Annotated in this window: 103 protein-coding genes, 2 tRNA genes and 5 pseudogenes (1 of these 110 only partly in view); 61 read left to right on the top strand and 49 right to left on the bottom strand. The window is 47.1% G+C overall.

The features are described 5' to 3' along the window. The first annotated feature begins 28 nt into the window (after positions 1-28). The 3 genes and pseudogenes from ACWP87_RS02105 (at position 29) to ACWP87_RS02095 (ending at position 4,074) form a co-directional block, all read left to right on the top strand. Positions 29-1,666, top strand: a complete 1,638-nt coding sequence (locus ACWP87_RS02105) for an ABC-F family ATP-binding cassette domain-containing protein (protein WP_015764869.1) — start codon at positions 29-31, stop codon at positions 1,664-1,666. 148 nt (positions 1,667-1,814) lie between these two features. Then, positions 1,815-3,496, top strand: a pseudogene (locus ACWP87_RS02100) (MutS-related protein). Next, a complete protein-coding gene (locus ACWP87_RS02095) occupies positions 3,493-4,074 on the top strand; it encodes a uracil-DNA glycosylase family protein (protein WP_014569230.1) in 582 nt (193 codons plus the stop codon). Before ACWP87_RS02100 ends, ACWP87_RS02095 begins: the two are co-directional and overlap by 4 nt. A gap of 236 nt (positions 4,075-4,310) precedes the next feature. On the opposite strand, the gene ACWP87_RS02090 is transcribed toward ACWP87_RS02095, so the two are convergent. From ACWP87_RS02090 to ACWP87_RS02075, 4 genes are all read right to left on the bottom strand, one after another. Next, positions 4,311-5,018, bottom strand: coding sequence for an MIP/aquaporin family protein (locus ACWP87_RS02090; protein WP_005684154.1), 708 nt, complete (start codon positions 5,016-5,018; stop codon positions 4,311-4,313). Positions 5,019-5,032: 14 nt separating this feature from the next. Next, positions 5,033-6,883 (bottom strand): type 1 glycerol-3-phosphate oxidase, encoded by a 1,851-nt coding sequence (gene glpO / locus ACWP87_RS02085; RefSeq protein ID WP_015764870.1) that lies wholly within the window; start codon positions 6,881-6,883, stop codon positions 5,033-5,035. Between the two features lie 64 nt (positions 6,884-6,947). Next, positions 6,948-8,465: a glycerol kinase GlpK gene (glpK, locus tag ACWP87_RS02080; RefSeq protein ID WP_005684152.1), complete on the bottom strand. Its 1,518-nt coding sequence runs from the start codon at positions 8,463-8,465 to the stop codon at positions 6,948-6,950. Between the two features lie 206 nt (positions 8,466-8,671). Next, positions 8,672-9,400 carry a glycosyltransferase family 2 protein gene (locus ACWP87_RS02075; RefSeq protein ID WP_014569232.1) on the bottom strand — a complete coding sequence of 243 codons (729 nt, stop codon included), beginning with the start codon at positions 9,398-9,400 and terminating at the stop codon, positions 8,672-8,674. A 649-nt stretch (positions 9,401-10,049) separates the two neighbouring features. Here ACWP87_RS02075 and ACWP87_RS02070 point away from each other — a divergent pair. The 13 genes and pseudogenes from ACWP87_RS02070 to ACWP87_RS02010 all read left to right on the top strand — a co-directional run. Beyond that, positions 10,050-10,607 (top strand): hypothetical protein, encoded by a 558-nt coding sequence (locus tag ACWP87_RS02070; protein ID WP_014569233.1) that lies wholly within the window; start codon positions 10,050-10,052, stop codon positions 10,605-10,607. A 55-nt stretch (positions 10,608-10,662) separates the two neighbouring features. Further along, positions 10,663-10,866, top strand: a complete 204-nt coding sequence (locus ACWP87_RS02065) for a hypothetical protein (protein WP_029943692.1) — start codon at positions 10,663-10,665, stop codon at positions 10,864-10,866. Positions 10,867-11,232: 366 nt separating this feature from the next. Beyond that, positions 11,233-12,107: pseudogene (gene lacT, locus ACWP87_RS02060) on the top strand (transcription antiterminator LacT). Between the two features lie 49 nt (positions 12,108-12,156). Then, positions 12,157-13,869, top strand: coding sequence for a lactose-specific PTS transporter subunit EIIC (locus ACWP87_RS02055; protein ID WP_005691812.1), 1,713 nt, complete (start codon positions 12,157-12,159; stop codon positions 13,867-13,869). A 55-nt stretch (positions 13,870-13,924) separates the two neighbouring features. Continuing rightward, positions 13,925-15,349, top strand: a pseudogene (gene lacG, locus ACWP87_RS02050) (6-phospho-beta-galactosidase). Positions 15,350-15,635: 286 nt separating this feature from the next. Beyond that, positions 15,636-15,971: a lactose-specific PTS transporter subunit IIA gene (lacF, locus tag ACWP87_RS02045; protein ID WP_005691817.1), complete on the top strand. Its 336-nt coding sequence runs from the start codon at positions 15,636-15,638 to the stop codon at positions 15,969-15,971. A gap of 333 nt (positions 15,972-16,304) precedes the next feature. Beyond that, positions 16,305-17,471, top strand: a complete 1,167-nt coding sequence (locus ACWP87_RS02040; protein ID WP_014569238.1) for a galactokinase — start codon at positions 16,305-16,307, stop codon at positions 17,469-17,471. A 66-nt stretch (positions 17,472-17,537) separates the two neighbouring features. Continuing rightward, positions 17,538-18,533 carry a UDP-glucose 4-epimerase GalE gene (gene galE / locus ACWP87_RS02035; protein ID WP_005684143.1) on the top strand — a complete coding sequence of 332 codons (996 nt, stop codon included), beginning with the start codon at positions 17,538-17,540 and terminating at the stop codon, positions 18,531-18,533. Further along, positions 18,530-19,987, top strand: coding sequence for a UDP-glucose--hexose-1-phosphate uridylyltransferase (locus ACWP87_RS02030; protein WP_014569239.1), 1,458 nt, complete (start codon positions 18,530-18,532; stop codon positions 19,985-19,987). Before galE ends, ACWP87_RS02030 begins: the two co-directional genes overlap by 4 nt. 41 nt (positions 19,988-20,028) lie before the next feature. Beyond that, positions 20,029-21,024 (top strand): LacI family DNA-binding transcriptional regulator, encoded by a 996-nt coding sequence (locus ACWP87_RS02025; RefSeq protein WP_005691825.1) that lies wholly within the window; start codon positions 20,029-20,031, stop codon positions 21,022-21,024. A 73-nt stretch (positions 21,025-21,097) separates the two neighbouring features. Then, complete coding sequence (locus ACWP87_RS02020) at positions 21,098-22,108, top strand: aldose epimerase family protein (protein WP_014569240.1); 1,011 nt, start codon at positions 21,098-21,100, stop codon at positions 22,106-22,108. Between the two features lie 281 nt (positions 22,109-22,389). Next, positions 22,390-22,734: pseudogene (locus ACWP87_RS02015) on the top strand (hypothetical protein); the annotation flags it as partial. Next, positions 22,734-23,951, top strand: a pseudogene (locus tag ACWP87_RS02010) (PTS transporter subunit IIC); the annotation flags it as partial. The pseudogenes ACWP87_RS02015 and ACWP87_RS02010, both read left to right, overlap by 1 nt. Positions 23,952-24,550: 599 nt before the next feature. Here the strand turns inward: ACWP87_RS02010 and ACWP87_RS02005 are convergent. The 9 genes from ACWP87_RS02005 to ACWP87_RS01965 all read right to left on the bottom strand — a co-directional run bounded on the left by ACWP87_RS02005 (position 24,551) and on the right by ACWP87_RS01965 (position 31,766). Then, positions 24,551-24,757: a hypothetical protein gene (locus ACWP87_RS02005; RefSeq protein WP_014569243.1), complete on the bottom strand. Its 207-nt coding sequence runs from the start codon at positions 24,755-24,757 to the stop codon at positions 24,551-24,553. A 248-nt stretch (positions 24,758-25,005) separates the two neighbouring features. Further along, positions 25,006-26,031, bottom strand: coding sequence for a serine hydrolase domain-containing protein (locus ACWP87_RS02000; protein WP_014569244.1), 1,026 nt, complete (start codon positions 26,029-26,031; stop codon positions 25,006-25,008). An 85-nt stretch (positions 26,032-26,116) separates the two neighbouring features. After that, a complete protein-coding gene (locus tag ACWP87_RS01995) occupies positions 26,117-26,797 on the bottom strand; it encodes a DUF4867 family protein (protein ID WP_014569245.1) in 681 nt (226 codons plus the stop codon). A 20-nt stretch (positions 26,798-26,817) separates the two neighbouring features. Continuing rightward, positions 26,818-27,756 carry a tagatose-6-phosphate kinase gene (lacC, locus tag ACWP87_RS01990; RefSeq protein WP_014569246.1) on the bottom strand — a complete coding sequence of 313 codons (939 nt, stop codon included), beginning with the start codon at positions 27,754-27,756 and terminating at the stop codon, positions 26,818-26,820. Positions 27,757-27,885: 129 nt separating this feature from the next. Continuing rightward, positions 27,886-28,887: a tagatose-bisphosphate aldolase gene (locus tag ACWP87_RS01985; RefSeq protein WP_014569247.1), complete on the bottom strand. Its 1,002-nt coding sequence runs from the start codon at positions 28,885-28,887 to the stop codon at positions 27,886-27,888. Between the two features lie 33 nt (positions 28,888-28,920). Beyond that, positions 28,921-29,439 carry a galactose-6-phosphate isomerase subunit LacB gene (lacB, locus tag ACWP87_RS01980; protein WP_005684124.1) on the bottom strand — a complete coding sequence of 173 codons (519 nt, stop codon included), beginning with the start codon at positions 29,437-29,439 and terminating at the stop codon, positions 28,921-28,923. A 40-nt stretch (positions 29,440-29,479) separates the two neighbouring features. Then, positions 29,480-29,908 (bottom strand): galactose-6-phosphate isomerase subunit LacA, encoded by a 429-nt coding sequence (lacA, locus tag ACWP87_RS01975; RefSeq protein WP_005684122.1) that lies wholly within the window; start codon positions 29,906-29,908, stop codon positions 29,480-29,482. Between the two features lie 3 nt (positions 29,909-29,911). Next, positions 29,912-30,688 carry a DeoR/GlpR family DNA-binding transcription regulator gene (locus ACWP87_RS01970; RefSeq protein WP_005684120.1) on the bottom strand — a complete coding sequence of 259 codons (777 nt, stop codon included), beginning with the start codon at positions 30,686-30,688 and terminating at the stop codon, positions 29,912-29,914. Positions 30,689-31,139: 451 nt separating this feature from the next. Continuing rightward, positions 31,140-31,766 carry an HAD family hydrolase gene (locus ACWP87_RS01965; RefSeq protein WP_014569248.1) on the bottom strand — a complete coding sequence of 209 codons (627 nt, stop codon included), beginning with the start codon at positions 31,764-31,766 and terminating at the stop codon, positions 31,140-31,142. A 62-nt stretch (positions 31,767-31,828) separates the two neighbouring features. Between ACWP87_RS01965 and ACWP87_RS01960 the strand changes: the two genes are divergently transcribed. The 9 genes from ACWP87_RS01960 to ACWP87_RS01920 all read left to right on the top strand — a co-directional run bounded on the left by ACWP87_RS01960 (position 31,829) and on the right by ACWP87_RS01920 (position 41,720). Next, positions 31,829-32,953, top strand: a complete 1,125-nt coding sequence (locus ACWP87_RS01960; RefSeq protein ID WP_014569249.1) for an exonuclease SbcCD subunit D — start codon at positions 31,829-31,831, stop codon at positions 32,951-32,953. Next, entirely contained in the window at positions 32,950-36,081 is a 3,132-nt protein-coding gene (locus ACWP87_RS01955) for an AAA family ATPase (protein ID WP_014569250.1), read from the top strand. Before ACWP87_RS01960 ends, ACWP87_RS01955 begins: the two co-directional genes overlap by 4 nt. Positions 36,082-36,471: 390 nt before the next feature. Beyond that, positions 36,472-36,615 carry a hypothetical protein gene (locus ACWP87_RS01950; protein WP_014569251.1) on the top strand — a complete coding sequence of 48 codons (144 nt, stop codon included), beginning with the start codon at positions 36,472-36,474 and terminating at the stop codon, positions 36,613-36,615. A 740-nt stretch (positions 36,616-37,355) separates the two neighbouring features. Continuing rightward, the gene (locus ACWP87_RS01945) at positions 37,356-37,832 is read left to right on the top strand and encodes an Hsp20/alpha crystallin family protein (RefSeq protein WP_005684114.1); all 477 of its coding nucleotides are present in this window, start codon (positions 37,356-37,358) and stop codon (positions 37,830-37,832) included. 278 nt (positions 37,833-38,110) lie between these two features. Beyond that, positions 38,111-39,226 (top strand): A/G-specific adenine glycosylase, encoded by a 1,116-nt coding sequence (mutY, locus tag ACWP87_RS01940; protein ID WP_029943698.1) that lies wholly within the window; start codon positions 38,111-38,113, stop codon positions 39,224-39,226. Positions 39,227-39,317: 91 nt separating this feature from the next. Then, positions 39,318-40,109 carry an alpha/beta hydrolase gene (locus tag ACWP87_RS01935; RefSeq protein ID WP_014569254.1) on the top strand — a complete coding sequence of 264 codons (792 nt, stop codon included), beginning with the start codon at positions 39,318-39,320 and terminating at the stop codon, positions 40,107-40,109. Further along, positions 40,106-40,774 (top strand): NAD(P)H-dependent oxidoreductase, encoded by a 669-nt coding sequence (locus tag ACWP87_RS01930; protein WP_014569255.1) that lies wholly within the window; start codon positions 40,106-40,108, stop codon positions 40,772-40,774. The genes ACWP87_RS01935 and ACWP87_RS01930 overlap by 4 nt, the downstream gene beginning before the upstream one ends. Then, positions 40,771-40,950: a hypothetical protein gene (locus ACWP87_RS01925; protein ID WP_005691857.1), complete on the top strand. Its 180-nt coding sequence runs from the start codon at positions 40,771-40,773 to the stop codon at positions 40,948-40,950. The genes ACWP87_RS01930 and ACWP87_RS01925 overlap by 4 nt, the downstream gene beginning before the upstream one ends. A 245-nt stretch (positions 40,951-41,195) precedes the next feature. After that, entirely contained in the window at positions 41,196-41,720 is a 525-nt protein-coding gene (locus ACWP87_RS01920; RefSeq protein WP_005691858.1) for a DUF308 domain-containing protein, read from the top strand. A gap of 186 nt (positions 41,721-41,906) precedes the next feature. Here ACWP87_RS01920 and thiD read toward each other — a convergent pair whose 3' ends face one another. The 3 genes from thiD to ACWP87_RS01905 form a co-directional block, all read right to left on the bottom strand. After that, positions 41,907-42,728, bottom strand: coding sequence for a bifunctional hydroxymethylpyrimidine kinase/phosphomethylpyrimidine kinase (thiD, locus tag ACWP87_RS01915; protein ID WP_015764875.1), 822 nt, complete (start codon positions 42,726-42,728; stop codon positions 41,907-41,909). A 92-nt stretch (positions 42,729-42,820) separates the two neighbouring features. After that, a complete protein-coding gene (locus tag ACWP87_RS01910) occupies positions 42,821-43,882 on the bottom strand; it encodes a hypothetical protein (protein ID WP_014569257.1) in 1,062 nt (353 codons plus the stop codon). Beyond that, positions 43,875-44,708 (bottom strand): hypothetical protein, encoded by an 834-nt coding sequence (locus ACWP87_RS01905; protein WP_014569258.1) that lies wholly within the window; start codon positions 44,706-44,708, stop codon positions 43,875-43,877. The genes ACWP87_RS01910 and ACWP87_RS01905 overlap by 8 nt, the downstream gene beginning before the upstream one ends. Before the next feature lie 171 nt (positions 44,709-44,879). Between ACWP87_RS01905 and ACWP87_RS01900 the strand changes: the two genes are divergently transcribed. The 6 genes from ACWP87_RS01900 to ACWP87_RS01875 all read left to right on the top strand — a co-directional run bounded on the left by ACWP87_RS01900 (position 44,880) and on the right by ACWP87_RS01875 (position 53,991). Next, entirely contained in the window at positions 44,880-45,533 is a 654-nt protein-coding gene (locus ACWP87_RS01900; protein WP_014569259.1) for an NAD(P)H-binding protein, read from the top strand. 1,108 nt (positions 45,534-46,641) lie between these two features. Next, entirely contained in the window at positions 46,642-49,029 is a 2,388-nt protein-coding gene (locus ACWP87_RS01895; protein WP_014569261.1) for a beta-glucosidase, read from the top strand. A gap of 632 nt (positions 49,030-49,661) precedes the next feature. Continuing rightward, positions 49,662-50,618: an ABC transporter substrate-binding protein gene (locus tag ACWP87_RS01890; protein ID WP_014569263.1), complete on the top strand. Its 957-nt coding sequence runs from the start codon at positions 49,662-49,664 to the stop codon at positions 50,616-50,618. A gap of 599 nt (positions 50,619-51,217) precedes the next feature. Further along, positions 51,218-52,186, top strand: coding sequence for an ABC transporter substrate-binding protein (locus tag ACWP87_RS01885; protein ID WP_005684097.1), 969 nt, complete (start codon positions 51,218-51,220; stop codon positions 52,184-52,186). A 28-nt stretch (positions 52,187-52,214) separates the two neighbouring features. Next, positions 52,215-53,186 carry an ABC transporter permease gene (locus tag ACWP87_RS01880; RefSeq protein ID WP_005691881.1) on the top strand — a complete coding sequence of 324 codons (972 nt, stop codon included), beginning with the start codon at positions 52,215-52,217 and terminating at the stop codon, positions 53,184-53,186. A 1-nt stretch (position 53,187) separates the two neighbouring features. Then, positions 53,188-53,991 (top strand): ABC transporter ATP-binding protein, encoded by an 804-nt coding sequence (locus ACWP87_RS01875; RefSeq protein WP_014569265.1) that lies wholly within the window; start codon positions 53,188-53,190, stop codon positions 53,989-53,991. Positions 53,992-54,081: 90 nt separating this feature from the next. Here ACWP87_RS01875 and ACWP87_RS01870 read toward each other — a convergent pair whose 3' ends face one another. The 5 genes from ACWP87_RS01870 to ACWP87_RS01850 all read right to left on the bottom strand — a co-directional run bounded on the left by ACWP87_RS01870 (position 54,082) and on the right by ACWP87_RS01850 (position 61,884). After that, positions 54,082-55,041: an acrylyl-CoA reductase family protein gene (locus ACWP87_RS01870; RefSeq protein ID WP_014569266.1), complete on the bottom strand. Its 960-nt coding sequence runs from the start codon at positions 55,039-55,041 to the stop codon at positions 54,082-54,084. Between the two features lie 266 nt (positions 55,042-55,307). Continuing rightward, positions 55,308-57,974, bottom strand: coding sequence for a cation-translocating P-type ATPase (locus ACWP87_RS01865; RefSeq protein ID WP_029943700.1), 2,667 nt, complete (start codon positions 57,972-57,974; stop codon positions 55,308-55,310). A 300-nt stretch (positions 57,975-58,274) separates the two neighbouring features. Then, entirely contained in the window at positions 58,275-59,252 is a 978-nt protein-coding gene (locus tag ACWP87_RS01860; RefSeq protein WP_005691887.1) for a glycosyltransferase family 2 protein, read from the bottom strand. A gap of 30 nt (positions 59,253-59,282) precedes the next feature. Continuing rightward, positions 59,283-61,490: an ArnT family glycosyltransferase gene (locus ACWP87_RS01855; protein WP_014569269.1), complete on the bottom strand. Its 2,208-nt coding sequence runs from the start codon at positions 61,488-61,490 to the stop codon at positions 59,283-59,285. Beyond that, positions 61,477-61,884, bottom strand: a complete 408-nt coding sequence (locus ACWP87_RS01850) for a GtrA family protein (RefSeq protein WP_005691892.1) — start codon at positions 61,882-61,884, stop codon at positions 61,477-61,479. The genes ACWP87_RS01855 and ACWP87_RS01850 overlap by 14 nt, the downstream gene beginning before the upstream one ends. Before the next feature lie 598 nt (positions 61,885-62,482). On the opposite strand from ACWP87_RS01850, the gene ACWP87_RS01845 reads away from it, so the two are divergent. Next, positions 62,483-63,178, top strand: a complete 696-nt coding sequence (locus ACWP87_RS01845) for a response regulator transcription factor (protein ID WP_005684088.1) — start codon at positions 62,483-62,485, stop codon at positions 63,176-63,178. After that, the gene (locus ACWP87_RS01840) at positions 63,175-64,467 is read left to right on the top strand and encodes a sensor histidine kinase (RefSeq protein ID WP_014569272.1); all 1,293 of its coding nucleotides are present in this window, start codon (positions 63,175-63,177) and stop codon (positions 64,465-64,467) included. Before ACWP87_RS01845 ends, ACWP87_RS01840 begins: the two co-directional genes overlap by 4 nt. Before the next feature lie 142 nt (positions 64,468-64,609). Here ACWP87_RS01840 and ACWP87_RS01835 read toward each other — a convergent pair whose 3' ends face one another. Further along, a complete protein-coding gene (locus ACWP87_RS01835) occupies positions 64,610-64,990 on the bottom strand; it encodes an iron-sulfur cluster biosynthesis family protein (protein ID WP_005684085.1) in 381 nt (126 codons plus the stop codon). An 89-nt stretch (positions 64,991-65,079) separates the two neighbouring features. Further along, positions 65,080-66,561, bottom strand: coding sequence for a PucR family transcriptional regulator (locus ACWP87_RS01830; RefSeq protein ID WP_014569273.1), 1,482 nt, complete (start codon positions 66,559-66,561; stop codon positions 65,080-65,082). A gap of 206 nt (positions 66,562-66,767) precedes the next feature. Between ACWP87_RS01830 and ACWP87_RS01825 the strand changes: the two genes are divergently transcribed. The 4 genes from ACWP87_RS01825 to ACWP87_RS01810 are packed head-to-tail and all read left to right on the top strand — an operon-like array spanning position 66,768 to position 70,364. Continuing rightward, positions 66,768-67,628 (top strand): SDR family NAD(P)-dependent oxidoreductase, encoded by an 861-nt coding sequence (locus ACWP87_RS01825; protein WP_014569274.1) that lies wholly within the window; start codon positions 66,768-66,770, stop codon positions 67,626-67,628. Between the two features lie 40 nt (positions 67,629-67,668). Then, positions 67,669-68,514: an acetoacetate decarboxylase family protein gene (locus ACWP87_RS01820; RefSeq protein WP_014569275.1), complete on the top strand. Its 846-nt coding sequence runs from the start codon at positions 67,669-67,671 to the stop codon at positions 68,512-68,514. 44 nt (positions 68,515-68,558) lie between these two features. Further along, positions 68,559-69,218, top strand: a complete 660-nt coding sequence (locus ACWP87_RS01815; protein ID WP_014569276.1) for a nitroreductase family protein — start codon at positions 68,559-68,561, stop codon at positions 69,216-69,218. Positions 69,219-69,257: 39 nt separating this feature from the next. Continuing rightward, complete coding sequence (locus ACWP87_RS01810) at positions 69,258-70,364, top strand: alpha-hydroxy-acid oxidizing protein (protein ID WP_014569277.1); 1,107 nt, start codon at positions 69,258-69,260, stop codon at positions 70,362-70,364. Between the two features lie 121 nt (positions 70,365-70,485). On the opposite strand, the gene ACWP87_RS01805 is transcribed toward ACWP87_RS01810, so the two are convergent. From ACWP87_RS01805 to ACWP87_RS01785, 5 genes are all read right to left on the bottom strand, one after another. Beyond that, positions 70,486-70,558, bottom strand: a tRNA-Ala gene (locus ACWP87_RS01805). A gap of 20 nt (positions 70,559-70,578) precedes the next feature. Continuing rightward, positions 70,579-70,651, bottom strand: a tRNA-Ala gene (locus tag ACWP87_RS01800). Between the two features lie 207 nt (positions 70,652-70,858). Then, entirely contained in the window at positions 70,859-71,866 is a 1,008-nt protein-coding gene (locus ACWP87_RS01795) for a permease prefix domain 1-containing protein (protein ID WP_014569278.1), read from the bottom strand. A gap of 19 nt (positions 71,867-71,885) precedes the next feature. After that, the gene (locus ACWP87_RS01790; RefSeq protein WP_014569279.1) at positions 71,886-72,224 is read right to left on the bottom strand and encodes a PadR family transcriptional regulator; all 339 of its coding nucleotides are present in this window, start codon (positions 72,222-72,224) and stop codon (positions 71,886-71,888) included. A 169-nt stretch (positions 72,225-72,393) separates the two neighbouring features. Further along, a complete protein-coding gene (locus ACWP87_RS01785) occupies positions 72,394-72,699 on the bottom strand; it encodes a SemiSWEET family transporter (RefSeq protein WP_014569280.1) in 306 nt (101 codons plus the stop codon). Between the two features lie 153 nt (positions 72,700-72,852). Between ACWP87_RS01785 and ACWP87_RS01780 the strand changes: the two genes are divergently transcribed. Beyond that, on the top strand, positions 72,853-73,152 hold the full coding sequence (locus tag ACWP87_RS01780) for a hypothetical protein (protein WP_005684078.1): 300 nt from the start codon (positions 72,853-72,855) through the stop codon (positions 73,150-73,152). A gap of 32 nt (positions 73,153-73,184) precedes the next feature. Here the strand turns inward: ACWP87_RS01780 and ACWP87_RS01775 are convergent, their stop codons facing one another. Next, positions 73,185-74,210, bottom strand: coding sequence for a zinc-binding alcohol dehydrogenase family protein (locus tag ACWP87_RS01775; protein WP_014569281.1), 1,026 nt, complete (start codon positions 74,208-74,210; stop codon positions 73,185-73,187). Positions 74,211-74,420: 210 nt separating this feature from the next. On the opposite strand from ACWP87_RS01775, the gene ACWP87_RS01770 reads away from it, so the two are divergent. Further along, the gene (locus ACWP87_RS01770; RefSeq protein WP_014569282.1) at positions 74,421-74,783 is read left to right on the top strand and encodes a hypothetical protein; all 363 of its coding nucleotides are present in this window, start codon (positions 74,421-74,423) and stop codon (positions 74,781-74,783) included. 73 nt (positions 74,784-74,856) lie between these two features. On the opposite strand, the gene ACWP87_RS01765 is transcribed toward ACWP87_RS01770, so the two are convergent. Both ACWP87_RS01765 and ACWP87_RS01760 read right to left on the bottom strand, forming a co-directional pair. Beyond that, positions 74,857-75,336, bottom strand: coding sequence for a hypothetical protein (locus ACWP87_RS01765; protein WP_005684075.1), 480 nt, complete (start codon positions 75,334-75,336; stop codon positions 74,857-74,859). Further along, complete coding sequence (locus ACWP87_RS01760; RefSeq protein WP_005684073.1) at positions 75,329-76,495, bottom strand: AI-2E family transporter; 1,167 nt, start codon at positions 76,493-76,495, stop codon at positions 75,329-75,331. The genes ACWP87_RS01765 and ACWP87_RS01760 overlap by 8 nt, the downstream gene beginning before the upstream one ends. A gap of 445 nt (positions 76,496-76,940) precedes the next feature. Here ACWP87_RS01760 and ACWP87_RS01755 point away from each other — a divergent pair, with 445 nt between their 5' ends. Together ACWP87_RS01755 and lexA are read left to right on the top strand one after the other, a co-directional pair. After that, on the top strand, positions 76,941-77,135 hold the full coding sequence (locus ACWP87_RS01755; protein WP_005684071.1) for a hypothetical protein: 195 nt from the start codon (positions 76,941-76,943) through the stop codon (positions 77,133-77,135). Positions 77,136-77,818: 683 nt separating this feature from the next. Further along, positions 77,819-78,445 (top strand): transcriptional repressor LexA, encoded by a 627-nt coding sequence (gene lexA / locus ACWP87_RS01750; RefSeq protein WP_005684070.1) that lies wholly within the window; start codon positions 77,819-77,821, stop codon positions 78,443-78,445. Between the two features lie 120 nt (positions 78,446-78,565). Here lexA and ACWP87_RS01745 read toward each other — a convergent pair whose 3' ends face one another. The 6 genes from ACWP87_RS01745 to ACWP87_RS01720 form a co-directional block, all read right to left on the bottom strand. Then, entirely contained in the window at positions 78,566-79,039 is a 474-nt protein-coding gene (locus ACWP87_RS01745) for a hypothetical protein (protein ID WP_014569283.1), read from the bottom strand. Between the two features lie 10 nt (positions 79,040-79,049). Next, positions 79,050-79,997: an AEC family transporter gene (locus ACWP87_RS01740; protein WP_005684066.1), complete on the bottom strand. Its 948-nt coding sequence runs from the start codon at positions 79,995-79,997 to the stop codon at positions 79,050-79,052. Positions 79,998-80,018: 21 nt separating this feature from the next. Further along, complete coding sequence (locus ACWP87_RS01735) at positions 80,019-80,636, bottom strand: flavin reductase family protein (RefSeq protein WP_014569284.1); 618 nt, start codon at positions 80,634-80,636, stop codon at positions 80,019-80,021. Positions 80,637-80,934: 298 nt separating this feature from the next. Beyond that, positions 80,935-81,894, bottom strand: a complete 960-nt coding sequence (locus ACWP87_RS01730) for a hypothetical protein (protein WP_014569285.1) — start codon at positions 81,892-81,894, stop codon at positions 80,935-80,937. A gap of 164 nt (positions 81,895-82,058) precedes the next feature. Continuing rightward, complete coding sequence (locus ACWP87_RS01725) at positions 82,059-82,631, bottom strand: 5-formyltetrahydrofolate cyclo-ligase (protein WP_005691925.1); 573 nt, start codon at positions 82,629-82,631, stop codon at positions 82,059-82,061. 7 nt (positions 82,632-82,638) lie between these two features. Beyond that, a complete protein-coding gene (locus ACWP87_RS01720; RefSeq protein WP_005715174.1) occupies positions 82,639-82,989 on the bottom strand; it encodes a DUF488 domain-containing protein in 351 nt (116 codons plus the stop codon). Positions 82,990-83,079: 90 nt separating this feature from the next. Here ACWP87_RS01720 and ACWP87_RS01715 point away from each other — a divergent pair, with 90 nt between their 5' ends. After that, a complete protein-coding gene (locus ACWP87_RS01715) occupies positions 83,080-84,015 on the top strand; it encodes a magnesium transporter CorA family protein (protein ID WP_014569286.1) in 936 nt (311 codons plus the stop codon). Positions 84,016-84,140: 125 nt separating this feature from the next. Here ACWP87_RS01715 and ACWP87_RS01710 read toward each other — a convergent pair whose 3' ends face one another. Then, positions 84,141-85,019, bottom strand: a complete 879-nt coding sequence (locus ACWP87_RS01710) for a LysR substrate-binding domain-containing protein (protein ID WP_014569287.1) — start codon at positions 85,017-85,019, stop codon at positions 84,141-84,143. Positions 85,020-85,442: 423 nt separating this feature from the next. On the opposite strand from ACWP87_RS01710, the gene ACWP87_RS01705 reads away from it, so the two are divergent. Both ACWP87_RS01705 and ACWP87_RS01700 read left to right on the top strand, forming a co-directional pair. Continuing rightward, positions 85,443-87,110 (top strand): malolactic enzyme, encoded by a 1,668-nt coding sequence (locus ACWP87_RS01705; protein WP_005684057.1) that lies wholly within the window; start codon positions 85,443-85,445, stop codon positions 87,108-87,110. A gap of 4 nt (positions 87,111-87,114) precedes the next feature. Then, a complete protein-coding gene (locus ACWP87_RS01700; protein WP_005684056.1) occupies positions 87,115-88,101 on the top strand; it encodes an AEC family transporter in 987 nt (328 codons plus the stop codon). A 57-nt stretch (positions 88,102-88,158) separates the two neighbouring features. On the opposite strand, the gene ACWP87_RS01695 is transcribed toward ACWP87_RS01700, so the two are convergent. Then, positions 88,159-88,656: a thiol peroxidase gene (locus ACWP87_RS01695; protein WP_014569289.1), complete on the bottom strand. Its 498-nt coding sequence runs from the start codon at positions 88,654-88,656 to the stop codon at positions 88,159-88,161. A gap of 340 nt (positions 88,657-88,996) precedes the next feature. Between ACWP87_RS01695 and ACWP87_RS01690 the strand changes: the two genes are divergently transcribed. Next, positions 88,997-89,518 (top strand): flavodoxin domain-containing protein, encoded by a 522-nt coding sequence (locus ACWP87_RS01690; RefSeq protein WP_014569290.1) that lies wholly within the window; start codon positions 88,997-88,999, stop codon positions 89,516-89,518. 114 nt (positions 89,519-89,632) lie between these two features. On the opposite strand, the gene ACWP87_RS01685 is transcribed toward ACWP87_RS01690, so the two are convergent. Further along, complete coding sequence (locus ACWP87_RS01685) at positions 89,633-90,607, bottom strand: helix-turn-helix domain-containing protein (RefSeq protein WP_014569291.1); 975 nt, start codon at positions 90,605-90,607, stop codon at positions 89,633-89,635. Positions 90,608-90,721: 114 nt separating this feature from the next. Between ACWP87_RS01685 and ACWP87_RS01680 the strand changes: the two genes are divergently transcribed. After that, positions 90,722-92,314 (top strand): ATP-binding cassette domain-containing protein, encoded by a 1,593-nt coding sequence (locus ACWP87_RS01680; protein WP_029943888.1) that lies wholly within the window; start codon positions 90,722-90,724, stop codon positions 92,312-92,314. Between the two features lie 85 nt (positions 92,315-92,399). Here the strand turns inward: ACWP87_RS01680 and pepF are convergent, their stop codons facing one another. Further along, the gene (pepF, locus tag ACWP87_RS01675) at positions 92,400-94,214 is read right to left on the bottom strand and encodes an oligoendopeptidase F (protein WP_014569293.1); all 1,815 of its coding nucleotides are present in this window, start codon (positions 94,212-94,214) and stop codon (positions 92,400-92,402) included. A 337-nt stretch (positions 94,215-94,551) separates the two neighbouring features. Here pepF and ndk point away from each other — a divergent pair, with 337 nt between their 5' ends. Continuing rightward, positions 94,552-94,998: a nucleoside-diphosphate kinase gene (gene ndk / locus ACWP87_RS01670; RefSeq protein WP_005691943.1), complete on the top strand. Its 447-nt coding sequence runs from the start codon at positions 94,552-94,554 to the stop codon at positions 94,996-94,998. Positions 94,999-95,144: 146 nt separating this feature from the next. Here ndk and ACWP87_RS01665 read toward each other — a convergent pair whose 3' ends face one another. Beyond that, complete coding sequence (locus ACWP87_RS01665; RefSeq protein WP_014569294.1) at positions 95,145-95,495, bottom strand: hypothetical protein; 351 nt, start codon at positions 95,493-95,495, stop codon at positions 95,145-95,147. 80 nt (positions 95,496-95,575) lie between these two features. After that, on the bottom strand, positions 95,576-97,924 hold the full coding sequence (locus ACWP87_RS01660; protein WP_014569295.1) for a cation-translocating P-type ATPase: 2,349 nt from the start codon (positions 97,922-97,924) through the stop codon (positions 95,576-95,578). A gap of 166 nt (positions 97,925-98,090) precedes the next feature. Here ACWP87_RS01660 and ACWP87_RS01655 point away from each other — a divergent pair, with 166 nt between their 5' ends. From ACWP87_RS01655 to ACWP87_RS01635, 5 genes are all read left to right on the top strand, one after another. Continuing rightward, the gene (locus ACWP87_RS01655; protein WP_014569296.1) at positions 98,091-99,014 is read left to right on the top strand and encodes a proline iminopeptidase-family hydrolase; all 924 of its coding nucleotides are present in this window, start codon (positions 98,091-98,093) and stop codon (positions 99,012-99,014) included. A 52-nt stretch (positions 99,015-99,066) separates the two neighbouring features. Continuing rightward, on the top strand, positions 99,067-99,414 hold the full coding sequence (locus tag ACWP87_RS01650; RefSeq protein ID WP_005685484.1) for a hypothetical protein: 348 nt from the start codon (positions 99,067-99,069) through the stop codon (positions 99,412-99,414). Between the two features lie 276 nt (positions 99,415-99,690). Beyond that, entirely contained in the window at positions 99,691-100,221 is a 531-nt protein-coding gene (locus tag ACWP87_RS01645; protein ID WP_005715187.1) for a GNAT family N-acetyltransferase, read from the top strand. A 24-nt stretch (positions 100,222-100,245) separates the two neighbouring features. Next, complete coding sequence (locus ACWP87_RS01640; RefSeq protein WP_014569297.1) at positions 100,246-101,400, top strand: cation:proton antiporter; 1,155 nt, start codon at positions 100,246-100,248, stop codon at positions 101,398-101,400. A gap of 385 nt (positions 101,401-101,785) precedes the next feature. Then, positions 101,786-102,442, top strand: coding sequence for an HAD hydrolase-like protein (locus tag ACWP87_RS01635; protein WP_014569298.1), 657 nt, complete (start codon positions 101,786-101,788; stop codon positions 102,440-102,442). Between the two features lie 113 nt (positions 102,443-102,555). On the opposite strand, the gene ACWP87_RS01630 is transcribed toward ACWP87_RS01635, so the two are convergent. Continuing rightward, positions 102,556-103,014: a MarR family winged helix-turn-helix transcriptional regulator gene (locus tag ACWP87_RS01630; RefSeq protein WP_005685488.1), complete on the bottom strand. Its 459-nt coding sequence runs from the start codon at positions 103,012-103,014 to the stop codon at positions 102,556-102,558. A gap of 121 nt (positions 103,015-103,135) precedes the next feature. On the opposite strand from ACWP87_RS01630, the gene ACWP87_RS01625 reads away from it, so the two are divergent. Then, a complete protein-coding gene (locus ACWP87_RS01625) occupies positions 103,136-104,068 on the top strand; it encodes an alpha/beta hydrolase (RefSeq protein ID WP_005715191.1) in 933 nt (310 codons plus the stop codon). 15 nt (positions 104,069-104,083) lie between these two features. On the opposite strand, the gene nrdI is transcribed toward ACWP87_RS01625, so the two are convergent. Beyond that, the gene (gene nrdI / locus ACWP87_RS01620) at positions 104,084-104,554 is read right to left on the bottom strand and encodes a class Ib ribonucleoside-diphosphate reductase assembly flavoprotein NrdI (RefSeq protein ID WP_005705470.1); all 471 of its coding nucleotides are present in this window, start codon (positions 104,552-104,554) and stop codon (positions 104,084-104,086) included. 174 nt (positions 104,555-104,728) lie between these two features. Next, positions 104,729-105,553 carry an aldo/keto reductase gene (locus ACWP87_RS01615; protein WP_005691959.1) on the bottom strand — a complete coding sequence of 275 codons (825 nt, stop codon included), beginning with the start codon at positions 105,551-105,553 and terminating at the stop codon, positions 104,729-104,731. A 334-nt stretch (positions 105,554-105,887) separates the two neighbouring features. On the opposite strand from ACWP87_RS01615, the gene ACWP87_RS01610 reads away from it, so the two are divergent. Together ACWP87_RS01610 and ACWP87_RS01605 are read left to right on the top strand one after the other, a co-directional pair. Continuing rightward, on the top strand, positions 105,888-106,649 hold the full coding sequence (locus tag ACWP87_RS01610; protein WP_014569300.1) for a hypothetical protein: 762 nt from the start codon (positions 105,888-105,890) through the stop codon (positions 106,647-106,649). 5 nt (positions 106,650-106,654) lie between these two features. Beyond that, on the top strand, positions 106,655-107,500 hold the full coding sequence (locus ACWP87_RS01605; protein ID WP_014569301.1) for an alpha/beta hydrolase: 846 nt from the start codon (positions 106,655-106,657) through the stop codon (positions 107,498-107,500). A 9-nt stretch (positions 107,501-107,509) separates the two neighbouring features. On the opposite strand, the gene ACWP87_RS01600 is transcribed toward ACWP87_RS01605, so the two are convergent. Both ACWP87_RS01600 and ACWP87_RS01595 read right to left on the bottom strand, forming a co-directional pair. After that, entirely contained in the window at positions 107,510-108,157 is a 648-nt protein-coding gene (locus tag ACWP87_RS01600; RefSeq protein ID WP_014569302.1) for a DUF421 domain-containing protein, read from the bottom strand. 10 nt (positions 108,158-108,167) lie between these two features. Next, positions 108,168-108,629, bottom strand: coding sequence for a DUF3290 family protein (locus tag ACWP87_RS01595; RefSeq protein WP_005705496.1), 462 nt, complete (start codon positions 108,627-108,629; stop codon positions 108,168-108,170). Positions 108,630-109,515: 886 nt separating this feature from the next. On the opposite strand from ACWP87_RS01595, the gene ACWP87_RS01590 reads away from it, so the two are divergent. Together ACWP87_RS01590 and ACWP87_RS01585 are read left to right on the top strand one after the other, a co-directional pair. Next, entirely contained in the window at positions 109,516-110,649 is a 1,134-nt protein-coding gene (locus ACWP87_RS01590; protein WP_015764878.1) for a vitamin B12 independent methionine synthase, read from the top strand. Between the two features lie 135 nt (positions 110,650-110,784). Further along, positions 110,785-111,258 carry an S-ribosylhomocysteine lyase gene (locus ACWP87_RS01585; protein WP_005685498.1) on the top strand — a complete coding sequence of 158 codons (474 nt, stop codon included), beginning with the start codon at positions 110,785-110,787 and terminating at the stop codon, positions 111,256-111,258. An 85-nt stretch (positions 111,259-111,343) separates the two neighbouring features. Here ACWP87_RS01585 and ACWP87_RS01580 read toward each other — a convergent pair whose 3' ends face one another. Continuing rightward, positions 111,344-111,940 carry a TVP38/TMEM64 family protein gene (locus ACWP87_RS01580; RefSeq protein WP_005685499.1) on the bottom strand — a complete coding sequence of 199 codons (597 nt, stop codon included), beginning with the start codon at positions 111,938-111,940 and terminating at the stop codon, positions 111,344-111,346. Between the two features lie 91 nt (positions 111,941-112,031). Here ACWP87_RS01580 and ruvA point away from each other — a divergent pair, with 91 nt between their 5' ends. From ruvA to tgt, 4 genes are all read left to right on the top strand, one after another. Continuing rightward, complete coding sequence (ruvA, locus tag ACWP87_RS01575) at positions 112,032-112,628, top strand: Holliday junction branch migration protein RuvA (RefSeq protein WP_005685501.1); 597 nt, start codon at positions 112,032-112,034, stop codon at positions 112,626-112,628. A 75-nt stretch (positions 112,629-112,703) separates the two neighbouring features. Beyond that, positions 112,704-113,750, top strand: coding sequence for a Holliday junction branch migration DNA helicase RuvB (gene ruvB, locus ACWP87_RS01570; RefSeq protein WP_005685502.1), 1,047 nt, complete (start codon positions 112,704-112,706; stop codon positions 113,748-113,750). A gap of 9 nt (positions 113,751-113,759) precedes the next feature. Continuing rightward, the gene (gene queA, locus ACWP87_RS01565; protein ID WP_005691975.1) at positions 113,760-114,845 is read left to right on the top strand and encodes a tRNA preQ1(34) S-adenosylmethionine ribosyltransferase-isomerase QueA; all 1,086 of its coding nucleotides are present in this window, start codon (positions 113,760-113,762) and stop codon (positions 114,843-114,845) included. Positions 114,846-115,335: 490 nt separating this feature from the next. Next, positions 115,336-115,343, top strand: partial view of a tRNA guanosine(34) transglycosylase Tgt gene (tgt, locus tag ACWP87_RS01560; protein WP_005685506.1) — the start only. 1,135 nt of this gene lie beyond the right edge of the window; only the first 8 of its 1,143 coding nucleotides appear in the window; its start codon is at positions 115,336-115,338; its stop codon lies beyond the right edge, outside the window.

Below are 115,343 nucleotides of genomic sequence, written 5' to 3'. Positions count from 1 at the left end.
GTAGAAATCTTTTAAGCGAGGTATGAAATTGCTCACAGTAAATAATGTTTCGATGACGTTCTCGGATCGGAAACTTTACGAAGACGTTAATTTGAAATTTACCCCTGGCAATTGCTATGGCATTATTGGTGCCAATGGGGCGGGGAAATCGACTTTTCTCAAGATTCTTGAAGGCGAATTAACACCGACAACCGGGACCGTGAGTTTGTCACCGAATGAGCGGATGAGTAGCCTGAAGCAGGATCACTTTGCCTTTGATGATCAAACGGTGATGAATACGGTTTTGCAAGGGTGGGAACGCTTGTATCAAGTGATGACCGAAAAAGATGCCTTGTATGCCAAGCCGGACTTTTCTGAAGCGGATGGTAATAAGGCAGCCGAACTGGAAGGCGAGTTTGCGGAAATGGACGGTTGGAATGCCGAAAGTGATGCCTCGCAGCTTTTGCAGTCGTTGGGGATTAGCGAAAGTGAACACCAGAAGCTCATGGCTGATTTGCCTGAAGGTGAGAAGGTCAAAGTTTTGCTCGCCCAAGCGCTTTTCGGTAAGCCGGATGTGTTGTTGCTGGATGAACCGACAAACGGGCTTGATCCGCAGGCGATTAGTTGGCTGGAAGACTTTTTGGCTGACTATGAACACACCGTTTTAGTGGTTTCCCATGACCGGCATTTCCTGAATGCGGTTTGTACCATGATGTGTGATGTTGATTTTGGCAAGATTGAATTGTATGTCGGTAATTATGACTTCTGGAAGCAGAGCTCGGAATTGGCCTTGCAACTGCAAAGTCAGGCCAATGCCAAAAAAGAAGAGCAGATTAAACAGCTGCAAGAATTCGTTGCCCGTTTTTCAGCGAATGCGTCTAAATCCAAGCAAGCCACATCGCGCAAGAAGCAACTTGAAAAAATTACATTGGACGATATCCGTCCCAGTTCGCGTAAGTATCCGTATATCAAGTTTGAACCTGAACGCGCCATCGGTAACGACTTATTACGGGTCGAAAATGTTTCCAAAACGATTGATGGCCAGCCGGTGTTGCAAAATGTGAGCTTCATTTTGCGCCCCGGTGACAAAACCGGCATTATTAGCCGCAATGACGTGACGGCTACCGTTTTAATGCAGTTGCTGGCTGGCGAACTGGAGCCGGATAGCGGAACGATTATCTGGGGTGTGACGACCAGTCGAGCCTCGATGCCTAAAGACCTGAATCCGGAGTTTGACCATCCGGAACTTAATATTTTGGATTGGTTGCGTCAGTTTGCCCCGCAAGAAGAACAGGACAACACTTTCCTGCGCGGTTTTCTGGGACGGATGCTTTTCTCTGGCGACGAGGTACTCAAGCAGCTTAACGTTTTATCTGGCGGCGAAAAGGTACGCTCATACCTGGCCAAAATGATGTTGAGCAAGGCCAATGTGCTCATTATGGACGATCCCACGAATCATCTTGATTTGGAAAGTATTACGAGTCTGAATGACGCGTTGATTGATTTCACTGGCTCCTTGATCTTTACCAGTCACGATCATCAATTTATTCAAACGATCGCTGACCATATTATTGAAGTCGGGCCGCTGGGTGTAGTCGACCGCGCCGACACAAGTTACGACGAATTCATGCAACACGAAACTGCCCAGGCACAGGTGGCGGCGATTTATCCGGCATCTGAGCATTAAGCGAAATTGTTAATGAAAAGCATTGTTGCTCCCGGGTGGAGAGACAATGCTTTTTGTTTTTTCTGCAACGGTGAGGGATAATGTAAGCAACTTTATCCGGTAAACGTCTGGTATCGCTGCATCAAAGGGCAAAAGGAAGGAATTCAACATGACACAACCAGTCATGATTTTATTAGGTGTTGGGGGTTTCGTTGTTGCAATTGTGCTGCTCAACCTTATCTTAACGGGGCAACGACAACTGAGGCTTAAACGCGATCTGATTGCGAATTGGGGCAAGCTGCCGGTTAAACGTGGTGGCAGTGAGCGCTATTTAAAAGCGGCGTACCTTGATCATGAAGCGCAGGTTAACCATGATTGTCAGATTGATGATTTGACCTGGCAGGATCTCGATATGTTTGACGTGTTTAAACAATTGAATGCGACTCAGAGCAGTGTCGGTGCCGAGCGGGTTTATGCACAATTGCGGGCCTATGATTTAGGCAAACCCGATGTCAATGAAACGTTGATCAGCTTTTTCCAGACCCATGCAGAAGAACGGCTCAAAGTGCAGCTGGCATTTGCCGGACTGGGAGAAGATGTTGCTAACAACAGCCAGCATTATTTACGCACCACGACTCAGTCCGCTTTGCCGCATGCTTGGCGGTTTAAAGTGTTAGGCAGTTTGCCGCTGGTCGGCTTGGTGCTGGCGCTGGTACTTCCGGCTATTGGGGTGAGCATCAGCGTCTTGAGCTTGATGGTGAATCTTTTCTATTATGTTTTAAAACGTGAAGCCTTGGATGCTGAAGTAACGGCGATGGGCTACTTGGTGCGAACGATTGTTACCGCGGAACATTTGGTTAAAATTCAGCAGCCCACTCAGGATGCTTTACGCGCTGCCGTTCGACCGATGCGGGGGATTAGATTACCCGGTTGGCGTTTGTGTTTCGCTCGCGAGATAACAGCTCAAGCGACATGATCACCGAGTATTTTAGCAGCATGTTTATGTTGGGCTTTATTGCTTATAATAATGTGTTGACGCGCTTATATCACCACCATGACGAGGCATTGACTTTGTGGCAGGCGTTGGGCGATTTAGAGTTAGCGATTGCGATTGCCAATTTTCGGACGGCTCATTCGCAAAGCAGCCAGCCGGCGTTTGCTGCAGGCGGCATGACGGCCACGGGAATCATGCATCCGCTATTGAAACACCCAGTTGCCAATCCGGTAGCGTGGAACAAAAATGCCTTGATTACCGGAGCCAACGCGTCAGGGAAATCGACATACGTTAAAAGCATAGCGGTGAATGCCATTTTGGCGCAGACGATTAATACGGTTTTAGCTGAAAAGTTGACGATGCAGCCGGGATTGGTGATGACAGCCATGGCGGTTCGGGATGATCTCAGTGAAGGCGATAGTTATTTTGTCGCGGAAATTAAAGCGATTCACCGGTTGTTAAGGGCCGTGGCGTCAAACAAGCGGGTATATGGGTTTATTGACGAGATCCTAAAAGGCACCAATACAGTCGAACGGATTGCGGCCTCGGCCAGTGTCATCAACTGGTTAAGCCATTATCCAAGTTTGGTCGTGGTAGCCACGCACGACAATGAACTAACCGACATTATGGGGGATCAGTGCATCAATTGGCATTTTCAGGAAAAAGTGACCCAAAAAGATGGCGTCGTATTTGATTACTTACTGCATCAAGGACCGGCCACTTCCCATAATGCGATTGCGTTGTTGGCAACAATGGCCTATCCGGAGCCGCTGATTAAAGATGCGCGTCAACTCGCCGCAGATTTCGAACGCAACAAAGCATGGCCCAAATATCGGCAAGGAGGGATTCAAGCGTGACAACGGCCGACAAGATTTTTGAAGCAATTCGGCAGGATCCGGCTAATGCAACCTTTACGGCTCAAGGTTGGGATCCGTTATATCACATCGAACCTGACGCAACGATTTTGATCGCAAGCCAGGCGCCGGGACGCAAAGCCCAGACAACCAAAACCTATTGGAATGATCCAAGTGGTGATCGTCTGCGGACATGGATGGGCGTTACCAAAGATCAGTTTTATCACAGCGGTAAAATTGCTGTTTTACCGTTAGACTTTTACTACCCGGGAAAAGGCAAGTCCGGAGATTTGCCGCCGCGTAAAGATTTCGCCGCAAAATGGCATCCGTCCTTGTTAGCATTAATGCCTCATATTCAGTTGACCATTGTTATTGGCGCATACGCTCAGAAATATTACTTAGGCAAGCGCCGGGAAAAGACGTTAACGGCAACGGTTAAAAACTTTCGCGCATACTTACCGACGTATTTTCCGATTGTCCATCCCTCGCCACTTAACTATGGTTGGGTCAATCGCAATCCATGGTTTATGGATGAAGTTGTGCCTGCTTTACAGGAGCGAGTGGCACGACTGATGAAGTAGGGTTCAACTATAACGTGTTAACCGCGTGGGTTCGCGCTCACACCATAACGCGCTCACAGTCGCAGCAATCTCTGTGTAAGAACCTCTAGCCTAAATGGCCAAAAACCAGCCATTTAGGCTAGAGGCCACTTACACTCCGATTGCTAAGCGCTCCTGTTCGCGCTCACCAAAAAACCGCCATTCGTACTTATCGACGAATTGGCGGTTTTCTTACGTTGTGAGTTTCTAAGGATAGGTTACGGCAAAACCGTGAAGATCAAAGCACCAACGACGCCGCCTGCCAAGGGTCCTAATATCGGTACCCAAGCATAAGGCCAGTCGGAATCGCCTTTGTGTGCGATTGGCAAAATGGCGTGGGCGAGGCGTGGTCCCAAGTCTCGTGCCGGGTTAATGGCATAACCCGTCGTCCCGCCAAGCGATAGGCCGATAGCGGTGATTAAGATGCCGACGCCGATTGGATTCAGTCCGTCTGTCCATTTTCCCTTAGTAAAGGCCAAAAGTCCAAAGATCAAGACAGCCGTGCCGATGAATTCGGATATGAAGTTGGCCGCATAGCTGCGAATCGCGGGGCCAGTTGCAAAAACGCCTAACGTTGTCGCAGGATCGTTGGTCGCTTCCCAGTGCGGATAGTAATGCAACCACACAACTGCCGCTCCCAGTAAAGCACCGAGCATTTGCGCACCGACAAATGGCATGACCCAAGCCCATGGAAATTGACCGATGGCAGCAAACGCAAGCGTCACGGCCGGGTTAAGGTGGGCTGGACCGAGAAATGCCGCGGCATAAACGCCCATCGTCACGGCTAAGCCCCACCCGAGTGTGATGGCAATCCAGCCGGCACCATTCGCTTTGGATTTATTCAGCGATACGCCGGCAACGACACCATCGCCAAGCAGTACCAGGATGAAGGTACCGATGAATTCACCTAATGTTTGTGTCCACATATGGCTACCTCTTTCTACGCAGGATTGGTTGATGCTGGCGTCTTCTTCAAATCTGCTAATTGGCTTTCACGAATGGCCTGATTAAGATCTGCCAATTGTTGGGCTTTAGTCGCGTCATCCCAACCCAATAAGCGTGCCATTTCATCAACGACTGGCTGTTTAAGCTCATTAAGGGTCTCGGCATGGAAGAGAATTGCATTGGTCCGCCGCAATAGGTAATCCACTGGTGTCAAGGTCATTTCCTCGTTGATCGAATAGCGCAGGCTCATGGTTTCCTTAAGGCTGAGTCCAGGAGCCGCCTGCCCATCTGTGTAGGTGACAACCCGGCTGACATTTGAACCGAAGCGATTGGCCAAGTCGGCGGCATCTTTTTCCGGCAAGCCGGCATCGATGCCAATCCGCGTGTAAAAAGCAATCGTATCGTCAACGTTGGTCGGGTCAAAATGACCGCCTGAAACCTGGAGCTTTTTGGAATCAACGGTCCGTGTTTCGGTTGCAAAATGCTCAGCCAACAAGCGGCGGATCAAAGCAAGCGCGCCCGCTGCCATTTTTCGATAATCCGTGATTTTCCCACCGGACAAGGTGATCATGCCATCATCGGCTTGGCGAAGTGAGCTGCCGCGGGAAACCTGTGATGGGCTCAAAGCAGCTTCGGCGTGGGCTGTTTCTAGTTTGGAGATCGCATGTTCAACGTCAGCGCGGGTAGCCTGGTTGTCTTCGTAATCATCAACGACACGGATTAACGCTTCAAAGGAATCATCCGAAACTTTACCGGTGTTGGCACCGCCGCCGTTGTAATCGGAGCTGCCGTTGTTGGCAATCAGCGGTCGCAATCCTGCCCAGCTCGCTTCGATGTCGTCTAGCGTGATATGGCTTTGCGGATAGCGCTTGTTGATGACTTTCAAGAGATAATCGACATCGGCTTGTTCGACTTGCGGATGGTTGAAGTCGCCATGGTAATCGGTATCGGTGGTGCCGAAGTAAGTCTTGCCTTCCCGTGGGACCACGAAGAACATCCGGCCGTCGTTCAAGCCAGTATCCATATACGTTGGCTGTGGTACCGGCAGTCGAGAACCATCGACAACCAAGTGAACCCCTTTCGTTGGCCGCAATGTTGGGGTTTGATCTTCGGCTTGATCCAACGCCTTGAACTTGTCAGACCAAGGTCCGGTCGTATTGATCACGAGTTTGGCATGAATATCGAAAACACTGCCATCCAAAAGATCCTTAACCTGTAAGCCATTAACCTGACCGCCATCATCATGCAAAACGCCAATGGCTTGAACCCGACTGGCCATCAGTCCGCCTAATTCTGCCGCTTCTTTGATGTTTTCAATAACAAGCCGGGCATCGTTGTTGACAAAGTCGAGGTACACGCCGCCTTGGAGGCCATCAGCGGCTAAATGCGGTTCACGCTGCAGAATTTCATCTTTGGTGACGGTGTAGTTGGCGTATTGGGAACCTTCAACGTTTGCCAGACGATCATAGAGATCCATGGCGATTTTGATACTGAACATATCAAAAGTACTGCCGGCTTCCTGATAAATCGGCAACAACATCGGGAATGGCCGCGGAATGTGAGGCGCAATTCCTTGAACTACGGCACGTTCTTTAACGGTATCGGCGACAACGCCGACATCAAACGTCTTGAGGTAACGAATGCCGCCATGAACCAATTTGGTCGAGCGGGAACTAGTTCCTTCCGCGAAATCCTGCATTTCAATCAAGCCGGTTTTCAAACCGCTTGCGGCTGCTTGAATCGCAACGCCGGCACCGGTGATACCACCGCCAACAATGAGTAAGTCGAGTTCGGTCTGCTTCAATTGATCAATCGTCTGGGTGCGGGTTTCTTTTGAAAATGCCATTTTGAGTAGGCTCCTTTTTAAATAAGATAAATGATGGCGCAATAAGATCGTGCTTTAGAATGAATTAGTCTTGCTTGGTGGTGTGTTTGTACTGCTGGGTGGCGGCAACGGCTTGTTTCCAGCCTTCGTAAAGTGATTCCCGATCCGAAACGTCCATGGTCGGTTCAAAGCGCTTACCGACCTTGACGATGCTCTGGAGTTCATCTGTGCTGTTCCAGAATCCGGTTGCTAGCCCGGCAAAGAAGGCGGCACCCATGGCAGTGGTCTCAAGGTTGGCGGCGCGTTCAATCGGAATACCAAGGATGTCAGCCTGAAACTGCATGAGGTAATCGTTATTAGCAGCCCCGCCATCAACGCGCAGAGCTGGAATCGGCATGCCGGTATCCTTGTTCATCGTGTCGACAACATCACGGGATTGATAAGCAAGCGATTGTAACGTTGCCTTGATGAAGTCTTCCCTAGTTGTTCCACGGGTAATTCCGAAAATAGCGCCACGTGCGTCCGAATCCCAGTAAGGAGCACCTAAACCAGTAAAGGCAGGGACGACATAGACCTCGTTTTGACTCTTGGATGCTAGTGCGGCAGCTTCGGAGTCGCTTGAACGTTCAATCAGTTTCATGGCATCACGTAACCATTGAATGGCGCTGCCAGCCACAAAGACCGAACCTTCCAAGGCATAAGTGATCTTACCGTTGAGTCCGTAGCCAATGGTGGTTAGCAGATTATGATTCGACAAGGTTGGCTTATCGCCGGTATTCATGACGATAAAGGCACCGGTGCCATACGTGTTTTTGACCATTCCCGGTTCGATAGCCAGCTGTCCGAATAATGCTGCTTGCTGATCCCCGACCATACCGGCAATGGGAACGGTACTGCCGAAGAAATGATAGGCTGCTGCATCCCCATAAATTTCTGAATTGCTGCGAACTTCCGGCAGCATTTGCTTGGGGATGTTGAGAATCCGTAAGATCTCATCATCCCAATCCAACTTGTGGATATTGAAGAGCATGGTTCGTGAAGCATTGGTGTAGTCGGTGACATGAATGGCACCGCCAGAAAGCTTCCATGATAGCCAAGTGTCAATGGTGCCAAAAAGCAGTTCACCATTTTCGGCCCGTTCCTGCGCCCCTGGTACATGATCCAGAATCCAGCGAATTTTGGTAGCAGAGAAGTAGGAATCAATTAGCAAACCGGTGGCATCGTGAACCAGATCAGCATAGCCATCCGCTTTAAGTTGATCTGCAATGTCGCTGGTTTGACGGGATTGCCAGACAATGGCGTTGTAAATGGGCAGCCCGGTTTGCTTATCCCACACGACCGTTGTTTCCCGCTGATTCGTAATGCCGATCCCAACAATTTGGCGTGGTTGAATATGCGATTCGATAAACGCTGTGGCAATCGTGGATAACGCAGCATTCCAGATTTCATTTGCGTTATGTTCAACCCAACCAGGATGTGGAAAATACTGTGGAAATTCGCGCTGGGCATCAGCAACTTTTTGCCCATTGTGATCGATGATGATGGTACGCGTGCTGGTTGTTCCTTCATCAATCGCCAGAATATACTGCTGTTCGTTTGTCACGGTTAACTACCTCCAGTAAAATATGATTGCGCACAATGAAAACGTTTTCTAAAATAGTTATACATGACTTTGCTGCTGATTGCAAGTAGTACACTTATATAGATAATAAGTTATTTTAACTATAAGGCGAATATTTAAAAGTGCGAATATATAGAACTAGCCCAAACCCGCGGGATTACAGGCTCAAAACCAGTTTCTCACCTCAACTAGTCCGGCTGAATTAATTTTTTTAATTCAAGAATACGTTCAAATATTCGAGTTTCCTGGCGCCGATCAGCCGGGGAAAATCGGTGCATCGTGCTGTCGGGACGGTTGACTTTGGTGTAGAGAATGGTTGGGTTGTAGGCATACATGCCGGGCGTATGGGCAACGAAGTCAGCAGTAAAGTAGTAATCTTCCGCAATTTGTAATCGTTCATCATATCGAATATGCCCGGCATTTAAGCTGGCACGAGGGAAAGCCTTATTCCAAATATAACCGCCAATTTCGGTACCGTGATGCGAGACCTGTTCAAACATTGCCGCTTGTGATAGCAATTGAAATTGATCGGGGCCGCCGCGGTTACGCTGCCACCAGTCATAGCCGACAGCTGTTGCGACAACGCCGGGGGTAAATCCGCGCAGCAAGGTCGCAGCAAAAGCCGGTGCAATCAGATCATCACCATCGACAAACGCAAGAAATAGCCCAGTCGCATGGTCAATGCCAAAATTGCGTGCGGCGCCGATACCTTGGTGATGGGAAAAGACGGTTGCGTGATAATTGGGGATGCCATTTACAAACGCGGCGGCGGTTTCGGCAGTTTCATCGGTTGAAGCATCATCAATTAACCAAAGTTCCACATCGATGGTTTGTTGCTGGATGCTCTTTAAAGTCGCTGGAAGATACCGGCCTAAGTTATAGGTGGGGACAATAATGGTTAAATCAGGAATTGCCATGATGACCTCCTTGAAAAAGATGTGCCGTTACGTTCAATATTTTGTCCGGATTGTTAACAGCTTGCTCATTCGTCTCGATCATTATCGTCTGATTTAGGAAGGCGTCAATTAAAATGCTTGGCGCCTATCGCTTTATTCTTATATGAGGACATGTATGTTCATGTTAGAATAGCTTAAATCAGGCGCTTTAAACGCTTTCGACAAAAGATATAAACATAGCAATTTCTAAGTGAGAGAATTAAGCCTGAATTATTCAACTTTCAATCGTTAAGTACAAGATCCTTGAAATGATAAAAATCTGACGTGAAATCAGGTTTTCCAGACTTTTAGAACAGCATGCTTTAGAAGCGTTATTTTTTGCAGTATTGTCCAGAGGAAGATTTTTTAATGACTGAGATACCAAAACTGGTCTGTGAAAAATTCAGGTTAAGAACACAGCACAGATAGCAAGTGGAGCCTTTCATGGATCGATCAAGTTTGTTATTTTAAAATTATTTATTAATGAGATTTTCGCTAGTTATAAGGAAAATAATGAATATCAATAGGTACTTACTTGTTCTAATATTATGAAAAGGTTGACATTTATGTTATTGGTCTATAAGATAATTAAAAATCGATGTTAAAGATAGTGCTCTTGAAAAGACTGTTGATGATGAGACATAATTTTGTCGAAACAAAAAAGAAAGCATTTGCGTGGGCTGGAGTTTTGACGCTCGCTTTTTCAGTAACAATTCTGCCCCTTGCTGATGTTCAAGCTGCTACAGATTCACAGATCAATATTGTTAAAAGAACTTCGAATCAACAGGTGGAAAATGGTCTTAACCAACGGCCTGCTCAATTAATCACAGATGGTCTTCCTAATGCAAATTATGGGTATATTAAAGGTAATAAATGGTATTTTGCTCAATACATAAGTCCGAGTGATGTCAAAACAATTTCTGAGGCAGGTAATCTCCCTGACTTTTTACTAGTAGATAATACGACTAAGTTTGGCATAGACCTTTTTATCAATGACTTGATAAAAACACTGCATCTATCAAGTTACTTTAGTGGGTATATGTTATATAGTGCAATCTTCGCGGATTATTTAACTCCATTCAAAAAGGCTGCTCAAGAAGGTCGAGGAATTTATATTGTTACAGAGGCAGATATGACCAACCCAACTGCTGGCTATAACTATGTTGAGTATAGGATAGCGAGTTACTAACCTTATTTTGAGTAGAGTTGACAAGGGCTTATTACTGGCTAAAAGGGCAAATACTATGAAAAGACTTAGACTTATAACTGTTAAGAGAATATTGATATTTGCCGTCATTGGCGCCATTGGTTGCATAGTAACAGAGCTAGTAACCAAAATAGATCCTAATGTTGCCAGTTATATTTGGGTGATAGGCTTCTTTGTGACCTTTAAAGTTGCAGATAATGTCTCAATTAAAGCAACTGCAGGTAAAGGCAGCAAACGTTAAAGTATAATTACTTGACAGGGCCTGACAGATGTAATTGGAATGACGAACGGAGAGTCTCCCTAACTGAATGATAAATAACGGCTGTGTCAACATAGTCGTTATTTTATTTCTATGAAACCTTGTTAGGCAAGCGTAGTTAATTTTAAAAACCATTATGAAAAGCATTGCGAGAATCAAGTTTAAAGTAGGTCCTGAAGAAGTTCAAATAAAACGTTTACATTTTGTTTATATGTGGTACAATTTGTTTGTTGATAGGAATATTCATTGTGGATTGTGACTATTCAATTAGGCGAGACCACAAATCATGACGCTGAGAGTAGCGCGTGATTTGTGGTTTTTTCTATGTCTGGGTGAGGAGATGATGAGATGCCGAAAATCGATCAGATCTTTAACAATAACGTGGCGTTGGTTGAGCTAGACAACCATAGTCAAGCGGTTGTTAAGGGACGGGGGATCGCGTTTAGAAGCGTGGCGATGTGATTCCGGCTAAACAAATTGAAAAAATTTTCTACCTTGCAAGTGAAACTTCCCGCCAGAATCTGTACTTTTTACTTCGCAATATTCCGATCGACGTGGTGACGACCACTTATGAAATTATTGACGTTGCGCAAAAACAATTTCACCTTAAGGTACTTGACTATATTTACATTACGTTAAGCGATCATATTTACGAAGCCTATAAACGTTATCAGAATGGAACGTATCAAGAGACGATGGTGCCGGATTTTCATATTCAGTATCCTGCAGAGTATGCCGTAGCTAACCAAGCGTTGCAGATCATTGCAGCTAACCTTGGCGTAGCATTTCCACCTTCCGAAGTGAAAAATCTTGCCTTACATTTTATCAATGCCAGCGGTGAAGACGACAACGAGCAGGCCTTTGACAAGAATAATGAGGCGTCATTAAGTCAACTGGTGCAACGTGTTTTGAAGCGGCATCGCATTACGAGATCGCAAACTAACGGCAATTATTATGATCGCTTCATGATTCACTTACAGTATCTGATTGACCGACTGCAGCGTGTTAATACGGATGCTGTTGCCATTGTGCCCGAGGTGGCCAATGAATTAGAGCTAAATTATCCGCGGTCTTATCAGATTGCTTCGGAAATTTTTGATGAGATTAAGGATCAGCTTTATCGCAACATGAGTGAAGACGAACGCTTATACTTTATCATTCATATTCAACGGCTAATTAACGAAGCGCCTGCCCACGATCAAAAACAGGGCAAAAAATCATAACGCGTTTGCTGGCTTGGAGGGCAGCATACGCTCACGGGAGGAAAGTATCATGAATAAGGTTTTCGATAAGCTAAAGCCGATTTTTGAAGCGATTGCGGCGAATAAGTATGTGTCCGCAATCCGTGATGGCTTTATTGCCTGTATGCCGATCATCATCTTCTCCAGTATCTTCATGATGATCGCTTATGTTCCTAATGCTTGGGGGTTTTACTGGCCTAAGAACGTGACCGATACCCTGATGATTGCTTACAACTACTCAATGGGGTTGTTGGCATTATTTGTTGCCGGTACGACTGCAAAGAATTTAACCGACAGCAAGAATCTGGAATTACCCAAGACAAATCAGATCAATCCGGTTGCGGTCATTGTCGCTTCGGAAATCGCCTTTGTCATTTTATCGATTTTGCCGCTTAAAACCGGAGTGGATTTAACCTACATGGGCACCCAAGGCTTGATCTGCGCTTATATCGTCGGCTTAATTGTGCCTAATATTTACTACGTTTGTATTAAAAACAACGTCACGATTAAGTTGCCGCCACAGGTTCCAGGCAATATCTCCCAGTCATTTAAAGATTTAATTCCAATGGGGCTATCTGTTAGTGCTTTTTGGCTCTTTGGCGTTGGGTTTAAAGCAGCAACGGGAACGATCCTGCCGCGCTGGATTATTCAAGTATTGTCACCACTCTTCCAGGCCAGCGATTCTTATCTGGGGTTGGCGCTGATTGCCGGCGCGATGGCGTTCTTCTGGTTCTGTGGGGTTCAGGGGCCTTCAATTGTCCAGCCGGCTGTTGTTCCGATCATGATTGCCAATACGGCGGCCAATCTCCAGCAATATCAAGCTGGACAGCATGTTTCACATGTGTTGGCAATGAACACGATGGATTATGTTATGAACTTTGGCGGTACGGGATCGACTCTGGTTGTCGCATTCGTGATGCTGTTTGCGGCGCGTTCGGCACAATTAAAAGCAGTCGGGAAAGCGGCTTTTATCCCGGGAACATTTTCTGTTAACGAGCCGGTACTTTTCGGGATGCCGATTATTATGAATCCGATGTTTTTCATTCCGTTTTTGGCAACGCCGATCGTGAATGTTTGCCTGTTTAAGTTCTTTGTCAGTGTGTTAGGCATGAATAGCATGATCTACACCATGCCGTGGACGGTACCGGCACCAATCGGGATCTTAGTTTCAACCGGTTTTGCTCCACTGGCATTTGTCTTTGTATTGTTGACACTTGTGTTAGACGTCCTTATCTACTTCCCGTTTATTCGCGTGTACGATCGAACGCTTTTAGCCGAAGAAAAAGCTAAAGAAGATGTGATTGAAGGACAGGATACGGCGGTTTTGGCTGCCGATACGGTTGCACCACAAACGGCTGAGGTTCAGGTCGAAGCATCCGAAATGGCTGATGAAAAACCAGCGGCAGCGCATGATGAGAGTTTCTTCAAAAATAATGAAATTGACGTTCTTGTGCTTTGTGCCGGTGGTGGAACCAGTGGCATCTTAGCCAATGCGCTAAACAAGCTGTCTAAGGAGCGGGGGTTGAAGTTGTCCGCCGCGGCTCGGGCTTATGGACAGGATATGGACTTGATCAAAGATATGAGTATGGTCATTCTGGCGCCACAAATGGAAAGTATGAAGGATAATTTGAAAAAGATTACCGATAAATATGGCGTTAAGTTGGTTACAACCACTGGCCGCCAGTACATTGAACTGACAAACAACGGCGATATGGCACTGGATTTTGTTGAGTCCAATCTTTAGGTGTTCATCAACTTAGACAGACTCGTCTGCATACTTTATAGGAGGAAGTTCAAACATGCGTAAACAATTACCCAAGGACTTTGTAATCGGTGGCGCAACTGCTGCTTACCAAGTTGAAGGGGCAACCAAAGAAGACGGAAAAGGTCGAGTTCTTTGGGATGATTTTCTGGAAAAACAAGGGCGGTTTAGTCCTGACCCCGCCGCTGATTTTTATCATCGCTATGATGAGGATTTGGCGTTAGCAGAAGCATATGGTCATCAAGTAATACGGCTTTCAATTGCCTGGTCGCGAATTTTTCCGGATGGTGCCGGGGCGGTGGAACCTCGTGGCGTTGCTTTCTATCATCGGCTCTTTGCTGCCTGTGCCAAGCATCATCTTATCCCGTTTGTAACGTTGCATCATTTTGATACACCAGAACGGTTACACGCGATTGGTGACTGGCTGAGTCAAGAAATGCTGGAAGATTTTGTCGAGTACGCGCGGTTTTGCTTCGAGGAATTTCCGGAAATCAAACACTGGATTACGATCAATGAACCAACGTCCATGGCAGTGCAACAATATACGAGCGGCACTTTTCCCCCAGCGGAAACCGGTCATTTTGATAAAACATTTCAGGCCGAACATAATCAAATCGTTGCCCATGCGCGTATTGTTAATTTGTACAAGTCGATGGGGCTAGATGGTGAAATCGGTATCGTGCATGCCTTGCAGACACCTTATCCATATAGTGATTCGTCGGAAGATTAGCATGCCGCTGATTTACAGGATGCGTTGGAAAATCGGCTGTATTTAGATGGCACACTGGCAGGAGATTACGCCCCTAAGACCTTGGCTTTGATCAAAGAAATTCTGGCAGCAAATCAACAACCGATGTTTAAGCGTACCGACGAAGAGATGGCGGCTATTAAGAAGGCGGCACACCAGCTTGATTTTGTTGGAGTTAACAACTACTTCAGCAAATGGCTGCGCGCTTATCACGGCAAGTCGGAAACGATTCATAATGGTGATGGCTCAAAGGGATCGTCAGTTGCCCGCCTTCACGGTATCGGTGAAGAGAAGAAACCGGCCGGGATTGAGACAACGGATTGGGACTGGTCCATCTATCCGCGTGGTATGTATGACATGTTGATGCGGATTCATCGAGATTATCCGTTAGTACCAGCCATCTATGTCACCGAAAACGGTATTGGATTGAAAGAATCCTTACCAGCAGAAGTGACGCCAAATACGGTCATCGCGGATCCCAAACGCATTGATTATTTGAAAAAATATTTAAGTGCCATTGCAGATGCGATTCAGGCTGGCGCGAATGTAAAAGGCTACTTTGTCTGGTCACTGCAGGATCAGTTTTCCTGGACAAATGGTTATAGCAAACGGTACGGATTGTTTTTCGTCGACTTTCCGACGCAAAAACGTTATGTCAAGCAAAGTGCCGAATGGTTAAAACAAGTTAGCCAAACGCATGTGATTCCCGAATAAGCGCACCGGCTCGCGCTCACATTAACGCGCTCCCCGGCGCAGGAATCTGCGTGTAAGGACCTCGAACGCACTGGCCAAGAGCGGGCCATTTCGCCCGAGGCCGCTTACACTCCGATCCCTACCCGCGCCGGCCCGCGCTCATATTAACGCGCTCCCCGGCGCAGGAATCTGCGTGTAAGGACCTGGGTCGCAATGGCCAAAGAGCGGCCATCACGCCCAGGCCGCTTACACTCCGATCCCTAAGCGCGCCGGCTCGCGCTCACTTTTTTAAAATGGAGGTTGAATTATGGCGACGAGAGAAGAGATTTCGATGGTTGGGTTTGCACTTGTGGCTTATGCAGGAGATGCTCGGACTGCGGCTTTGCGTGCTTTGAATGCTGCAGAAGCGGGTGACTTTGAAGGAGCCGAGGCCAAACTTGACGAAGCGCAAAAAGATATTAATGAAGCGCATAATCAACAGACGCAATTGTTAAGCCAAGAAGCAGGCGGAGCGGAAATGGATGTGACTTTTATCATGGTGCATGGGCAAGATACGTTAATGACCACCATGCTGCTTATTGATCAGTCTCGTTACATGATTCGAATGCTTAAACGTATCAAGCAACTCGAAGACAAGCAATAAGCTAAAACCCAACACCCGCGCTCTTCTTGTGGTAAAACTGACCAAGTGATAGCGTCTGATTTGGTAAACATGTTGCCATACGGATTAAACAGCAAAAGCATCGGATTATTGTAGGTGAGATAATCTGATGTTTTTTGTATATAGTGACGATGTTTCTGCATTTTTTACTAAAACATCAGCAAACAAATCAGCGGAGTTTTGGAAGCTTATTTACGAGCTGAAAAAATATTCGACAATAGCGCTTCCATTTTGGGGTTAATTTTAGTAAAATAAAAACGGTTACAAAAATCGACAAATAATTGACGCGTTTTTAAATATTAGGAGGTATTGGCAGTGAACAGTACAGATGTCACGAAAGGCTTTACGGAGCAATTTGGCAAGCAAGCAGAACACACTTTTTTCGCGCCCGGGCGAATTAATTTGATTGGTGAGCACACGGATTACAATGGCGGGCACGTTTTCCCTTGTGCGATTTCGCTTGGGACGTATGCAGCGGTTGGGGCAAATGATGACAATGCGTTCCGTTTGTATTCGGCCAATTTCCCTAAAGTGGGTATTATTGACATTCCGTTCCCTGATCTTTTCCAGGACAAGCGCGGTTTGTGGACGGATTATTTCCAGGGAATGGCGCGGGTCATGAAAACAGCAGGTATCAATTATACGCATGGCTTAAATGTTTATATCAACGGTAACTTACCGGATGGTGCCGGGCTATCAAGTTCTGCTTCTCTGGAAATGCTGGTAGGCACGATTTTGAACAACTTATTCGATGGTAGTTTTGCACCGCTGGACTTGGTTAAGTTCGGGGTTAAAGTCGAAAATGATTATATTGGCGTCAATTCCGGGATCATGGATCAGTTTGCGATCGAAATGGGACGGGCAAACCAGGCAACTTTGCTGGATACCAACACCATGAAGTATGAATATTTGCCGGTAGAAATGGGCGACAATGTGATTGTCATCATGAATACCAACAAGCGGCGTGAATTAACCGATTCTAAATATAACGAACGGCGCAGCGAATGTGAGAAAGCCTTGGCGATGTTGCAAAAAGGCATTGATGTCAAGAGTCTTGGGCAGCTAACGGAAGATGAATTTGATGAAAATACTTATTTGATCTACGACGAGACATTGATTAAGCGTGCCCGGCATGCGGTATTTGAAAATCAACGTACGTTAACGGCTGCTAAAGCACTGCAGTCAGGAGATCTTAAAACCTTTGGCAAATTAGTTTCTGCGTCAGGCGTCTCCTTGGCTTTTGATTATGAAGTGACCGGAATTGAGTTGGACACCTTGGTTACCAATGCTTTGAAGCAACGTGGTGTGTTGGGGGCGCGCATGACTGGTGCCGGTTTTGGCGGTTGTGCTATCGCTATTGTCAACAGTGCAGACGTTGAGGACTTTATTAGTAACGTTGGTAAAGCTTATACTGAAAAGATCGGGTATGACGCTCACTTTTACGTAGCGGACATTGCCGATGGTGCTAAGCAATTGGATTGAGGCAAAAAGGCCAAATGTTCGGCTTAAGTAAACGCATCACAAACATTCAAAGGAGCGATTTTTAATATGACGATTGCAGTTTTAGGCGGCGCGGGGTACATCGGTTCACACACAGTTAAGCAGTTACTGGCAGATGGAGAAGATGTCATCGTCTTGGATAATCTGATTACCGGTCATCGTAAGGCGGTTGATCCACGTGCCCGGTTTTATCAAGGGGACATTCGCGATTACCATTTTTTGAGTCAGGTTTTTAGCCAGGAAAAGATTGACGGGATTGTGCACTTTGCGGCATTTTCGATTGTACCGGAGTCGATGAAAGATCCGCTGAAGTATTTTGACAATAACACAGGTGGCATGATTACCTTGCTTGAAGCCATGAATCAGTTTGGCATCAAGAAGATTGTCTTCTCATCAACCGCTGCCACGTACGGCGAACCTAAACAAGTGCCGATCAAGGAAACCGATCCGCAAGTGCCAACTAACCCGTATGGTGAAAGTAAGCTGGCCATGGAAAAGATCATGCATTGGGCTGACATTGCTTATGGTTTGAAGTTTGTTGCTTTGCGTTACTTTAATGTGGCTGGGGCAATGCCAGATGGGTCCATTGGTGAAGACCATCATCCGGAAACCCACTTGATTCCGATTATCTTGCAGGTGGCTGCAGGTACCCGCACAGGCTTGCAGATTTACGGTGATGATTACCCAACCAAGGATGGTACCAATGTGCGCGATTATGTGCATGTTGTTGATTTGGCCGACGCACATGTTTTGGCACTGAAATATTTGAATGCCGGCAATCCGTCATCTGCATTTAATATTGGCTCTGCTCATGGCTTTTCAAACATGGAAATTCTCAATGCTGCGCGTAAAGTTACCGGTCAAAAGATTCCGGCAACGGTTGGTCCGCGGCGTGCCGGTGATCCTAGCACTTTGGTTGCCAGTTCAGAGAAGGCTCGCGATATTCTGGGATGGAAGCCAAACTACGATGACATTGATAAAATTATCGAAACGGCTTGGAACTGGCATGAAAATCATCCGGAAGGCTTCGGTGACCGTAATTGACGGCAATTAGCAATCACATTGAGACCATTATCAAGCTGAATCCTGATTACACGCAGATGGATTCGGTTTATTTAACCAATAAGTTGCTTAATTTAATCGGTGATGCGGCGCTTGAACTGCCAGGTGATCCGGACCCGCTGAATAATCTGGATTTAATGGTCAAAGCCGCGCAAACGAACGGTAAAATTGCGGATTCACAGGCTGCACGCCAAATCCTTGAAGCCCAATTAATGGATTTTGCCACGCCAACGCCAAGCCGGATCAATCAGTTGTTCTGGGATAAATATCAGGCAGGACCGCGTGCAGCCACAGATTGGTTCTTCGCGCTAAGTCGAGCAAACAATTATATTCAAACGCGGGCCATTGCTAAAAATCTGGTCTTTCCTGCAAAAACCGAGTATGGCGATCTTGAAATCACGATCAACCTATCCAAACCGGAAAAGGATCCTAAAGATATTGCCGCCGCTGCCCATGCGCAATCGGGTTATCCGGCGTGTGCACTTTGCTTGCAGACAGAAGGGTATGCTGGCCGAAGTAATTTTGCCGCACGTACTAACCACCGGATTATCCGTTTCTTGTTAGGCGGTAAAACCTGGGGCTTTCAATATTCGCCTTATGCGTATTTTAATGAACATGCGATCTTTTTGGACGCTATTCACGAGCCCATGGTGATTGACCAAAGTACTTTTACCAACTTGCTCGACATTGTTGCCATGTTTCCAGACTATTTTGTTGGGTCAAACGCGGATCTGCCAATTGTCGGCGGCTCGATGCTTGCTCATGAGCATTATCAAGGTGGACGGCACACATTTCCGATGGCGAAAGCGCCGATCGAAACGCAAATTGAGATCAGTGGGCATCCGCATGTTTTTGCCGGCATTGTGAAATGGCCGATGAGTGTGATTCGGCTGGTCAGTGCCGACCGCGAAGAATTGATCAATGCGGCTGAACACATCCGGCAGGTTTGGAATCAGTATACTGACGAAGCGGTTAATGTTCGTGCTTTTGTGGAGGGTAAGCCGCATCATACGGTGACGCCAATCGCCCGGCGCGTGGGGTCAGAGTATCAACTGGATCTGGTTTTGCGGGATAATCAAACGAGCGAACAGTATCCGGATGGTATTTTCCACCCGCATCAGGATGTTCAACATATTAAGAAAGAAAACATTGGCTTAATTGAAGTCATGGGTCGGGCGATTTTGCCAGCGCGGCTTAAGTCTGAATTAGCAGAAGTTAAGAAGTATCTCTTAGGCGAGGCTAATGAGATGAAGCCAATGCATAAGACTTGGGCAGATCAGCTGAAAGTGGCTTACAATTGGACACCGGAAAATGCGGAAAGTCAGTTGCAAGAAGCAGTCGGAAAAGTCTTCGCCCGGGTATTGGAAGATGCCGGCGTCTTTAAACGTGACAAGATCGGGCAAGAGGCATTTGGCCGCTTCTGTCGCTCGCTATAGTTGCTGGTTATTGTTAATGGTCAGGGAAACGGAGGGAATCGATGACCACGATTACGGATATTGCGAAGGCGGCGGGGGTGTCGATCGCTACAGTTTCGCGGATTTTGAATTATGACGCTACACTGGCAGTAACGCCGGAAACACGCCAACGGGTTCTAAAAACAGCCGAGAAGTTAGCGTATAAACCCCGTCGCCGCAAACGCGTTGCTACTCAAACAACGGTGGCTCTGATTCAGTGGCGGAGTGAACAAGAGGAGCTTAATGACCTCTATTATCTGCAGATTCAGTACGCTATTGAAGCCAGGGCCGCATCCATTGGTTATCATGTGCAAAATCTGCACCTGGAGCAATTAAACGCGGAAAGTGTTGCAAATGTTCAGGGTATCATTGCACTTGGCAAGTACGATGCAGGTGAGGTTGCCGAAATTAAGGCGTTAGGGTTGCCGATTGTGTTTGTTGATCAGAATATGCTGGCGTTTGATTGCGATTCCGTTACCGGCGATTATGCTGGCCCAATTGCCCAGATCATTGATCATTTTCAGAAGGTCGGCATTGATGATATTGGTTTTCTTGGCGGATTGGAAACGAGCCGCAGTGGACGCGAACAGTTTCAGGATGTTCGGACCGCGACATTTGATCGTGTGACTAAAGCTGCCGGAATCGATCATGCCGAGTTTCGATTGATCGGTGAATTTACCCCGGATTCCGGTTATCGGTTAATGCGACAGGCCATCGAAAAACTAGGTGAGCGGTTGCCACACGCATTTATCATTGCTAATGACACCATGGCGGTGGGTGCTTTGCGGGCGCTTAATGAAGCTAACATTTCGGTACCGCAGCGTGTTTCGGTCATCAGTTTTAATGATGTTGCCGTGGCTAAGTTTACAACGCCCCCGTTATCGACTGTGCATGCAGCGACCGATCAGATGGGTCAAACTGCAGTTGAGTTGCTACAGGCGCGCTTGAATGATGCTAAACGGGTTCCACGACAGGTTAATTTCAAAAGCGAGTTGATTATGCGCGCCAGCAGTTTGTAGGTGGCACCAGCTGTCAGATGATACCGCAAGATGGCTGTACACAATCCGGGAACCATGACATAAGGAGGTTATGATGGACGTTTCAGTTGAGCAATATGGTCAGTATCAGGGACAAAATCTTTATGAATTAACCCTCACCAACGACCAAGGTATGGTAGTAAAGCTGTTAAATTATGGTGCAACGTTGGAGAAGGTGCTTTTACCGGAAGCAGATGGTCTCCACAACATGGTGCTGTCATTACCAACACGCGAAGATTATTCAAAAGAACGTAATTTTCTTGGCGGTACGGTTGGCCGGATTGTCGGGCGAATTCGGGGCCACGTTTGGCAACACGGTGACGTTAAAGTCGATTTGCCGATGAATGAAGGCAAGAACCATATTCATGGCGGAGATGATGGGCTTGATCGTCAAGTTTACAATTTTCGCACCGAGCAAACTGCAACGACGGCGAGTGCGAGCTTTACTTTTGTCGATCCGGCCGGACACAACGGTTATCCCGGCAATCTTAAATTACAGGTGACTTACACGCTGACAAACGCGAATGCTTTGCAATATCGCGTTGATGCATTGAGTGATGATGAGACGCTGTTTAATCCAACCAACCATACTTATTTTGCACTGGATCAACCAGCTACGATTGATGAAACCGTACTGACAATTCCAGCAGATACCTATAAGCCCTTGGACGCCGAACATCTTCCGGATCAAGGCTGGCAACCGGTGGCGGGTACTGTATTGGATTTTCGCAACGGGCAAAAACTGGGCGATGTCATCCATACGCGTGCCGATCAAATTACATCTGAACGTGGCATTAATCACCCGTTCCTCCTAAAAAACGGCAAAGCACTAGCCGCCAAGCTGCAAACTAAAAATCACACGATGACACTTGTCACCACTGCACCAAGCGTGGTTGTGTATACAGCCAATCATTTCGATGGTACAGGCGTTGCGCATAACATCAAGCAATTTGATGGGGTAGCACTTGAATGCCAGTATCCGCCAGTAAGCGGTTCGGATTTATCCGCGATCACGTTGCTGCCAGGTGAACCATTTACCTTGGCGAATACTTGGACGTTTGAATAATAGTTAACGACGAAAGGCTCTTTGGGGATGCTCAAAGGGCTTTTTTGTATGCTGGGGTATCGGTGCTGGCTTTCTGCTTGTTGAAGCATGGGTGTTGTGGTGTTAGGGAATCGAAAAGATTGAGTTTATGCAAACCGTTATATTTTGCAGCGGGTTTATCCTGATATATACTTTTAGGAAATGAAAGCGATTACGATAGCAAGCTTTTAAATTAAATATTCTCGTGAACTAATATTTAACCGCTGTGATTAAAGATGCAGCATGAAAGTGGGGGGTTCGCTATGAAAAACGGCTTCTTGAAATTGCCACTCAGTGTACAGGGAATCGTCATAATGGTTGTCTGGTTGGCAGTTAACGCGATTTATATTTGGTACAACTGGCCGGTTAATAAGTTTGATTTTGCGCCAGCTTTTTTACCGGTGTTTCCTGTTTTGATCAGTTCCAGAAGCGGTGTCGTCATCACTAATTGGCAACCGTGTATGGCAATTATTGTTGGATTGACGAGTTGGTATCTCATCAGGCAAACGCGAATGCAAAAGACAAAATCGCCGCTATTTATTCGCTTGATACGTCACCTGTTACCGGTTTGGCTGTTTATGGGGACTTGTTTTTTATTATTGAATCATTCATTAACCTTTCAATTACTGACTTAGGGTGGGCGCCGTTAGCAACGATTACTTGGGGTTCACCGTATACATTATTCTTCTTGGCAATTCTGGTTATTGTTAATTTGATTTTACTGTTCCTGAATCGAACCAACACATTAGATGTCGATATTTTTGATATCTGGCATTTGTCATTTACAGGTCTATTGGCTATTTATTTTGGTGCTAACCTTTTTGTTGCTACCGTGTTGGTTATCTTCATTGGCGTTTTAAAAATTATCAATTCCGATTTGATGAAGCCGACTTTCAATGACTTGTTGGACGACTGGGAGAACCCGATGACGACAACGCATTTAAACTACATGATGAATCCTGTGATCATGGTGTTTGATAAGTTGTTTGACAAATTGTTCCCATGGTTGGATAAATATGACTTCGATGCGGCAAAGCTAAATGAAAAGATCGGATTCTGGGGCAGTCGTTTTGCCATTGGGATTTATCTGGGGATCTTTATCGGTCTGATTTCCCATCAAGATATTAAGTCCATTACGACGCTGGCCTTTATGGCTGCGACCTGCTTGGAGCTGTTTAGTATTATTGGTTCGTGGTTTATCGCAGCGGTTGAGCCGCTATCTCAAGGGGTTGCGGATTTTGCTAACAAACGCTTAGGCGGCCGGATGCTTAATATCGGACTTGACTGGCCATTCTTGGCTGGTCGTGCTGAAATTTGGGCTGCAGCTAACGTTTTAGCACCAATCATGTTGCTGGAAGCTTTGGTATTGCCTGGTAACGGGATCTTGCCTTTAGGTGGGATCATTGCAATGGGTGTTACCCCAGCGCTGTTGGTGGTTACGCGTGGTAAGATTATTCGAATGATTGTTATTGGTGCTATCGAACTGCCACTGTTCTTGTGGGCCGGTACACTTTCAGCACCATTCATTACCCACACGGCACGTGCTTTACATGCGAGTGGTATTCCTGCCACTGGGTTAATCTCTTCGTCAACCAAGGAAGGCCCGATTGAACAGTTCATTGCTGTTTTGGTTGGTAAAGCTTCTAAGGGCGAAATGATGATGATTGTGTATGCTGCGTTGGCATTAATTGCTTACACTGCATTGTTCTTCTGGTATCGTCATGAAATGATGAAACGGAATCAGAAGTACTCTGATGAGGGTAAAGAGGTTGCTGATGATGTTAAATTTGTCGCAACCCATGCCGCTGCTAATTCAGCAGATTAATGATGAAGCATTTAAACCATTCTGTTAGGTATCATTGATGGTGATTGTGCTATAAACAGCTCTAGACGATGCGGTCTAGGGCTGTTTTGCTATAAAAGCTTTAAAATAATTTGGCATATAAATATTCGTAAACCGGGTGTATAGTAAAAATCAACCAATTCGAATTTTGGAATCCTAAAATGGTGAGGGCGTGGAGATACTTGCAGAGACTAGCATTTCTCAAATCATGGCTTGTTTTTATTTGTGTCGGACTAGTGGGCGCTGAGTTGACGGAACTTGCTACTAAGATTGATCTTAATGTGGCAGCCTATATCCGCCTAATCGGTTACTTACTAACGCTTAAGGTCGCTGATGTGATAACAAAGAAAGTTGAGTCCAATAAGAAGACTAAACCTCGCCAAAATTGAGCATGGATGGATGCATGCTGAAATGATACCAGTAATGGAATAGCTTGAAGGTCAATACTAACGCGTGGCTGGCGGCCAGCTTGAGTGTTCAAGCAACAGAGAGAAAAAGACGGACAGATTTCGAGTTGAAATCTGTCCGTCTTTTTGAGGGGTGGATGATAGTTCATAGTGGCATATCATTATCGACAAGTTTTAGTTCGTGGATTTTTGATTCATCCGATGTGCTCGCCGTTTTTTACGATCAAAAACGTTGTCAATTTTGAGTAACTGATAAAGTGCATAGCAAGCAGTTACCATGACCGCTACCTGGGTGAATGTATTCTTGAAAATGCCGTTTAAAATGGTGACAAGTGTGACGATGCCGAGCCAAATTAGGTAACTTTTTTTACGATTTGTCATCAAAAAGGACCTCCATTAATCTTATCCTACCTCTATTATAGCTTAATTGAAGCGCTAAAACTAGACAAAATGAACGATAACAAACAAAAAAGAACATACATGAGCACGTTTCGCGTTGACATCGCATAAAATGAAGGGCGATAGTGGTTTACTAATCGAGACCAGTAAACGGCTTTCGTCCTTCGCGTCTAATATGAATCTTCCGTACATTGTTTAATAAATCGGAAGTTTTAAGTTGACTTTAGCAGTCAAAGTTTAACGGCAGCAGTGTAAATTCGCTTAAAGAATTGATCCATGGTTGCTTGAGGCTTAAGTACATTGGTCAAACCGACAACAGCTTTCTTTTGTGCTTGATTAATGCCCAGCAGGCCAGTGTAGCCTAGAACGCTGCCGCTGTTACCGAGCCATCCGTCTGCCAGCTTGTACCAGCCATAGCCGTATCCAGCTTCGGCGGCTTTAAAGATCGTCTTCCAACTGGCCGCGGTTAGTAGTTGACCTGTCAAAACTGCTTGGGCAAATTTTTCTAAGTCGGCAACCGTTGTGACGAGTCCGCGATCGGCTTGGTTTTCATTACCTTTACCAGCCACATTGGGATTGCCGGCTATCCAATGATAACTTTCTGCAAATGCGTGGGCTGTGCCAAGTTTCGTATTGGTTAAGTTCAGCGGATCATAGATTTGTGCTTTTAAGATCGCCTCAAGTGGCCGTTCATTCGTCACGCGATCTAGAACTTCGCCCAACAGCAGTGCGTTCGTGCTGCTGTACGCGGTTTTGCTGCCGGGTTTAAAGTTCAGGGGTAGATCATCAACCACAGCCAGTACCTTGGCTAAATCCATGTTTTGACTGGTATGTTGATTGATTTGCAGCGCTAACCGTTCGGCCGGCAGTGTGTCGGGAGCGTTGGCTTTAAATGGTGCAGCCATCAAAGTTAGATAATCTGGAATTCCGCTTTGCATGGTGGCTAGTTGCGCTAAGGTTATTTGCTCGGCCTGTTGATACTCCGGAATATACTTAGACAGTTTGTCAGTTAGCTTGACGGTGCCGGCTTCAACAAACTGCATGAGCAAAACACCGAAGAACTGTTGGGTGACAGTTCCGGCACCGCTTATTGTATGGGATGCAAACGGTACCTTCATGTCAATATGGGAAAACCCCTGCGCGTCTGCTGCTAATTCTTTATCGGGGGAAACAACTGCTACAGCACCGTTATAGTGTTCGGTTTGTAAGGAACGACTCAACGGTGATTCATCTTTAAGAACTTCTGGTGTTACCATTTTGATGCCTCCAAGCAAGATTGACTTGGTCGAACTTTAGCTGTGTTATCTGAAACGTGGCGTTTTCGGCCGTTTTGGTTGTGTTTTAATCTAGGTGATTGACAGTGACTAGCTTGCCAGTAACGCCGACTTTGATGCCTTGATTGATCTTGTCGGTGCGGCTGGCATGAACGACTTGGAACTTGTTTTGCTTAACAATCAATGGGTTGTCGGTGTGATAGCCGACTGGTAACGGTTGATTGCTACCGCGAATTAACATGACAATAAATTTAAATCCGCTTGCATGAGCCTCACAGGGACTGTAATGCAAAGTGTCACTGAAGAATTCGACCACAGTGCCAGCAGGGACGAAGAATAGCTTAGCGTCCTTTTCCGCGTTAAATTGACCATCATGCATCTGCCCGCGTTTACCGATCACCATCACGACATCGGTGAAGAAAACATTCACCTCGCTGCCTTGGTGAAATTCGACTGCTGTCAAAGCCTCGGCGTGTCCGGCACATTCACCGGCTTCGATTGGCAGACCGGCAAAAACATCACGACCAATCTGTTGGACCACCGGGAGCTTTTCCATTGCGGGGTTGGAAGGAATATAGCGATTGGCAGCAGTCGGAGCGGGGATGGGGACTTGCTGATCCATGAACTGTTGGAGTTCGCTGACGTCATACTGTGTACAGGTGACCCCGTAATCGGAAAACGCTGAATCGGTTAACTGATAGATCGTCTTATCCGGATTCAGAGCTTGAATCTTTTCGAAAGTTGACATTTGATTGCTTCTTTCCTGGTTTAATAAGTTTCAATGGTGACTTTAGCAAAATACTCGGCAAACTTGGCGGGGTTGACAAAACCGGTTTCTGCTTCCATGGTGTTGAGCATGCCGGTTGTCATTGCGGTTTTCATAATGTCTTCATCGGACTTGCCATCATGAATGCCAATTGCCAGACCGGCAAGTGTTGAGTCCCCTGAGCCAACGGGATTGACAACCTGAATCTTAGGAATCGCGGCGTGGTAGAACTTATCTTGATGTTTAACAAAAGCACCGGCTGACCCTAATGAAACAACGATCCAATCTACGCCGTCAAAAATCGGATCAGTGAGAGCTTGTTTCAAGGTTGCGTAATCAGTCTTATCCACCGAACGATTGAGCAGGCCGGCGAGTTCCTCTTCATTAGGCTTGATTAACAGCGGCTTTACGGGTGCTTCAAGGGCTGATTTCAAGGTTGCACCGGATGTGTCTAGCAGCACCTTCACGTTTTTGGCACCGGCATGGGCGATCATTTGCGTGTAGTAATCTTCAGGAAGTCCTTGTGGCATTGAGCCGGAAATCGTCAACAAATCGGTCTGATCAAGTAGCTTATCAAAGTGGTCTAGGAAGGCACTTGCATCTTCAGGCGCGATGGTTGGGCCTGCTTCGAGAATTTCAGTTTGTTTGCCGCCATCGTGCAATACCGCAATCGAGCTGCGGGTTTCGGCGTCAATGGGAAAGAAGTTATGGGCAATGCCATCGTGATCCAACTGATTTTCCAGCCATTTGCCAAAATAACCGCCGATGAAGCCAGTGGCCGTGATGTCATGATCAAGCAGATGAATGACGCGGGAAACGTTTAACCCTTTTCCACCAGCAGTTTTGCGAACGGTTTTAACCCGATTGACCGTGTCGATTTTAAGATGATCGAGTGGATAGGAAACGTCGATTGAGGGATTTAATGTAACCGTTAAGATCATAATGAGTTTTCCTCCAAAAGTGAACGTGAGCAGGTTGCCTGCTAACGTCATATTAGTGATTGTGTTAGTCGGTTTTCGGTTAATAAAAGCCGACCCCTCAAGGAATCGGCTTTTATGGTCTTACACGAACTATTCGTGGCTGACCTTGTCCGTCCAAGGAGTAGCAGTATCCGCTAAAACCTTGTTCAAACGATCGATGTTAGCTTTACCTTTCGTTTCCAGCCATTGCTTGCCGGCAGCTTCGCCTTCAGCAGCAAATGGCTTAACGCCTGGCTTCCAGGTTGCCCGGCCGCAAAGCACACCGTTAAAGGTTGAACCGGATTCCTTAGCGAATTTGAGTTCTTCAAGGAACAATTCGTTGGAAACACCAGCGGACAAGAAGATGAACGGCAAGCCGGTTGCATCGGACTGGGCTTTGTAATATTTGGCAGCTTCTTCTTTGGTATAAACCGGGGTTACGCCTTCATCGGTGAAGCCTTCAACAAACTTCTGATCAACCGGAACTTCGACTTTTAGAACGGAGACATTGTACTGCGGTTTGCTGAATTCCTTGGTGATCTTGATGACCTTGTCCGGCTTAACCTTAGCCCATGCGGCGGTGCCAGTCTCGTTGAGCGTACCATCATAGGAAACCAGTTCCAGGAACAGTGGTAAATCATTAGCCTTAGCTTCAGCACCAACCCGCTCAACAAACGCATATTTACGATCGTTGATACTATCAGGTTCGTCAGGGTCAATGTATAGCAGGAATTTGACTGCATCGCCGCCTTCGTTCTTGATGCGCAAAGCACTTTGGTTATCAATCAGATCTGGGAAACGGCCAGGTTCAGTCGCATCGTAGCCGGTCTTTTCATAGGAGAGAAGCAAGCCGGCTTGTGGTGCACGAACTTTGGCAGCTGGCAGGCCATATTCCGGATCAAGCAAAATTGAACTGGCGTATTTGGTTAGTTCTTCAGAAACCGCTTTCTTGAAATCGACAATGGTGGTTTCATCAGCTGGCTTGTTCGCTGCAGCTGCAAGCATTTTCTTTAAAGAACCGCGTTGATCAATGGCCAGCGCGGAGATAACGTTATTTTCGTCGGAAAGTTTTTGCAGATGCTTGAATTGGCCCGCAGTAAGGGTGACTGTCATGTAAAAAATGCCTCCTAGGATTTTAATGTTTAATTAGTCGTGATAGACGCCTTCAGCCCACTTTTCGAGTTCAGCATCAAAGAAATGCGGGTTGTCTTTTTGATCAGGATTTGGTTTCGCGATGTTGTCGATCTTATCAATCAACTTTTTATTTTCAGGCGTTTCTTTGTAGGTGGCATCCAGATAAGCTTTGACAATATCTTGAATGAGGTGAACGCCGACAACTGCGCCACCGATACCTAAGACGTTAGCGTTTAGCTGTTCGCGAGCATAGACGGCTGAGGTGACATCATCACACATGGCCGCGCGGATGCCTTCGTTTTTATCTGCGGCTGTTGAAATACCGATACCTGTACCGCACATCACGATACCGAGATCTGCACGACCATCAGCAACATCTTCGGCGACTTTCTTACCATAAATCGGATAGTGGGTACGATGCGTGTCATAGGTGCCTTCATCAATAACTGTGTAACCCATGTCTTTTAACATGTTTGAAATTTCAATCTTTTGCATCGTGACGATGTGATCGTTACCAATAGCAATAATCATAAGTGTGAAGCTTCCTTTCTATATTGGGTGAAAGACGGCGTTAAATCATTTTTTCAAGCATGTCGAGCCGGATTTGATGACGGCCGCCAGCATATTCGGTATCCAGATAACGTTGGATGATGACCAGTGCGCGATCATAACCTGTAATGCCGGTACCGATAGCAATTGCCTTGGCGCCATTATGTTCAGCCGTCATGTGGGCAGTGTTTTCTTCTTCAACGACCGCGGTAACCATGCCTTTGACTTTGTTAGAAGCCATGGCAGAACCGACACCGTAACGATCAAACATGATGGCTTTGTGCGCATCACTGTTTAGCAGCTTTTTGGTAACTGCCAGTGAAGATTCAACAAAATCTTCAGCTGGTTCAGGCGTCACATCCGCGACCCGATATTGATGTTCCTCCAAATATTTCTTAACTTGTTCTTTCATTGCAAAGCCATCTTTGTCTGCACCAATAATGACATCCATGATCTATTCTCCTTTTTTTGTTTTGTCTGTAATAACATGCGTATATGTGTTGTAATGTTGCCGATCGTCAGCGCTGATTCCGGGATCAGTGATAAGCCCGTCTGTTTGGTCAAGATCGTAGAAACTGTAGAAATCTTGCCGATTAAGTTTGAAATGATCCGCAGCAACAAATTTCATCCCCGCATTGTTCAACGCAATTCGCTGCGTTTGACCTTCTTCGGGGCTGGCGTTGCTAATGTGATTGTCAGCGATACCGTTAACACTGATGAATGCTTTGGTCGTTGTGAGGTGAGCTAACATCTCATTTGCCAAGCTTCCGATAAAGGCTCCTGATCGTTCGCGGAGCTGGCCGCCGATCAGTTTTAACGAGAAGTAATCGGCGCGGTCCTGAAAGCTTTGGAAGACGGGAAGACTATTGGTGATGATCCGGACGTCAGGTTTCTTGAGGTACTGTGCAATCAGTTCATTTGTTGTGCCGGGCCCGATATAAATCGTATCGCCTGAAGTGATGATATCAGCAATGGTAGCGGCGATTTTACGCTTTTCGTTGACGTGAATGGACCGCTTCTCATTTCTGGACAATTCAGTTAGCGGTTTAAAATGGGTACTTTGTGCGCCGCCGTGAATACGGACTAACTCATTTCTTTCAGCAAGCTCTTCCAGATCCCGTCGCACAGTCATGGTTGAAACGCCTAAACTTTCACCAATTTCGTTAACGGTCACAATCCCTTTACGATCAACTAAATTACGGATTGTTAGCAAGCGCTCGTCTTTTAACATTGACTCACCTCACAAAAAAATGTTCGTTGTTGTTTGATTTTGTTTCTTATTACAGTCCTTAAGTTACCACTGGCCACATGATTCGTCAAGACCATAGTTGCGGTGTTTACGACTATTTTTATCGCGTGTTTTTATAAAAAAAGAAATAAAAAGCGTCATAAAAATATGCAGATATAGCCGCATATTAGTAATCGAATAAACAGAAGACAACAGGTACACACAGAAATACGGTGCCTGCCAAATATCGGTTGATGATTTCACGGATTCAAACGACTGATTCATTTAGCGTCAATTGACCAAGAACGGAACTCAAGAAGCGCAAAAAAGCCCCAAACATTTGCATGCTTAGGACTGTGGTTACGTTGTTATCTGGTAGAATTAATTGGTAATAACTTGACTATTAGGGGCAGTGTCACTGTTAAAACGCGTAATATATAGTAGCAGTCATACGTTAATTAAGCTTTGAAAGTTTTAATAAATCATCCGCTTGCTGGAGGACAGCAATGCGTGGCGTGACAGCGGGTGATGGTGGCGTTGTCCACCCCGCGAGTGCAAAGGCAACTTTTGCATCGGCTGCGGCTTGGGCGTCAGTCGGCGTATCACCGATGTAAACCGTCGTGTCAGGTTGGCCGCCTAACCGGTTACGTGCTAAGGTAATTGGATCGCCAAAGGGTTTGTTGCGTTTGGCTTCACCGGCGACAACCACTGTTTCAAAATACGGACTAAAGTGATACTTCTTATCTTCTTCGAGGAATTGCGGTTTGTCTTTTGAAGTGACGAGACCAAGCTTATAGTGGCGGCTTAATTGCGTTAGGACTTTTTGCATGTTGGGGAACCAAGTGACATGGTTGAGAAAAGCTTTCGAGTCTTCGCGCCATTCTTCATGCACCACGGGAATTTCTGCTGGACCGAAGCCTAGCTCTTTTAAACTATCGACACCAGCGCGGCCATTGGTCCAAGTCAAGTCCTCAATGGCGATTTTGCGGCCATGGCGGCGTAAAGTTTTTTGAAGCCCGTAAAGGTAACCTTCAACGTTGTCAAGCAAGGTGCCGTCAATATCAAAGATAAACGTATTCATATTCTTCCTCCTATAACGCTTATTATTGTAACAAGTAAGCGATAACAAAGAAAGGCGTAAACATGCGATTTCTACACACGGCCGATTGGCATATTGGCAAAAAACTAAACGATTTTGACTTATTGGAAGATCAGCAGGCGGTGTTTGAACAATTGGTGACCGTTGCCAAGCAGCAACAAGTCGATGCTATTGTCATTGCCGGCGATTTATATGACCGCGCTTTACCCAGTGAGGCCGCGGTGGCAACGCTTGATCATATGCTGGTAACGCTAAATCGTAAGCTGAATTATCCATTGTTGGTGATTTCCGGCAATCACGACTCGGCTGTCCGCCTACGTACTGGCCGGTCATGGTTTTCCACAACTAAGATGTACGTCAACACGCAATTAGCCGAGGCATTTACCCCAGTTGAACTTGGTGACACTCAATTTTTCTTACTACCTTATTTTGAACCGTTTGCTGTCCGTGATTATTTTCAGGATGCAACGATTACCAATGTAGCACAGGCCATTCGCCCGATTGTTGCCAAAATGAAAGCCCAGTTTAAACCCGATATGCGGCATATTTTGGTGAGCCATTTTTTTGCTGCCGGTAGCGATCATAGCGCTTCGGAAACAAAGGTTAACGTCGGCGGATTGGATGCAGTCCCGATTGATGACTTGGCAGCGTTTGACTATGTGGCGTTAGGTCATTTGCATAATCATAATGCGCTGCACGCCGAACCTAAGATTCAGTATAGTGGTGCCTTATTGAAATATGCGGTCGCTGAAGCCAAGCAGGAAAAGGGCGTCTACATTGTCGATACTGACACGATGGCGCGGACGTTTATTCCGTTGACGCCACAACATGACTTGATTGAGTTGAAAGCCAGCTATGCGGAATTGACTGATCCGGATTTTTATCGCCAGCAGGACCGCGATGCTTATATTGGCGTTGATTTAACCGACACGCAGGTGATTCCGAATGTCATGGCCCAGTTGCGGAAGATTTACCCAAGGATTATCAGCCTGCGCCGTGAAAATGGGGTCACCGCCGTAAAACCGTTAAAACAACGGCAGCGCGATCTCGATCCGCTGAGTTTGTTGAAGAATTTTTATGCTGAGATGATGCAAACAGATCTGACAGCGGATCAGCTGAAGTGGGCCAAAGCGGGACTTGGTGAAGCAGAAAGCGGGCAGAAACAGTGAAACTTAAACAATTACACATGCAGTTTTTCGGACCCTATGCAGATGAAACAGTTAATTTTGAAGATTTTCGCACGACCCCGCTATTCTTAATCAGCGGACCGACTGGCAGCGGGAAAACCACGATTTTTGATGCCTTAGTGTATGCGTTATACGGCGAGACGTCAGGGGAACGCGATGGCATGCAGATGCGGTCCAACTTTGCCAGCCACCATGATCTGACTAAAATTACGTTAACTTTTGATCATGACGGTAAACATTATCGGGTAGTGCGCCAGCCGCAACAGATACAGCAAAAAAAACGTGGTGATGGACTGACTGAGGTCAAAGCAAAGGCCATATTGGCGATTGCAGATGCTGATAAGCAAGTGGCCGAATATACCAAAAAAAATCAGGTCCAAAGCCAGCTTGATGCAATTTTACATCTTGATGCCAAGCAATTTCGGCAAATTGTTCTGCTGCCTCAAGGAGACTTTCGGCGTTTTCTAGATGCCGACAGTAATGCCAAAGAAGATTTACTTCGGGATTTATTTGGGACCCAGTTGATTCAACGCTGGCAAACAGCTATGCAAGCACAAACCAAGCAGCAGGGAGCCGCGATTCAGGATCAGGAACGGATGCTGAATTTGCTGACGTCACAGTTTGAATTTGCCACGCCGCCATCTGACAACGCGACGATGGCTGACAAATTGGCCTTGATGCGTCAGGAAGTAACGCAGCAAGCAACAACCGTCACCAACCTGCAAACCATGGCAGACCAACGCCACCAGTGCTATCAGACGGCCCAGACAGCTCTTCAGACCGGCAAGCAGCTGGCACAAGCATTTGAAGATCGAAAACAAACTGCTGCGGCTTTGGCACAACTTGCTGAACAGAAGCAAACACAGCAAGACCGTCTTAAGTTAATGGAACGGTTAACCTGGGTTCAAGAACACGAGGCAGCTGAGCAACGGGTGCAAAGAGCAGCTCGTGATTTAACGATAGCCAAGACGCAACTTGTACAAACCCAAACGGCAATGAAAACCGCTCAGCAGGCCATGGATCAGGCCCAAACGAAATTAAATGATTTACAGCAGCAGGATTCGGCCATTGAAGCCAAAAAGACGCAACTTGATCAATTGCAATCGGTTAAACAGCAACTCGTTGCAATTGCGGATCAAGAAAAACAAGTAGCCCAACAAACCGCCGCAGTTGCACAGGCAGAAGCAGCGTCTGTACAGGCGCAAAAAAAATTGGCAAATGATCAGAAAAAACTTGATCAATATCAAACCGAGTTGAACCAACTAGCAGTGTCAGATTTGGCAGATCGAGCAGCTGACCATAAACAATTAGTGGCAGCGCTGAAACCGGTAGCCGCTAATTATCAAGATGCGCACGCTGAAGCTGAACAACTTGCCAGCAAGCTAACGGACACAAAGACGTTGCTGATTCAGGCGACAAATGTGAGTCAATCTGCCGAGCAGCAGTTGAATCAATTGCAACAGACCCAGATCCGACAACAAATTGCCCAATTGGCGGCTAAGTTGACGCCCGGGACCCCTTGCCCGGTTTGCGGCAGTGTCGAGCATCCACACCCGGCTGTAGCCTTGGATGAACCGCTGGTGACTGAGGCTGAGGTGAAACAGGCTACCCAAGCACGCCAGCAAGCAGCGGCAAAAGAAACGACTTTGCAAGCCCAGGTATCCAACCTAGAAGAACAGCACGCTGCCGCTACCAAAAAGTCAAATGTAGCAAAGAACAGTTTTTGGGCGCAGGTGAGCTCAAGCATAGATGCAGTGAGTCCCCAAAGCGAACAGTCAGATGTTTTGAAACAGCTGGCAATACTTGAAGAAAAAGCACAGGCTGCAGTCCAAGCGTTATCCGCCGCTCAGATCAGGCAGGATGCGCTGAAAAAAGCAATAACAGTTGGTCAAACTGTTGTGAGCGCAGATGATCAGGAAATTCAAGCAACCCAAAGTGCGCTTAATACAGCGAAGATTGAGGCGGCAAAAGCTAACAGTGTACTGACGACCATGAAAGCAAGTTTACCTGCAGGCACGACTGATCTTAAGACAGTAACCGAACAGTCGCATGTCTTGACTGAAGCAATCAAGACTTACCAGGAACAATTAAAAACGGCGCAGCGTCAGTTAAGTGAGTTCGATCGCCAGTTAGCAGGCTTACATGCAGATGAACGCCATGCTACTGACCAGATCGCGACACTGAAAAAAGAGCACCAGGAAGCAGAAGATGGCTTTTTATCTGCAGTAACTGATTATTTTGGTTCGGATGGTGTCGCAAAATTTGCTGCCATGCGCGAGCAATTAGGGCAATTACCACTTTTGCAGCAACAAACGCAGCGTTATAAGGATGACGTTTTAAAGCAGCAGACATTACTGGCAGCCGCTAACAAAACGATTGGCAATCAACCGCAACCTGCCCTTGATCAGCTTGAGGCTCAAGCAAGTGCAGCTGAAGCAGAGGCAACAAAAGCACAAACTGCCTTCATTGAAGCAAAGCAGAAACATGATACGGCCCAAAAATTGCTTGAACAGGCCGCAGATATTTTAGCGGCCAATCAAACTGCTTTGGCTGCCTATGCCGACTTGCAGACACTGACCGCCGTTATGAACGGCAATGGTCCCAAGAAGCTTAGTTTGGAACGTTACGTTTTACAAGCCTATCTTCAGGATGTTTTGGATGTTGCTAACACTCGCTTGCAAGTGCTTTCCAACCAGCGTTACCAATTTGTGTTGCATACGGACTTGGGAACTCAAAAGATCCATTCAGGTCTGGAAATTGATGTATACGATGATCAGGTGGGTGAACGTCGCGCAGTTCAAACACTGTCTGGTGGTGAAAGCTTTATTGCTGCGTTGAGCCTTGCATTGGCACTGGGCGAGGTGATTCAGCAAGAAAGTGGTGGCATCAATATTGATGCTTTGTTTGTTGATGAAGGCTTCGGGAGTTTGGATACCAATAGCCTTGATGTGGCAATGAACGCGCTTGAATCGCTGGAAGGCGAATCGCGATTGATCGGGATTATTTCGCACGTGACGGAATTAAGGGATAATATTCCCGATCAGTTGCAGGTGCAGCCAGCAGGGACAGGGCGGAGTCGGATTAAGGTGATGCATATGGCGTCGGCGTAAGATGGTTTGAGGCCCACTTACACTCCGTTTTCTAAGCGGCCCTGATTGCGCTCTTAAACGCGTTCGCCAACCCAGAAACCTGCACATAAGGACCTCAGATCCCAATGGCAAAGCCCGGCCATTGGGATCTGAGGCCACTTATGCTCCGGTTTCTAACCGGGTTGGCTCACGCTCTGAAACGCGCTCACAGGGCCAGAAACCTGCGTGTAAGGACCTTGAGCCTAAATGGCAAAGCCCAGCCATTTAGGCTCAAGCCCGCTTACACTCCGGTTTCTAAGCGGCCCTGTTCGCGCTCTGCAAAATTATCTGTGTCATTTTTGTGTTTAAGTGGTATAACAGAAGTTGTAAGGGTCATACCTTCTAACTCACACCAAAAAGAGGCGAGATCACATGGCATCATTGAGCAAAGAACAAAAGAAAGCTTTGATCGCTAAGGTCGAAAAGGAGCGCCAAGAACATCCTGAAAAGAAGTCAAAGAAGTCTGGCTTCGAGACGATTGACGAAGAAGCAGAACGCCTTGAAAATGAAAACTAATATCTATTAAGTTATGAGCCGCAAACATATACTTGTTTGTGGTTCTTTTTTTGTAAGCGCGAGCCGGCGCGGTTAGCAATCGGAGTGTAAGTGGCCTTAAGCGTGATGGCCGGTTTTTGGCCATTGCGCTTAAGGTCCTTACACGCAGATTGCTGCGCTGGGGAGCGCGTTATAGAAAGTGAGCGTGAGTCAGCCCGGTCAGAAGCCGGAGTGTAAGTGGCCTTAAGCGTGATGGCCGGTCTTTGGCCATTGCGCTTAAGGTCCTTACACGCAGACTTCTGCGCTGGGGAGCGCGTTATAGAAAGTGAGCGTGAGTCAGCCCGGTCAGAAGCCGGAGTGTAAGTGGCCTTAAGCGTGATGGCCGGTTTTTGGCCATTGCGCTTAAGGCCCTTACATGCAGGCTTCTGGGCTGGCGAACGCGTTATGCTGGAGGCTACCTGATTACTTACAACTCTCTGGAATGGCGAAGCTCGCAAATGGTGATAACTATGAAGATTCGAGGTACTGCAAGGCCATTTTGGCATCATCGGTATAGCTGTTATTGACAAGGAAAATAAAGTGAACCATTTATGCGTTTCCTGTTTTAAAAACTTTTTTCGGAAAAATTTAGCACTTGGCGTTCACAAGTGCTAATTTGTGGTATAACTATAGGTGGAGCGAGGGAGAAGGAACAAGAGCTCCGGAGCTAAGATCGTTCTCCTGAATCCCAGAAGTCTCTGTTTGAAAGGAAGTTATCTGTTATGGCTAATGAAGTTATGAATCGTCGTAATAATGAGTTGATGAATGATGTAAATGATCCGTTCTTTGACAACTTGGCACGTCGGTTCTTCGGCCCGGTATCTGACTGGATGGATTGGGCAACACCTTCCATTGCCAGCACGGCCGTCAACGGATTGCTGACTGACGTTAAGGAGACCAAGGACGCTTACGAAGTTCATGTTGATGTACCTGGGATCAATAAGGACAACATCAAGCTGAACTACCATGATGGTGTCTTGAGCATTAATGTTCACAAGGACGACATCACAGATCACGCCGACAAGAACGGCAACGTCATGATGTCCGAACGCAACTATGGCACGATGAGTCGGAGCTATCAGTTGCCAAACGTTGATGACAGCAACATTAAGGCAAGCTACAAAGATGGTGTTCTGAACATCACATTGCCAAAGTTAACTGAATCTAAGGAGTCTGGTCACAACATTGACATTCAGTAATGTTTATCATCAGGCGGCTCAAGATTCACGAACTGCATTGCAAGCATGATCAGAAGCGGCACCACTGTCGTTGATGGGCAAAACCCAGTAGTAAGCAAAATCAGTCGATGAGAATTGCAGCAGTTGCAGTGATCATTGAACCGTAAGAAATCAGTCCCATGATGCGTACGATCGTGGGGTTGATTTTTTTGCTCTTTTTGCACCGAGTGAGGTTGGTTTTTAGCCGATTCGATTTACTTTTCCAAATTATGAAACTCCATGGTAAGCTATTTTCTATGATGACAAATAACAAATTAATGGATTGGCCGCCTGAAAAAGTTGCGGCATTTCAGCATGCACTCTTGGATTGGTACGATCACCATGCACGGACATTGCCGTGGCGTCAAGACCATGACCCTTATCACGTCATGGTCAGCGAGTTGATGTTGCAGCAAACCCAAGTGCAAACCGTCATTCCGTACTACAACCGATTTATGGCGCAGTTTCCGACAGTTGAGGCGTTGGCAGCAGCACCGGAAGCGACGGTGCTAAAAGCTTGGGAAGGGTTGGGTTATTACTCACGCGCCCGCCGCTTGCAACAGGCAGCTAAACAAATCGTGAATGACTATGGAGGTAAGTGGCCGCAAACGGCTGCGGAGTTACAGACACTGGCTGGCATTGGACCGTATACAGCTGGGGCCATCGCATCCATTAGTTTTGGAGAGGTTGTTCCTGCGATTGATGGAAACGCATTTCGGGTCTTTGCCCGACTGTTTAAAGTGGATGCCGATATTGCGCGCCCGCAAACTCGAAAAGTGTTCGATGACTTGATTCGGCCACTGATGCCCAAGGAGCGGCCAGGTGATTTTAACCAGGCCGTGATGGATCTTGGTTCAAGTTATATGTCTGCCAGTCATCCTGATCCCGCCCATTCACCGGTGCGCGCGTTTGATGCCAGCTTTCGCGATGGTGTTGTGCAGGACTACCCAGTTAAAACCAAAAAGCCGCGGCCGGTCATTCATCGTTATTTTGCATTGGTGATTCGATCCAAGGCCGGTTACTTGCTTGAACAGCGTCCGGGTAAGGGGATGTTGGCTGATTTGTGGATGTTCCCGTTAATTGATATGGCCGAGCTTGAAGCCACTATGGAAAGCGAACAGTTGGATGAAATCAGTGCTCGGTTTGCAGACTTGTCCGGAATGACTTTAACTTTTGCCGATCTCGGTCGTCCTCAGGTGCAACATACTTTCACCCATCAACGCTGGCAATTGACTTTAATCGGAGCGGATGCAGCTGCTGCCGAATTAAAATTTATGCCAGCACGGTGGGTACCGGTTGAAGATTTTGGTAAAATGGCACTTCCGACCGTTCAAAAGAAGCTTAATCGGGCATTGGGATTAACTGAGCCGGGATAATCATCTGGTGTAGCAGCGCAAGACAATTGTTAACTGGTTTGGAAAAAGCGGCGGTATACTGTGGTCATCAATGAAAGCAAAGGTGGTCAGATTGACAGTTAAGGTAACTAAAGACGTCACTTATGGCGATGCACCGTTACAAAAGCTCGACTTCTATGAACCGGATAAACCAAATGGAGCAGCCATTCTAGATATTCATGGTGGCGGCTGGTTTCGTGGTGAAAAGCAAAAAGAAAGCGATATGGCTAAACGGTTCGCCGCATTGGGTTATCACGTGGCGGTTCCTAATTATCGGTTGGCACCGGCAGACTTTTTTCCAGCCGCACGTGATGACGTTTTAGCGGCTTTTTCATGGTTGCGCACCCATGCTCAAGTTGAGAATCTGGGTGTCTTCGGGTCGAGTGCCGGTGGATCACTAGCCGTTGATGTCGGGCTGGCTGAAGGCGTACCAACTGTTTCTTGGTCGGGTATTTTCGATATTCAGCAATGGTTTGCGGATCATCCAGCAATTGTGGCTCAGCCCGACACCAAAACGGACTTTGTTAAGACGGCCAGTGCCGAGATTGATCAAGGTGGGCGCAATGATCCATTCTACAAGTGGTTCATCTTGAATTATGTCGATGCAGATGAAACAAAATTTTCTCAGGTTGAGCCATTTGACCGGTTGACGGCTGATGCAGGGCCGCTGTACTTGGCTAATTCACAGGCGGAAATTATTCCTGTTAGCGGGATTTATCGATTGGCTCAAGGGGCAGCAAAGCTCGGTGTACCGGTGACTTTGCAGGTGATTCCCGGTGGCCAGCATGCAGAAGGGTACTTGTCGGCAGCGTGGCCGGGGACAGTGGCGTTTTTGGCACAGCATTTATTGAAGGGATCAATTTGAAAACATTAGTGATTGTCAGTCATCCAGACATTGAAAAAAGTAACACCCAGCAGTTTTTAAAAGCCAGTGCGGCAACCTTGTCGCAGGTAGCGTGGCATCATTTGGATGTGAATCTGCCTTTTGATGTGCCCGCTGAACAGCATGCCATTCAAGCTGCTGATCGAATCGTCTTCCAGTTTCCGTTGTACTGGTATATGGCGCCTGCCAGTTTGCATCAATGGCTCACAGAAGTATGGCTGAAGCAGTTTGTCTATGATGCACATGGTGGGTTGCTGAGGGGAAAGTCACTGGGATTAGTGGTAAGTTTCAGCCAGCCAGAAGCCGCGTATCAGCTTGGCGGCAAGGTGGGCTTTAGCCTCAGTCAATTTTTAACTCCGTATGTGGCGCTTGCAGAAAAAACGAGCCTGGATTTGCTTGCTCCTTTGACGATTTCGCAGTTTGCCAATCAAACGGATATGGCTCACCAACAGTTGCTGGTGCGGTACCAGCAATATCTGACCCTGGTTCATCCTGATGATCCTGACGAACAGGCGCAGTGGTATATTGATCGCCTGCAAGCTAACCCGGAAACGAGCATACTGGCGGATCAACTTGCTGCCCAAACCGATGAAATTGACCGGTTGCGGCTGACTTTACATGAATTAAAGGCAGGTGAGTCAGAGTGACGACCGATGAACAATGGCTTATCGAGACGGCTGCCCAACATCAAAAAGACGCGGCATCGTATGAAAATGCAGCGTTTTTTGCGGCTTTACAGACGTTTGTCGCCAAGCAAGCTGAGCGCCGTGAACAATATGAAGCCGAAATTGATGGGCGCAGTTGGAATCATGAGCAGTGGTAAAGTTCAGTCTGACGACGGAGGGACATTGCAAAACGATATGCTATGCTTTAATTAGCATAAAGTGTTGGAACAACGTGGGATTTAAGCGCGCGGTTCACGCTCACATTAACGCGTTCGCCGGCGCAGGAGCCTGCATGTAAGGACCTTGGACGCAATGGCCAAAGCCCGGCCATCACGTCCAAGGCCGCTTACACTCCGGCTCCTGACCGCGCCGGCTCACGCTCAGAAAAAAGGGAGTATCAATAATGCAAGCAATGTTTGATCGTCTTCAACGTTGGTCGTGGTTGCGCGGCCTGCTTATGATTTTGATTGGTGGCTGGATTTTAATTGATCCGCATCAGGTCTACCGAAGCTTTCTGTGGATTGTTGCAGCAGTTCTGATTATTGCCGCTATTCCTAAATTGATCGATGGATTTTCTGCGCACAAAAGTTCTGGAACTTATGGGACATCGCTTTTTGCCGGAGGATTTTACCTCTTGCTGGCGTTGCTGATTCCGGCAATCGTCAAGCCGCTCATGAGTCTGGGACCGTTGATTATCGGGATTATCTTGATGATCTACGGGGTTAACAAGATTATCGGCGCTCGCCAGCAACAGCAATATGTAAATGTTTCACCATGGTCGACGATTATTTATGGTGTGGCCTTGCTTATTATCGGGTTTATCATGGCGATTAACCCGTTTAAGACGGTGATGATGGTCTTCGCCTTGTTCGGCGGCGTGCTTGTGGTAATGGGCATTCTGCAACTTTTCACTAAAAAAAGCGATTAAGCTGACTAAGCAAAAAGCCACGGAGGAATTTATCCATGGCTTTTTATATTCGCATCACAACTAACTAACTCACAATATAAAAAACAGGACCCATGTATGCGCAATATCATCGCAACATTGGTCCTGTTTTTTTTACGCAATGGTGGCAAGGATACTCAACGAGCTGTTCTGCGGTTAGTCATCGGTTTATTGTCGTGGATACACAATTTGATTAGCCCAATGATTGATGGGACCGTATTTGTGGCCAACCGGAATTGGATGGCCAATTGCCTGATTAGTAAAGCGTTTGGCAATCCGAATAGCGTCTTCAACATCATTACCCTTGCCGATTTCGGCGGTAATCACTGCCGAAAGTGTATCACCGGTGCCGTTAACGCGGTCCGTATCGTGATAAGGTTCGCTCAGCCAAAAAGATTTACCACTTTCCAGCAACACAAAATCCCGAACTTCTTTTTGAGTCGGATCGTCATGGGCACCTTTTAATACAACGTTTTTGGCTCCTGATGCTTGTAGCTGATGGGCTGCAGCTTCTGTAGCAGCATCGGTGTCGAGTTTCATGCCGGTAAGATGTTCTGCCTCATAGTGATTCGGAGTCACCACGGTTGCTAAGGGAATCAGTTCATTTTTGACGGCATCGTAGGCATCTTGTTCCAGCAGCATCGCGCCGTGCTTCGTGATAATGACCGGATCGACCACCAGCGCACCGAAATCATACTGTTGCCAGTTTTTGATAATCGCTTGCACCAATGCCTTATCAGCCAGCATTCCGGTTTTAGCTGCTTTGATTTTCAAGTCAGCAGCCAAGGATTTGAACTGCGCATCGATGAACGGCACCGGCATCACCATGCTGTCTTGGATACCATAGGAATTACCGGCAACCGCCGCGGTCAAAACGGTCGCACCGTAAACGCCACGCATGAAGAAACTATGCAGATCTGCTTGAACGCCGGCACTGCCATCACTGTCAGTACCGCCAATTGTCATCACTTGTGGAAATTCGTTAGCCATCATGATCATCTCCTGATAAAAAAGTCTGAACTCTCATCAGCATGTCCATTCATTGGAAGGTTTGCGCTAATGCCAATCGTTCATCTGTACGGTTAGTTAAAAGCCCGTTTTTGAGGTAAAACTGCTTTTAGCCATTCGCCAATAAATGGATATTGCCGATTTAATTCAATCACCTGAGTTTCCGGATCTGGGTATTTCAGGTAAATCATATTATTGTCCGGATTAACCATTACAGTAAAGAGTTTTTGATTGGGCAGCGGTAATTCATATACACCTTGGTGACTGCCTTGCCGCATCAAAATCGCATTACTGGAAGCAATGACGAACAGTTCGTCTAACGCAGGGGAGTTTGTCCCGGCAGAAACCCGCACGACCAGCTTGAGGTGATGGTTGACCAGTTCTTCCGGAATTGTGGTCGAGGCCCATTCAAATCGGTCACCTTTAACCTCTTCAGAACCTAAATCTTTCCAATCGTGGCCGTCTTCGTCCAGAACCTGGTAGTCGAGAACTTTGCTATCCCGATCAAGGTTAGTCTGAATGCTGAATTCGCCGGCTTTAACAACCGTTTTTTTGGCGACTAATGGTTTGAGATTATCAAAGCGGGTTTTAAAGTGTAAGCCGTTGATTGGCTGCAAAACCGTTTCGTCAATGGTTGCAAATTGATAGCCGCCTTGATTAAGGGCCTTGGTTAAAGCAGACAGTGCTTTGATTTCATCGGCATCGTAAGGCAGCGCGTTGCTGTCGCTTGCCGTAATTTGTAACAGGGTTGGCAAATTGGCGGCTTTCAGGGTGGCGCTTGGGCTTAGCGGATCAACAATGGTTAGCAGGGGCTGATTGTCTTCTTCAGTTGCCTGAATAAGCGTGATTTCACTGTGGTGAGGATCGCTAGTCGTGTCTTTAAACCACAATGTCTGTAAAAAGTTAGTTGGAATGGCAGCAATATTTTGCAACGTTTGATAGAGTTTGTCACGCATCAAGCCCGTGTAACTTGCCAGTAACGCGGTTAGTGCATCATCATTTGAACCCCATAAAGGCGAATCGGCTAGTCGGTCAGCTTCGGTTTGATACGCGGTGCTGATTTGTTGACGTAGCTGTGAGACATTTAACGGTTTTGCAATTAGGGCAGCCAAATGTGTGTCATTAAGATTAAGCATGTGTGCGCCCTCCTTCAAGCTTTAATGACTGCATGAAATCATCTTTCAAGTTGGCAAGAACATTTTCAAACTCCGCAACGGAACTGTAGGTGCTCAAGACAGCTTGATATTCATAACGGGTAATGGCTGCAGAAACTTCCAATTCGCGTTTACGTTTATCGAAGGTGTCATCAGCCGCCAGCTTTTCTTTATCAAAGCGGGCCTTAAGTTGCGAGGCATCGGTTTTTGATGCATGGGAAGCTGGGGCATCGGATTCATCACTTGGATCAATGAAATTTTTCAAAAGTCCGCGGAAGCCACCGTTACCTTGGGCGGATTGATCGCGTTCAGGTGCTGCTTCAGCTTCAAGATTATCAATTTGCGTATGCAGTGAATCAACATCGCGGTAAACTTCCTTGCGCATGGCGTCCAACTGGCGATCCAGATAGTGATCAGGATCATCGGAAAAGGCTTCCAGTTGCGGCAGGATCTTGCGTTGTTCATCGGTTGACTGGGTAATCGCGCGCAAAATGACGTTAATATGACCAAAATCGCGGCGGTGATACCAGTTGCCAAAATAAATCGTCCCTTGATCATTGACTTCAAAAAACGGAATATGTTGCCGCAAGAAATCAATAAACCCGATTTGTAAAAAATCATGCAGTTCGGCTTGGGCGCTTTTGTCGTAAGCTAAAATGTAGCCAGGCGCTTCTTCAATATCGAGGCGCAAATTCTCTGCTGTGGCATCGATTCCCTGGTAAAGGCGGTAACGTGATTTTTTATGCCAAGCATCGGTAAAATCACTAAAGAATTTCTTTTGGTAAGTAAGACTCGTTTCGATTGACATATAATATCCTCTCACATTCTGTCCAATTATTTTAAGTGTACCGCATAAACGGGCATATAAGGAAGTTTTCTTCTCATTTAGAGCTAAGAAGGTCAAATCAACCGTTTTAAATGGATGCATGCTAAAATGAGCTCGTGTAGGGTGTTCGGGTTTACGAAATGAGGTAAGAAAATGAAAATTGCAGTTTTGGGTGCGACTGGACGTGCCGGAAGTGCCATTGTTGCCGAAGCGAGAAAACGCGGTCATGATGTGTTGGCTGTCGTGCGCGATCCGCAAAAAGCTGCGCGCCGGCTGGGCCAAACCGTTCCGACGCTGGTGAAGGCACCACTAGATTTAAGCGAAGCAGATCTAGATGGTGTTGATGCCGTCGTTGATGCGCTGAGTGTTCCGTGGGGCTCTGGCCGCGGCTATTTACATTTGGATTTTGCCACGCATTTGATTAGTTTGTTGCGTAATGCGGATCCGTTAGCCGTTTTTATTCTGGGAAGTGCTAGCTTGGCAATGCCAGGTGCCGATCATCCGATGATTCTTGATTTTCCGGAAAGTGCTGCGAGTCAGCCATGGTATGACGGTGCGAAGTATCAGTATGATGAATATCGATTTTTGCAGATGACCGATAACGTTAAATGGATTGGTATATCCGCCAGCGAGGCTTTTCCAAGCGGACCGGCAACCGGTTATGTTGCAGGCAAAGATACCTTACTGGTTGGCGAAGATGGTCAGAGTCACATCACAACAGGTAATATGGCCTTGGCAGTCTTGGATCAGCTAGAGCAGCCAACCGCTTTGCAAGATCGGATAACCGTTCGCGATGTGGATGAATGAGCGGTAATAGCAACCAAAAAAACACGATTTACGCAGGGGCAAAGCCTTGTGTGAATCGTGTTTTTTGGTGATTTTTGAGATGAATGAGTTGGGAAAACGATGGGTGGTTAGCCGCGGTATGGTGGGTTGGTAGTGGTGGTTATGCGCTTATCAACTGATAAAGGTTTGGGGATATAGTTTGGGTACTAGACTAATTTTTGTGTTGTTTGGGGGTAAGGCTTTTTAGTTTAGGCAGTTAAGGGAGCTGATATTGCGTTTTTATGCGGTCCCCCGGCACAGAAGTCTGCGTGTAGGAAACTTGGACACAATGGCCAATGTGCGACCATCACGGCTAAAGACTGTTTGATTTTAAGAAAGTAGCCGGGAGGACGGAAAGACTTTCTGGTTTAGGCAATTAAGAAACTGACATTGCGTTCTATAACGCGCTCACAGTCGCAGCAATCTGCGTGTAAGGACCTCTAGCCTAAATGGCCAAAGCCCGGCCATTTAGGCTAGAGGCCACTTACACTCCGATTGCTAAGCGCTCCTGTTCGCGCTCACCATAACGCGCTCCCCGGCGCAGAAGTCTGCGTGTAAGGACCTCAGACGCAATGGCCAAAGCCCGGCCATCACGTCTGAGGCCGCTTACACTCCGACTTCTAACCGCGCCGGCTCGCGCTCAACAAAAAAACACCGCGTATTGGGGGTACGCGGTGTTCCCGTGTCAGCGCCATTGGGGGTGGAGCTGACTTATTTTTACTTTGGAGGAGTAAAAATGAAAAAAGTTGGGTTGGGGTAGTAGTAAGAAGGGGGTAAACTTCCTTGCTACACTTAAGAGAATAATCGCTAATTGTGAACTTTTTATGACGTTCTGGCATAAAATTTTAGAACGGACGTTTTTTTCGTCATCAGTGCACTTTTTTCGGCCGAATGACTAGTTATTAAAAAGAAGCTGTGAGATGTCAGTTTCTTGCAATAATAATCAATCAAAATGATAAACACTGTCAGATTAAAGGATTAATCATTTCTTTTCTACAAAATTAGAGCCGTTAACAGGAAATCGCCACAAAAAAACGTTATATTAAGGGTGGAAATGGTTCTAATAGAAATTTGAAAATGGGGTAATTTGATGGACAACTCAGCATCAAACATCAATGTTGATCAACTGACCACTGAAGAGAAAATGAAACTGACTTCTGGTAAGGACTTCTGGGCCTCCGAAGCACTTCCTGATCATAAGATTCCGAGTATCCGAATGAGTGATGGACCCCACGGCTTACGTTACCAAGCCGCTGCTGCTGACCATTTAGGGATTAATGACAGTGTCCCAAGCACAAGTTTTCCAACCGCGAGTGCCAGTGCGGCTACTTGGGATCCGGAATTGATTGCCGCAATGGGGGCAGCGATTGGGCTTGAGGCTCAGAGTCTGGGAGTTGATGTCGTGTTGGGCCCTGGGGTAAACATGAAACGCAATCCGTTATGCGGGCGGAACTTCGAATATTTTAGCGAGGATCCATACTTGGCCGGCAAGCTTGGTGCGGCCTGGATTCAAGGCATGCAGAAGCAAGGAATCGCTGCCTGTCTCAAACATTTTGCTGCAAATAATCAGGAAAACGGTCGCTTATCGTCCGATTCGATGATTGATCCGGTGGCACTTCATGAAGTTTATTTGGAGGCCTTCCGCATTGCCGTTACTGAAGGCCATCCAGAATCCGTCATGTGCTCTTATAACAAAGTAAACGGTACTTATACGAGTGACAATCGCTATTTAATGACAAACGTGCTGCGCGATCAATTTGGGTTTGATGGTGCGGTCATCACCGATTGGGGCGCGTTGAACGACAAAGTGGCTGCGCTTAATGCCGGAACGGATTTAGAAATGCCAGGTGATGATCATTTATTTGACGATGAGGCGTTGAAGGCGTTGCAGTCCGGTGAATTGCAGCCGGCCAGTTTGGATCGTGCAGCAGCTAATATTATCAAAATGGCGCGTAAACATCGGCCTAGCTTCCATGGTACGCGTGAAGCCTTATTACACCAAAATGCTCAGTTAGCACAGAAAATTGCGGAAAATGCCATTGTGTTACTAAAAAACGACGACCACATTTTGCCATTGCAGACCAGTGAATCATTAGCGGTTGTTGGTGAGATGGCTAAGGGAACCCGCTTTCAAGGTGCAGGTTCTTCCCATATTCAAGCAGCTGAACAAGTGTCGATTTTGAGCGGAATCAAACAGGCTGGGCTCACTTATGATTTCGCAGCCGGGTATCGACTTGATGATGAAGTTGATCAGGAGAAAACTGCCCAAGCGTTGGAATTAGCGCGGACGCACGACAAGGTTATTTTTGTTGCCGGGTTGCCCGATAACTATGAATCAGAAGGGTTTGACCGGAAGAACATGGCCCTGCCAAAAGTACAAAACGACTTGCTTCAGGCCATTGCAGCGATTAACCCGCATGTCATTGTTTTATTGGTCGCCGGAGCACCGGTTGAGATGCCATGGTTAGATCAGGTACAGGCAATCTTGAATTTATATTTAGGCGGGGAGCATATTGGAACGGCAACCGCACGGGTACTGACCGGTCAAGTCAACCCCAGTGGCAAGTTAGCCGAAACCTATCCTAAGCGCTATCAAGACGTTGTGTCAGCTGAGATTTATGATAAACACACGCGCGCGGTTCCTTATGTAGAAAGTTCCTATATCGGGTATCGTTACTTCGATAAGGCAAAAGTACCGGTGGCGTTTCCGTTTGGTTTTGGTCTTAGTTACACCACTTTTGCGATCAAGCATGTGCGGCTTGTCAATGATGAAGTAACCGATGCGCAGCCGGTGACGGTTCAATTAGATGTGACCAATACAGGGGATATGGACGGGGCAGAAGTGATTCAGGCTTACGTCAAAGAACAGCAGCCGCGTCCATTACGGCCGGAAAAAGCGCTAAAGGCATTCAAGAAAGTCTTTATTAAAGCTGGTGAAACAGTCGCAGTTCAGTTGGAATTACCCGCGCAAGCATTTAAAGAATGGCAGGAAAAGACCCAGACCTGGGTGCTTCCTGCTGCTGCCAAGTCGGTAGCAATTGGCACAAGCGCTGCTGATATTGTGGCAACGTTGCCTGTTCATTTAAACGGCACCAACGTCACCAATTTCAAAAATGTTCCTGATTGGTATACCACACTATCGGGCAAACCGACTGTCCATGATTTTGAACAGTTAACCGGTCAAAAGGTGCCACCGCATCATGAGTTTGTTCCGGGAGAATTCACGCGACTCAATACACCGCGCGAAATGCAAAAACATTCATGGATTGTCCGTACGGTAACCCGGATCACGGTTCGAATGCGAACAAAAGACTATCTTGACAAAGAAGGCCCGGAAGCTAAGTTTCAGCAAGCAATTGTGCTAGATACACCATTAATTCGGCTGGCCCAGCAAGCAAGTGGCATTTTAAAGTTAAGCATGGTTGATCGATTGGTCGCTGCAGCCAACCATCAATATCTCAAGATGATTTTTGGATAACAAGTGTATTGTAAAATAATTAGAATTTTTTCTTGACGCGGACAAATGCTTTCCAGTATGCTTAATCCCATACAAAACCGAGGGAGTGTTCACCGTGATGAATTATCGGCAAACACAACTAAATAACTTTTTTGGCAGCTTTTTTGGATAGCGGTTTGCACTCGGATGCAAACCGCGCAAGCAACGGTTTGCATCCATGAGGCTGTCACATTGAATGTGCCAACAAAGCCGTGTGGATGAACAATCATCCATGCGGCTTTTCGATATCGAAAACTCGGGCCAGTCGCATGGATAAAATCCAACGGCTGGCCCATTTTTTTGTGAGCGTGAACCGGCGCGGTTAAGGATCGGAGTGTAAGTGGCCTTGGGCGTGATGGCCGGGCTTTGGCCATTGCGTCCAAGGTCCTTACACGCAGATCCTTGCGCCAGCGAACGCGTTAAGATTGAGCGCGTTACGGCTCGCTTGCTGAGGGCTAACTCGTCTGACAATACCGGTTAATCAGACGCGTTTACCTAAAAAGTGACCAAAAAAGGTACTCGGTTTTGGCTTTTGTTAATTAAAAAATAACTTGGACGGATACGTGATCTGATTGTCTAACGGCGCTGGATCGCGCAAATTGGGAGGAATTTTAATGAAAAAGCATCTCGTACTCACGATAGCAGCAACTGTCTTGATTGGATTGACCTTAATTGGTTGCGGTAAGAAATCAAGTGCCGCCAGCAGTCGAACGGTTAAAGTCGGTATTTTACAGTTAATGGACCAAACTGCTTTGACCGAAGCGCGTAAAGGGTTTGAATCAGAACTTGCCAAGGCCGGATACAGTGGCAAACGGATCAAACTTGATTATGTGAACGCACAAGGCGATCAAGCTAATCTCAAAACCATGAGTGACCGGCTGGCGCGCGATAAGAATGATGTTAACTTGGCCATTGCCACACCAGCTGCTCAAGCCTTGCAAAAAGCCGATAAGAAGACACCGTTGCTTTTCACGGCGATTACTGATCCTAAATCTGCAGGACTGGTGACGAATTTAGAAAAGCCTGACAAGAATGCGACCGGGGTTACAGATTTAGTCGCGGTGGCAGATCAGATTAATTTGCTGCATCAGACTTTCCCGCAAGCCAAAACGATTGGGTTAATGTACAACGCCAGCGAACCCAATTCGGTTTATCAAATCAAACATGCTAAGGCACGGCTCAAACAGTTAGGGTTGCGCTATCAGATTCGCACCGCAGCAACCACCAATGATGTGCAGCAGGCAGCCGAAAGTTTAGCCAAGGATGTCGACGCCTTGTATCTACCGGCCGACAACGTGATGGCTGCTGCAATGCCGACGATCGGTAAAGTTGCCAAAGCTCACCAGATTCCGGTCGTCCCGGCCGCATCAACCATGGTTAAAGACGGAGGCACCATCACCAAAGGCATCAACTACCGCGATCTTGGCAAACAAACTGCGAAAATGGTGATCAAACTGCTTAAGGGAACAGCAGTCAAAAAACTAAGCGTTGAAAAACCGGCCAAAGTTGAAACCGTAAAAAATGAAGTGATGCTAAAAAATATTAAGCAAACGGTGCACCTGCCAAAATAGCCATGATATCAACATTCTTTGACATTTTTCGATATTCTGAAATCCGATTAGCCAACCTACCGGCGAAAACTTGTGTTGACAAACTGAGATTATGAGTATACGCTTTGAAACAAGCCAGAAGGGTTAACTTCTGAGCAAAGGAGTGTTGATCATGAGACAAAGAAAAACAACACAACTTAATCACGCGTACTATTACGGCTATTTCGGATAATGGTTTGTATCTCATGGATACAAGCCAATCAGGTTTGTATCCATGATGGCCGTGAGTATTTCACTTGCAATTAACCGCCACATGGACGAATTCATCCATGTGGCTTTTTCTTTCCCGGGAAAAAAGTAAAAGGCCAGTCACATGGATGAGAAAATCCAGTGGCTGGCCTTTTTTGGCGAGTGAGTTCTGTAGTGCGAGTGCCAGTGTGAGTAGAAGGTGACTCGCGCTCACCATAACGCGTTCACAGGGCCAGAAACCTGCGTGTAAGGACCTTGGTCGCAATGGCCAAGAGCGGGCCATCACGCCTGAGGCCACTTACACTCCGACTTCTAACCGCGCCGGCTCGCGCTCACTTTATTTTAGGAGGAAGAAAATGATGATTAAAAGAATGATGATTAAAAAAATGGCTGCGGTTGTAGCAGCGGCGTTGACGGTTGTGGCTTTGGCTGGTTGTGGTAAATCCACGAGTGCTGCGGCTGATAAGAGTCAGGTGAAGGTTGGGGTTTTGCAATTGATTGATCAGCAAGCCTTAACCGCAGCACGAAAAGGTTTTACCGAAGAGCTTGCTAAAGCCGGTTACAAGGGTAAGAAGATCAAACTTGATTATGTGAATGCCCAGGGCGATCAGTCGAATTTGCAGACGATGAGCCAACGCCTGAAGCGGGACAAGAACGATGTTAACTTAGCAATTGCCACTCCGGCAGCTCAGGCCTTGCATAAGGAAGATGCTACAACGCCAATGTTGTTTACAGCGGTGACGGATCCTAAGGCGGCCGGGCTGGTAAGTAACCCTTCTAAGCCAGACAAAAATGCAACGGGGGTAACGGATAAAGTCGATGTTGCAGGGCAAATCAGCTTTATTCACAAAGTTTTCCCTAAAGCCAAGAAAATCGGGTTGCTCTTCAATGCCGCTGAAGAAAATTCCCAGGTTCAAGTTAAGCTTGCCAAGGCAGCGATTAAGAAGTTAGGGTTGACGGCAGTTGAGAAGACCGCGGCAACGACCAATGATGTTGAACAAAGTGCCACGGCCTTGATGAAGCAAAGTGATGTCATCTACATTCCAACCGACAACACGATGGCCGCATCTATGGCCACCATTGGTAAGGTCAGCACCAAGGAAAAAGTTCCGGTTGTGCCAGCCGATGCCACGATGGTTAAGTTAGCCGGAGTTGCAACGGTCGGCATCAATTACGAGGACCTCGGCAAACAAACCGGTAAGTTGGCAGTTAAGCTTTTGAAGGGTAAACAGGTCAAAGATTTGGCAGTTGAAACACCAGCCAAAACCCGGTTAGTCACCAATCCCAAACGGATGCAGCAATTTGGGCTGACTGAAGCGATGTTGAAACAAGCAGAATAGGCGAGCATTTTTAAAAAGGGGTTTCGTTATGGATATTGTGACATCAAGTATTGCCCAAGGATTATTGTGGTCGGTCATGGCCATTGGCGTGTATCTGACATTTCGCATTTTAGACATTGCCGATATGACGGCAGAAGGTAGCTTTCCACTAGGCGCGGCAATAACTGCTCAGGCAATTGTATCAGGAGTTGGCCCGATTGCGGCAACGTTGCTGGGATTTGCCGGTGGGGCTGCTGCAGGTGCGGTTTCGGGTTTTCTGACGACCAAACTGCACATTCCGGATCTGCTCACTGGTATTTTGACCATGACCGGTTTATATTCCGTGAATCTTTTCATCATGGGAAAAGCCAATGTCAGCTTGATTGGCGCGGTCAAGACTGTGTTCAATTTGACAGATAGCGGGGATGCGACAACGACCGGCATCATCGTGGGCGCTATTGTGGTGGCAATTGTCATCGGAGCCCTGGTTTTCTTCTTCCATACCGAAATGGGATTGGCCGCAGCCGCAGTTGGTAACAATCAGAATATGGCGGCTGCTAACGGGATTAATAATGACGCGATGAAGATCATTATTTACATGTTGAGCAATGGCTTGATTGCATTGTCTGGCAGTCTCATGGCACAGACTAATGGCTATGCTGATCTGTCCATGGGTATTGGCACGATTGTAATTGCCTTGGCCGCTATCATCATTTCCGAAATCCTGGTGCGCGGGGTGCCGTTGTGGGCGCGCTTGCTAATGATCATTGTGGGTGCCGTGATTTACCGGCTCATTATTGCGGTGGTCTTGGACATGGGCGTGGATCCGAACTACTTGCGCTTCTTCTACGCACTCATGTTGACGATTTTCTTATCACTGCCGTTATTGAAAAAGAAACTCTTTCAGGTAAAAGTACGACATAGCAATCGGCAACAGGTCAAGTCTGACCAACGCATGGTTGCCAAGACATCGGATCATATGACGATTGCACCGGCAGAGCAACAAAAGGAGGTTCATTAACATGGCAGTTCTGGACGTACGCGGGTTGCACCAATATTTTGAGCAAGGTACCGTCAATGAGAATCACGCTTTAAAAGGAATCAATTTGAGCCTGGAACGTGGTGAATTTGTCGCTATTATTGGTGGTAATGGTGCAGGTAAATCAACCTTGTTAAACAGCATCGCCGGAACATTGCCGGTTAATCAAGGCCAAATCCTGATCAATGGCAAAGACGTCACTTACCAAAATGTTGCGAAACGGGCCAAGCTCATTGCCCGGGTTTTCCAAGACCCGCGCTCTGGCACTGCCTCTTTATTGACGATTGAACAAAACCTTGCCTTAGCAGAAAAGCGTGGCGAATGGCGTAATTTCTGGGCAGGTGGCGTCAAGCGCCGTGATCGGCAGCATTTTCAGGAGAAACTGGCGACATTGGGTTTAGGACTAGAGAAACGTCTTGGCGCAGAAATGGGCTTGCTTTCCGGAGGCCAACGTCAAGCGGTGACTTTGTTAATGGCAACCTTGAAGAAGCCGGCCTTGTTGCTGCTGGATGAACATACGGCGGCGCTTGATCCCCAAACGAGTGCGACCGTTATGACCTTGACGGATCAAATGGTGCGCGCTCAACAGATTACCACTTTGATGATTACGCACAACATGGCAAGCGCGTTGAAATACGGTGACCGCTTAATCATGTTGGATCACGGGGAGATCGCTGTCGATGTACGCGGCGAGGAAAAGCGACATTTGACAGTTGAAGATTTGTTAACACTGTTTAAAGAACGCAGCGGGCAGGAATTTGCCGATGATGCGGTCTTGCTGAGCTAGTTTCGAAAACTTAAATAACCGGCATGCGATCATGATTAAATGAGCGCATGCCGGTTATCTTTTTGCCTATAAAATCGATTTACTTGCAATCTAGCTGATTTTCACAACCGTCCGCAGTGCGGGATGGGTAAAGTGCTTGTTCAAAACGCGCGGCAAGTCAGAGAGACTGACCGTTTGATAAGGCACCGGAGCTAGTTTGGCTAATGCGGCCCAGGCAGCTTGACGTAAGGCTGTTGGCGCACTCACAGAATCAATCCCTAGCAAGCTGATGTTGCGCAAAATGAACGGAAATACCGTGAGCGGCAGGGAAGCGCCTGCAGCATTGCCACATAGCGCAACCGCTCCACCGTACCGCATACTCGGTAACAGGCTGGTGGTGAAACTACCACCAAGCGGATCGATGGCAAAGTCAAATTGTTGACGCGCCAATGCCTTGCCTTTTGGTAACTCGTTAAGGGCTAAAGTGGCAGTTGCTCCGAGCGCGCGAACCTGTTGTTGCTGATCAGGCGTGCGGACAAGGGCCACGCGGTTTGAAAAGCCGGCATTTGCCAATAATCGCAAGGCAATACTGCCAACCCCGCCAGTTGCACCACCAACCAAAATCAACGGCTGTCGTTTAGGTGTCATTCCGGCGTGCATCAACGCCGTGACACACAACGCTGCCGTCAACCCGGCTGTTCCAAACGCCATCGCAGTTTCCAGTGTGAGATTTTTAGGTAATGGAAGTGCCCATTGTGCCGGAACGCGGGCATATTCAGCGTAACCGCCGCCTTGACTGACGCCTAAGCCATGACCGGTTACAATAATTTGATCGCCTTTTTTAAACTGCGCATCGTGACTAGCGACAACGGTTCCGCTTAAGTCGATGCCTAGGATCTGCGGAAACTGCCGCACAACTTGGTTTTGTGGTTGATAGGCCAATGCATCTTTGTAATTAACGTCTGAATAAGCAACCTTGATCAAAAGTTCGCCGGCAGGTAAGTCATCTGTCGTCATAGTTTGTAAGGTAGCTTGTTGGCCGTCGTGGAGCAATGCCTGAAACGGTTGCACTTTATGAACCTCCTAGTGAGCGCGAGCCGGCGCGGTTAGAAGCCGGAGTGTAAGTGGCCTCAGGGGTGATGGCCCGGTTTTGGCCATTGCGCCTGAGGTCCTTACACGCAGGCTTCTGCGCCGGGGAGCGCGTTATAGTGAGCATGAGCAGGTGAACGTGTTATAGCGCAATTCGACTCCTAATCTGACAAACGGGGCACGGCACCATAGCTTGCTCAAGTATTAACTAAAGCATAGCAGATTCATCAATAAATACAAAACAACCGTTATTCCGCACCACCAATCAATTCCGATTGTTGCCATGCGGCTAATTCATCGCGATGCTGGCGGCGTTTGTAACCTTCCACGACCAGCATTGGCAACCAGATGACCGCCAAAACAATGAGCCATTGTCCGAGATTTAACGGTGCCAGCCGAAAGACCTGTTGAAGCGGGGCCACAGTGGCTAACAACAAGATCAAGGTAATGGTACCCAACAAGCTGCCGGTTAATATCGGATTGACCGTGAAGGCAGCGCGATTAAGTCGCCCACGGGTTTTGATCGGGAAAATATCCAACATTGAGCCAATCGCCAGCGTCAAAAAGAGCATCGTCATGCCGACAATTGGTTGATTGGCGCTCAAGCCAAAGCGACCGAGTGCGTAAACGCCGAGGATTAGGCCAACGTAAGTCGTTGTCCGCACCGCTACTCGTTTGCCAAGCCCACTGGTAAAAATGCTGGCTTTTTTAGGAATCGGTTTAAGCCGCATGATGCCAGGTTCGGCTAGTTCACGGCTCAAGAAGAAGCCGGGAATGCCGTCAGCGAGCACGTTGACGATTAATAGCTGTTCCGGCGTCATGATCGCACCCCAACCAACTAAAACTGCGATCAGCATGGTGAAAATCTGCGCGAAATTGACGGAAATCAGAAATTCAACGGCCTTGAGGATATTTTGATAAACAGTTCGTCCTTGTGCCACCGCATCGATAATTGTCGCAAAGTTGTCATCGGTGAGCACCATATCGGCGGCGTTTTTGGCCACGTCCGTTCCGGTGATGCCCATAGCAATGCCAGCATCGGCGGCTTTTAGCGCGGGGGCATCGTTTACGCCATCGCCGGTCATGGCCACGACGGCTTGTTGCTGCTGCCATGCTTTGACGATTCTGATTTTATCGGTCGGAGTGGTTCGGGCGAAAACGCGAATTTGCAGAATATCGGCGGCCAATGCTTCATCACTCATTTGACTCAGATCGTGCCCGGTGATAGCGCGTTGACCGTGGTCGAGGATGCCGATGTCTTTTGCGATGGCAGTGGCAGTGACAAGATGGTCGCCGGTGATCATCACGGTAATAATGCCCGCATCTTTTGCGGCTTGAATCGCAGCCGGCACTTCTGGACGCGGCGGATCAATTAAGCCAATCAGTCCTGAAGGTTGCACGGCGGTTAATTGCGTCTCCCAGTCGGCACCGGGGTCGTTTTCGAATTGCTGGTAACCTGCTGCCAAGACCCGCAATGCCTGCGCAGTCATCTGATCATGAATCGCTGTAGCTTCCTCGTGCCAATGATCATTGGAAAAGGCAATCCGATCAGCAGCGCCTTTGATGATAGCCAGAAAATGGCCATCGGGAGTTTTGTGCAAGGTCGCCATGGTCTTTTTATCGGATGAAAATGGTGACTCGGCAATTCGTGGATAGCGGGTTTCAAGATCATCGCGGTTTAAGCCGTAGTGGGCCAGCAGCCGAACAATTGCCAGCTCGGTGGCATCACCGATATCCGGTTCGCCTTGTTTGGTGAGCCGGGCGTTAGTTGCCAGCCCTAAATAAGTCAAAAATTGCTGCTGATTCGTTGATAAGGGTTGATCGGTCACTTTTTGGAGTGCTTCACGAAACGGCCAAAAATGGGTCACGGTCATTTGGTTTTGCGTCAATGTGCCGGTTTTGTCGGAAGCTATAACGTTGACGTTCCCGATGGTTTCAACCGCGGTGACTTGTCGAATAATAGCGTGGCGTTTGGCCATTTTCTGGACGCCGTGTGCCAAGCTGAGTGTGACGATGACCGGCAATGTTTCCGGAACCGCCGCAATGGCAAGACTCACACCGAGCATAAGACTTTCGGTTAAGGTTTCTTGGTGGTAAAGCATGGACAACAGCATCGTCAGCGCACCGCCTAAGATGGCCACTAACGATAAGCGTTTGCCCAGTGCGTTTAGGCGTTTGGCTAATGGTGTCGCTTGTTTTTGCGTTTGATTCAATAATGATGCAATTTTTCCCAACTCGGTCTGCATACCGGTGGCGGTGACAATAGCGCTGGCTTTTCCACTGGTAATTGCCGTACCGGAAAAAAGGCGATTAACGGCATCGCCAAGATCATCCGGCACTTCAGTCAGTGGCGCGGCAGATTTGGCAACGGCGGAACTTTCTCCTGTCAAAACTGCTTCATCGGTTTCGAGATCCTGACTGTGAATTAGCCGCGCATCTGCCGCTACTGCATCACCTGCTTTGAGGAGCATCAAATCACCGCGGACCAAATCTGCTGCGGCAATGGTTTGGGTCTTACCTTCACGAACAACGGTGACTGTTTGAACCGTCATGGCTTTTAAAGCTGCCAATGCTTTTTCGGCACTGTGTTCTTGGTATAAGGCGATGGCGACGTTAAGGATCACAATGCTGCCGATAACAATTGTTTTGGTCCAGTCACTGTCAGTCGTCAGGGCTAGATAAGCAGATAGTGCAACGGCAAATAGTAAAATTAACGAGGTAATGTCGCTAAGGTGATGCCCGATTTGCCGCCATAAACTGGGCTTTTTGGCAGCAGTCAGTTGGTTGGGGCCATCTTCTTGGCGGCGTTTGGCAGCTGCGTTTGTCGTTAAACCGGTTGTGAGGTCGGTGTCAAAATCAGCGGCCAAATCGCTCGGCGTCAAAAGCGTCAGGTCTTTGGTCGTTGGTGTTGGCATATGCTCAATCCTTTCTGGGGTCGAGTTGTCTTCGTACTTACTTTTAATAACCGTAACATAATGATGCGGTGCCTGTAAAATCTTGTGCTGAAGTGCGTAGTTGTTCGACCTCACCATAACGCGTTTTCCGGCGCAGAAATCTGCGTGTAAGTACCCTTGGCGCAATGGTCAAAGTGCGACCATCACGCCCAAGACCACTTACACTCCGATTGATAAGCGCTCCTGTTCGCGCTCAAAAAAATGGACTGCTTTGTGTTATTAGCAGTCCATTTTGGTACAGATATCAAATCTTAGTTACCGTTAATTTTGCAAGGCGTGGTAGCGGTAATTTTGTTGTTGGGTCGTTTGCGTTTTAAAGCCATAAGTGTCAGCTACAATGTAGAGCGGTCGGTGTCGGCTTTGGGCAAACATTCGGCCGATGTAGTTGCCAAGTAGACCGATGCTGAAGGTGATGCCGGCACCAACAAGTAACGTTGTCGCGATCACCCAAGTTAATAAGCTGAGATGACCTAAAAAGAAACTGATGCCGACAATAGCCACGGCCAGTAGTAGAAAGAAGCCGCTAAGCCAGTTGGCAATTGTTAAAGGAACGGTGGAGAAGCTGGTAATGCCGTTCATGGCAAGGTGTAGCATTTTCTTTAATGGATAATGGGTTTCTCCGGCGGTTCGTTTTTGCCGATCATATTCTACGGCAATTTGCCTATATCCAACCCAGGCCACCATACCGCGCACGTAAGGATCATGTTCATTCATTTGTTTTAAAACGTTCACGACGCTGCGATCCATTAAGCGAAAATCACCTGTATCGACGGGGATGTCAACACTTGTGAGCGCCTTTAGCACGCGATAAAAAGTTTCGGCAGTTACCTTCTTGAACCAAGTCTCGCCGCTGCGTTTGCGTCGTTTGCCATAGACAACATCATAGCCTTCTTGCCAGCGGGCGATCATGGCTGGGATGACGCTTGGCGGATCTTGTAAATCAGCGTCCATGACGACAACGGCATCACCGCTTGCGTAACGAATGCCAGCGGTAATGGCAAGTTGATGCCCAAAGTTGCGCGAGAAGTCTACGAGGCGAATGGTTGGGTTTTTAGCCATCGCGGCCTTAATCTGGGTGGCACTGTCATCGGTTGAGCCATCATTGACAAAGATAAGTTCATACCGTTCTGGTCGCGCCCGGACATAGTTGGCGAGTTCGGTTAACGTTTCGCCAATGCCTGCGCTTTCGTTGTAAACGGGTAAGACAACGGAAATGAAGGGATTTGTTTTTTGTCGCATCACGCTTGCTCCTTTCTGAATTAATGAAAATTACTTCACCATGCTGGCATCAAGTTCATACAGCGTGCCGCTGCCCATGCTGCCCATGCCGCCCATTGCCATACGACCACCTTGATTGCTTTGGGCGTTGGTGGTTGTCTTGCTGCCGTATTTGCTTGCGGCCACCTTTTTGCCGACTTTTTCGACCCACGCTTCAATCTTTGAATTGCCGGAGCGACCCGATGACAGGTAATATTTCATGTCGCCACTTTTGACCAGTGCTTTGAATTGCTTCAACGTAATTGCCGGATCAGTGCCGTTAAATCCACCGATTGCCATAACCGCTTTACCGGATTTGATAATATACGGGGCGGCAGTGCTAGCGTTACTGGTAGCAAAAAGGTATTTGGCATTGCCTTGATGAGCTTCAACGTACTTCAATAAACCGCTATTGACACTGCCACTACCGATACCACCGCTATTACCGCCTGACGTTAGCAAAGTAGGGCCAGCGGTTGGAATGCCTGATGACGAACCGGCAAGTGTCGGTGTCAACGACCAGAAACCTGGTGCGGCTAAGATAGCGGCAATCGCCACGCCCAGCGCCGATTTCCGCCAGGTTTTGGTTCGGGCGATGAAGAGCAGCGCCAAACCGATTACACCGGCAATGACTACAAGAATCGGTTGCCACTGATAGTAAAGACTGACATACCAAGTCTGAAGTGCAGTCGTTGCGGCAAGTGCAAGCGGGAGCAGCCAACTCTGCCAGTGCCTGAAGCTTAATCTGAACTGGTTAAACATGGTGACTGTGCCGATACCGAATAGTGCCGCGAGTGGTGGCGCAAGCATAATCGTGTAATAAGGGTGGAAAAAACTGGCGATTGAAAAGAAGCCTGCGACTGGCACAAGCCAACCCAGCCAGAAAAGCAAGTGATTTTGCTGACTTGTGGTTTGGTACCATTTGCGTTTTCGATCAAGGTAATAAGCAAAGGCACTGATAAAGCCAATGATAGCCATCGGTGCAAGCCAGCTTATTTGTGGACCAAGATCAGATTGCAGCAGGCGCAGTGGCCCGGCATTCCCAATTGAAAAGGCGCCACCGCCGCGACCGCCAGCTGCACCACCACCGGTACCACGGCCGCCTTTAAAGTTGCCCTCTGCAAAGTTTGCAGGGGCGTTATTTGTAGATGTGCCGGATTTGGTCTTCACAGTAGGTTGTTTACCGTTAGTTCCGGCTGGCGGCGTGCCGCCCTGACCTTGACCATTACCCGGGCGACCACCACCATTTCCGCCAGGTGGCGTACCGGTTGTGCCCTTTGTGCCGGTTGGTGGATTTCCTTTAGTGCCAGTCGGTGCCGTGCCGGTTTTGCTATTGTTGCCTTTGGTCGCCCCAGATGTCGGGTTCATTTCACCAGTCGCTTTGGTCTTGCTGTTGCCCATACCGGGGAAAGCCGCACCGGTACCGGTTGTTTGGCCCAATAATCGTTCAGTACCGTTATAGCCAAAAGCCAGCTCCATTTCTGAATTCGTTTGGGAACTGCCGACATAGGGCCGCTGGCTGGCGGCGGTTGAGTCCACCTGTAGTGGCCAGGCAAGTGTCATGACAGCCATCGCGGCTAATGCAATCCCCAGTGTAGCCAGTCGGCGCCATAGCTGCTGCTTTGATGCAAGCCAGAAAAAGAGTAATAAGGCTGGCAAAATCATGAACGCTTGGAGCATTTTAATGTTGAACGAGACACCGATCAAAGCAAAGCTCATGATGACCAGCCAGGGCTTGCGGTTGGTGATTGCTTTCATCAGGCACCAGCTGGCGAGCAGCAGAAAGAACTGTAGTGTGGCGTCCATGTTATTTGTTCGGGAATCCGCGACAACGATAGGCGTTAAGGTAAGTGCCAATGCAGCTAAGCGGGCGGCCCAAACATTAAAGCGGGGTTTGATCATGTTATAGATTAGCGCCACGCTGCCGATGCCAAACAAAATTGAGGGTAAAACAACTGACCAGCCGTGAACGCCGAAAATTTTGGCGGAAATGGCCATGAACCAAAGCGCTACCGGTGGTTTATCAACGGTGATAAAGCCAGCGGGATCAAATGCGCCGTACCAGAAATTGTGCCAACTTTGGATCATACTGGTGATAGCAGCCGTGTAATAATCATTAGCGTTTCCTGCTTCCCAGATATTCCAGCTGTAAAGAAACGCAGCCAGAACGAGAATGCCAATGAGCCACCAATCAAGGGTCCACTGTTTAATTTTTTTCATGTGCCGTAACTCCCTTTTCTCGAAATACCCAGAACTTACTTAAAAGGAAGTTCGTTGGGACGGTAATCATAAGTGCAAACATCGGTGCTAATGGTTTTGGTAAATTCAATGCATCATTCCAGAAGCTTGTGAGTATCAGGCTCATGATAAAGGTGAGACCATACGAAAAATAGTATCGTGGTGCCACACTTTTAAGGTCGCGGTGATCTTTAACCTTAAAGACCCAGGTATCATTGAGGAAAAGTCCTAAAACTGACGTTAATCCATAGCCGACACCCATCGCAGCGGTTGGATTGATCAATTGGTATAATGTCAGGTAAAGCAAGTATGTCAAAATAGTATTGATACCACCGACTAAACCGAAGCCAATGAATTGTTTCAGCTTTTGGCGCATCGAATCGCTCCCTTCTTGATGAATGGGATTAGTATGCGAGATGCAGCATAAATTAACCTTAAAGCCAGCAATTTTTTTCTTAAGCTGAGTTTATGATTTTCATGTTAAGCTGACGCTGTGATTGATAAGACTGAAACATTGGCTTTGGTGGGGATGGTGGTTGGCGGCTGGTGGTTAGGCCCCTATGCGCGCCGGCTCACGCTCACCATAACGCGTTCGCCGGCGCAGAAGTCTGCGTGTAAGGACCTCGAACGCAATGGCCAAAGCCCGGCCATCACGTCCGAGGCCGCTTACACTCCGGCTTCTAACCGCGCCGGCTCACGCTCAGCTCACCATAACGCGCTCCCCGGCGCAGAAACCTGCGTGTAAGGACCTCAGGCGCAATGGCCAAGAGCGGGCCATCACGCCTGAGGCCACTTACATTCCGATTTCTAAGCGCGCCGGCTCACGCTCAGCTCACCATAACGCGTTCGCCGGCGCAGGGGCCTACATGTAAGGACCTTGGGCGCAATGGCCAAAGCCCGGCCATTACGCCCAAGGCCACTTACACTCCGGTTTCTAAGCGCGCCGGCTCACGCTCACTTTTAGAGGAGAATTTATGATAGTTAAACCTAAAATTCTTGTAATTGAAGACGATCCTGATCTGAATGAGAGTATTGTTGATTTTATTCGGGACTTTTCTCAGCCTGAAGCTGCTTTGACGGGTGCTGATGGTTTGTATTTGGCAGAAGAGGGGATTTTTGATGCTATTGTGCTGGATATCATGCTGCCAGAGCTGAATGGGTTTGATTTGCTTAAACAGCTGCGAGCTAAGCAAGTGAAGACCCCGGTTCTTATTTTGACGGCTAAAGATGCCCTGACAGATAAGGTGCGTGGTTTTGAGTTGGGTGGTGACGATTACCTTACCAAGCCATTCCACCGTGAAGAGCTCATTATGCGGTTAAAAGCATTGTTAAAGCGGACAGGACATTTTTTTGATGAGGATGGGTTAACAGCCGGTCCGTTTGAAGTCCACCTAAACCGGCACGAAGTCTTAATTCACGACAAACCAGTAGCGTTGAATGGAAAAGAATTCGACTTGTTAGTGTACTTATTACAGAATCAAAAAACCATTATTACGAAGGATCAGATTTTTGATCGGTTGTGGGGATTTGATTCGGATACGGCTGTCAGTGTCGTCGAAGTTTATATGTCGAACCTGCGCAAAAAGTTAAAACCGATGCAAGCCGATGTATGGATCAAAACAATTCGCAATGTCGGTTACATCTTTCAGGAACCGGAGGACCGTGCATGAATGCAGATAAAGGCATTAAGCGACAACAGCGACGTTTATTTATCGGTCAACTACTGAGCTTTGCCGGACTTTTTCTAGTGTTGGGGGTCATTGTTTTTTTCCTTTATGAACGTTCGATTTATCAAGATATCGATCATTCGCTGGAACAACAAAAAATAATGCTTACCAAGCCGGCACAAACCATGAGCGGTGCAGGTGGTCCCGGACGCCCGGTGACTTCACGACCAGTACCTTTTCGGATGAACATGGTGGTTTTTAATAAAAAAGGAAAAATCATCAATCAGGCGATGTTAGGTGAACGGTTTTATGCCTATTTCAAAACGTTAAAACTAGATCGTCAGGCAGTTAATAAGTTGCAAAATTTGCCGACTTCAAATGGCACCTTTAGAACTTTACTGGTGAAGGTTCCGGTGACGGCCGCAGATCCTCAATATGCCGGGCATTATGTGTTGATCTTGCAAAATACGGACGCTCAAGAAGCCGCGATTCGTTCTTTTCGTCAGGTTCTGATTTTGACGATTATCCTATTTTGGGCGTTGGCACTGGGCTTGTCTTATTGGTTATCAACCCGTTCAATGCGTCCGATTGTTCGGTCATGGCAGCGGCAGCAGGATTTTGTGGCAGACGCAGCGCATGAACTACGAGCACCGCTGGCTGTGATTCAAAGTAAACAGGAAGCCTTGCTAACCAAGCCACAAGCCACCATTATTGACGAAAGCGAGGCCATTGCGACGTCACTGGGCGAGACCAAACGCTTGCGGCAACTCACGGATGATTTATTGACAATTGCCAAGGCCGATAGCAACACGATTGAAATCGAATTGATCGATCTGCGGTTTGATCAAACACTGGCCCCGCAACTGGCTTCTTATCACGACATTTCGATTAGTCAGGATAAATCGTTTACCACCACGATTCCGCCAAAAAGCCATGCCTGGTTTGACGCTGCACGGATTAAACAGTTACTGGTTATCTTACTGGACAATGCATTTAAATATACGCAAGCCGGCGATTCCATCTGGGTGAAGGTCACCCAAACCTCAAAAGAGTGGCAACTGGTGGTGGGCAACTCCGGACCAAGCATTGTTGACGCGGATAAATCACGTATCTTTGAGCGTTTCTATCGCGAAGATGCATCCCGCAGCCGAAAAACCGGTGGCAGCGGTCTGGGACTAGCCATTGCCCGCTGGATTGTGACCATCCATCATGGCCATATCGAAGTAAAAGATGTCCATCCGCATGGTGCCGCTTTTGTTGTGACCTTGCCAAACAAACCGCGTGGCATTTAAAAATTAAATACGAAAAATAGCCGTTCTCCAAACTCATAGGCTTGGAGGCGGCTATTTTCATGGTTGAAAAATTAAGGGTGAAGCAGCAGTGTGAAGCTTTGGTTGCGGATCGTCGGACAAGCCAAGTTACCCGTTTTAGCTTTTAACGGGCCGGATTATTGCGGACACCATTGGCTTGTGTGAAATCAATGAAGCCCATGTTGGTATCAATGTCGCCACCATCACCACTTAAAACCAAAGTATTTAAGGTCGAGTTGAAATGGACATGCATATTGGCATTTAAGTCTTCCTGCGAATAACCCTTGATCAAAATTGGTCCAAGATTACTGCTGATCTCAGTGTCATAGTCGGTTGCTGGGTCACTAGCCTTGACGACATTAAGTGAGAATTGAACTTGCATATGAATCATCGCGTGCTGCGAATACGGTCCAACACCATCTTCAAACGTCAAAAGCAACTTCTTGTCCGAACCCAAATGCGGTTGGATCTTGTTCACAGCTCCTTCGTCAAAATGGATTTGCATCAGATCAACCCCTTTCGACGCCAATGTAGGCTGATTAAGCAGTAAAAGCAACTTTTTTGACTCACTGGTAATTGGAAAACAGCTACTGGTTATTTGTGGTGGAGGCTAAGTTGGCGATGATCCAGATATCGGCGGACTTTAAAACTGGCGCCAAGTTTGAAGCAAGTTTCAGCATCTTTCAAATCGAGGCCGGTTAACTCGCTAATATGATTGAGTCGATAGCGCAGGGTATTGAAGTGAATGTAAAGTCGTTTAGCCGTGTGCGTGAGGTTTTCGCCTGCTTCCAAATACGCATCAAGCGTTGGTAGAAGTTCGGTTTTATTCGTTTGATCATAAACCATGAGCTTTTTTACGGCGGGGTTAATGAAGAACGGCAGAATTTCGACGTGATCAACCTGAGCCAACATTAAATCAAAAAAAGCATCTTCGCAAAAAATAACCGGATTGCGAGGTAATTTAAGCTTGGCCGTTCGTTTGCAAACAGCATAAGCAGCGATGGTATCCTCTGGCCGATCGTATTGGTTCGAGACAATTAAGCGGCAATCGGTCCGGGCAGCAATCGTTGCCAGATGTTCTTTGAACGACTGGCTGTTGTATTCAGGTAAATCAAGCGAAACAAGCGCTAAACATTGATGATGGTAGATAGTCACCAAAGTTTGGGCAAAGAACGGTGTAGAAAAATATTTTAATCGTTCTCTTAAAGCTGCTAGTGATTGATTCGTGCAAGGTTCGGCCTTGATTAAGGCCATGCTTGACGGGAGGATGGCTTTTTGTCGCGCAAATTGAGCGGCAAAGGTTTCGGTTTGCTGTTCGGTCAGCAACATTGTGAGTAAATGGTCACGTTTTGAGGCTGCAGTTGGGATGATTCGATTCTTGACTAATGAGCGTGTGATAATTGGTGCGACAGCGGCGAACTGAGTATATTGCCGCGCATTCAGTGGCGTTTGCATGGTCGGCATGACGAGATATCCCAATGCGTCATTGTGATAACTCGGTGGTAAGTATAAAAGTGGCAATTGACTAGCCGATAAGCTGATTTGTGGTCGCTTCGGGATCGTAAAATGATCTGGAGGTGCCGATTTGCTTGCTGTCAGCCCATTATCCAATTGCAAATATTGTTGGAATGACTGGTGATCTTCAACTTTTAAAGTCGTCACTACCGGATGACCGACCAAATCGACAACTGCCAGCGGATTGCCAAGTATGCGCGCACTTTGTTTAAGAACTGTATCAAAGTCATCCGTGATCGCTTTGAGAGCCAAGTGATTCGTTTGTTCCTGGAGATCGGTTTTGGTGGTTAAAAGACACCCGATGCGTTCAAAAAGTAGCGGTAATTCTTTTGGGGATGAGTGCGGTAGTTGGATCGAAGTTGCCGGTGTTGTTCGTGAAGACGGCATGATTAGCTGAAGAGGCTGATTGGCTTCCACCTTAACCTCAAACGTCATGGCTGGCACCTGATTTGTCCGCAGAGCACCTAGCTGCATATTGATGATATCGGGATTGATGTTGGCAGGCACCGAGCCAGTCGGCATTGTTTGATTTAGACGATGCAGAAGTGTTGTCAATTTCATAATAGCCACCTTCAGCGTAAATAACGGAATTTTGATGCTTGGCAAAAACCACCAAAAGTATTTGCTCAATTATGTGCAAATACTATATTCATGATACGTTTTGAAAGCGCTATCGTAAAGGCGTATTCGGAAGTATGAATGTTCATATGCCGTTTAAGCCAACGTCTTTAACGGCTTTAGCAGCAGAGTGAAGGAGGAAATCAAGCATGAAAGATTTTAAGGGGAAAGTCATGATCATTACCGGAGCGGCTCACGGCTTTGGTCGGGTTATTGCCGAAGAAGGGGCAAAACGCGGGATGAAGTTGGCCTTGATTGATATTGATCAGGCGGCCTTGAATGAAACCTATCAGCTGGTGGTGGCTCGAGGCGCTGACGCTATCATGATTCCGGCAGATGTCACGAAAGAATCAGCAGTCAACACGGCAATTGATCAAACGTTGCGTACTTTTAAGCAGATTGATTTGTTAATTAATGATGCCGGAATAGCTTTGCCTGGCAGAATGTGGGAACTGCCGACGCGTGATTGGGAGTGGATCTTACACGTTAACGTGATGAGCCAGGTCTATATGATGAAACGCATTATTCCTATTATGATGGCGCAAAAGACGCATGGAGCGATTCTCAATGTTGCGTCAATCGCCGGTTTAGTCGACACACCGGGAATGCCTGCGTATCATGCAAGCAAGTTTGCCAGTGTCGGTCTTACGGAAGCAACCGCCTACGATCTGCAACGTGCCGGAGCCGATATTGAGATGCACGTGATGTGTCCAGGATTTGTGCAAACTGATCTTTATCACACTGAAAAGCATCGTCCCGTTCAATACCAGGATTCAAGTGACCCATATTATCAAAGTGAAGCATTTTTAAAAGGCCAGCAGTTTGCTAAATATGTGATTACCAACGGCATGCCGATTGATACTATTGCCGCAACTGTTTTCAAAGCGCTCGAAGACGATCAGTTTTATATCCTGACGCATCCGGAATTCAATCCGCTGATTCTTGATCGGATTAATCGAATTGTAAAAAACGGCGCGCCGGATGTTCACGTGATGGACGGAATTATGTAAAGGTATCAGCCAACACTGACGCATAAAAGGAGTGATCAGCATGTCTAGTTATGTTGTAGCGCAAAAAGATGTTGAAAAATTTTTGAATTTACCGAGTATGAATGACCAGGAAGGGATTAGTTTTGCCTATGCTACCGATCCGGACGCTTTGGCCAAGTTGATTCCAGCGCCGTTGAAGTTAGTCGCACCGATTATTTGCGGCTATGTTGTCCACATGGGGCGGCCCAGTTTTGGCGCACCGTATTTGGAGCAGACCTTATTTGCCCTTGTCAGTTATAAAGATAAGCTGGTGGGCTCATATCCCTTGACGCTGTTGCTGCACGGTCCCGGTGCCGAAGCAGGTTTAGTTGCTGGGCGAGAAGGGGCAAGCATCCCTAAAAAGTTAGCCGATCGCATCACCCTTCGCCGCAATGACCAAACAGCAACGGCAACAGTGGCGCGTCACGGTAAAACTTTGCTGACTGTTGCTTGGGAAGCAGGGGATGTCAATGATCCCGAGATTTTAAAAACATTTGGTAGTCAATTTGCGCTGAATCAGGAATCAATCATGAACAGTTTCTTCTTCGACTATCAGCTTGTCCAAGATGAGCAAGGAGCCAATCATTTTTCCAATGTTGCGTTGCTGGCGACTCAGATGAAATCACTAGCCGACCGAGTTGAACCGGGAAAATTGACCATCAAACTCGACTCAACCGAGGATGATCCGTTTGGAGAGTTACCTGTTCTCAAACCACTTGGGGCAATGTGGTACCATTTTGCCACTTCAACAATGTTTAAGACACTGAGGTTGGAAGAAGTTAATGCCAATAAGACGGCACCGTATCTGATTACAGGTCGTTATGACCGCAGTATGATGAATCCATTCGCAACAACCTATACTATCTGAATGAAAACGGTTAACATATTAATTAAGAAATGAGGTAATTTAAAATGACAGAAACAGTAGCGCCAAATAAATTAACTAATAACGATTTAGCAAAGGTGATGTTCGATCGGCATTCGGTTCGCAAGTTCGATCCAACGGTAAAAATCAGCCGCGATGAGCTGCAAGATATGATTCGGGAGGCAACAACCGCGCCGTCCGCTTGCAATTTGCAGTCGTGGCATTTTGTCATCATTGACACCCCTGAAGGCAAAGAGAAGTTGAAAAAAGCGGCCATGAAATTCAACTATCCGCAAATTGATACCAGTTCCGCCATTATTTTCGTTGCCGGCGATACCCAATCACATGAGGTCTATCGCGATGTGTGGACGAAGGTTTACGAGGCAGGCAAAATCAGTAAAGAGAAGCTGGACCAAATCTTCAACACCTTCCTACCACTGTACGAACATGCCTCACCTGAATTTCTGACTTTAGATGCGACCATTGACGGCGCTATGGTTGCCATGCAATTGTTGCTTCTAGCCCGAGCACACGGATATGACGCCAATCCATGGTCCGGGTATGACTTTAAAACGATCATCCCAACATTAGGCCTGGATCCTAAACGCTTTGTACCGGTCATGGCAGTTGCCATCGGAAAAGCCGCCGAACAGCCATTACAAACAGAGCGCTATGACGTCAAGCAACTGATTGATTACCTAGATTAACCGAGTCACATTAACTGCAAAGAAGAAAGGAAACCAATCATGGTAGATGCAGTGAAAACCGATCCATTCGGCAAAGTTAACGCAATTGATGTGTTAGATTTAGCAAGTTTAGAAGCGCGCGCTGAAAAAGTCCTTGGTCGCGGTGAATTCGGGTACATCAGTGAGGGCTCTGACGATGGCTACACCATGCACCGCAATACAACGGCATTTCAAGACGTGCACATGCTGCCACGTGTGTTACAAGGCGTTGAAAATCCGGATCAGTCAACAACATTTATGGGCGCAAAACTTGCTTCACCGCTGCTAACCGCTCCCATTGCCGGCAACACTTTAGCCCACCCAAGCGGTGAACTCGGTTTAGCAAAAGGCGCCAAAGAAGCCGGTATCATGATGGCCCAAAGCACCTTTGCCTCCAAAACCATCGCGGAAACCGCAGCGGTCAGCGATGGTGCGCCATACATGTTTCAGTTATATATGCCTAAAGACTGGGAATATTGTAAATACTTGCTAGACGAAGCGAAACAGGCCGGTGCACTGGCCATCATTTTGACAGCAGATTCAACATTAGGCGGTTATCGTGAAAAAGACGTGATGAATCATTACCATCTCAAAGGCCGACTTGCCAACCTCGAAGGCTATAACACAGGGCAATCCGGGGTTGGCGCAGGCGGTTTGTTTAAAGAATCCATGCAAAAGCTGGATCTTGGCCTGATCAGTAAATTAGCCAGTTATTCAGGCTTGCCGATTATTATCAAAGGCATCCAACACCCTGCTGATGCCGTTGCTGCCATTACAGCAGGTGCTGCGGGAATTTACGTCTCCAATCATGGCGGCCGCCAACTCGACGGGGCACCAGGCGCCATTGAACAGTTACCCGCCATCGCCGCCGCTGTGGATCATCGCGTTCCCATCATCTTTGACGGCGGTGTTCAGCGCGGCACCCATGTACTCAAAGCGCTGGCACTAGGCGCTGATCTCGTTGGCATTGGTCGACCATTTAGTTATGGGTTAGCACTTGGCGGCTGGCAAGGCGTCAAAGATGTTGCCGATCATCTGAAAATGGAAATCAACATCGCCATGCAGCTGACCGGCTGCCAGACGATGGCGGATGTGAAGCAGATGAGGGTGAAGACGAGCTTCAATTAGGTTTACTGGTCTAGAGTGTTTAGCTTAAAGCTTTAATGAGCCGAAATGTTCCTAGAGAAAAGAATATCAAAGAAGCGCCAATCACGATGAGGAGTACCTCAAAAGTGATTGACGCTTTTTCTGGATCTTAACGGACTTGAACCGTCGACCTCCTGCATGCCATGCAGGCGCTCTCCCAACTGAGCTAAAGACCCGCCATGCAACTTGGTACTAATGGATCCAAACGGACTTGAACCGTCGACCTCCTACATGCGAAGCAGGCGCTCTCCCAACTGAGCTATGGACCCAAAACACAAATCTAATTGTACTGAACTTCGACGTTGGTGTAAAGGGGATTGACCGTAATTGGGCAAGGATGTTTGACGTTACGCAAGGGAAATAATAGTGGAAACCATGCTTATCTTGGAAAGCACATACGAGGCACTTGCAGAAAAGGCGGCCATACGATTGATTTTAAAATGATAGCGCCCAACTTTAGAAAGGTTCCATCAAGCTTATCTTGATTCAGCTCGCCGGGTGATAAGGGCAATGAAGACGTTTTGGAGCACACCACCGACAACGAAGATGAGCCAAGAATAGCTCCAGGTATCAAAAAGGATTGAGGCCAAGAAGTAGGTGACAAGAATCAGTGGCCAATAAACTTGCCGGAAAAGTGCAATGTCTTGACGTGCACGCTGGTTATGGTGGTGTTTTGCTGCGGACCAACTGCTTGTGTGTTCGTCATGGGGTTTCGGAGCTGAATTTGGGACTGTTGTGGCGTAGGTGTAACGTTTCAGTTGCGAATAATTAATGGAAACATAAAGAATAAGATAAGTACCTAATCCTGCGATAATGAGAAACAGCGCGCCACCTGCGTCATCGCTGATAAAATGGCTAATGTATTCAGAGAGGATGGCAGGGATGAGCGAGCAGATGCAAATCATGATGCCAACGATCAGGCCCGCAGCGAATTGCCGACTATAGGCCGCCGTTTCTTGTTGGGCAAGGTGCTTGGCGCTTTTGGTGATTGTTCGGTCATTGGGTAACTTTTTTTGCTGGCTGTAAGTGGTGCCTGCCCAAATGAAGAGACCGACTGCGATGGCATCTAGTAGGAACATGCCGATGACCCCGAACACTTCATAACGAGAGGTGCCGGCATAAGCAGGTAAGGCGACGCTGATGCAGCATAGCAATACGCCAAGCGCGATTTGTGTGGCAAAATGGTCAACGCTTTGCCAAAAATGCCGCAGTTCTGATTCGGTAATGGCATCATCGTCGGCCGCCGTTTCAGCACGGTTGGGATCGGATTGCACCGGAAGGCCCAGATCAGCGCGCAACTCGTCTAAGGAACCAAATGCACTGATCACAGCACCGATGGCTGCTTCTTCACTTTTACCGTCCCGTAGCAAATCGCGATAATAGTCGCGCATGTTGGCGAGCATGTCGGTTTTTGCCTGTTGGGTTTTGGCATTATCGGGTAGTGAGGCGAATAGACTATCTAAGTAGGTTTTAATCGTATCCATGGGCAGGTTCCTCCAAAGGCTAAAGATCGGTTAACGGCTGATTCAGGAATAAATCGACAACGGTTTTGACACGGCGCCATTCTGCGGCTTTAACTGCGAGAAAGGTTTGACCGCTTGTGGTGATGCGATAGTAAGTTCGCGGTTTTCCATTTGTGACGGCACCGGGGTAAGCTTCGATATAGCCATTTTTACTTAAACGGTTGAAGGCGGCGTAAAGGGTGGTCTCGCGAATGATGTATTGTCCCGCGGTTCGCTCGCGAATTTCTTTGCCAATTTTGTAACCGTACGAATCGCCTTGATGCAAAATGGCGAGAATAAGGACGTCATTATAGCCACGCATGGCATCACTACTGATCACGAGCGCGCCTCCTTTGTGCAGGGTTGGTTGGTGCAGCGGTGGCCGTGAACTAACTGGCAAAGGTGCCATTCGTTGACTACTGCATCTGATGAAGTAATACTAACACGATTACTTCATCAGGTAAAGTAAAAAAACACCTTCAATCATGAAGGTGTTTGCTGATAGTCGATTAATGTACAAAAACAGTAACGAATGTAACCAGCCCAAACAGAATACCTGGCATATTAGAGATAATGATTGGCCAATCTTTGTAAGTTTTTAACCAGCCATAGCAAGTCCATAAGGTAGCGTTAACCATTGCTACTAATGGTTGAATTGGATTGACTGGATTTCCAGAAAAGTTTGCAATGATTTCCGGAATGTACGAAACATACATTAAAATACAGGTGAAAGTTGCCAGCTTACTGAGGAGTTTGAGCCGCTTTATTCGGGCGGGGTCAACACCATCAGGATATTTCCCAGTATCAACGCGCATCTAAAATGCCCCCTTTTAGGATAAAAATAACTTTAACACGATTGGTCTTAAATGCCAAGTCGAGGTGATGGCTGTGATAGAATCGAATAGGCGGCCAGCATCGCGTTGGTCAATTTTTATTTTTTCTGAAAAAGCACGAAATGAGGGAACTTTATGGCAGACAAAGAGACAGATATGGTCACTCGGATTCAGAAGCAGGAAGGTGCCGATGCGATCATGGATAAGGGGTTTGTGACCGAACGGGATATCCCTGAAATGATGGATAAGACATGGAGTGAGAAGTTGTTAGATGCCATTAATGATGAATTGCGCCTACGCACAGTTATAAATCGAGCAGTGATGCAACAATTTCATTATTATATGGGTGATGGAACGATTATCTATGATCCCGGCCAGCTGAATTCAGAAGGGGCAAAGATTGCATTGCAGCATGCTTTAGGTTTCCGGAAATAAAACCTTGATCTTAAAGCAACTGGAGGCATCATTTACAGAGAAAAGGTCCCAGTCAAAACGACTTTACCGACCATATGCCCTTCTTCTACTAATTGAGTGGCAGCTTTTAAGTTTGCTACATTAATGCTGGTGAATTCTTTGGTTACCGAAGCCTTTATTTGTCCGTCTTGATACAGGGTTAGAAGTTTGCTGAGGATCGCGCCTTGAGAAGCAATGCGGTACGAAAAATCGGTTTTGGCAAACATATACTCGTAATCAAAACTGGCTGCTTTATCTTTGACGACTGCCAAATCAAGCCCGGCTTGCGGACCGACAATGCACCCAATATGGCCAAATGCCTGAATTAACTGACTGGCAGCAGCTAGATACGGTTCGGGATGATAGAGGATTGCAATACCATCAACGGTTTGAATGCCGGCTTGATGGATTTGGGCGATCAGATCCTGGTGGTAATCGAGCGGCACATCAACGTGATGGTCGCGCAGCCATGGATGATTTTTGGGACTACTCGTGGCTAAAACGGTTAAGCCGCTCCAATGGGCTAACTGACTGAGCATGGAACCGACACCGCCAGCGCCATTGATAATCAGTAATTGTTGACCTTTATTCGCATTGTATTCAGGGATGAAGCCCATTTTTTCAAATAGCAACTCCCAAGCCGTCAATCCGACCAGTGGCAGTGCTGCCAAGTCAGCAGTGGGGGCTTGTTGTGGTGCGAGGGCAACTAGTCGTGCGTCAACTGCCTGATATTGCTGATTACTGCCGGGTTTGCAGGTGGTGCCAGCGTAAATGACCCGATCGCCAACATGATAACCAGCAACCTGTGCGCCAACTTGGGTGATGGTTCCAACTGCATCATATCCCAGCACTTGTGGCGTTGCTTGTCGCGTTGCCGCTTGCCGACGTTTGGTGTCAATCGGATTGACCGATACGCCGTCAACCTGTACAACGACTTCATTTGGTTGGGGAGTCGGGACAGGGAGGGCAAAGCTTTGGAAGCTGTTTTCGGCAGTGATCGGTAAGCCTTCAGTAAAACCGATCGCAATATTTTGTGACATTTGAATCGTCCTTTCGTTTAATCTGTCGTTATTGTAACCTTTTTATGAAGTGAGTTGGAAATGCACAGGTTATTTGGTAAAATGTGCAGGATATTGGCGAAACAAGCCAAGTGTGCGCAACCCAGCTCGAAAAATTCGATGCCGATTGACGAATCATAAAAAATTAACGATGAACATGACGTGAAGACGATAGCTTTAAGGAGGCTGCTCGTGAAAAAATTTGGATCAAAACGTGAATTGATAGGCCTGGTCATTGTCTTAGTACTGGCAGCGGCGGGGTTTGCATTTTTCGCGTGGTACACGATGCGACCGGCTGATACGATCGGGACAATTGCGACAATTAGTTTTGGCATTGTATTATCCGCCTTGATTGGTATCGTCTTATTGTTAGATGCTGCAGCCAGGACTCGGTGGCGACGTTTCTGGATTGATCTTTTGTTCGCCGGGTTAATGCTGGCGCTGATTGATTATTACTTCCTGGATGTCACCGCGCCGTGGCAGATGCTGGTGACGGGTGCTGGCCTGGCCGTGGTATTGGTTGCGCTCCTGGCTATTCGAAAGATCGATGAATAGTGTTAATGACGACTAGCAAAAAAGCTCTCCGAAGAATTCATTCGGGGAGCTTTTTTGCTTTTACGTATGCGTGCTAGTTCATACGCTGGACGGTTACAGGAACCGTTTTTGGCAGTACTTTTGACAGTTCGGTTAACAGGTTTTGAAGACTGGCCTGAAACGTCAGGCGGACCATCCGCCGTTTGCTAAGGGCAAATACGGCAACAACCCATTCTTGGCCATTTGGAAGGCTTACCGGTGTCAAGGTGATACTGGACATGTGCGTGTATGGAATCACGCGCGCCAGTAAACCGTTGGCGATCAGGCGAGTAGGGGCCAGTCCGCCAGTCCCTGCCATAATGGATAACACCAAAAAGATCGAGATGAAAATAATATACGGCATGTTGTTAACTCTGGTTGTCATAAACCAAAAGCCAAGCAGCACGGCCCAGATAAGCTGAGACACTGCATATCGGGAAGTAAATTGAATCTTACTTTGCCAAAAAAGATAGTAGCCAGCTAGGCCAATTAAAACGATGTCCAGTCCGATCAATAACACATTAAAACTATTCATGAGGTACTCCTTTTTGGTCAACTTCATCTGTGGGGTGATCTGATTCGTACAAACCAGAAACCTGCTGATACCAGCTAAAGAATCGCGTGACGACAATTTTCAAAACGGCAAAACCTGGGATGCCGAGAATGACCCCGACCAAGCCAAAGAGATTGCCGGCTGTGAGCAGGACAACCACGATGGTAATGGGATGAAGTTCAAGTTTGCTGCCCATAACCAGCGGCGAAATCAGTTGCGTTTCGATCAACCATTCAATAAAGAAGACGACAATCACGGCGAGAATCATGCGTGGAGAAGTCAACGCGCCCATGATTAGCGGTGGGATCATCGCAAGGGCCGAGCCGAAATAAGGAATCAGATTCAACGGGCAAGCCAACAAGCCGAAAATCAAACCATAACGCAACCCGATAACCGAATAGCCGATCATGAACATCACCGCAACGCATAATGCAACCGTGATCTGACCTTGCACGTATGAACCGACTTTTTCATTCATTTCATGGAGCATTTGCTTAACCGAGCGGCGCAGTTTTGTTGGCACAATCTGCAAGATCATCGGCGTGAACTTATCGCCATCTTTTAGCATAAAGAAGAGGATGATGGGCGCAGTGGAAATTGTGACGACCACATTGCCGACAATGCCAATCAGATTCTGCAGCTGTGAAATGGTACCAGTCACAAAGGCACCTTGTTTACCCGTGAAGAAAGTCTGGACTTCATTGGCAATTTCGTTGAGATCATGTTGCGACAGGATGTTCTGTTTGTCATTTAAATCGTCTAACCATTTGCCGATTTCGGTAAATATTTGCGGCGCGGAATCAACGATACTGGTGATTTGATTGCTGACAGCAGGGATAAACCGTAATAAGCCCCAGACCAGCAGGCTAATCAAAACAATGAACAGCAATCCGATTGCCAAGCCCCGATGCAACCCGGCTTTTTCAAGGCGGTTGATAATCGGAACGGTGAGATAGAAGAGAATGCCGGCAAAAATAAATGGCGGCGCAATAATCCCTAGAAAATCAACGACTGGTTGAAAGACCCAAGCAATTTTGGTAAAGACAAAAATGACTAGCAGGGCCAAAAGCAAATCAACTAGCAGAATCATGAACTTACTATTAACAAAGCGGCGATAGAGCCACGAGTCGGTACGTTTCAAAGGCGATCCTCCTCTAATAACGGTAAAGGTTATATTCCGGTCACAGCACGCCAAAGCGGTCAGACAGTCACAAAAGCCCTTACAAAACAAACGTAGGGCTGGCAAGTTAACCTTGTCAGTAACCGACAGCTGAAGCCGTCACTTTAGCGCTGATTTTAAGCACAAAAATCAAGTACACCTTGTATAACAATGATACTCGACTGAGTAGCATTTTTCGAGGATGGGTTCCGTGAAATGTCAAGAACGTGTAATTGCAGTCGTTACATAAAATTTACAAAAACACGCTGAAATCGTTACAAATATTATAAAAGCCTAAACAAAGGCACTTAATGTAAATTTTACATATACAAAAGCTTTACAAATCAAAAAAATCAGGTATGATAAAGTCACAACCAAAACGGTGAGTCAATGTCGGTTCATCCGATACGGAGAGGAGTGACCCCATATGAGCATACTTCGGGGCGCTAAATGGACATTAATAACTCTGACCCTGGTCGCAACGTTGCTATTGTTTAGCAACTATGCGACGGCCGGCATCTTGTTGATGGCTCTAGATATTTTCTTAAGCTTCTTCTATGCAGTCATCAAGAGCAGATGTGATCGGCGTCAGATGCATAAGATGCCATTATTGCATAATTAATTGATGAAACGAGAGGCTGAGTCATAATTCACAGCTTCAAAATAGAAGCGTACTATTTCAGGTTTTTACAAGAAATAGTACGCTTTTTTGCTTTTCCGTATTAGTATAAATGAGCTTTAACGATTCCAGTGCCAAAGCGGAGCAGTCGTAGGTCGGATGGGGCTCAGCCGTGGAACAACACAGCGACCGGGCTTTGTCGCTGATGTTGTTAGGCGACTTGGAGACTGCCGGTCTTGCAGGCTCCAAGCGCCGTCTCCGCTCTAGCTTCGCGTCGCCACCCCATCCGGCCGGAGACTGCGGAGTTTGGCACGGCCCAGAACTACTTTATTTACTTTCTCAGCTATAGTATTCGGATTTTAGTGGGCATCACATCCTGAGATCGAATTATGTCTTAGATTGTTTTGTGAGCGCGAGCCGGCGCGGTAAGGGACCGAAGTGTAAGCGGGCTTCGGCGTAATGCCGGTCTTTGGCCATTGCGACCAAGGTCCTTACCCGCACGTCTCTGCGCTGGGGAGCGCGGTCCATACACAGATAAAAAGTGTTAATGGTCTTAATATTGAGACAAAAAAGATATTTTGTTGCGCCTAACGACAGTTTTTTCAAATGAAACAGCAAAAACAATTGCAAACGTCCGTTCGTATTGGTATGCTGAGTGTAACAAAAGAGAACGAGGCGGTGAGCGGATGCCAACACAAGCAAGTCAGAAACGTTGGAAACAGATTTTACAAACAATCTATGAAGCGATCGAGGATCATGGGTACCCGCCCACGGTTCGCGAAATCGGTAAATCAGTCGGACTCAGCTCTTCCAGTACGGTCGCGGCTTACTTGGAGAAGTTGCTGGCGGCTGGCTTGATTGCCAAAGATCCGTCTAAACCGCGGACCATTGAAGTCACGGCAGCAGGGCTTGATTTTATTGGGGTTCAGGCACAAGGAATCCCGATTGTCGGAACGGTTGCCGCAGGGGTTCCCATTACGGCGATTGAAAATATTGATGATTATTTTCCTGTCCCTGACGATCTTCCGTATTCCGCCGATGAATTGTTTATGCTTCGGGTCCAAGGCAGTTCGATGATTAAGATCGGCATTTTAGACGGCGATCAGATTATTGTCAAGAAACAAAATGATGCCGAAAATGGCCAGATTGTCGTTGCGATGACCGAAGAGGATGAGGCAACGGTTAAACGCTTTTACAAAGAAAAGCATGGCGTTCGTCTGCATCCGGAAAATGATGATATGGATGATATGTACTTCCCAAGTGTCACGATTCTCGGAATTGTCGTTAGTTTATATCGGCCGGCGCTTGTGTAATCAGCTCATAATTCAGTAGGACGAATCGCCCTCACATCAAAAAGACATTTACCAGCTACTTTATCGAAGTGGTGGTAAATGTCTTTTTGATTATGTACCCTGATGTCAACGTTGCAAATATCAAGGTTGGGCGAGGCGATCAAGGTCGTCTTGCGGCACCTTTTTGTAAACGGGTCCATTTGGAAGTTGCTTGAGTTGACCTTTTTTGGTGAGCTGGAATTGCAAAGTAGAACTGGCCGCTTGTGGCTGCGCTTTACCCGTGAAGGTGAAAACTCGACTTTTTAATGTAAGCTGAGCGGCAAAAATTCCCTGATCGGTACTTTCAAAGACGCCGCCTTGGTTGGATAAGGTTTCAAGATAGTAGCCGCTGGTTGAGGAAGTGATCCGGATGGCCTTTTTGCGATTATCGACTTGGACGAACGCGTGGCCGACAAGTGTACTCAAAGTGGCTTTGGGAACGGTCTTTTTAGTGGGCTTGACGTGGCTGGTGACGGTGCTGGTCGCTGGCTGTTTGGATGTAGACTTGCCTGTCGGGGTTGTGGAAGAGCAGCCGCTTAGCAAGATTAAGATGGTAAGACATATCAGCTTTTTCATTTCCGAGCTCCTAGTGAATAAATTGGATGCAGGTCATAACGATAGGAATCACGATCATTGATAGCAAGGTGGTTTCTGTGACCATGATGGCAGCGTAGTCAGCATCGGCGTCATAGAGTTTGGCCACAACCGGTGCATTGGTCATGACCGGCATGCAGGACTGGAGAATAAAGATTTGTTTCATCAAGGTCGGAACCGGAGCAAAAGCAACCAATGCGGTCATGAGTAGCGGCGCAAAAAGAAAGCGGCCACTAAAGATGCCCCATGCTTCCTTGCTGAGCCGCAACTGCCGCCAGCCGGCCGTATGCAAGGCAATGCCGATAAAAAACATGGATCCGGGTACCGTTAAGTCACCAACATATGTCAGATCCGCCATTAGAAACTCCGGGAGCTTGATGTTCAATAAGACGAGCACAATCCCGAACATGAAGCCTAATAACGGAGGTGAGAAAACCTTGCCGAGCGCCTTTTTTAAATCAAAGCGTGCCGGTTTGGGCCCATCACCTTGGATAAGATAAACCCCGATTGTCCAAAAAATAGTGGTATTGGCCATGTAATAAACGAGGACGTAAGGAAGGCTGCGAGGACCAAACAGTGCCAAATTCACCGGTAAACCAATAAAAACCGTGTTGGAATTGAAGAACATGGACTTAAAGGTGCCTTTTCGCGACTTCGGTACTTTCAACAAGTAACAAACCAGAAATGACAAGGCGAAAAGGATCATCATGGATAACACCGGGAAGAACAAATCCGGTAGCAAGCGCAAAAGCATGCCGGCAGTGAACTTCGATGAGATGGTGACAATCATATAAGCGGGCAATGCAACTTGGGTTACCACCTTGGCGATGACCTTGCTAGAGTGGCTGTTAAACCAACCGCGCGCCGTTAGAAAGTAGCCGATGATGATGAGAATGAGAATTTCGAAAACGCCAAAAACGCTTGAGATAAATGCTGTCAAATACCGCCACTTCCTTATAAATTATTTTGGTCGCCGCAATGTAAACGTTCGTCCCAATTCGGCGTAGTTGGGACCGGCAAGCCGTGCGATGGGGGCCAAGGCGGTTGTATTCACATGCAGTGTCGGTAAATCAAGCACGGTTTCTGCAAAATGAAATTGACGGATTTCTAGAATAAAGAGATCCGTCATGATGATTCCCGCCGCATCACGAATGGGGACATATTGGTAAAGAATGGTTTCAAAGCGAATGCGAGCAGCTTGTAAACCCGGCACCTGAATCTCCGTGCTGGGAATCAATGGTAAATCAATCAGCGTTAATTCACTTTGATCAGGAGCCAGCCTTGCTGCGGTTTGATTCATCGCCTTGGTAAGATCAGTGCTAACCATGTGCACAACCGCTTCATGGCGAGCAAGGAGGTTGGCCGCAGTATCTTTTGGCACTTGGCGTTCGCGCAAAATCGCAACCGATAACAACGGCAACTGATTGGAAATCCCAGTTGTAAACGAAAATGGTGCTATATTAATGAGACCTGCTGTATTCTGGGTGGTAATCCAAGCGATTGGCCGTGGGATGATGCTGCCGGACAAAAGCTTGTATTGTTCATGCGGTGAAAGTTCGCTGGCAGATAGGTTAATCATCGTAGACCTCCAGTACATAACAAATCCGATGGTGAGACCTTGCAATAGAAGCTGGTGTAGCCCAAAAGTACGTCACGACTGCAAGTGTAGCGCAGGGAACGAATGGCGTCAAAAGGACAAGCTCGTTTGGCATTCTCAAGCACTCACTAGTTTGTTCAAAGTTGTCAGGGCACAGCGGCAGTCGAGCTTAATAGCCAAACGTAAGGCATCACCCAGTGAGACTTAGCGCGAACAAAAAAGCGATGTTTGGCGATTGAGATCGCAAACATCGCCGTATAGGCATCGGAGGACCGATTGATTAATGGGGACTGGTATCAGTAGCAGAATTTGATCCGGGATCAGTCGGAGATGGTGACTGACTGCTAGACGAACTGGCTGGCGGCTGGTTATTTTGATCGCTACCAGGCTTTTCGGAATCGTCGCCAGTCTGCGTACCCTGACCGCCAGTTTGAGCCGGATTGCTACCTGACGCGCCGCTTTGGCTATGCTGACTTTCGACACTAGGGGCGGCAGAAGATGGTGGTTCAGTGGAAACAGTTGAGGAAACAGAATGACTAGTTTGGGAGTTTGTTGATGACGGTACCGAGCTGATGACTGAACTTGAAGAAATGCTTGAAGCAGTCTGCGAGGTTTTAAAATCTGCTAGACTGACAAGCTTTTTCTTAGAACGTTGTAGAGGCAAACTAGTTGTTAAATAGTGATAATTATGAGGCGTTTTACCCTTCAACGAGATGGTATTGTTGAACTCTTTCTTCAAGGCAGTTGTGTAACTCAGCACGGTGCCAGATGCGTCCTTGGCTGAATATTCATCAACAGTTGATGCCTGCTTGTGCTTGTATGTCGTGGTCGTCGTGTAAGTGTAGACATTGGCGTGATCGGATACAAGCGTCAACTTACCTTTTTTCTGTTTAATACTACCGGTATCATTAATGACTTGTGGCTGATTATGCGCGTCAATGATGAGCAGGCGGGTGTAGGTTTTGGCAGTCGTTAATTTCACATAAACAGTAAGATCGTGATGAACACCGTTTTCGTCCGTGACATCGCCAGTAGCGGTATAAGTCCCGCTTTTAAAAGACTGGGTGACTGCCGAGGTGGATGATGCGCTACTGCTTGAAGAGGAAGCGACGGGTCCTTGAACCTTGGCTCCCCGAAGCACTAGCCAGATGAAGACACCGATAAACAGAATAATCGCGCCGATTCCGGCTAGTGTGAGGTAAAGCGTTCTGCGATTCCGGCGAATACGTTCACGTCGCATGGATTGCCTCCTGAGATAAAATGAATTTTGTTCAAAACTGGGATAGATGAGGATGAACCAGAAGTATCACAAATGAGCTGCCGGTATACTGCGATCACATAAACCTTTGTACGTGATACAGTCGATAGCGGCGGCCCACTAAAACACTAATGACAGGATCATGTCTAATATGACTTTTGCACAATGATGTTGCCATTAGCAAGTATCAAAGTTTCAATCGGCATATCAAAAGATTCAACTGGCCAGTCTGGTTGGTTAAACGCCATAACCGGTGGCACCAGCGTCACCGTATGGCCTGGGTAATCGGCTAAAAAACGATCATAATAGCCGCCGCCAAAGCCAATACGAAAATTGTCTGCCAGCGAAAAACCGATTCCGGGAACAATCAAAAGATCAGGGGCCGGCTCAACTTGATCGGCATGATAAGGCGGCTCGGGAATACCGAAACGACTGGTTACTAGCTGATCAAAACCGGGGTCTGGCAGGAAAACCATTTGACGTTTAGGCATAACGCGCGGCAGGAACACAGCTTTGTTGGCAGCATGAGCAGCTGCAATGATAGGGGCAGTGGGAACTTCAAAAGGTCCGCTAACCGTGACCCCGATACTGTCAGCTTGCTGCCACAGCGGGGTTTTCACTAATGCTGCCAATAGATTTTCTCCAGCCATCTGGGTTTCTTTGGCCGCTGTTTGTAGGCGCTTGAGCTGACGGGAGCGAAATTCGGCTTTCGTAGACATGACAACCTCACTTATTTTTTAGGAATTCGCTTAAGACAACCGCTTGATTATGGGTTTCATCTTTAGCTCCATATAACATGATAACCGGATCCTGCTCGTGTTCCTTTAAAGTTTTAATGAAGTTTGGCAAATCCGGATTTTTCTCTAGCTCCGTCAAATAACGCTCTTTAAATTCAGGGTATTTTTCCGGGTCATGACCGAACCATTTGCGCAATTCCGGAGATGGCGCAATGGTTTTGGCCCATAAATCCAATGCCGCGTTGACCTTGCTGATGCCACGTGGCCAGATTCTGTCAACAAGAACGCGAAAACCTTGGGCTTGGGGTTTTTGATAAATCCGTTCGAGTGTTACTTTCATATCGATCACCTCATTTCTTATGATACCAGTCTTGGCAAGTCGTGAATGTTCTAGTCGCGATACGGTATACTAATTAAAAGAGGTGTCATCATGATTACGTGTTATCAAATTCAAAAAGACCGCAATGTGCAGGTGGCAACGGATGATCAGGCTAACTGGATTAGAGTCCAATCTCCTTTACCCCAAGAACTGAAAACCTTGGCAACCACTTACGGACTTCCGCAAACCTATGTCGATGCGGCTTTGGATAAACATGAAAATGCACGGGTAGAAGGGCTGGATCCGGCTGATAAGATGCCGGGCCTAATTGTTTTACGGTATCCAATCGAAATAACCAATGAATTAGGATTCCGCCAATTTAACACCGTACCGCTCACGATGATCTTACTGGCCGATCGCGTTATCACGATTATGCAGCATCCATTGCGGGCTTTTGACGACTTGGCCGCGCAGCCATTATCCTCCAAACCGGAAGAATTTGCCTTGGAAGTTTTGTGGTTAGTGTTGCACCAATTCGTGATTGACATGGATCAATTAAATGACGAAACCAAACAGATTGAAGGCAGTCTAGGCAAAGCAGCTAAAAATACTCAGCTTTATCAATTGATGGCGATGCAAAAGAGTCTGGTCTTTTTTGATGCGGCCTTAGAGCACTCGGGGAACCTACTCAAGTCATTACGTGCAGGCGAACGCTTTTTCACGGCGGCTGGTTACCTTCGTCGGCTGCATGACGTGGAAGTCGAGGTGGTTGAGGCTCAAACCATGGTCCGCATTACGAACAAATTATTGGAGCAGTATTCGACTGCTGTGAGTGCGATTGTATCAAATAACCTGAACCTCATCATGAAGGTCTTGACGAGCCTGACAATTATTTTGACCATTCCCACCATCGTTGGGGGAATTTACGGTATGAATGTACGGCTGCCATTTGAGAATGCGTACTGGGCATTTTGGTGGCTGATTGGCGGCACCGCGGTTTTATGCGGTCTTGCCGCATGGTGGTTGTGGCGCAAGGATTACTTTTAAAGTGGCAGATACTTTCAACGCCCGCAAAATTGGCTTGTTTGAAGCTAACTATGAGAGAAAAATCCTATATAAAAATCGATTCTAACGTATTTGCTGGAATCGATTTTTTTCTGGGCAGCATTGCCTCACTTATATGATTTTAAAATCGATTCGAACCGTTTCATCGCTGGCGTTAAAACGCGATCTTTGCGATGTACGATCGAGATTGTGAAGGCCGGCTGATGGGCATCATCAATGGCTAAAGTAGCCAGACGGTCATCGGGGTTAATCGCGATTCTGGTTAAGAACCCGATCCCGACATTTTGGCGAACCAATCGCTTGAGTAGGGGCACATCGCCGGTTCGATAAACGATATTCGGCGAGAATGTGTGCCGTTGTTCAAACCAGGCAAACGCACGGGTGTGGACAAACCCCTCACTTAAAGTAATGAATTGGCGTTTAGCAAGCGTGGCGAACCGAACGCTTTTGTTGGCTGCCAAAGGATCGTCTTGACGGGTGATGATCACAAACGGTGCCGCATTGATTTGTACGACATGTAAGTCAGACTCGACTAATGGACCACTGGCACCCAGCACGGCGAAGTCCAACTTGCCATCTTTGATTTGATCAAGCAAAGCGGCCGATCCAGCTTCAACGGTTTCCAGTTGTGGCATTAAACCGGTATTAATCAAATCGGGCGCAATCTTAGGAAACAGATAACCACCGATGATTGGAGGAAGACCAAAGCGGATTTTAGTTTTTTTATCCCATGCAATGTCTTGTTGGGCAAGTGTCAACTGATTCAGAATAATCGCCGCATGGGCCGCCAGCTGTTCGCCAGCCGGGGTCACACTGATATCATGATGACGGCGGTCGCGAATAATCAGCTGTGCGTGAAAATAATCCTCCAGACGCTTAATCGCGGTTGTAATAGTGGGTTGACTAACTGCGAATTTTTCAGCAGTTTGTGAGAAATTGCCGGTTTTCGTTAGCGTAAGAAAATAGTCAAAATCCCGAGTATTCACGTTTAGCCTCCTAAAAAAAAGTGAGCGCGAGCCAGCGCGGTTAGGGATCGGAGTGTAAGTGGCCTTGGGCGTGATGGTCGCTCTTTGACCATTGCGCCCAAGGTCCTTACACGCAGATCCCTGCGCTGGGGAGCGCGTTATGGAGCAGAAAAGCCAGCGCGGTTAGGGATCGGAGTGTAAGCGGCCTTGGACGTGATGGCCGGTCTTTGACCATTGCGCCCAAGGTCCTTACACGCAGACTTCTGCGCTGGGGAGCGCGTTATGGTGTGAGCTGCCACGCCGACAAAAGAAAAATAATGGCATCATATAAAAATATTTTATCACTTCTGTTAGGTTTGACTATAGTTTTTGCGGCGGCGTATCGTCTCCTCTTGTAATTAAAAGTTGTGTCCGATTTAACTGGCACAAAAAGGAGTGTGGACTTTGAAATATACACCAGAACAGATCCTGAATAACCCATTTTTAAATAAAGGGACTGCTTTTACCCAGGAGGAGCGGAACCAATATGGCTTGAATGGTTTGCTGCCACCAGCTGTACAAACACTTGATCAGCAGGTTAAGCAAGCTTATGCCCAGTTGCAGACCAAGCCAACTGATTTGGCTAAGCGTCAATTTTTGATGACCTTGTTCAATGAGAATCATGTTTTGTTCTATAAGCTTTTCTCCGAGCATATCAACGAATTCATGCCAATTGTTTACGATCCGACTATTGCCGACACGATTGAAAACTACAGTGCGCTTTTTGTTAATCCACAAAATGCCACGTATCTTTCAATCGATGATCCGGACCATATCGAAAGCGCACTGAAGCATAGCGCAGATGGCCGCGATATTCGGTTGCTGGTTGTAAGCGATGCTGAAGGCATTCTTGGCATTGGCGATTGGGGCACACAAGGTGTTGACATCTCAGTCGGTAAATTAATGGTTTATACGGCTGCTGCCGGCATTGATCCGAGCCAGGTCTTGCCAGTGGTCTTGGATGTCGGGACTAACAATGAAGGTTTGTTGAACGACGACCTTTATTTAGGCAATCGTCACAAGCGCGTATACGGTGAAAAGTATCACCACTTTGTCGATAAATTTGTCGCCGCAGCAGAAAAGCTGTTCCCGAACCTGTATTTGCATTTTGAAGACTTTGGACGCAGTAATGCTGCAGATATTTTGAATCAATATAAAGACAAGATCACTACTTTCAATGATGACATTCAAGGCACCGGGATCATTGTCTTGGCTGGGCTATTAGGCGCCATGAATATTTCCAAGCAAAAATTGACCGACCAAGTTTATTTGAGCTTTGGTGCCGGAACTGCCGGTGCTGGCATTGCTTCGCGAGTTTACGAGGCCTTTGTTGAAGAAGGATTGAGCCCGGAAGAAGCCAAGAAGCATTTCTACTTGGTGGACAAACAAGGCTTGCTCTTTGATGACATGACGGATTTGACGCCAGAACAAAAGCCGTTTGCCCGTTCTCGCAGCGAGTTTGCTAATGCAGACGAGCTGACAACGCTTGAAGCTGTCGTTAAGGCAGTTCATCCAACAGTCTTGGTTGGGACGTCAACCGTTCCGGGTACGTTTACAGAGAGTATCGTCAAGGAAATGGCTGCCCACACCGATCGACCGATTATCTTCCCATTGTCCAATCCGACGAAGCTGGCTGAAGCTAAAGCAGATGACTTGATCAAGTGGACAGATGGCCGTGGCTTGATTGCTACCGGGGTGCCGGCTGCTAATGTTGAATATAAGGGTGTCAGTTATGCGATCGGTCAGGCGAATAATGCGCTGGTTTATCCGGGCTTGGGCTTGGGAACCATTGCTTCGACGGCCAAACTGTTGACGGACTCCATGATCTCGGCCGCTGCGCACAGTTTAGGCGGAATTGTTGATCCGGATCAGCCAGGTGCTGCCGTGTTGCCACCGGTTTCGAAGCTCGATCAGTTTAGCCAAACCGTTGCGATTGCTGTTGCTGAAGACGCCATCAAGAATGGGTTAAACCAGCAACCGATCAGCGATGCCAAACAGGCTGTGGCCGACATGACCTGGAAGCCGGAATATCAGCCATTACCGGATTCAATTGAACTAGACTTGGAGGAATAGAACTGTGACTGCATTAAGTACATCCATTCAAAGTGTGCTGACCATCGTTTTGCTCATTGCCGTGGGTTATGTTTTACGGCGGCAAGGGCGGTTTGATGATCAGTTTGGTAAAACCATCTCTGATTTATTGATGAAAATTGCGTTGCCTGCTTCGATCTTTATTTCTGTTTTGCAACGACTGACTTTAAACAAGCTGGTAAGTCTGTCATCCGGCTTAGTTTACGGCTTCGGTGCCGTTATTCTTGGCTATCTGATTGCCTTTTTGCTGGTTTGGCTGCTTAAAGTTCGGCCAGGACGGCGTGGCACTTTCATCAACATGTTCGTCAACGCCAACACCATTTTCATCGGCTTACCGTTGAACCTAGCCTTGTTTGGTGACAAGGCGGTGCCATATTTCCTGATGTATTACGTGGTTAACACTGTTTCAACTTGGACAGTGGGTGCCTTCATCATGGCATGGGATGATCCGACTCAGGAAAAAGCAGAAAAAAGCGGCGCCAGCTTTAACTGGAAGAAGTTATTGCCAGCGCCATTGGTTGGTTTCCTGGTTGCGTTAGTCTTTCTGTTGCTTAAGATTCCGTTTATCCACGTTGGCTGGTTAGGTTTTGCAGTTAACACGCTGGATTATGTTGGTAGTTTGGTAACGCCACTATCATTGATTTATATCGGGATTATTTTAGCTGATGCCGGATTAAAGGCTATCCGGTTTGATCGCGATACGATTGTGGCCTTAATTGGTCGTTTTGTGATTGCGCCAGCTTTGATTACTGGTTTGATCTTGTTGGGCATGCACGCTGGCTTCAATGTGCCGGGACTTGAAGCCCAAACGCTGATCATTCAGGCGGCGGCACCAGGACTTGCGGTCTTGCCGATTCTGGCGACTGAAGCCCATGCCGATGTTGAATATGCTACCAACGTTGTTACAACTTCAACCGTCTTGTTCGTGGTCGTCGTGCCGATTCTCATGATGCTTGTTCAAGGTTTGGCATAACGTTAATAGTTTGAAGTGCAACAAAAAAAGAGCCAGCTGGCTCTTTTTTTGTTGCTTTTAATGTTGATGGGCTTCGAGATAAGCTAAAGCGCTGGTATAGTCTGGCTCGTGGGTTTGTTCAGTGATCAACTCGCGATACTTAACGGTGCCGGTGTCGTCGATAATCCAGACACTGCGGGCATCAGTATGATTGTCAGCAACAAACAGTCCCATGGCTTTCCCAAAGTCAGCATTTTGATCGGACAGTAGCTGCATTTTCTTGACGTTCTCTGCGGCGCACCATGTTTGCTGTTCTTGTGGGGTGTTAGTCGAAATAGTATAAAAGTCGACGTTATCAAACGCGTCCATGTCTTCGTTGAAGTGTTTGGTTGAAATACTGCAAACTCGCGTGTTGATGTCTGGAACAACACTGATTAACGTCAAACGTTGACTAAGATCCTGTGTGGTTAAAGAATGACCTTGGGCATCCTTGACCGTAAAAGCGGGTAACTTTTCACCAATTGCTGTTGGGGTACCGTTTGTCATGATAGCGGTGCCGTGACGAGTTATTTCCATCAGAATTCACTCCTTGTATTGTGTGCTGAGCGTAAGCCAGACTTTTGGGCTGGCTTACGCGTCATGTGCGTTTCCCGGCGGATTGGGAAATTTTGAAACGCCGGAAGAACACAGGAACTGAAACTACTTTGCTCAATAATAACGCCTGACACCCTTAGTTTAACATGACCACATACTAAAATAAATGTGCACAATCTAATTGCAACATGTCGATCAGCATATAAATTGACGCGAATATAAATATTTATGTAAGGTTAAATTAATGGCAAATAGCAGTCCATGGTTATTGCTATCCTAATGAATGGAACTCGCGCAAGAAAGTGGCAAAGGGGGCGGTCAAATGGAGCAGACATTGGTAGTCTATAGTTCAGAGACAGGGTTTACGCAGCGATTTGCCTTATGTATCGCGCAAACGTTACATTGCGAAATGATTGATGTACAGTTTTTGACCGCTTCAGATTTAAAGAATCGGTCATTGGTGATTTATGGCGGCCATCTTGTTGGCAATAAAGTGTTGGGATTAAAATCCTTTTATCGCCAATTTAAAGAAGATTTGCCTGAGCAGTTTATTGTGTTCGGTAGCGGAGTTGTTCGGCGCGAATCCGTGAATTGTCAACAGATTGCGCAGTATCAGCAGGAGCATCAGTGTCAATGCACCCGTTTCTATTATCTGCAAGGGCATCCAAAACTGAATCAAATGAACCTTTTTTGGCGGATTCGGGCTGCGTGGGCATTAAAACGCTACGGAAGCCGATCCTGCCCAGCGGTTCAAGACGCCATTCGTCCGCTAGTTTCGGATGTGACTCAGGTATTGAATCGCTCATTTGCTACGGATATCGTTGAAAACCCACCGTTGTCTTGACTTCAGTGGGTTCTGTGTTTTGTGAGCGTGAGCCAGCGTGCTTAGAAGTCGGGGTGTAAGTGGCTTCTTATAATCCGATTTCTGCACTGGGGAACGCGTTATGGTAAAACCCGATTATTCACCCTCGGCAATTGAGTCCACCAAAATATGGAAGTATCTATAAATTGATGTTGGCGGCTCAGTCAAGATAATCTTTCGAGCGAAAGCAAAAGTCTCGGCTAAGTTTTTTAGCTTTAAGGTCGCTGCTATTTCGACAACCTGATCTAACAATGCACGTGCCTTTTTATGCTGGCCTTGGCGTGCGCATAATTCGGCACGATGGAACTGTGCCCATAGAGCAAACTCAGCGCTTGGCTTTTTGTCGAGCGCTGTTTCTAATTGGCTCAGATACTTAGCAGCTGCTTGATTGTCTTGCCGCGTCAGTTCCAACATGACCTGATTTTCCAATAAGTTAAGGATAAGTAACGGTGCGCTGCGAAAATGGCGGTAGTGGTGACTACGCTTGATGGCAATTGTCAGTAAGCGATGTTGTGTTTCAGCCGGCATGGCAATGCTGAAGATGATGAAAAGATATAAATCAAGTTCGCCCCAATTGTCTAGCTGCTGGAGATATTGTTCCGCGACATGGGTAAGATCGGGTCGCACTGGCAACTTATGCGCTTCATCAATGACCAATGACTGAAAAAAGACAGGCAAAAGCATGCGCGCGTTGACAGCTAGTTTATTTTTGAGCGTGGGTGCTTGTTGAAAGCGGGTTTGCGCTTGCCGGACGTTTTCCTTCATTTTACGCAGAGTTTCGGGGAAATCCTGGGGGTTGGCTGACATTGTGAGGGACGAACCAAAATAAGCCTCAAGCATCCGATCACGATTACCGTAGTCCATGTCAAAATCATCAGCGGCAATATATAAAAATTCTTCCGGTGTCGTTTCTAAGCGTTCCAGCAGGTGCAACAGTTTCGTGACCGTTATATCGTTTTGTCCGCGCTCGACCTTGGACAGATAGGAACTGCTGATGGTGGCATCGGCTACCTGCGCGAGCGTCAAGCCTTTATTTTTCCGAATTTGTCTAAGAAGCGTACCGATATCCATGGACTTCGCCTTTCATATATGACATTTTTCGTTTCCATCAGCATAAACCTGACTATATTAAACAACAAGGCATCTGATCAGATGAAGCTAAACAAGATGATGGGAGCGAGGACGATGTTGACATGGCGTTATGGGCGTAAATGGCAGTTGCTAGTCTATGCGATTGCGGCTTTGTTTTACAGTATGATGAATGTAGGGGTTGCCTACTGCTTGACGATACTGATTCAGGCGGCATCCGCGCGATCTATGGCGCAGTTGGTGCAGGCAGTGGTACCCAGTTTGTTAATTTTCTTAGGTGCCTCCGTGGCAAGCTGGCTCGTGATGTTCTTGAAGGCCGTGATCACACGCCGAGTCAATTTGAATATTAAGGCAAGAATGGCAGCTTATTTGATTGATGACGCAGATCTCGTCAGCACCCAATCATCAGCACTGTCGTTTATGACGAATGATTTAAAAATGATCGAAACAAATGGCATTGCAAGCGAATTGGCCATCATTAATCAGCTGATCATCTTTGGTGGCGCCATGATTGGAGCGTTTGCGTTTGATTGGATGACCGCCTTAGCCTTTTTCCTGGGCAATCTCATTCCGCTAACAGTGTCCCGAGTTGCTAGGAAGGGGTTGCATCGCGCGTCAAAAGATTGGTCAACTGCCAATAGTCACTGGACATCAGGAATCAAGAACTATTTGGCCGGGCGTGATACCATTCGGATTTATCAGGCACAGGCGGTTGTTAAAACGCGTATCAACAGGCTGGCACGCGGCCTTGAAGATCAGTTGAAAAAGATGACTGTTTTGACCGGCAGTATGAACACGCTGGGCATGCTATTGGCACTTTGGTTCGGCGTTTTAGCCCCTTTTGGCATCGGGATTTACCGCGTGATGATCGGCGCTTCGACCTTAGCGTTATTTATGGGCATTGTGCAACTGTCAAACGATATGCGTAATCCGCTGATTATGGTTATCGAAGCGATGAATCAATGGCAGACGACCAAACCGCTAGTCGCAAAGATCAAGCAAGCACAGCCTAGAGCCGCTCTGACAAGTAAAACGCCAATCACCGCTGGACCCATTGTACTTAAAGATGCATCGGTAACACTTGGAAAACAAAAGATTTTCGATTCGCGCAACCTTACCATTAAGCCTGGCCAAAAAGTGTTGATTATGGCGCCTTCCGGGTACGGTAAATCCACCTTGCTGCGACTGCTGATCGGCGAGTTACCGCTAGCCAGCGGACAATATTATCTTGGTAATGCCCAAATAACGGCGACGACTCGTACGCAATTAAGTCATTTATTTGGCTTGATTAAACAGACACCATTTATGTTTGACGATACGATTCGGTTTAATTTAACGTTAGGCGGACATTTTTCCCAGACAGCTTTAGACAATGCGGTGGCTGATGCCGGTCTGACAGCGCTTATTGCACAAAAAGGATGGGATTATCAAGTTGGCGAAGAGGGCCATCATTTGTCAGGCGGCCAAATTCAACGGCTTGAAATTGCCCGGGCTCTTTTGCGGCAGCGCCCGATTTTGTTAGCCGACGAGGTCACTTCTGCGTTGGATGAAAAACTAAGTGATCAACTCCATACCCGACTACTGCAAAGTCCTGCAACGTTAATCGAAGTGGCGCATCATATAAGTCAGTCATGGCAGCAGCGATACGATCAGGTCATTCAACTGGATGCAGATGCAAAAGCCGGTTGAAGCGGGTGATGGTGCGTGACGCGGGTGCAATGGAGAATACAGGTCAAACAAAAACCGCATGATAAAAATGCGGTTTTTGTCGTTCTTATGCCTGACCAATTTCTTTACTTAATGCCTCAATCTCATCAACTGTCGTCCCCAAGAAACTGATTGCATGCTTCAAAGCGGCGTCTGTGGTGACATCAACGCCGGCGACTCGAGCTGCTTCGACTGGATCAAGTGAGTCGCCTAGGCTGAGATAACGCAACCACCGATCAACGGCTGGTTGACCTTGTTGTTCGATGGCCTGAAACGCTTGGGTAGCAACCGTCAAGCCGGCCGAATAGGAGTACGAATATAAGCCCATGTAGTAATGGCTTTGCCGCATCCAAGTCAGCTCAGCACCTGGCTCGAGTTCTACTGCCGATCCCCAAAAATCGGTCAGAACTTTACGCGTAATGGCATCCAACCGAGCAGCATCAAAAGTTTCGCCGTTATCGATCAAGTTATAGACTTCCCGTTGAAACGCGGCTTCGAGCAGATGAGTGACAAAGTTGTGGAAATAGGTATCATTTAATAACCGTGACAAGGCAAAGCGCTTCATTCGCGGATCTTTAGCGTTTTCTTCGAGATAGTGAGTCAGCAACAGTTCGTTGAAGGTGGAAGGACTTTCGACCAAATAGGCATTAAAGTCCGCATCCAACACATTGTGGGCTTCTTGTGAGCGGACCATCTGAGCGGTATGGCCTAACTCGTGAATCAAGGTGTAAACGGCAGGCAGCGTATTACTCCAAGTCATTTCGACATAAGGGTGCACTCCATACGGTCCAGCAGTGTAAGCTCCGGAATCCTTGCCTTGATTAGCAGGGAAATCGATCCACCGCTCTGAGAAAGCCTGCATCATCTGTGCCTGGTAATCTTGACCCATGAGTGCGGTGGCATTTTTAATATCTTCTTTGGCTTGTTCTAGTGTGATGGTTGGCGCATAACTTGGATCAATGTCGATTTGCAAATCGGTATAACCAATATGATCGAGCCCCCAAAGCGATTTCACAAGCGTCACATAACGGCGCATGATCGGAGCTAAATCGTTCATGATGACATCGATCTGACGGTTAAACATCTCGCGGGTAATTTCTTGATCAGCGAGTAGATAGTCAATAACCGAATCATAACCGCGCATGGTAGCCGTAATCTTTTCACGCGTGACTTGGGCTAAGTAACCTGCCGCCATCGTGTTTTCATAACGACGCAAGGTCTGGTTGAATTGAGCGTAAGCGGCGCGCCGAATTTCGGTATCGGGATGTTTTTGATAATTTTCTTCATACATGACAAACGATAACGGGTAAGTTTTACCGTGCGCCGTAAACGTACCAAAGTCCATATCACCAAAGATGCTTTGGTCGCGAATATCACTTGGAGCCTGAAAAACCGGGGTCAATTCGGCTAGCACCTTCTCGGCAGCTGGTGGTAAGGCACCTTGTTTGGCAACTTTGATTTGGCGAATAAAACCGGCATAATCAGGAGCGGTTTCGACAACTGCATCAAGCACGTTTTCGGGAAGTTGCGTGAGTTCGGCTCGAAAGAAACTTAGCTGACCGCTGATTTCGCCATCGAGACCAGTTACCTGAGCCTGCCGCGTACGCAACGCAGGATCAGTTGTATCAGTGGAGTAAGGCATAAAGCCCCAATGAATGATGCGACTGGCAAGGGCTACAATGGTTCCATAGTCAGCTAATGCATCCGCAATGACAGCTGGTTGTGTCAATTTGCCTTGATACATTCTGACAAAATCCTTGGTCAAGGCCCGTACCTGCTTTACTGCTTCAGTGTACGCAAAATCATCGCTGAAAATCGGGGTAAGATCCCAAGTCAACTGCTGATCGACTGCTTGCCGTTTTGGTAGTGTTGTCTCGCTCATGTAAAAAGCCTCCTTAAAAAAGTGAGCGCGAACCAACGCAGGCTTCTGCGTTGGGGAAGCGCGTTATGTGCGAATCGCCGCGTTTAACACCAGGAAACGCACTATAGTGGCTAAAGTATAGCATTGATCACGACTAAAACGCATGCGCACGCTAGCAAGTTCAGCATTTTTCCAAAAAGGTATTGGTACATCTATGCTTACTGCCGGTAATAGCGGTTCATCTTGCGGGAAAAATAAACTTAACTAAAGCTAAACTGCCTTTTTTCATCAGCTACCACTCGTGTATACTGAATATGAACGAATTTACTGAAAATATTCAAGGAATCGAGGCACATGCATGGCAGAAGAACAAACTTTAGTCTTGGTTAAGCCCGATGGTGTCGCCCAAGGACATATCGGCGAGGTCATTACCCGCATAGAACGACGCGGATTCACTATTGAGGCACTAAAAGTCACACAGGCAACCTCCGCCCAATTACATCAGCATTATGCAGCACTTGTTGACAAGCCGTTCTTTCCCAAAATTGAACGCTTCATGACCAGTGGCCCGCTGGTGGCGATGATTGTCAGCGGGTTTAATGTGATCGAAGCCGTTCGAACGATGACAGGCGCTACGAATCCCGGAGATGCCGCGCCAGGCACGATTCGCGGGGACTTTGGTCGGGAATGGGCCGATCAGACGATTCGCAACGTTATTCACAGCTCAGATAGTGAAGCCAGCGCGCAACGTGAGATTCCAATTTGGTTTGCAGACAAGCAATATGCCCCTAAAGCCAATCAATAGCCGCTTTGCCCTAGTTCATTTTAATAGCATCATCTGAAACTGTATTTGAAGAAAGCATCCAAAAAGGCAGTTGCGATACGATCTGTGATCATACCGCAACTGCCTTTTGGTGTCATCGGATTAATGTAGCAGGTGCTTTTAAGCTGTTAGTAGTAGGTGCGGCGATTGCCGAAGTTTAATTTGGCAATGATGGTGTTGGGTTCCGTCATATCCGGTGATTGCAGCCACAAGCCGCGGGACGCGAGCTCTTTAAACAGATAATTTATCGTGGCAATTTCTTCAGCTGCAGGGTCGTCAATTTTGGCACCGGCTTGATGCGCCTGTGCAATGGCATCGTCCACGGATAAGGTGAGCGTATCCGCGAATGTATCATTCAAAGTGGCATACAGTTTGCCTAGTTCATCGTCCAGATAAGCTTCTAGTGCAGTAAAAAAAGCGCCATGATCGGCTTTACGATCAAAATACCGCGCTACTAGCTGGTTGTTGTCAATCCCCATCTATAACACATCCTTTTTAAATGATTTTACCATGCGTCACTGATCAAAAGAAATCATCGTTTTTTAAAGCTAGGTGTAGCTTACCGCCAATTGATTTTAGAGAGCACCCGTCGACCGAGGAATTCTTGAATCAAGAGGTAAAACGGTACGGTTGAGGCCATGAGCGGCAGATAGAGTAAGGCTAACTGCCAATGCCATAAGTTGGCGAGTGAAAAAATACCGTTGAAAACAAAGAAGACAAGAAACAGCGCGACACTGAGACTCGCAAGCAAGCCGGTTTTAAGCCGGTTAAACGGGCGCGCAACGACTAGCAGGACATTCAAGGAAATGGTCCCGATCAACATGGCTACCATGGTCGAAGTGGTATCGAAACTGAGATGGAAGAACGATTCCATCCAGGTTAACAGAAGCGTATAAACAACGATGCTAATAGCTGCTGGTGCCGCGACTGTCATGACCTTTTGCATGAACTGGCCGGTGACGCGTTCGAAGTTAGGCTCTAGGGTCAAGAAGAAAGAGGGAATGGCCACCCCGATAGCTGAAACCGGGGTGAGATTGATGGGGACAATCGGATAATCGAGCGGCAAAAAGACGAAGATTGTCGCTAAAATGACGGAATACATGGTCTTGACCAGATACATCGAGGCCACGCGTTCGATGTTGTTAATGACCCGCCGCCCTTCGTTTAGTACCCCGGTCATGGCATCAAAATTAGAATCCAACAAAACGAAATCAGCAATCGAACTGGCGGCATCGGCACCGGAAGCCATTGCAATGCTGCAGTCACTTTGACGCAACGCCAAAACATCGTTAACACCATCGCCGGTCATTGCAACCGTATGCCCCAAAGCCTGATATGCCATGATGAGCTGCTTTTTTTGATCCGGGGTCACCCGGCCGAAGACATTGTATTGTTTAACCAGCGTTTGAAAATCAGCGGCGGTGGCATCAGCAGGAATGGTGCTCATGTCCACACTGCGATCAGCACCTTCAAGATGGGCTTGCTTGGCGATGTTAGCGACTGTGGTCGGATCATCGCCCGAAATGACTTTTAAAGCCACGCCTTGGGTCTTGAAGAAATCAAACGTGGTGATGGCAGTCGGGCGTAATTCATCCGTGATGAGAATCAAGCCGATTAACTGCGGATTAACCAAAGGCTGGGTAAGTTGGGTGGCCGTTCCCACCGCAAGCACCCGGTAGCCATTTGCCGCAGCTTTTTGAATCTTAGCCGTTATGGCAGCTGGCAGTTGATCACCAAATGTAAATTGGGGCGCACCCATAAACAAGGCCTGTCCATCCACGACGGCCCCGGACCATTTGCGAGCTGAAGAAAATGGAACGGTCTGGGTGACTTGTTGATTGGTATCGGCATCGGCTGCAGCTTTGATTGCCAAAGCCGTTTCATTGTCATCGTTGAGTGCGTAGACGATCGCAGCGGCGGCGCGGGTGACATCTTTAGCGGTCCGCCCGTCTGCAGGCAATGTGTCGGTGACTTTAAGCTTGCCGCTGGTAATCGTCCCGGTTTTATCCAAACATATCGTGTCGACTCTTGCTAAAGCTTCAATGGCCGGTAATGCCCGCACCAAGACGCGCTTGACAGCAAGGTTGCGTGCAGAAACAGCGAGTGCAACGTTTGTTAACAAAACCAGTCCTTCAGGGATCATCCCGATCATGGCTGCACTGGTGGTCAAAATCGCGCGATTATAATGACCACGCCGAATCATGGAAACCGTGAAAAGAATGACGCCGATAGGAATCAAAACATAGGTTAAAACTCGAATGATGCGATTGATGGTGGCTAATAGCTGGCTTTGGCTGACCTTTTCCGCCTTAGCTTCTAGCGCTAGTTTAGCGGCAAAGGTAGCGTCACCGACAGCGGTTACTTGCATGGTAGCCTGTCCCGATACAACAAATGCCCCGGAGAGCAAAGTGTCACCCCCTTTTTTGGCAATGGGGCGGGATTCACCGGTCAGTGGACTTTCATCGCTTTCAAGGCCGTTGGTAGCTACCACGGTGCCGTCCACCGGAATTTGGTCCCCGCGTTTGAGGATGACCATATCGTCCATAACCAGTTGCTCAAGCTCGACTTTTTCCACCTGACCGTTACGGATGACTGTCGCACGGGTGGCAGCAAGAATCGACATTTTGTCAATTTGGTGCTTGGCTTGAATCTCCTGAATCGTACCAATGGCAGTATTGATGATGGCAACACCGAGAAACAGTAAATTCTTATAGCTGCCAGTCGTGATAATGAGCGCACCCAACACGACATTGACCAAATTGAATAAAGTGAAGGTATTGACTTTGATGATCTGGCTAATTGATCGTGTCAGTGGCTTTAGTGGCAGGTTGTGTTGGCCTGCACCGATTCGTTGCTGAACTTGTTCTTCCGATAACCCTTGATCAGGTGAAATCTTTTGCTCTGCCATCGCATGCCCTCCAGTACTTTTCATCCATTTTACCAATCCAGACAACAAGATGCCGAATATCACACTTGTTTTTACAAAACTTTGAAGTTGTTGGCGTGGTTGGGTTATGGTTAGGGAGTCATGAAACCGTCATAATGAGATCAAAGTTATAGAAAGAAGTGCTCTCATGGTAAAACGAAACCCAAATGGAACCCGATTTATCACATTACCTAATGGCTACCACTTGTGGACCCAGACATTAGGCAGTGGCCCGATTCAATTACTGACGTTGCACGGCGGACCAGGCTGCACGAATGAAGTGTTTGAAAATTTTGCTACTGAACTGGCATCTTTTGGTGTCCGTGTCTCGCGGTACGACCAACTGGGTTCATTTTTCTCTGATCAACCGGACTTTTCCGATCTGGCTAATCAAAAGCGTTTTCTCAATATCGCGTATTATGTTGACGAAGTGGAAAATGTTCGACAACAGCTGGGCCTTGATCATTTTTACCTATTAGGTCAGTCCTGGGGCGGTGTGTTGGCGATTGAATATGGCTTGAAATATCCGCAGCATCTTAAGGGACTTATTTTGAGCTCGATGATTGATAATTTGGATGAGTATTTGGTTAACATTAACAAGATTCGGGAGACCATGTTTTCTAGTGATGACGTGGCATACATGCAACGGATTGAAGCCCAGCACGCGTTTGCGGATGCTAAATACCAGCAGTTGGTGCGTGAGTTAGGGGAGCAATATCTTCATCATGCCAAAGATCCCCAGCCGCGCCATTTAATTAGCACGTTGGCGACCCCCGTGTATCATTATTTTCAAGGTGATAATGAATTTGTGATGGTAGGCGCACTTAAGGACTGGGATCGACGGGCTGATATACACCGTCTGACAATGCCGACTTATCTGACGTTCGGTGGACATGAAACCATGCCGTTATCAGCTGCCAAGCGAATGGCTCAGACAATACCAAATGCCACTTTGCATGTCACACCTAATGCCGGTCATGGTCAGATGTTGGACAACCCGACAGATTATTTCAGTCATTTGGGTCAGTGGCTTGTGAAAACGGATGCTGGATCACCTTTATTAGATAATTAACGTTATAATATAAATGGTAAGTATATGTCTCTCATGTCATGGAGGTGCTTTCATGTCTGATTTTGATGAATTAAAAGAAGGGCTGCTTGAACCGGTTCATGCCTTTGATCACGCACTGGAGCAACAACCCGATTTGATTATTCCGTTAGCAGTGATTCATTTGATTCCCATTGCACTGACTTTAGGCGGCGGCATTGCGATCATTCGCGGTCACCAGAAATTACGCGCGGAAAAAGAACGAACCAAGCAATTGAGCCTGAAGCTGGAAATGCACAAACGTCATCATGGCCGGCATCCATGGCGACTGGCACCAGAACATCGTGGCGCACATGAAGTGTTTGCACCGGAATATGCAGAAGTACCGGTTAATAAAAAACATCATTTGCATCACAAGCATTAATTTGTATTAGGTGATTTGCTTTGAAACGACTCCCGCCAATAAACCCGCGGAGTCGTTTTTCGGTTGGGGGGTTCTTGCATACTCTCGAAACGCGTTCGCCAGCCCAGAAACCTGCGTGTAAGGACCTTGAGCGTAATGGCCAAAGCCCGGCCATTACGCTCAAGGCCACTTACACTCCGGTTTCTAAGCGGGCTGGCTCAACGCTCTTTTTACTTTCAGATTGAATCTCGCGTAAAGTTGGGGGAAAATGAAGGACACAATTATGTTTTGGAGATGATGTTTGTGTCAACCATATTTATGCGGGTTGCGATGCCTGCTGATATTCCTGCAATGATGAAAGTTATCGCGTCTGCGCGTCAGTTTTTGGGCGCGCAGGGAATTGACCAGTGGCAGGGGACTTATCCGGATCAGGCCGCGATTGAGCAGGACATTGCTACCGGTATCGGTCGGGTTTTGATTGTGGATGGCCGGGTTGCCGGAGTGGCTGCTTTAGTTGTCGGTCCGGATCCGCATTATCTCAGAATTGATGGGGCAGGCTGGTTGGCAGATGTCCCGTATCTAGCAGTTCACCGATTTGCGCTTGACGGTAGTATTCGCGGTAAACAGTTGAGTCGGGTATTTTTTAGCAACATTATGAGTGAAGCTTATCGGCGCGGTTTTGACGATTTGCGGGTGGATACCCACGCGAAAAATGTGATCATGCAGCATGCGATTACAGGTATGGGCTTTGATTTTCGTGGCATCGTTTATATGGACGAACCGGTTCCTGAACGCAATGCCTATGAAGTTCGGTTAACATCGGTTTAATGGACGCAAACATGGAGGGTAAAGATGCAGGACATTGGTAACTTAGCACTTATTTTGGTAACAACATTGGTATTGGCACACGTGAGTCGGTTGCTGAAAATGCCCGCAGTTATTGGCGAATTATTAGCAGGAATTTTAATTGGACCGGCACTTCTGGGATGGATTTCGTCTACGCATACGATTTCACTATTTGCAGAAATCGGTGTCATTATTCTGATGTTTTTAGCTGGGTTGGAAAGTGATCTGGAGTTATTGAAGAAATACTTTAAACCCGGTATGTTAGTCGCGGTTATCGGCGTTATTGTGCCAGTTGTCGTTGTCTTTGGCTTTGCCCATCTTTGGGGATTTAACTTGACCAGCAGTCTCTTTCTTGGCATTACATTTGCGGCTACTTCGGTTTCTATCTCGGTTGAAGTTTTAAAAGAATTGCATGCCTTGGAAGGTCGCAATGGGGCAACGATCTTAGGGGCTGCAGTCGTAGACGATATCTTGACGGTCTTAATCTTAAGTTTTACGGTCGCAGTATTAGGGGAACAAAAAACAACCAGTATTCCGTTTTGGCTGCAAATTATCGAGCAACTGTTGTACTTTGTTGGGATTTATTTTGTGGTCAGATGGGCGGCGCCGTATTTAATGCGGTTGTCTGAAAAATTATTCCCGGCTTCTGCGGTTACCATTATGTCGTTATTGATTTGCCTTGGAATGGCGTATGTCGCCGATCTTGTGGGCATGTCTGCAGTCATCGGTGCTTTTTTTGCCGGAGTTGCGGTTGGGCAAACCCATTATCGGCATGAGGTTGATGGCAATTTGAGTGCAATCGGATATGCCGTTTTTATTCCAGTATTTTTCGTGAGCGTCGGCTTGAATATGCGTTTTGATACCTTTGGCCGTGATTTGGGCTTCATTGCCATTTTGACGGTTTTGGCATTGGTGACCAAGTGGGTAGGCTGTGGCCTTGGCGATCGTTTAGCAGGCGCTAGTTGGTTACAAAGCAATGTTGTGGGAGCTGGCATGGTGTCACGCGGTGAGATGGCGCTCATTGTGGCTCAAATTGGGTTTGAGGCCAAGCTTATGGACGCAGAATACTATTCCGCCGTCATTGTGGTTATTGTCATCACAACGTTAATTGCCCCGGTTATTTTAAAAGACGCACTACACCGCGAACAGGAACTTGTATAATAGAGAGCGTGAACAGGAGCGCATAGAAATCGGAGTGTAAGTGGCCCTGGACCGAAATGGCCGGGCTTTGGCCATTTTGATCCAGGGTCCTTACACGGAGATTTCTGCGACTGTGAGCGCGTTTAAGGAGAGAGCGTGAACAGGAGCGCATAGAAATCGGAATGTAAGTGGCCCTGGACCGAAATGGCCGGTTTTTGGCCATTTTGATCCAGGGTCCTTACATGGAGATTTCTGCGACTGTGAGCGCGTTTAAGGAGAGAGCGTGAACAGAAACACATAGAAATCAGCGTCTAAGCGCTCATACCTGTTGTCGGCGTTACTAATAGACGACACTTAATGGCTTTTTTTTACAGCCTTTCATTCATGTCAAATAAGGAGGATCTCAATGGCAACATTATTTTTTGATTTTGATGGCACGGTAGCAGATTCAGAAGCAGGAATCGTTGCAGCATTAAAGTACATGGTTCAGGATCGCGGATTGCGTCCGTTGGATAATTCAGCCTATGTTCAATTTATTGGCCCGGCGTTGGTGCAAAAGCTTCCTGAAGTCTGGCCGGAATTGGATGATATTGAAGTTAAGCGGGCAATTGATGCCTTTCATCACTATTATCAAGAGGAAGGCTTATATCAAGCTAAACTTTATCCTGGCTTTCTAGATACGATGACGGCATTGAAGGAACAAGGACACCATCTTTATATTGCTTCGGCTAAACCCGAGATGATGCTGCATCGCCTTGTTAAACACTTTGCCTTGGATCGTTACTTTAACGCTGCTTATGGGGCAAGTGACGATGAGCAGACGCGCGTCACGAAGACGGATGTTTTGGCCTATGCCTTAAAAGAAACCAATGAAGATCCTGCTAAAAGTGTCATGGTCGGGGATCGCGCGAATGACATGATTGGCGGCTTGGACAATCACGTTCAGTTACTCGGTGTGACTTATGGCTTTGGATCAGCCAAAGAGCTAGAAGACGCAGGAGCTAAGGTGCTTGTCGATAAACCGGAAGCAATTCCTTCAGGCTTGGCAAAATTGGCTAAATAATAAGCGTTAGATAAGTTTGAAGCTATTAAATCCCTGATGGCATCACGATAGGGAGACAAAAGGCGAATGCATTTTCCATATGTGCGGAGAATGCATTCGCCTTTATTCAGTCATTAGCGATTCTTTTTAGCGGCTTGCTGTGGCCGAATGACCTTGGAACCAATTTCATTCAATAACTTCACGAACTGTTTTGCTTTGCGTTCGCCTAATGCTGCGACCCATTCGTTGAACTGCTCATTGGCATTTTTCGTAATGGCCGCTTCGACCTGTTTGCCAAGCGGCGTTAACTGTAGCATATTGCGGCGCCGGTCAGCTTCAAACTTTGACTGGGTGACGTAATTCAAGTTGCGTAAAACTCGCAGTTGACGGGCTACCGCGGGCTTGGTTACGCCACGCTTATTCACAATTGCAGTTAAACTGATTTCCGGATCATTGGCAATGTCCGATAAAATCCGATATTGCTCAAAACTTAAATGATACGCCGCCATTGGTTCCGAGATCAGTTCATTGATATTCTTGAACGTTGAAAAATAGGCATCCACATATGCCTCTAGTAAGGGTTTATCAGTCATATTTCTTCCTCCGAATATTAGTTTAACAAATCACGGGTCACATGTAACTTGAAATTCTGAAAAGTTGCGGTACACTTTTCAGTTATGTAAAGGTCTTGAACCACTTATGGAGGTTAATAACGTGCGAAAACATAAAAAAGCTTGGCTGATCGGTATTCTGTCGGTCATTGGGGTGATGGTGGCCGGGCTGGTGGGTGCCAGCTTATATTTTTATCAGTATGCCTTTGTTCCATCCAAGAAATCTTTCTTGAGTGGGAAGGAAAGCCGTATTATTACGGATAGTAAAGTATGGCTTAAATCTGTACATAAGGAAACCTGGACTGAACAGGCAGCCGGCGACAAGCTCAAATTAGTCGCGGATTATGTACCCGCAGCCAAACCGACCAATAAAACGATCGTGGTCGCGCATGGTTATATGACTAACAAAGAATACATGGCCCCGCAAATCAAGATGTTTCACGATGCCGGATTTAACGTCTTGGCTCCTGATGATCGCGGCCAAGGCCAGTCGGAAGGAAACTATATCGGTTACGGGTGGCCGGATCGACTGGACTATCTCAAATGGATTAACCAGATTATAAAAAAACAAGGCAAACAGAGTCAGATTGCCTTGTACGGGGTCTCGATGGGCGGGGCAACCGTGATGTATCTTAGTGGCGAGAAGTTGCCGCCGCAAGTGAAAAGTATCGTTGAAGATTGTGGCTATACCAGCATCATTGACGAGCTTGCTTATCAAGCCAAGTCAATGTTTAATATCCCGAAGTGGCCGTTGGTACCGGCAGTTGCGCTAACTGCGACGCTCAAAGCCGGCTACAATGTTTTTGATGCCAGTGCCATTGACGCTTTGCACAAAAACACCCGACCGATTTTATTCATTCATGGCAGTAAAGACACCTTTGTCCCGACCAAGATGGTTTATCAAAACTATCGTGCGGCCACAAAATCGAAAAAGGCTTTGTGGGTCGTCAAAGGCGCGGCACATGCCCGTAGTTTTCCGGACCATCAGAAGGCTTATACCAAGCGCGTGGTTGGCTGGTTCAACGCTAATTGGTAACCGTTGTATGTCTGCTTAATGGGTGGCAGTATGAGCAACACGGGTTAAGACGGTGTAAATTTTTTTGGCATCGCTTGGTGTTCCGCGCAACTCGTAATCGGCCAAAAAAGGCGCGTCGAATTCCTTGGCGTAGCGTTTGGCGGTCAAACAATATTGTTCATTGAAATTGCGGTTGCCAGAACCGATGATGCCTAGACAAAGCTTGGCATTGTCGCCTTCTGCCAGATAGTCACCCATGGCATTGGTCATCAGTTCCTTGACGCCGTTATCAATGCCGTTACCACCATCGAGATAGGTGGGTACCATCACAAAGAACGGTTTCGTTTCGCCGTCACTTTGCGTCGCCTCGGAAATTTCTTTTAGAACAATCGCTGGATTTTCCGGATTCTGATCATGTTGGGTTTGTGCATATTCGGCTAGACGTTTAGCAAATGCGCGCGTGTTACCTGAAATTGAAATAAATAAGATGCGAATAGGTTCAGTCATGTGGCCTGCCTCTTTCATTAGAGTTTTGAAAATAACAATGATGCGGCTGATCGTCAAGGTGAGCCGGTTAGAAAAAGAAGTCGCGGTGCTGTCACTGATAGCGCCGCGACTCTTTTTAATGAAATGGATCTGATGCAATCGATACTTGTTGCCAAAATGAGCTGGTTTGCAACATTAGAATTCTTGATAGACCGCTGGATCCTGATTGTTTAAGCGTCCATCTGATTTAGTTAATGCGTCAATCGCAGCCATTTCTTCTTTAGTCAGGCTGAAATCAAAAACATCGAGATTCGTGCGCTGGCGGGAAAGGTGGGCAGACTTTGGAATCGGGAGAATGTGGTGTTGAAGATCCCAACGCAAAATAACCTGACCAACATTCTTGCCATGGGTTGCGGCGATCTGTTTAATCGCTGGTTCTTGCAAAACCGCTCCCCGCCCTAAAGGACTCCATGCGACCGTTTGAATATTGTGCGCGTCATCATACGCGCGTTGTTCTTGCTGATTGAAATAGGGATGCAATTCAATCTGGTTGACTGCTGGCGTGACCCCGGTTTCCTTGATGAGCCGGTCAATATGCTCAGGCAGAAAATTTGAAACGCCAATAGACCGGATCAGTCCGAAGCGTTGTGCCTGAATCAGCGCTTGCCATGCTTCTAGATAAAGATCCTCTTTCGGATTCGGCCAGTGAATCAAATAAAGGTCGTAGTAATCTAAACCGGCTCGATATAGGCTTTCTTCGATGGTATCAATCGCCTCTTGATAACGGTGGTGGCGTCCCGGAAGTTTAGACGCAACAATAAGCTGACTACGTGGGATCCCACTTTGACGCACTGCTTCGCCCACAGCACCTTCATTTTCATAATTAAAGGCTGAATCCAACAAGCGGTAACCCAGATTAAGGGCCCCAACCATGGCTCGAACCCCGTTAGTCCCGGTTAATTTATATGTGCCAAAACCAATGGCTGGTAAAACATTGCCGTCGTTTAATGTATAGTGCATTTGAGAAACCTCCTTGTGAAGTTGTGACCCGATGCAACACCGAATGAGTACATGTGAAAGTGAGGTTGCCAACCAGCGCCAACACCAGCAATCATACGGCGAAAAGCAATTTAGGATGATGGCTTAATGATGACCGACATGCATCACCATTAAGTGTAGTCCAAATGTCAGGAAGCGTACAAGTCATGATGACGCTTCGTGTATAATAGGGCCAGATGCGAGGGAGGGGATCCACACGAGAACACAACAATGGCGAGGCGTCTCCCGTAGTTGGTTTGCATTATTTACGCTGATCTTTTGGGTACTTCTTTTTGTTGAAGCCTTTAGTACCGGTATGATGTTGACCATTGGGACACCCGCACGAACAGAGCAAATCGTTGTTAAAAGCCAAGGTCTGCAACAACTCACGGATACTTTAAACCATGATCTGGTGACAACGGCGAACCAAAATGGCGCTGCTTTGAATAGTGACACTAAACTGGTCACACTTGATGACACTCAGCGGCTTGCCGTAAAAATGATCACGGCCAGTGCAGCTAACCAAACGCATATTTCACTGGCAACCATTAAAGAAAGTCTGACGAGTCGGCTTCAGACAGCGGCGAAAAATCAAGGTCAAAATTTTGACGATCAAAAAGTGTTGGCGAGTCTCAATGCCAAACTTGAATATGAAATCAATGAGTCAATCATGGAGCAAGGCTGGGGGCTTATTTATCCGTTGTTGGTCCTTATGACCCAGACAGCGGTGATTGTAGCCGCAATTTTGCTGGTGATTGTTCTGCTCATTATGTTAAAAACAGCACACTCATGGCGGCGGTTTATGGCCGTTGTTGGGCGGTCGACTTACGCAATGGGGTATTTTGGTGGTTTCATAGCGATTCTTGTAACTGCGAGTCCATTGTTAGGCATGATTAGTACGCGGGCACCGTTAAATACGCAATTGGCGAGTGATTTAATTCGTGCATACTCACCGCTATGGCAGCGAGTGGCAGGTTGGACCATTGTCGTTGGTTTAATCATTGCGGCAATTAGCCATTTCTTACCACGTCCTGCCTTGCTTGCAGATGATTCGGCGAACCCGGCAGCAGAAAGGTAGGTTCCATGAAACGAAACAACTGGATTTGGTTGGGCTTACTTGGCATAGTTCTGGTTGTCAGTGCAGGTTGGTATTGGTTCCACAACCAGTCCGTCAACACATCCGATCAGGAGCAGGCGTCGATTGGCAAAACCGCAACGCTTTATTTGCATGGCTATTCCGGTGGTGCCGGGTCGACCAACACGTTAATCCGTCACGCTAAACAGGCGGGAGCAACCAAAGTCCTTACTGCAACGGTGAGTAAAAACGGGAAAGTCAGTTGGCTTGGATCGCCTCACCATGTTCGTAAGCCAATTGTGCAAGTGGTCTTTGAAGACAATCGCAATCCGGATGCCGTGAAATGGGCTGATTGGCTAGCGACGGTTAATCGTCAGCTTTACCAACGTTATGGTGTGCGCAACGTTAACTTTGTCGCCCACTCAATGGGAAATATGGCGGTGATGTTTTATGCAATTCGCAATCAAGACCAGCAAAAACTACCTAAAATAAACGCCTATGTTGCCATTGCCGGGCATTTTGACGGTATCATTGGTATGGGCGATCAACCACATCAAATCAAGTTAGCTGCTAACGGCTATCCATCCCCGTTAGACGAAAATTATGCTGAGTTGGCTCGGATGCGCGATCGTTTTCCAAAAGGGGTTAAGGTGCTGAATATCTACGGTGATCTTCGCGATGGTTCCGATTCGGATGGGCGGGTTAGCAACAACTCATCGCGATCGTTACGATATCTGGTTAGCCCACGCGCAGCCGGTTACCGGGAAAGAGAATACTTCGGTCGCGATGCCCAACACAGCGCGTTACATGAAAATCCTAAGGTCGCCCAAGCGGTAGATGCTTTTCTCTGGTGAGACTCACGGTTAGGTGCGATCGTATGGTGACACAACAACGCGTCCACCGAGAAAACTGGCCATATAGACATCACCGGGTTCGTATCCTTGCTCTGCCAAGCGAGCCTTAAGCCATTTCTCATCATGGTCAATGGCGTCAAGTGCGGCCGGGTCAATTTGCCCATCTAAAATGAGTGGATATTTGATGGTTTCGTCGCCTTTTAAAATGACATTTAACTGGCCATTTTGTTCAAGATAAGCCTGGCGAACATCGCGTAAATCATTGACGCCGGCAGCTCGTAGTTTATAAGCAAGGTCGTTAGCAGATAAGCCTACCCGTGTGGCGGTATCCACTTTGATTTGACCATGTTGAACGACTAATAACGGTTCGCCATCAATCACCCGTTTGAGCCAACGATTGTGGTTCGTCAGGTATTTAGTGCTGAAAACGATTAACGTCCAGATCAGCAGCACGTTGACAAACTGCAACAGACCGATATCGGTATTATAAATAACGCCGCCGATGATGCCGCCAAGAACGTAATTCTGCATTTGATCGACAATGGTTGCCGGTGCAAGATTACCTTTACCGGTGAGCTTGATTTGCGCGATGAAGACAATGAAGCCCAAAAGCAGCTTCATTGCCGTCACAAAGTATGGATCCTGAAAAAGTCGCATATGAATCTCCTTATTTAGTGATGAACTGAGCTTTTGGCACAATCAAGGTCGTTTTAGATAACTGGTAACTGTTATTATCGGCATTAATTGTGACGGTGTACATTTCTTTTGTGGAGCGGCCGATGGTGATCAGCATGCCGGTGTGAACAGTATTGCTGTTGGCATAAAGCTGACGGGTGGCGACATGCTTTTGGGTTGCCACGCTGCGTAACAGGGTGGCAACGGCTTGGGAATCAGCGTTGGCCGTTCGACTAGCCTGAAGATCGCGAACTTGGATGCCGATGGTCAGGAGTTCAACTAAAGCAACTAGCACCAAAAGATCGCGGTATTTGTTACTGCGTTTGTGGCGTAAGAAATACAGAAGATAGGCAATAATAAGCAAGGCACCGATTAAAATAATGGTATATCGTAAGGTGCTTTGCCAACTGTTCTGCTGGGTTAGCACGGAATAAGCAAAAAAGGTAGTTCCCATAGTGCACCTCCATAAATCATGGTCTGATCAAATCATAACAAGAATAATAGCGAGGGTGAAGTTGTTCTTGACATGGCTTATCGCGGTGTTATGATGAATTCAATTTATGACAAACACATTGCTTTGCGGAGAAGAGTAACCGAAGCGCAGATCGACAGCGAGCCTGGACAGTGTAAGCAGGTGATCGGCTAATCGGTGAAGATGAGCTCCAAATAGCTTTTCAGTGGTTCACGCCATTGAAACGGGTGCACCCGTTATGATGCCAGGTATCAGTTTTGGTACTGTTGAGGTGTTAATGTTAAATTAACACGAATAAGGGTGGTAACGCGCACCGTCGCCCCTTGATCGGATTCGATCAAGGGGCTTTTTTCGTCCCGTGACGGCTATGACTTACCGCATCAGTCGAGTGTGTTGCATAAAGGTACCGACTAGTTGGTTGTTCCATTGCTGCGTGTTTTCAGTGGTGGAATATTAATTTGTAGTTGATTTTGCGTAGGCATCCATTTTTGAATGTGATGGTTATTCAAGACTGTAGTGCGTTTGCCATGACGCGTTTATAGGGATAGAGATCTGACCTACACTCCGGTTTCTAGGCGGCCCTGTTCACGCTCACTTTCTATAACGCGCTCCCCAGCGCAGGGATCTGCGTGTAAGGACCTTGGTCGCAATGGCCAAAACCGGGCCATCACGCCCAAGGCCACTTACACTCCGGTTTCTAACCGGGCTGGCTCGCGCTCACTTTCCATAACGCGCTCACAGGGCCAGAAACCTGCGTGTAAGGACCTTGGTCGCAATGGCCAAAACCGGGCCATCACGCCCAAGGCCACTTACACTCCGGTTTCTAAGCGGCCCTGTTCACGCTCACTTTCTTTTAGGAGGGTTTCACATGACAGAAGAAGTTCAAACCAAAGCCCCTTTTCGTGCTGATTTAGTTGGTAGTTTGCTGCGTCCGGAGCGGTTGAAGGTTGCTCATCAGCAGCTTGGGATCGGTGAGATTCAGCAGGATCAGGAGCTGGCGATTCAGCATGAAGCCATCAAACATATTGTTAAAAAACAAGTCGAACTCGGGTTTAATGCCGTTACTGATGGTGAATTCTCGCGGCGTTACTGGCACCTAGACTTTTTCTGGGGGCTGAATGGCTTTGAAAAGGATGATGCATGGAAGTATGAACGGGACTTTAAAGGCGGGATTAATCCTGCTGCCAATGTTCATCTTGCTGGTAAGGTCAGCTTTAATCCCGATCATCCTTTCTTTGCCGCCTTTAAATATCTCAAGAGTATTGTGCCAGCCGGGGTCTTGCCAAAGCAAACAATTCCTAGTCCAGCGCTGTTGTTTAGGGATCATCGCAGCGATAACTGGTCGAAGTACTATGCTTCTTTTGATGATTATTTAGCTGATGTGGTGCAAGCATACGTGGCAACTATTGAACACTTTTATATTTTGGGTGTCCGTTACTTGCAGATTGATGATACGAATTGGGCTTATCTGATTCAAAACCTAAAAGATACAGAGAACGACCCGAAACGACACCAGCATTTTGTCGACTTTGCCAAGCTGGCGCATCAGGTCATTAAAGCAGTGTTAATTCGATTACCTGAAGATTTGACCGTAACTTCGCACATTTGCCGCGGAAATTTCCAGTCGACTTTCTTATTCTCGGGCGGCTATCAGTATGTTGCTGATGAAATTGGCGACTTGCCTTATGACGGATTATTCCTTGAGTATGACAGTCAGCGTGCCGGTTCGTTTGAGCCATTACCGCAGCTGTGGCAAGGCGATACCAATAAGCGGATTGTGTTAGGGTTGATTACGTCGAAGTTTCCGGAGTTAGAAGACGAGGAAAAAGTGATTGAACGTATCCATGCTGCGACTGCTTATGTGCCACTGAGCAACTTGGCTTTGTCCACGCAATGTGGTTTTGCGTCAACCGAAGAAGGCAACAAGCTGACCGAAGATGATCAATGGGCGAAGTTGGCCTTGGTTCAGCGTATTGCGCATCGGGTTTGGGAAGATGCTTAACAGATAAGCCGGCTAGACTCAAAATTTTTTGACCCTATTTGGCATGATGTCATGTCATTCTCAGATTTTTTTCACACCGGTGGGATTGTGTTATATGATGAATAGGTAAGCTATTGAGAAGGAGATCCTTAATTTATGGCAAAAGTTGAAAGCTTTACGTTAGATCACACTGCAGTTAAGGCGCCTTATGTCCGGTTAATTACCACCGAAAAAGGCCCGAATGGCGATGAAATTTCTAATTATGATTTACGCTTGGTTCAGCCAAACACCGCTGCGATTGATACTGCCGGGTTGCATACAATTGAACACTTGTTGGCATCATTATTGCGCGATCGCATGGATGGCGTGATTGATTGTTCACCGTTTGGCTGCCGCACCGGCTTTCACTTGATTACCTGGGGAACACACAGCACCACGGAAGTCGCCAAAGCGCTGAAGTCCAGCCTTGAAGCGATTGCTAACGATATTACCTGGGATGATGTACCCGGTGTTGACATTAAGAGTTGTGGCAACTACAAAGATCACAGCCTGTTTTCTGCTAAAGAGTGGGCAAAGTTGATTTTGAGTCGCGGCATTTCTAACGATCCATTTACCCGGCAGGTTGTCTAATCTGACGAGCATTGATTAGAACCAAAAATGGCACTGCACAAGTTCGAATAGCGAACCTGGCAGCGCCATTTTCATGTCACCATGTTTAACTGAATAGATCAATCAACCACCGGCCACCATATAGCAAACTCATGCTATAGGCGAAGATGGTAATGGGTTTGCCGAGTATAATAATCCAGAAGAACCTGGTAAAGGTCATTTTGGTGAGACCGGCGAGCAAACATAGCACATCATCTGGGGCAACCGGCAACACAATAGCAAGGGTAAACAGGTGATCAAAGCGGGTCTGATTCTTAGTGTAGCCGATGTATTTTTCATAAGTTTTTTCCGAAATTAAATACGTCAGCAGGGGCTTGCCAAAACGGCGGGCAAGAAAAAAGTTAATAAAAGATCCGATCGCGATGCCGATGTAGTTGTAGAGAAAACCAAACCACGGGCCAAAAAGAATCACACCCGCAGCGGTACTGATGCCGCCTGGAATGATGGGAATCACGACCTGGATGACTTGGATGACAACGAAAAATAAAGCTCCGGTTAAGCCGAGTCGGGCAATGTAACTTTGTAAAACCTTGACATCAGAAAGAATCCCTAGATCGTACCAATAAATAGTGACGACGACTAAAGCGATCACAACGATCAGGGTGGCAAGATTGATCAAATGGCGGACATTTTTTGGAGTCATAACGTTAAGCCTCAGAACGATTTATCATCAAGAAAAGTTCTATGCTACAATGAGTCAAGCGTACCAAACATATGTACTGAATGGAGAGCTTATGTACGAATACTTTGAAGGCACAATTCAGGCCGTAACGCCGGCGTACATTGTCATTGATGTCAATGGCATCGGATTTCGCCTGCTGGTAGCCAATCCATACGATTTCGAAGCGGGAAAGCAGACCCGGATTTATGTGCAACTCATCATCCGCGAAAATGATCAAACACTTTACGGATTTGAAACAGCAGCGGATAAACGAACTTTTAACCAGTTGTTATCCGTCACCGGCATTGGTCCGAAATCAGCGTTGGCAATTTTGGCAAATGTTTCAAGTGGTGGCCTAGCAACTGCCATTGCCCAGGATGATGTTAAATTTTTGACCAAGTTTCCGGGCATCGGTAAGAAGACGGCCGCTCAGATTATCCTGGATCTAAAAGGCAAAATTACGACCGATGCTCAACCGGCTGCCGCAACGATCATGCCGACCGCCGATCAAGTAGCGCCGGAGCTGGCAGATGCCTTGGCTGCACTGGTTGCCTTAGGATACACCCAACGCGCGGTTGATGGCATTACCGATGCTTTGAAAGCCTTTGACGCCACGACGACCGATGCTTATCTGCGTGAAGGTTTACGCTTGTTGAGCGGACGAGCATAACGTTGATTATACTGGAGCAGCAGGACATCGACAACGGTAAGACTTTTTCAGACAATATAGAAGGGGCGTGAGTTTTTGCCAGACGCAAACAAGGATCGGTTAGTTTCAGGCGACATTGATGATCTGAATGAAGCACAAATTGAGAAAAGCTTACGTCCACGGCGGCTTGCTCAATATATTGGTCAGGATCGGGTTAAACATCAGCTGACCGTTTATATTACTGCGGCCAAGCAACGTGAAGAATCCTTGGATCACGTTTTGTTATATGGGCCGCCGGGATTAGGCAAAACCACGCTGGCACTGGTGATTGCCAACGAAATGGGCGTGAATATCCGTACCACTTCTGGACCGGCCATTGAAAAGCCAGGTGATTTGGTCGCGTTGCTGAATGAGTTGCGCCCCGGAGATGTGTTGTTTGTCGATGAAATTCACCGATTACCAAAAATTGTTGAAGAAATGTTGTACTCGGCCATGGAAGACTTTTATATTGATATTGTCGTTGGCCAGGGTCCGACTGCCCATCCGGTTCATTTCCCCTTGCCGCCATTTACCTTGATTGGGGCCACAACGCGAGCTGGTATGTTGTCGGCACCATTGCGCGATCGATTTGGCATTAGTGAACATATGGCGTATTATTCGCCTGATGACTTAAGTGAGATTGTTAAACGCTCAGCAAATGTCTTCAATATGGCGATTGATGCAGAAGGTGCCTACGAGATTGCGCGGCGGTCGCGGGGAACGCCGCGGGTTGCCAATCGCTTGTTGAAGCGTATTCGGGATTTTGCTGAAGTTGCCGGCAAGAGCCCGGTTGACTTGGCAATGGTCGATCATGCGCTTGATCAGTTGCAGGTGGATGCCCAAGGACTTGATCAGATTGATCGCAAGTTATTAACCTTCATGATTCGTGACTACCAAGGCGGACCGGTTGGGTTATCAACGATTGCTGCCAATATCGGTGAAGAAATGGCTACGATTGAAGAGATGTATGAACCCTACCTGTTGCAAATCGGGTTCTTGAAACGAACTCCTCGTGGACGCATGGTGACGCCCGCTGGCTTTGCCCATATGGGAATGACGATGCCGCAATCCTCAGACGAGCAGTCGCCATCAAAAAACAACTAAATGAAATGAATGGAAGCGAACAAGTTGCAAGACAAAAAACGTTATCGGCGCGTAGAAAATAAAGATTATCAACTTTCGGATTTTGATTATGACTTACCGCATGAATTGATCGCCCAAACACCGCTGAAAGAACGCGATGCCAGCCGTCTGTTGGTTTTAAATGCTGATACTGGCGCGATGCAGGATAAGCATTTTTATGACATTCTGGATTATTTTAAACCAGGCGATGCGTTGGTCATGAACGACACACGGGTTATGCCGGCACGACTTTATGGTGTCAAACCGGAAACCGGTGCCCACATGGAAGTGCTATTACTTAATAACACTTCCGGCGACGACTGGGAAACTTTGATGAAGCCAGCGCGCAAGGCACCAGTCGGGACAGTGATTGATTTTGGTGACGGGTTGTTAAAGGCGACGGTCACCAAAGAGCTGGAACATGGCGGACGGATGATCCATTTTGACTATGATGGCATCTTCATGGAAATTCTGGATAAGCTCGGTGAAACGCCGCTGCCGCCTTACATCAAAGAAAAACTTGAAGATCCGGAAATGTATCAAACCGTTTATTCCAAAGAGCTAGGATCAGCAGCAGCGCCAACTGCCGGATTGCATTGGACGAAAGAGTTATTGCAAAAGGTGCAGGATAAGGGCGTTAAGCTGGTTTATCTGACGCTGCATGTCGGTCTCGGAACATTTCGGCCGGTGGTAGAAGAAAATATTGAAGCGCATAAGATGCACAGCGAGTTTTATCGTCTAACACCGGAAGCAGCTGCAACTTTGAATGAGGTACGCGATAACGGTGGGCGCATCATTGCTACTGGGACAACCTCAATTCGAACGCTTGAGGCGATTGGCACTAAATTTGATGGTGCTATCAAGGCGGATTCTGGTTGGACAGATATTTTCATTAAGCCTGGGTATCAGTGGAAGGTCGTGGATGCCTTTATCACCAACTTCCATTTGCCAAAGTCAACCTTGGTGATGTTGGTGGCTGCGTTCACAGGCCGGGATACGATCTTGAACGCCTACAAACACGCCATTGAAGAAAAGTACCGATTCTTTAGCTTTGGCGACGCGATGTTCATTTATTGATGATCGATCATGTGACCCGCTACTGTCTGCGGGTAGTTTACGCCATTGATCGTCTCTGAAGGTATATAAAAACCGGTTTGCGCGTTTGCAAACCGGTTTTTATAACGGACGGGATCACATCAACACATACCAACAGACATGTCTCGATTTTTCTTTTAACGCATCGCTGCGTGGAACAACGTATTCATAGACGATCACAATGGCCAGGTCAAAACCCGGGAAGTGCGAAAACTACGGTAACGGTGATCCCGTCCTTAGCTTTATTTTAACAGGAAAAACCAGTAGAAAAAAGGATAAAGCTCGGTGATCGTGGGCCAGCGCTTTATAAGAAAGTTGTTGATCATCTGCTGGACAGGTTTCATTTGTGAACGGTCCTGCAGCGTTTGGGCGAGTCACTTACTTTTAAATCACAAGTAACTCTGTTAAACTGGCATAACGAGAAAATGGATAAGCGGTGCTGCGAGGGCATTGCTGTGAATAAGGAGTCTGTATGGAACC

Source organism: Lacticaseibacillus sp. 22, assembly GCF_055413445.1.
Note: the sequence above shows the minus strand (reverse complement) of the source record. Positions and strands in the feature narration are given on the sequence as shown.

Excerpts from the sequence above, each read along its gene's own strand:
- ACWP87_RS02090 (WP_005684154.1), bottom strand. The coding sequence starts at position 5,018 with ATGTGGACACAAACATTAGGTGAATTCATCGGTACCTTCATCCTGGTA.
- glpO (WP_015764870.1), bottom strand. The coding sequence starts at position 6,883 with ATGGCATTTTCAAAAGAAACCCGCACCCAGACGATTGATCAATTGAAG.
- ACWP87_RS02075 (WP_014569232.1), bottom strand. The coding sequence starts at position 9,400 with ATGGCAATTCCTGATTTAACCATTATTGTCCCCACCTATAACTTAGGC.
- ACWP87_RS02070 (WP_014569233.1), top strand. The coding sequence starts at position 10,050 with ATGATGAGACATAATTTTGTCGAAACAAAAAAGAAAGCATTTGCGTGG.
- ACWP87_RS02065 (WP_029943692.1), top strand. The coding sequence starts at position 10,663 with ATGAAAAGACTTAGACTTATAACTGTTAAGAGAATATTGATATTTGCC.
- ACWP87_RS02055 (WP_005691812.1), top strand. The coding sequence starts at position 12,157 with ATGAATAAGGTTTTCGATAAGCTAAAGCCGATTTTTGAAGCGATTGCG.
- lacF (WP_005691817.1), top strand. The coding sequence starts at position 15,636 with ATGGCGACGAGAGAAGAGATTTCGATGGTTGGGTTTGCACTTGTGGCT.
- galE (WP_005684143.1), top strand. The coding sequence starts at position 17,538 with ATGACGATTGCAGTTTTAGGCGGCGCGGGGTACATCGGTTCACACACA.
- ACWP87_RS02025 (WP_005691825.1), top strand. The coding sequence starts at position 20,029 with ATGACCACGATTACGGATATTGCGAAGGCGGCGGGGGTGTCGATCGCT.
- ACWP87_RS02020 (WP_014569240.1), top strand. The coding sequence starts at position 21,098 with ATGGACGTTTCAGTTGAGCAATATGGTCAGTATCAGGGACAAAATCTT.
- ACWP87_RS02005 (WP_014569243.1), bottom strand. The coding sequence starts at position 24,757 with ATGACAAATCGTAAAAAAAGTTACCTAATTTGGCTCGGCATCGTCACA.
- ACWP87_RS02000 (WP_014569244.1), bottom strand. The coding sequence starts at position 26,031 with ATGGTAACACCAGAAGTTCTTAAAGATGAATCACCGTTGAGTCGTTCC.
- ACWP87_RS01995 (WP_014569245.1), bottom strand. The coding sequence starts at position 26,797 with ATGTCAACTTTCGAAAAGATTCAAGCTCTGAATCCGGATAAGACGATC.
- lacC (WP_014569246.1), bottom strand. The coding sequence starts at position 27,756 with ATGATCTTAACGGTTACATTAAATCCCTCAATCGACGTTTCCTATCCA.
- ACWP87_RS01985 (WP_014569247.1), bottom strand. The coding sequence starts at position 28,887 with ATGACAGTCACCCTTACTGCGGGCCAATTCAAGCATCTGCAAAAACTT.
- lacB (WP_005684124.1), bottom strand. The coding sequence starts at position 29,439 with ATGATTATTGCTATTGGTAACGATCACATCGTCACGATGCAAAAGATT.
- lacA (WP_005684122.1), bottom strand. The coding sequence starts at position 29,908 with ATGGATGTCATTATTGGTGCAGACAAAGATGGCTTTGCAATGAAAGAA.
- ACWP87_RS01970 (WP_005684120.1), bottom strand. The coding sequence starts at position 30,688 with ATGTTAAAAGACGAGCGCTTGCTAACAATCCGTAATTTAGTTGATCGT.
- ACWP87_RS01965 (WP_014569248.1), bottom strand. The coding sequence starts at position 31,766 with ATGAATACGTTTATCTTTGATATTGACGGCACCTTGCTTGACAACGTT.
- ACWP87_RS01960 (WP_014569249.1), top strand. The coding sequence starts at position 31,829 with ATGCGATTTCTACACACGGCCGATTGGCATATTGGCAAAAAACTAAAC.
- ACWP87_RS01950 (WP_014569251.1), top strand. The coding sequence starts at position 36,472 with ATGGCATCATTGAGCAAAGAACAAAAGAAAGCTTTGATCGCTAAGGTC.
- ACWP87_RS01945 (WP_005684114.1), top strand. The coding sequence starts at position 37,356 with ATGGCTAATGAAGTTATGAATCGTCGTAATAATGAGTTGATGAATGAT.
- mutY (WP_029943698.1), top strand. The coding sequence starts at position 38,111 with ATGACAAATAACAAATTAATGGATTGGCCGCCTGAAAAAGTTGCGGCA.
- ACWP87_RS01920 (WP_005691858.1), top strand. The coding sequence starts at position 41,196 with ATGCAAGCAATGTTTGATCGTCTTCAACGTTGGTCGTGGTTGCGCGGC.
- thiD (WP_015764875.1), bottom strand. The coding sequence starts at position 42,728 with ATGGCTAACGAATTTCCACAAGTGATGACAATTGGCGGTACTGACAGT.
- ACWP87_RS01910 (WP_014569257.1), bottom strand. The coding sequence starts at position 43,882 with ATGCTTAATCTTAATGACACACATTTGGCTGCCCTAATTGCAAAACCG.
- ACWP87_RS01905 (WP_014569258.1), bottom strand. The coding sequence starts at position 44,708 with ATGTCAATCGAAACGAGTCTTACTTACCAAAAGAAATTCTTTAGTGAT.
- ACWP87_RS01900 (WP_014569259.1), top strand. The coding sequence starts at position 44,880 with ATGAAAATTGCAGTTTTGGGTGCGACTGGACGTGCCGGAAGTGCCATT.
- ACWP87_RS01895 (WP_014569261.1), top strand. The coding sequence starts at position 46,642 with ATGGACAACTCAGCATCAAACATCAATGTTGATCAACTGACCACTGAA.
- ACWP87_RS01890 (WP_014569263.1), top strand. The coding sequence starts at position 49,662 with ATGAAAAAGCATCTCGTACTCACGATAGCAGCAACTGTCTTGATTGGA.
- ACWP87_RS01885 (WP_005684097.1), top strand. The coding sequence starts at position 51,218 with ATGATGATTAAAAAAATGGCTGCGGTTGTAGCAGCGGCGTTGACGGTT.
- ACWP87_RS01880 (WP_005691881.1), top strand. The coding sequence starts at position 52,215 with ATGGATATTGTGACATCAAGTATTGCCCAAGGATTATTGTGGTCGGTC.
- ACWP87_RS01875 (WP_014569265.1), top strand. The coding sequence starts at position 53,188 with ATGGCAGTTCTGGACGTACGCGGGTTGCACCAATATTTTGAGCAAGGT.
- ACWP87_RS01865 (WP_029943700.1), bottom strand. The coding sequence starts at position 57,974 with ATGCCAACACCAACGACCAAAGACCTGACGCTTTTGACGCCGAGCGAT.
- ACWP87_RS01860 (WP_005691887.1), bottom strand. The coding sequence starts at position 59,252 with ATGCGACAAAAAACAAATCCCTTCATTTCCGTTGTCTTACCCGTTTAC.
- ACWP87_RS01855 (WP_014569269.1), bottom strand. The coding sequence starts at position 61,490 with ATGAAAAAAATTAAACAGTGGACCCTTGATTGGTGGCTCATTGGCATT.
- ACWP87_RS01850 (WP_005691892.1), bottom strand. The coding sequence starts at position 61,884 with ATGCGCCAAAAGCTGAAACAATTCATTGGCTTCGGTTTAGTCGGTGGT.
- ACWP87_RS01845 (WP_005684088.1), top strand. The coding sequence starts at position 62,483 with ATGATAGTTAAACCTAAAATTCTTGTAATTGAAGACGATCCTGATCTG.
- ACWP87_RS01840 (WP_014569272.1), top strand. The coding sequence starts at position 63,175 with ATGAATGCAGATAAAGGCATTAAGCGACAACAGCGACGTTTATTTATC.
- ACWP87_RS01835 (WP_005684085.1), bottom strand. The coding sequence starts at position 64,990 with ATGCAAATCCATTTTGACGAAGGAGCTGTGAACAAGATCCAACCGCAT.
- ACWP87_RS01830 (WP_014569273.1), bottom strand. The coding sequence starts at position 66,561 with ATGAAATTGACAACACTTCTGCATCGTCTAAATCAAACAATGCCGACT.
- ACWP87_RS01825 (WP_014569274.1), top strand. The coding sequence starts at position 66,768 with ATGAAAGATTTTAAGGGGAAAGTCATGATCATTACCGGAGCGGCTCAC.
- ACWP87_RS01820 (WP_014569275.1), top strand. The coding sequence starts at position 67,669 with ATGTCTAGTTATGTTGTAGCGCAAAAAGATGTTGAAAAATTTTTGAAT.
- ACWP87_RS01815 (WP_014569276.1), top strand. The coding sequence starts at position 68,559 with ATGACAGAAACAGTAGCGCCAAATAAATTAACTAATAACGATTTAGCA.
- ACWP87_RS01810 (WP_014569277.1), top strand. The coding sequence starts at position 69,258 with ATGGTAGATGCAGTGAAAACCGATCCATTCGGCAAAGTTAACGCAATT.
- ACWP87_RS01795 (WP_014569278.1), bottom strand. The coding sequence starts at position 71,866 with ATGGATACGATTAAAACCTACTTAGATAGTCTATTCGCCTCACTACCC.
- ACWP87_RS01785 (WP_014569280.1), bottom strand. The coding sequence starts at position 72,699 with ATGCGCGTTGATACTGGGAAATATCCTGATGGTGTTGACCCCGCCCGA.
- ACWP87_RS01780 (WP_005684078.1), top strand. The coding sequence starts at position 72,853 with ATGGCAGACAAAGAGACAGATATGGTCACTCGGATTCAGAAGCAGGAA.
- ACWP87_RS01775 (WP_014569281.1), bottom strand. The coding sequence starts at position 74,210 with ATGTCACAAAATATTGCGATCGGTTTTACTGAAGGCTTACCGATCACT.
- ACWP87_RS01765 (WP_005684075.1), bottom strand. The coding sequence starts at position 75,336 with ATGAATAGTTTTAATGTGTTATTGATCGGACTGGACATCGTTTTAATT.
- ACWP87_RS01755 (WP_005684071.1), top strand. The coding sequence starts at position 76,941 with ATGAGCATACTTCGGGGCGCTAAATGGACATTAATAACTCTGACCCTG.
- lexA (WP_005684070.1), top strand. The coding sequence starts at position 77,819 with ATGCCAACACAAGCAAGTCAGAAACGTTGGAAACAGATTTTACAAACA.
- ACWP87_RS01745 (WP_014569283.1), bottom strand. The coding sequence starts at position 79,039 with ATGAAAAAGCTGATATGTCTTACCATCTTAATCTTGCTAAGCGGCTGC.
- ACWP87_RS01735 (WP_014569284.1), bottom strand. The coding sequence starts at position 80,636 with ATGATTAACCTATCTGCCAGCGAACTTTCACCGCATGAACAATACAAG.
- ACWP87_RS01730 (WP_014569285.1), bottom strand. The coding sequence starts at position 81,894 with ATGCGACGTGAACGTATTCGCCGGAATCGCAGAACGCTTTACCTCACA.
- ACWP87_RS01725 (WP_005691925.1), bottom strand. The coding sequence starts at position 82,631 with ATGTCTACGAAAGCCGAATTTCGCTCCCGTCAGCTCAAGCGCCTACAA.
- ACWP87_RS01720 (WP_005715174.1), bottom strand. The coding sequence starts at position 82,989 with ATGAAAGTAACACTCGAACGGATTTATCAAAAACCCCAAGCCCAAGGT.
- ACWP87_RS01715 (WP_014569286.1), top strand. The coding sequence starts at position 83,080 with ATGATTACGTGTTATCAAATTCAAAAAGACCGCAATGTGCAGGTGGCA.
- ACWP87_RS01695 (WP_014569289.1), bottom strand. The coding sequence starts at position 88,656 with ATGGAAATAACTCGTCACGGCACCGCTATCATGACAAACGGTACCCCA.
- ACWP87_RS01690 (WP_014569290.1), top strand. The coding sequence starts at position 88,997 with ATGGAGCAGACATTGGTAGTCTATAGTTCAGAGACAGGGTTTACGCAG.
- ACWP87_RS01685 (WP_014569291.1), bottom strand. The coding sequence starts at position 90,607 with ATGGATATCGGTACGCTTCTTAGACAAATTCGGAAAAATAAAGGCTTG.
- ACWP87_RS01680 (WP_029943888.1), top strand. The coding sequence starts at position 90,722 with ATGTTGACATGGCGTTATGGGCGTAAATGGCAGTTGCTAGTCTATGCG.
- pepF (WP_014569293.1), bottom strand. The coding sequence starts at position 94,214 with ATGAGCGAGACAACACTACCAAAACGGCAAGCAGTCGATCAGCAGTTG.
- ndk (WP_005691943.1), top strand. The coding sequence starts at position 94,552 with ATGGCAGAAGAACAAACTTTAGTCTTGGTTAAGCCCGATGGTGTCGCC.
- ACWP87_RS01665 (WP_014569294.1), bottom strand. The coding sequence starts at position 95,495 with ATGGGGATTGACAACAACCAGCTAGTAGCGCGGTATTTTGATCGTAAA.
- ACWP87_RS01660 (WP_014569295.1), bottom strand. The coding sequence starts at position 97,924 with ATGGCAGAGCAAAAGATTTCACCTGATCAAGGGTTATCGGAAGAACAA.
- ACWP87_RS01655 (WP_014569296.1), top strand. The coding sequence starts at position 98,091 with ATGGTAAAACGAAACCCAAATGGAACCCGATTTATCACATTACCTAAT.
- ACWP87_RS01650 (WP_005685484.1), top strand. The coding sequence starts at position 99,067 with ATGTCTGATTTTGATGAATTAAAAGAAGGGCTGCTTGAACCGGTTCAT.
- ACWP87_RS01645 (WP_005715187.1), top strand. The coding sequence starts at position 99,691 with ATGTTTGTGTCAACCATATTTATGCGGGTTGCGATGCCTGCTGATATT.
- ACWP87_RS01640 (WP_014569297.1), top strand. The coding sequence starts at position 100,246 with ATGCAGGACATTGGTAACTTAGCACTTATTTTGGTAACAACATTGGTA.
- ACWP87_RS01635 (WP_014569298.1), top strand. The coding sequence starts at position 101,786 with ATGGCAACATTATTTTTTGATTTTGATGGCACGGTAGCAGATTCAGAA.
- ACWP87_RS01630 (WP_005685488.1), bottom strand. The coding sequence starts at position 103,014 with ATGACTGATAAACCCTTACTAGAGGCATATGTGGATGCCTATTTTTCA.
- nrdI (WP_005705470.1), bottom strand. The coding sequence starts at position 104,554 with ATGACTGAACCTATTCGCATCTTATTTATTTCAATTTCAGGTAACACG.
- ACWP87_RS01615 (WP_005691959.1), bottom strand. The coding sequence starts at position 105,553 with ATGCACTATACATTAAACGACGGCAATGTTTTACCAGCCATTGGTTTT.
- ACWP87_RS01610 (WP_014569300.1), top strand. The coding sequence starts at position 105,888 with ATGATGTTGACCATTGGGACACCCGCACGAACAGAGCAAATCGTTGTT.
- ACWP87_RS01605 (WP_014569301.1), top strand. The coding sequence starts at position 106,655 with ATGAAACGAAACAACTGGATTTGGTTGGGCTTACTTGGCATAGTTCTG.
- ACWP87_RS01600 (WP_014569302.1), bottom strand. The coding sequence starts at position 108,157 with ATGCGACTTTTTCAGGATCCATACTTTGTGACGGCAATGAAGCTGCTT.
- ACWP87_RS01595 (WP_005705496.1), bottom strand. The coding sequence starts at position 108,629 with ATGGGAACTACCTTTTTTGCTTATTCCGTGCTAACCCAGCAGAACAGT.
- ACWP87_RS01590 (WP_015764878.1), top strand. The coding sequence starts at position 109,516 with ATGACAGAAGAAGTTCAAACCAAAGCCCCTTTTCGTGCTGATTTAGTT.
- ACWP87_RS01585 (WP_005685498.1), top strand. The coding sequence starts at position 110,785 with ATGGCAAAAGTTGAAAGCTTTACGTTAGATCACACTGCAGTTAAGGCG.
- ACWP87_RS01580 (WP_005685499.1), bottom strand. The coding sequence starts at position 111,940 with ATGACTCCAAAAAATGTCCGCCATTTGATCAATCTTGCCACCCTGATC.
- ruvA (WP_005685501.1), top strand. The coding sequence starts at position 112,032 with ATGTACGAATACTTTGAAGGCACAATTCAGGCCGTAACGCCGGCGTAC.
- queA (WP_005691975.1), top strand. The coding sequence starts at position 113,760 with ATGGAAGCGAACAAGTTGCAAGACAAAAAACGTTATCGGCGCGTAGAA.